Origin of the sequence: Bdellovibrio sp., from assembly GCF_036384735.1 — a bacterium.
Classification (GTDB): Bacteria; Bdellovibrionota; Bdellovibrionia; order Bdellovibrionales; family Bdellovibrionaceae; genus Bdellovibrio.
This window is the reverse complement of the sequence record NZ_DASVLT010000007.1, coordinates 173,014-288,356: the sequence shown is the minus strand read 5'-3', so window position 1 is coordinate 288,356 and position 115,343 is coordinate 173,014. Positions and strand designations below refer to the sequence as shown.

Annotated in this window: 98 protein-coding genes (2 of these 98 only partly in view); 47 read left to right on the top strand and 51 right to left on the bottom strand. The window is 45.1% G+C overall.

Translation table 11 applies throughout. The annotated features are described in order from the left end of the window. The 5 genes in view from VF412_RS01970 to VF412_RS01950 are tightly spaced (at most 8 nt apart) and all read right to left on the bottom strand, a layout consistent with a single transcriptional unit that may run on beyond the window. Positions 1 to 1,160, bottom strand: the 5' portion of a protein-coding gene (locus tag VF412_RS01970; RefSeq protein ID WP_331337517.1) for a UvrD-helicase domain-containing protein. It extends 1,924 nt beyond the left edge of the window; only the first 1,160 of its 3,084 coding nucleotides appear in the window; its start codon is at positions 1,158 to 1,160; its stop codon lies off the left edge, out of view. Then, positions 1,136 to 3,859 carry a PD-(D/E)XK nuclease family protein gene (locus VF412_RS01965; RefSeq protein WP_331337516.1) on the bottom strand — a complete coding sequence of 908 codons (2,724 nt, stop codon included), beginning with the start codon at positions 3,857 to 3,859 and terminating at the stop codon, positions 1,136 to 1,138. The genes VF412_RS01970 and VF412_RS01965 overlap by 25 nt, the downstream gene beginning before the upstream one ends. A 7-nt stretch (positions 3,860 to 3,866) precedes the next feature. Then, positions 3,867 to 4,988, bottom strand: a complete 1,122-nt coding sequence (locus VF412_RS01960; RefSeq protein WP_331337515.1) for a hypothetical protein — start codon at positions 4,986 to 4,988, stop codon at positions 3,867 to 3,869. Positions 4,989 to 4,994: 6 nt separating this feature from the next. Further along, positions 4,995 to 5,948 (bottom strand): hypothetical protein, encoded by a 954-nt coding sequence (locus VF412_RS01955; protein ID WP_331337514.1) that lies wholly within the window; start codon positions 5,946 to 5,948, stop codon positions 4,995 to 4,997. An 8-nt stretch (positions 5,949 to 5,956) separates the two neighbouring features. Then, positions 5,957 to 7,045 carry a hypothetical protein gene (locus VF412_RS01950; RefSeq protein WP_331337513.1) on the bottom strand — a complete coding sequence of 363 codons (1,089 nt, stop codon included), beginning with the start codon at positions 7,043 to 7,045 and terminating at the stop codon, positions 5,957 to 5,959. A gap of 139 nt (positions 7,046 to 7,184) precedes the next feature. On the opposite strand from VF412_RS01950, the gene VF412_RS01945 reads away from it, so the two are divergent. After that, a complete protein-coding gene (locus VF412_RS01945; RefSeq protein WP_331337512.1) occupies positions 7,185 to 7,925 on the top strand; it encodes a hypothetical protein in 741 nt (246 codons plus the stop codon). A 69-nt stretch (positions 7,926 to 7,994) separates the two neighbouring features. Here VF412_RS01945 and VF412_RS01940 read toward each other — a convergent pair whose 3' ends face one another. Continuing rightward, positions 7,995 to 9,176 (bottom strand): hypothetical protein, encoded by a 1,182-nt coding sequence (locus VF412_RS01940; RefSeq protein ID WP_331337511.1) that lies wholly within the window; start codon positions 9,174 to 9,176, stop codon positions 7,995 to 7,997. 92 nt (positions 9,177 to 9,268) lie between these two features. Here VF412_RS01940 and VF412_RS01935 point away from each other — a divergent pair, with 92 nt between their 5' ends. Continuing rightward, on the top strand, positions 9,269 to 9,790 hold the full coding sequence (locus VF412_RS01935) for a hypothetical protein (RefSeq protein WP_331337510.1): 522 nt from the start codon (positions 9,269 to 9,271) through the stop codon (positions 9,788 to 9,790). Here the strand turns inward: VF412_RS01935 and coaE are convergent. Then, positions 9,787 to 10,392, bottom strand: coding sequence for a dephospho-CoA kinase (gene coaE, locus VF412_RS01930; protein ID WP_331337509.1), 606 nt, complete (start codon positions 10,390 to 10,392; stop codon positions 9,787 to 9,789). The two genes, VF412_RS01935 and coaE, sit on opposite strands and share 4 nt — an antisense overlap. A 65-nt stretch (positions 10,393 to 10,457) precedes the next feature. On the opposite strand from coaE, the gene VF412_RS01925 reads away from it, so the two are divergent. From VF412_RS01925 to VF412_RS01915, 3 genes are all read left to right on the top strand, one after another. Next, positions 10,458 to 12,416, top strand: coding sequence for a serine/threonine-protein kinase (locus VF412_RS01925; RefSeq protein WP_331337508.1), 1,959 nt, complete (start codon positions 10,458 to 10,460; stop codon positions 12,414 to 12,416). Between the two features lie 59 nt (positions 12,417 to 12,475). Beyond that, on the top strand, positions 12,476 to 14,248 hold the full coding sequence (locus tag VF412_RS01920; RefSeq protein ID WP_331337507.1) for a long-chain fatty acid--CoA ligase: 1,773 nt from the start codon (positions 12,476 to 12,478) through the stop codon (positions 14,246 to 14,248). A 143-nt stretch (positions 14,249 to 14,391) separates the two neighbouring features. Then, positions 14,392 to 19,542, top strand: coding sequence for a beta strand repeat-containing protein (locus tag VF412_RS01915; RefSeq protein ID WP_331337506.1), 5,151 nt, complete (start codon positions 14,392 to 14,394; stop codon positions 19,540 to 19,542). A 4-nt stretch (positions 19,543 to 19,546) separates the two neighbouring features. On the opposite strand, the gene VF412_RS01910 is transcribed toward VF412_RS01915, so the two are convergent. After that, positions 19,547 to 20,296: a hypothetical protein gene (locus VF412_RS01910; protein WP_331337505.1), complete on the bottom strand. Its 750-nt coding sequence runs from the start codon at positions 20,294 to 20,296 to the stop codon at positions 19,547 to 19,549. A gap of 3 nt (positions 20,297 to 20,299) precedes the next feature. Beyond that, the gene (locus VF412_RS01905; RefSeq protein WP_331337504.1) at positions 20,300 to 20,809 is read right to left on the bottom strand and encodes a hypothetical protein; all 510 of its coding nucleotides are present in this window, start codon (positions 20,807 to 20,809) and stop codon (positions 20,300 to 20,302) included. 254 nt (positions 20,810 to 21,063) lie between these two features. Here VF412_RS01905 and VF412_RS01900 point away from each other — a divergent pair, with 254 nt between their 5' ends. From VF412_RS01900 to VF412_RS01880, 5 genes are all read left to right on the top strand, one after another. Continuing rightward, a complete protein-coding gene (locus VF412_RS01900; protein ID WP_331337503.1) occupies positions 21,064 to 21,738 on the top strand; it encodes a hypothetical protein in 675 nt (224 codons plus the stop codon). A gap of 204 nt (positions 21,739 to 21,942) precedes the next feature. After that, the gene (locus VF412_RS01895) at positions 21,943 to 23,982 is read left to right on the top strand and encodes a M3 family metallopeptidase (protein WP_331337502.1); all 2,040 of its coding nucleotides are present in this window, start codon (positions 21,943 to 21,945) and stop codon (positions 23,980 to 23,982) included. Next, positions 23,982 to 24,881, top strand: coding sequence for an NAD(+)/NADH kinase (locus VF412_RS01890; RefSeq protein WP_331337501.1), 900 nt, complete (start codon positions 23,982 to 23,984; stop codon positions 24,879 to 24,881). The genes VF412_RS01895 and VF412_RS01890 overlap by 1 nt, the downstream gene beginning before the upstream one ends. 2 nt (positions 24,882 to 24,883) lie before the next feature. Next, positions 24,884 to 26,578: a DNA repair protein RecN gene (gene recN, locus VF412_RS01885; protein ID WP_331337500.1), complete on the top strand. Its 1,695-nt coding sequence runs from the start codon at positions 24,884 to 24,886 to the stop codon at positions 26,576 to 26,578. Positions 26,579 to 27,218: 640 nt separating this feature from the next. After that, positions 27,219 to 28,163 carry an NmrA family NAD(P)-binding protein gene (locus tag VF412_RS01880; RefSeq protein ID WP_331337499.1) on the top strand — a complete coding sequence of 315 codons (945 nt, stop codon included), beginning with the start codon at positions 27,219 to 27,221 and terminating at the stop codon, positions 28,161 to 28,163. A 25-nt stretch (positions 28,164 to 28,188) separates the two neighbouring features. Here the strand turns inward: VF412_RS01880 and VF412_RS01875 are convergent, their stop codons facing one another. Next, on the bottom strand, positions 28,189 to 29,184 hold the full coding sequence (locus VF412_RS01875; protein WP_331337498.1) for a cytochrome d ubiquinol oxidase subunit II: 996 nt from the start codon (positions 29,182 to 29,184) through the stop codon (positions 28,189 to 28,191). Beyond that, positions 29,181 to 30,488, bottom strand: coding sequence for a cytochrome ubiquinol oxidase subunit I (locus VF412_RS01870; protein WP_331337497.1), 1,308 nt, complete (start codon positions 30,486 to 30,488; stop codon positions 29,181 to 29,183). The genes VF412_RS01875 and VF412_RS01870 overlap by 4 nt, the downstream gene beginning before the upstream one ends. A gap of 169 nt (positions 30,489 to 30,657) precedes the next feature. On the opposite strand from VF412_RS01870, the gene VF412_RS01865 reads away from it, so the two are divergent. Next, on the top strand, positions 30,658 to 32,694 hold the full coding sequence (locus VF412_RS01865; protein WP_331337496.1) for a S9 family peptidase: 2,037 nt from the start codon (positions 30,658 to 30,660) through the stop codon (positions 32,692 to 32,694). A gap of 101 nt (positions 32,695 to 32,795) precedes the next feature. Here the strand turns inward: VF412_RS01865 and acnA are convergent, their stop codons facing one another. Both acnA and VF412_RS01855 read right to left on the bottom strand, forming a co-directional pair. Next, entirely contained in the window at positions 32,796 to 35,474 is a 2,679-nt protein-coding gene (acnA, locus tag VF412_RS01860) for an aconitate hydratase AcnA (protein ID WP_331337495.1), read from the bottom strand. Positions 35,475 to 35,488: 14 nt separating this feature from the next. After that, the gene (locus tag VF412_RS01855; RefSeq protein ID WP_331337494.1) at positions 35,489 to 36,037 is read right to left on the bottom strand and encodes an NUDIX hydrolase; all 549 of its coding nucleotides are present in this window, start codon (positions 36,035 to 36,037) and stop codon (positions 35,489 to 35,491) included. 160 nt (positions 36,038 to 36,197) lie between these two features. Here VF412_RS01855 and VF412_RS01850 point away from each other — a divergent pair, with 160 nt between their 5' ends. After that, positions 36,198 to 36,485, top strand: coding sequence for a hypothetical protein (locus VF412_RS01850; RefSeq protein WP_331337493.1), 288 nt, complete (start codon positions 36,198 to 36,200; stop codon positions 36,483 to 36,485). 36 nt (positions 36,486 to 36,521) lie between these two features. Here the strand turns inward: VF412_RS01850 and VF412_RS01845 are convergent, their stop codons facing one another. The 7 genes from VF412_RS01845 to VF412_RS01815 form a co-directional block, all read right to left on the bottom strand. Continuing rightward, a complete protein-coding gene (locus VF412_RS01845; RefSeq protein WP_331337492.1) occupies positions 36,522 to 38,141 on the bottom strand; it encodes a HAMP domain-containing sensor histidine kinase in 1,620 nt (539 codons plus the stop codon). Between the two features lie 6 nt (positions 38,142 to 38,147). Continuing rightward, the gene (locus VF412_RS01840) at positions 38,148 to 38,825 is read right to left on the bottom strand and encodes a response regulator transcription factor (protein ID WP_331337491.1); all 678 of its coding nucleotides are present in this window, start codon (positions 38,823 to 38,825) and stop codon (positions 38,148 to 38,150) included. 173 nt (positions 38,826 to 38,998) lie between these two features. Beyond that, positions 38,999 to 40,246 carry a metallophosphoesterase gene (locus tag VF412_RS01835; RefSeq protein WP_331337490.1) on the bottom strand — a complete coding sequence of 416 codons (1,248 nt, stop codon included), beginning with the start codon at positions 40,244 to 40,246 and terminating at the stop codon, positions 38,999 to 39,001. 74 nt (positions 40,247 to 40,320) lie between these two features. Next, positions 40,321 to 41,067, bottom strand: a complete 747-nt coding sequence (locus VF412_RS01830) for a UDP-2,3-diacylglucosamine diphosphatase (RefSeq protein ID WP_331337489.1) — start codon at positions 41,065 to 41,067, stop codon at positions 40,321 to 40,323. After that, positions 41,067 to 42,734 (bottom strand): cell division protein FtsZ, encoded by a 1,668-nt coding sequence (gene ftsZ / locus VF412_RS01825; RefSeq protein WP_331337488.1) that lies wholly within the window; start codon positions 42,732 to 42,734, stop codon positions 41,067 to 41,069. Before ftsZ ends, VF412_RS01830 begins: the two co-directional genes overlap by 1 nt. Before the next feature lie 104 nt (positions 42,735 to 42,838). Further along, positions 42,839 to 44,095: a cell division protein FtsA gene (gene ftsA / locus VF412_RS01820; RefSeq protein WP_331337487.1), complete on the bottom strand. Its 1,257-nt coding sequence runs from the start codon at positions 44,093 to 44,095 to the stop codon at positions 42,839 to 42,841. Between the two features lie 155 nt (positions 44,096 to 44,250). Further along, positions 44,251 to 44,997, bottom strand: coding sequence for a cell division protein FtsQ/DivIB (locus VF412_RS01815; RefSeq protein WP_331337486.1), 747 nt, complete (start codon positions 44,995 to 44,997; stop codon positions 44,251 to 44,253). Positions 44,998 to 45,201: 204 nt separating this feature from the next. Here VF412_RS01815 and VF412_RS01810 point away from each other — a divergent pair, with 204 nt between their 5' ends. Next, the gene (locus VF412_RS01810) at positions 45,202 to 46,725 is read left to right on the top strand and encodes a methyl-accepting chemotaxis protein (protein WP_331337485.1); all 1,524 of its coding nucleotides are present in this window, start codon (positions 45,202 to 45,204) and stop codon (positions 46,723 to 46,725) included. 213 nt (positions 46,726 to 46,938) lie between these two features. Beyond that, positions 46,939 to 47,463, top strand: a complete 525-nt coding sequence (locus VF412_RS01805) for a YceI family protein (protein ID WP_331337484.1) — start codon at positions 46,939 to 46,941, stop codon at positions 47,461 to 47,463. Positions 47,464 to 47,643: 180 nt separating this feature from the next. Here VF412_RS01805 and murC read toward each other — a convergent pair whose 3' ends face one another. From murC to mraY, 6 genes are all read right to left on the bottom strand, one after another. Further along, positions 47,644 to 49,005, bottom strand: a complete 1,362-nt coding sequence (gene murC, locus VF412_RS01800; protein ID WP_331337483.1) for a UDP-N-acetylmuramate--L-alanine ligase — start codon at positions 49,003 to 49,005, stop codon at positions 47,644 to 47,646. Continuing rightward, positions 49,002 to 50,072, bottom strand: coding sequence for an undecaprenyldiphospho-muramoylpentapeptide beta-N-acetylglucosaminyltransferase (gene murG / locus VF412_RS01795; protein WP_331337482.1), 1,071 nt, complete (start codon positions 50,070 to 50,072; stop codon positions 49,002 to 49,004). Before murG ends, murC begins: the two co-directional genes overlap by 4 nt. Before the next feature lie 28 nt (positions 50,073 to 50,100). Further along, positions 50,101 to 51,246, bottom strand: coding sequence for a putative lipid II flippase FtsW (ftsW, locus tag VF412_RS01790; protein WP_331337481.1), 1,146 nt, complete (start codon positions 51,244 to 51,246; stop codon positions 50,101 to 50,103). Between the two features lie 70 nt (positions 51,247 to 51,316). Then, positions 51,317 to 51,757 carry a hypothetical protein gene (locus tag VF412_RS01785; RefSeq protein WP_331337480.1) on the bottom strand — a complete coding sequence of 147 codons (441 nt, stop codon included), beginning with the start codon at positions 51,755 to 51,757 and terminating at the stop codon, positions 51,317 to 51,319. 141 nt (positions 51,758 to 51,898) lie between these two features. Further along, positions 51,899 to 53,287: a UDP-N-acetylmuramoyl-L-alanine--D-glutamate ligase gene (gene murD / locus VF412_RS01780; protein WP_331337479.1), complete on the bottom strand. Its 1,389-nt coding sequence runs from the start codon at positions 53,285 to 53,287 to the stop codon at positions 51,899 to 51,901. Between the two features lie 4 nt (positions 53,288 to 53,291). Further along, entirely contained in the window at positions 53,292 to 54,368 is a 1,077-nt protein-coding gene (mraY, locus tag VF412_RS01775; RefSeq protein WP_331337478.1) for a phospho-N-acetylmuramoyl-pentapeptide-transferase, read from the bottom strand. Positions 54,369 to 54,708: 340 nt separating this feature from the next. On the opposite strand from mraY, the gene VF412_RS01770 reads away from it, so the two are divergent. Continuing rightward, the gene (locus tag VF412_RS01770) at positions 54,709 to 55,674 is read left to right on the top strand and encodes a zinc-binding alcohol dehydrogenase family protein (RefSeq protein WP_331337477.1); all 966 of its coding nucleotides are present in this window, start codon (positions 54,709 to 54,711) and stop codon (positions 55,672 to 55,674) included. Here the strand turns inward: VF412_RS01770 and VF412_RS01765 are convergent. The 7 genes from VF412_RS01765 to VF412_RS01735 form a co-directional block, all read right to left on the bottom strand. After that, a complete protein-coding gene (locus tag VF412_RS01765) occupies positions 55,671 to 55,892 on the bottom strand; it encodes a hypothetical protein (protein WP_331337476.1) in 222 nt (73 codons plus the stop codon). The two genes, VF412_RS01770 and VF412_RS01765, sit on opposite strands and share 4 nt — an antisense overlap. Positions 55,893 to 55,986: 94 nt before the next feature. Beyond that, the gene (locus VF412_RS01760; RefSeq protein WP_331337475.1) at positions 55,987 to 57,579 is read right to left on the bottom strand and encodes a TolC family protein; all 1,593 of its coding nucleotides are present in this window, start codon (positions 57,577 to 57,579) and stop codon (positions 55,987 to 55,989) included. Continuing rightward, positions 57,576 to 58,829 (bottom strand): efflux RND transporter periplasmic adaptor subunit, encoded by a 1,254-nt coding sequence (locus VF412_RS01755; protein WP_331337474.1) that lies wholly within the window; start codon positions 58,827 to 58,829, stop codon positions 57,576 to 57,578. The genes VF412_RS01760 and VF412_RS01755 overlap by 4 nt, the downstream gene beginning before the upstream one ends. After that, positions 58,826 to 62,044 carry an efflux RND transporter permease subunit gene (locus VF412_RS01750; RefSeq protein ID WP_331337473.1) on the bottom strand — a complete coding sequence of 1,073 codons (3,219 nt, stop codon included), beginning with the start codon at positions 62,042 to 62,044 and terminating at the stop codon, positions 58,826 to 58,828. The genes VF412_RS01755 and VF412_RS01750 overlap by 4 nt, the downstream gene beginning before the upstream one ends. 12 nt (positions 62,045 to 62,056) lie before the next feature. Then, the gene (locus VF412_RS01745) at positions 62,057 to 62,650 is read right to left on the bottom strand and encodes a TetR/AcrR family transcriptional regulator (protein WP_331337472.1); all 594 of its coding nucleotides are present in this window, start codon (positions 62,648 to 62,650) and stop codon (positions 62,057 to 62,059) included. A gap of 116 nt (positions 62,651 to 62,766) precedes the next feature. Continuing rightward, entirely contained in the window at positions 62,767 to 64,188 is a 1,422-nt protein-coding gene (locus tag VF412_RS01740) for a UDP-N-acetylmuramoyl-tripeptide--D-alanyl-D-alanine ligase (RefSeq protein WP_331337471.1), read from the bottom strand. Between the two features lie 13 nt (positions 64,189 to 64,201). Further along, positions 64,202 to 65,686, bottom strand: a complete 1,485-nt coding sequence (locus tag VF412_RS01735) for a UDP-N-acetylmuramoyl-L-alanyl-D-glutamate--2,6-diaminopimelate ligase (protein WP_331337470.1) — start codon at positions 65,684 to 65,686, stop codon at positions 64,202 to 64,204. 26 nt (positions 65,687 to 65,712) lie between these two features. Here VF412_RS01735 and VF412_RS01730 point away from each other — a divergent pair, with 26 nt between their 5' ends. Next, positions 65,713 to 66,393 carry a serine esterase gene (locus VF412_RS01730; protein WP_331337469.1) on the top strand — a complete coding sequence of 227 codons (681 nt, stop codon included), beginning with the start codon at positions 65,713 to 65,715 and terminating at the stop codon, positions 66,391 to 66,393. 49 nt (positions 66,394 to 66,442) lie between these two features. Here VF412_RS01730 and VF412_RS01725 read toward each other — a convergent pair whose 3' ends face one another. Further along, on the bottom strand, positions 66,443 to 66,862 hold the full coding sequence (locus tag VF412_RS01725; protein ID WP_331337468.1) for a barstar family protein: 420 nt from the start codon (positions 66,860 to 66,862) through the stop codon (positions 66,443 to 66,445). A gap of 286 nt (positions 66,863 to 67,148) precedes the next feature. Here VF412_RS01725 and VF412_RS01720 point away from each other — a divergent pair, with 286 nt between their 5' ends. Continuing rightward, positions 67,149 to 67,493, top strand: coding sequence for a hypothetical protein (locus tag VF412_RS01720; protein ID WP_331337467.1), 345 nt, complete (start codon positions 67,149 to 67,151; stop codon positions 67,491 to 67,493). A 62-nt stretch (positions 67,494 to 67,555) separates the two neighbouring features. Here VF412_RS01720 and VF412_RS01715 read toward each other — a convergent pair whose 3' ends face one another. The 3 genes from VF412_RS01715 to rsmH are packed head-to-tail and all read right to left on the bottom strand — an operon-like array spanning position 67,556 to position 70,855. Continuing rightward, positions 67,556 to 69,541, bottom strand: coding sequence for a penicillin-binding transpeptidase domain-containing protein (locus tag VF412_RS01715; protein ID WP_331337466.1), 1,986 nt, complete (start codon positions 69,539 to 69,541; stop codon positions 67,556 to 67,558). A gap of 2 nt (positions 69,542 to 69,543) precedes the next feature. Beyond that, positions 69,544 to 69,888, bottom strand: a complete 345-nt coding sequence (locus tag VF412_RS01710; protein WP_331337465.1) for a histidine kinase — start codon at positions 69,886 to 69,888, stop codon at positions 69,544 to 69,546. Then, the gene (gene rsmH, locus VF412_RS01705) at positions 69,869 to 70,855 is read right to left on the bottom strand and encodes a 16S rRNA (cytosine(1402)-N(4))-methyltransferase RsmH (RefSeq protein WP_331337464.1); all 987 of its coding nucleotides are present in this window, start codon (positions 70,853 to 70,855) and stop codon (positions 69,869 to 69,871) included. Before rsmH ends, VF412_RS01710 begins: the two co-directional genes overlap by 20 nt. 225 nt (positions 70,856 to 71,080) lie before the next feature. Here rsmH and VF412_RS01700 point away from each other — a divergent pair, with 225 nt between their 5' ends. The 3 genes from VF412_RS01700 to hpt are packed head-to-tail and all read left to right on the top strand — an operon-like array spanning position 71,081 to position 73,356. Continuing rightward, complete coding sequence (locus VF412_RS01700; RefSeq protein WP_331337463.1) at positions 71,081 to 71,986, top strand: hypothetical protein; 906 nt, start codon at positions 71,081 to 71,083, stop codon at positions 71,984 to 71,986. A gap of 21 nt (positions 71,987 to 72,007) precedes the next feature. After that, the gene (locus VF412_RS01695) at positions 72,008 to 72,799 is read left to right on the top strand and encodes a uracil phosphoribosyltransferase (protein ID WP_331337462.1); all 792 of its coding nucleotides are present in this window, start codon (positions 72,008 to 72,010) and stop codon (positions 72,797 to 72,799) included. 20 nt (positions 72,800 to 72,819) lie between these two features. Beyond that, positions 72,820 to 73,356, top strand: coding sequence for a hypoxanthine phosphoribosyltransferase (gene hpt / locus VF412_RS01690; protein WP_331337461.1), 537 nt, complete (start codon positions 72,820 to 72,822; stop codon positions 73,354 to 73,356). Between the two features lie 46 nt (positions 73,357 to 73,402). Here hpt and VF412_RS01685 read toward each other — a convergent pair whose 3' ends face one another. Beyond that, positions 73,403 to 74,104, bottom strand: a complete 702-nt coding sequence (locus VF412_RS01685) for a pirin family protein (RefSeq protein WP_331337460.1) — start codon at positions 74,102 to 74,104, stop codon at positions 73,403 to 73,405. Positions 74,105 to 74,317: 213 nt separating this feature from the next. Between VF412_RS01685 and VF412_RS01680 the strand changes: the two genes are divergently transcribed. The 5 genes from VF412_RS01680 to murB all read left to right on the top strand — a co-directional run bounded on the left by VF412_RS01680 (position 74,318) and on the right by murB (position 77,974). Continuing rightward, entirely contained in the window at positions 74,318 to 75,190 is an 873-nt protein-coding gene (locus tag VF412_RS01680; RefSeq protein ID WP_331337459.1) for a LysR family transcriptional regulator, read from the top strand. Between the two features lie 48 nt (positions 75,191 to 75,238). Further along, on the top strand, positions 75,239 to 76,033 hold the full coding sequence (locus VF412_RS01675) for a thymidylate synthase (protein ID WP_331337458.1): 795 nt from the start codon (positions 75,239 to 75,241) through the stop codon (positions 76,031 to 76,033). Further along, positions 76,030 to 76,548 (top strand): dihydrofolate reductase, encoded by a 519-nt coding sequence (locus tag VF412_RS01670; protein WP_331337457.1) that lies wholly within the window; start codon positions 76,030 to 76,032, stop codon positions 76,546 to 76,548. Before VF412_RS01675 ends, VF412_RS01670 begins: the two co-directional genes overlap by 4 nt. 94 nt (positions 76,549 to 76,642) lie before the next feature. After that, positions 76,643 to 76,948: a PilZ domain-containing protein gene (locus VF412_RS01665; protein ID WP_331337456.1), complete on the top strand. Its 306-nt coding sequence runs from the start codon at positions 76,643 to 76,645 to the stop codon at positions 76,946 to 76,948. A gap of 12 nt (positions 76,949 to 76,960) precedes the next feature. Next, positions 76,961 to 77,974: a UDP-N-acetylmuramate dehydrogenase gene (murB, locus tag VF412_RS01660; protein WP_331337455.1), complete on the top strand. Its 1,014-nt coding sequence runs from the start codon at positions 76,961 to 76,963 to the stop codon at positions 77,972 to 77,974. A gap of 50 nt (positions 77,975 to 78,024) precedes the next feature. Here the strand turns inward: murB and VF412_RS01655 are convergent, their stop codons facing one another. Continuing rightward, on the bottom strand, positions 78,025 to 78,789 hold the full coding sequence (locus tag VF412_RS01655) for a hypothetical protein (protein ID WP_331337454.1): 765 nt from the start codon (positions 78,787 to 78,789) through the stop codon (positions 78,025 to 78,027). Positions 78,790 to 79,058: 269 nt separating this feature from the next. Here VF412_RS01655 and VF412_RS01650 point away from each other — a divergent pair, with 269 nt between their 5' ends. Together VF412_RS01650 and VF412_RS01645 are read left to right on the top strand one after the other, a co-directional pair. Next, a complete protein-coding gene (locus VF412_RS01650; RefSeq protein WP_331337453.1) occupies positions 79,059 to 79,556 on the top strand; it encodes a hypothetical protein in 498 nt (165 codons plus the stop codon). A gap of 112 nt (positions 79,557 to 79,668) precedes the next feature. Then, positions 79,669 to 80,352 carry a TetR/AcrR family transcriptional regulator gene (locus tag VF412_RS01645; protein ID WP_331337452.1) on the top strand — a complete coding sequence of 228 codons (684 nt, stop codon included), beginning with the start codon at positions 79,669 to 79,671 and terminating at the stop codon, positions 80,350 to 80,352. A 97-nt stretch (positions 80,353 to 80,449) separates the two neighbouring features. On the opposite strand, the gene VF412_RS01640 is transcribed toward VF412_RS01645, so the two are convergent. Beyond that, on the bottom strand, positions 80,450 to 81,781 hold the full coding sequence (locus VF412_RS01640; protein WP_331337451.1) for a lytic transglycosylase domain-containing protein: 1,332 nt from the start codon (positions 81,779 to 81,781) through the stop codon (positions 80,450 to 80,452). 5 nt (positions 81,782 to 81,786) lie between these two features. Then, positions 81,787 to 83,208 carry a D-alanyl-D-alanine carboxypeptidase/D-alanyl-D-alanine endopeptidase gene (gene dacB, locus VF412_RS01635; protein ID WP_331337450.1) on the bottom strand — a complete coding sequence of 474 codons (1,422 nt, stop codon included), beginning with the start codon at positions 83,206 to 83,208 and terminating at the stop codon, positions 81,787 to 81,789. 93 nt (positions 83,209 to 83,301) lie between these two features. Here dacB and VF412_RS01630 point away from each other — a divergent pair, with 93 nt between their 5' ends. Further along, positions 83,302 to 84,270, top strand: a complete 969-nt coding sequence (locus tag VF412_RS01630) for a signal peptidase II (RefSeq protein ID WP_331337449.1) — start codon at positions 83,302 to 83,304, stop codon at positions 84,268 to 84,270. Positions 84,271 to 84,523: 253 nt separating this feature from the next. Continuing rightward, entirely contained in the window at positions 84,524 to 88,837 is a 4,314-nt protein-coding gene (locus VF412_RS01625; RefSeq protein ID WP_331337448.1) for an Ig-like domain-containing protein, read from the top strand. 22 nt (positions 88,838 to 88,859) lie between these two features. On the opposite strand, the gene VF412_RS01620 is transcribed toward VF412_RS01625, so the two are convergent. The 4 genes from VF412_RS01620 to VF412_RS01605 all read right to left on the bottom strand — a co-directional run bounded on the left by VF412_RS01620 (position 88,860) and on the right by VF412_RS01605 (position 94,597). Continuing rightward, positions 88,860 to 90,380, bottom strand: coding sequence for a hypothetical protein (locus VF412_RS01620; RefSeq protein WP_331337447.1), 1,521 nt, complete (start codon positions 90,378 to 90,380; stop codon positions 88,860 to 88,862). A gap of 94 nt (positions 90,381 to 90,474) precedes the next feature. Beyond that, on the bottom strand, positions 90,475 to 91,149 hold the full coding sequence (locus VF412_RS01615) for a hypothetical protein (protein WP_331337446.1): 675 nt from the start codon (positions 91,147 to 91,149) through the stop codon (positions 90,475 to 90,477). A gap of 116 nt (positions 91,150 to 91,265) precedes the next feature. Next, positions 91,266 to 93,644: an endopeptidase La gene (gene lon, locus VF412_RS01610; RefSeq protein WP_331337445.1), complete on the bottom strand. Its 2,379-nt coding sequence runs from the start codon at positions 93,642 to 93,644 to the stop codon at positions 91,266 to 91,268. Between the two features lie 101 nt (positions 93,645 to 93,745). After that, entirely contained in the window at positions 93,746 to 94,597 is an 852-nt protein-coding gene (locus VF412_RS01605; RefSeq protein WP_331337444.1) for an exonuclease domain-containing protein, read from the bottom strand. Positions 94,598 to 94,706: 109 nt separating this feature from the next. Between VF412_RS01605 and VF412_RS01600 the strand changes: the two genes are divergently transcribed. Then, positions 94,707 to 95,387: a TorF family putative porin gene (locus tag VF412_RS01600; RefSeq protein ID WP_331337443.1), complete on the top strand. Its 681-nt coding sequence runs from the start codon at positions 94,707 to 94,709 to the stop codon at positions 95,385 to 95,387. Here VF412_RS01600 and VF412_RS01595 read toward each other — a convergent pair. Together VF412_RS01595 and motA are read right to left on the bottom strand one after the other, a co-directional pair. After that, positions 95,359 to 96,318 (bottom strand): flagellar motor protein MotB, encoded by a 960-nt coding sequence (locus VF412_RS01595; RefSeq protein ID WP_331337442.1) that lies wholly within the window; start codon positions 96,316 to 96,318, stop codon positions 95,359 to 95,361. The two genes, VF412_RS01600 and VF412_RS01595, sit on opposite strands and share 29 nt — an antisense overlap. 8 nt (positions 96,319 to 96,326) lie before the next feature. Then, complete coding sequence (gene motA, locus VF412_RS01590; protein WP_331337441.1) at positions 96,327 to 97,193, bottom strand: flagellar motor stator protein MotA; 867 nt, start codon at positions 97,191 to 97,193, stop codon at positions 96,327 to 96,329. Positions 97,194 to 97,295: 102 nt separating this feature from the next. Between motA and VF412_RS01585 the strand changes: the two genes are divergently transcribed. Both VF412_RS01585 and VF412_RS01580 read left to right on the top strand, forming a co-directional pair. After that, the gene (locus tag VF412_RS01585) at positions 97,296 to 99,116 is read left to right on the top strand and encodes a protein-disulfide reductase DsbD (protein ID WP_331337440.1); all 1,821 of its coding nucleotides are present in this window, start codon (positions 97,296 to 97,298) and stop codon (positions 99,114 to 99,116) included. Beyond that, on the top strand, positions 99,116 to 99,745 hold the full coding sequence (locus VF412_RS01580) for a hypothetical protein (protein ID WP_331337439.1): 630 nt from the start codon (positions 99,116 to 99,118) through the stop codon (positions 99,743 to 99,745). The genes VF412_RS01585 and VF412_RS01580 overlap by 1 nt, the downstream gene beginning before the upstream one ends. A 52-nt stretch (positions 99,746 to 99,797) precedes the next feature. Here VF412_RS01580 and VF412_RS01575 read toward each other — a convergent pair whose 3' ends face one another. Beyond that, positions 99,798 to 100,301, bottom strand: a complete 504-nt coding sequence (locus tag VF412_RS01575) for a hypothetical protein (protein WP_331337438.1) — start codon at positions 100,299 to 100,301, stop codon at positions 99,798 to 99,800. Between the two features lie 117 nt (positions 100,302 to 100,418). On the opposite strand from VF412_RS01575, the gene VF412_RS01570 reads away from it, so the two are divergent. The 4 genes from VF412_RS01570 to VF412_RS01555 all read left to right on the top strand — a co-directional run bounded on the left by VF412_RS01570 (position 100,419) and on the right by VF412_RS01555 (position 103,727). Further along, complete coding sequence (locus tag VF412_RS01570; RefSeq protein WP_331337437.1) at positions 100,419 to 101,468, top strand: hypothetical protein; 1,050 nt, start codon at positions 100,419 to 100,421, stop codon at positions 101,466 to 101,468. Next, positions 101,423 to 102,334 carry a pseudouridine synthase gene (locus VF412_RS01565; RefSeq protein WP_331337436.1) on the top strand — a complete coding sequence of 304 codons (912 nt, stop codon included), beginning with the start codon at positions 101,423 to 101,425 and terminating at the stop codon, positions 102,332 to 102,334. The genes VF412_RS01570 and VF412_RS01565 overlap by 46 nt, the downstream gene beginning before the upstream one ends. Before the next feature lie 5 nt (positions 102,335 to 102,339). After that, positions 102,340 to 103,236: a DMT family transporter gene (locus VF412_RS01560; protein ID WP_331337435.1), complete on the top strand. Its 897-nt coding sequence runs from the start codon at positions 102,340 to 102,342 to the stop codon at positions 103,234 to 103,236. Between the two features lie 197 nt (positions 103,237 to 103,433). Next, the gene (locus tag VF412_RS01555; protein WP_331337434.1) at positions 103,434 to 103,727 is read left to right on the top strand and encodes a hypothetical protein; all 294 of its coding nucleotides are present in this window, start codon (positions 103,434 to 103,436) and stop codon (positions 103,725 to 103,727) included. Here VF412_RS01555 and VF412_RS01550 read toward each other — a convergent pair. Then, positions 103,724 to 105,286, bottom strand: a complete 1,563-nt coding sequence (locus VF412_RS01550; protein ID WP_331337433.1) for a rhodanese-like domain-containing protein — start codon at positions 105,284 to 105,286, stop codon at positions 103,724 to 103,726. The two genes, VF412_RS01555 and VF412_RS01550, sit on opposite strands and share 4 nt — an antisense overlap. A gap of 37 nt (positions 105,287 to 105,323) precedes the next feature. On the opposite strand from VF412_RS01550, the gene VF412_RS01545 reads away from it, so the two are divergent. Together VF412_RS01545 and VF412_RS01540 are read left to right on the top strand one after the other, a co-directional pair. Further along, positions 105,324 to 105,908 (top strand): hypothetical protein, encoded by a 585-nt coding sequence (locus tag VF412_RS01545; RefSeq protein ID WP_331337432.1) that lies wholly within the window; start codon positions 105,324 to 105,326, stop codon positions 105,906 to 105,908. Then, positions 105,905 to 106,438, top strand: coding sequence for a hypothetical protein (locus VF412_RS01540; protein WP_331337431.1), 534 nt, complete (start codon positions 105,905 to 105,907; stop codon positions 106,436 to 106,438). The genes VF412_RS01545 and VF412_RS01540 overlap by 4 nt, the downstream gene beginning before the upstream one ends. Here the strand turns inward: VF412_RS01540 and VF412_RS01535 are convergent. Together VF412_RS01535 and VF412_RS01530 are read right to left on the bottom strand one after the other, a co-directional pair. Beyond that, positions 106,435 to 107,709 carry a hypothetical protein gene (locus VF412_RS01535; RefSeq protein ID WP_331337430.1) on the bottom strand — a complete coding sequence of 425 codons (1,275 nt, stop codon included), beginning with the start codon at positions 107,707 to 107,709 and terminating at the stop codon, positions 106,435 to 106,437. The genes VF412_RS01540 and VF412_RS01535 overlap by 4 nt on opposite strands. Beyond that, the gene (locus VF412_RS01530) at positions 107,709 to 109,082 is read right to left on the bottom strand and encodes a hypothetical protein (RefSeq protein WP_331337429.1); all 1,374 of its coding nucleotides are present in this window, start codon (positions 109,080 to 109,082) and stop codon (positions 107,709 to 107,711) included. Before VF412_RS01530 ends, VF412_RS01535 begins: the two co-directional genes overlap by 1 nt. A gap of 13 nt (positions 109,083 to 109,095) precedes the next feature. Between VF412_RS01530 and VF412_RS01525 the strand changes: the two genes are divergently transcribed. The 9 genes in view from VF412_RS01525 to VF412_RS01485 are tightly spaced (at most 14 nt apart) and all read left to right on the top strand, a layout consistent with a single transcriptional unit that may run on beyond the window. Then, entirely contained in the window at positions 109,096 to 109,788 is a 693-nt protein-coding gene (locus tag VF412_RS01525) for a cupin domain-containing protein (protein WP_331337428.1), read from the top strand. Next, a complete protein-coding gene (locus tag VF412_RS01520) occupies positions 109,788 to 111,380 on the top strand; it encodes a class I adenylate-forming enzyme family protein (protein ID WP_331337427.1) in 1,593 nt (530 codons plus the stop codon). Before VF412_RS01525 ends, VF412_RS01520 begins: the two co-directional genes overlap by 1 nt. Then, positions 111,377 to 111,616: a hypothetical protein gene (locus tag VF412_RS01515; RefSeq protein ID WP_331337426.1), complete on the top strand. Its 240-nt coding sequence runs from the start codon at positions 111,377 to 111,379 to the stop codon at positions 111,614 to 111,616. The genes VF412_RS01520 and VF412_RS01515 overlap by 4 nt, the downstream gene beginning before the upstream one ends. 14 nt (positions 111,617 to 111,630) lie before the next feature. Further along, positions 111,631 to 112,170 (top strand): hypothetical protein, encoded by a 540-nt coding sequence (locus tag VF412_RS01510; RefSeq protein WP_331337425.1) that lies wholly within the window; start codon positions 111,631 to 111,633, stop codon positions 112,168 to 112,170. Further along, entirely contained in the window at positions 112,154 to 112,996 is an 843-nt protein-coding gene (locus VF412_RS01505) for a hypothetical protein (RefSeq protein WP_331337424.1), read from the top strand. The genes VF412_RS01510 and VF412_RS01505 overlap by 17 nt, the downstream gene beginning before the upstream one ends. Then, a complete protein-coding gene (locus tag VF412_RS01500; RefSeq protein WP_331337423.1) occupies positions 112,990 to 113,829 on the top strand; it encodes a hypothetical protein in 840 nt (279 codons plus the stop codon). The genes VF412_RS01505 and VF412_RS01500 overlap by 7 nt, the downstream gene beginning before the upstream one ends. Next, positions 113,814 to 114,758 (top strand): hypothetical protein, encoded by a 945-nt coding sequence (locus VF412_RS01495; protein ID WP_331337422.1) that lies wholly within the window; start codon positions 113,814 to 113,816, stop codon positions 114,756 to 114,758. The genes VF412_RS01500 and VF412_RS01495 overlap by 16 nt, the downstream gene beginning before the upstream one ends. Then, complete coding sequence (locus VF412_RS01490) at positions 114,679 to 115,200, top strand: pentapeptide repeat-containing protein (protein ID WP_331337599.1); 522 nt, start codon at positions 114,679 to 114,681, stop codon at positions 115,198 to 115,200. Before VF412_RS01495 ends, VF412_RS01490 begins: the two co-directional genes overlap by 80 nt. Continuing rightward, a protein-coding gene (locus tag VF412_RS01485; protein ID WP_331337421.1) for a hypothetical protein crosses the window boundary here: on the top strand, positions 115,197 to 115,343 show its beginning. It continues 1,017 nt past the right edge of the window; only the first 147 of its 1,164 coding nucleotides appear in the window; its start codon is at positions 115,197 to 115,199; its stop codon lies off the right edge, out of view. The genes VF412_RS01490 and VF412_RS01485 overlap by 4 nt, the downstream gene beginning before the upstream one ends.

The window sequence follows — 115,343 nt, the reverse complement described above, 5'->3', positions numbered from 1 at the left end:
TGAAAGACTTCGGATCGAGCCCCACGGAATAGATAAATACTTTGCTGGGGATCGCCCACGACAAAAACAGGCTTATCGCCCACAAGATTGCGAAGCAATTCAACCTGGATCGGACTGGTGTCCTGATACTCATCGACCATCCAGAAATCCCACTCTTGCGAAAACTTCACTGCGGACTCTGGAGAGTCTTTGATGATTTTATAAGAAAGCGTTTCCAAATCTGCCATAGATAAGAATCCGTTTTCCAATTTTAGTTGCAAAAAGTCTTTGCAGAAATTTTTCGCAAGCTCTTCGAAAAGCTCGCAGTTCTTTTGATGTTTTGTCCAAAATTCGGGGCGATAGCGCGGCTCTTCCAAAAGTTTATCGATGTGTTCGCGCAACTCTTCTAATTCCTCATTCAAACTTAAACTGAAAGGAGGCGTGTTCTTTCTAAACTGCGGTTTCACCGAGAAGTCCCACAGACTTTGCAGGCGGTCAAAGAAACCCGCAAAGTCCTGATTGGCAATTGTCCAATTGAAAGTGCGAAGAGAACTTGCATAGTCTTTCCACTTATCATTGGACGCTTCATTTTCAATTTCTAAACATACACGCTTCAAGCGACCAGCCATGTCGTTGATCAAGCGTTCCGTCTTATTTTGCAATTCCGTACTGGAAATAAAACTTGCTCCCGGAAAAATGATATTTTCCGAGAAGTATTGAAGCAGAGCACTTTCCAAGGTTTGAAAATCGTATTCTTCTAAAAGCTCTTGAAGATGTGAATTTTCCAAAATGTATTTGCGCATGATCTTTCTGGCATGACGGCGAACCTCGCTATCACTCATAATCGAATAATCAGGCGTCAAACCGATGGCCGATCCATAACGGGATAGAAAAAGACTTAGAACTCCGTGGATGGTGGAAATTTGCACTTGGGATCTAGAGCTGACAAATTGAAAAAGATCATCTCTTTGCTCTTCCAAAGCTTTCTTTAGCAAACGCTCTTTCAACTCTTGTGTCGCCTTGCGAGTGAACGTCGTCACCACAATACGCGGGAATTTATGATGATGATTTTTAAAATCGTCCGCAAACTGCAAAAAAGTCTTTGTCAGAGTCGTCGTCTTACCCGCGCCTGCGCCGGCGCGAAGAATTGTATTCTTTAGTTGAGATGAGGTGCTCGACATTGTCGTCTCCACTCGCAGGTTGCGCAGGTTTTATCGTCGGCAGGCTCTGGTTTCGCCTCGCCATTGCGAATACGCTCCAACGTGCCCATTAAGATATTGCTGAATTCTTTTAAATAAAGCTCTTTGGCTTCAAAGGTTGCATTTTTATCTTTACGTTTTGAAGCCGGATATAAAGCACCCGCAAGTTCATCAATTTTGAAGCCCTTGCGATCGAAAGTTCGGAAAATGTAATAGAAAAGGCCAATCACATCCCCTTGCACTTCTTCCATTAGATTCTTTTCTAAAATCCACATGTAAAAGAGCAATTGAATCTCATGATTCTTTAGCCAAGAAGAATGTGATGTAGTCCCACCACCAGAGCTTTTATAATCCAGCACAACTAAATGCTTCTGTTCATCGCTGTCGATACGGTCGATCTGACCCGAGATGCGGAAAGCACCCTCCACAGCGTCTTTGCTTAGTGTTTCTGTTTTTGGATCTAGATAAAACTCAAACCGCTTTTCGCGAGCGATGGTTTTCGTTTTTGGAAATTCCTTGCGCCAATTCTTTTCAAACCCTAAGAAACGAAGACCCAATTGAATGTGTTTTCTTTTTAAAGGAAGCCACAAACGTTCATCGGCAAAGATCAGCTCTTTTTCTTTACGAATACTTTCCAATAAGGAATCGAGTTCGTCCGTTGTCCAGTCAAAGCGCATTGGCTCAATCGTCAACTTCTCAAAAATCGCATGGGCTAGTTGACCACGAGTACGGTGATCCACGTCCAAATCAATATCTGGAAGATCTTTGAGTTTGAAATATCTTTGCGCTGCAAAAATGAAAGGGCACTCCAGGAAGCTTTCCACTGCTGAAGCGGAAATGCGTGGAAGCTCTTTCAGTTGCAAGGAAGGCGTTTCTTCTTTGCCCAAGTCCTCACGAATTCGATGCTCGACGTCCTCGCGACGACCATCCAACCAAGGGCGCCCCTCACGAAGATCTGAATATTGCAGTTCATCCCAACGAGTTTCTTTGGGCAAGGTCAAACCTTCATGATTTTCAGTCAAGCTCATCCAGAATGTAGATGGCGAGCACAACGACCCTGAAAGATCGGTCGCTCCGAAACAGTAAATGTCGTGAATGGAATCCGCTTCTGCTAATAAACGCAATTCGAACTCCAAATCGCTTTGGTCTGGATTGTCCAAATAGAAACCAATATCTTTGGCCAACTCAAAATAGTCTTGGCCAGATAATTGAGTCTTATTACGCGACTTCAATGACTCGTCAGTTAGGCCCACGAAAATACGGTACAAGGCCTTTTCGCTGTGAGCCGACATAAGCTTTGTGACAAGAATGCCCGCAGGTTCCCCTTTTTCAAGAGTGTATTCTTTTGCTGCAACGATGCTTTCTAAATAGCTAAGCCATTCTTTCCAGATCAATTTCGTATTGGCTGTAGCATTTTGTAAAAGTTCGCGCAGAACAATCTGAACAACTTCCGTCTCACTCGAATTCCAAAAACTTAACGCCTTCAAAACAAATTCATCACGACTCACAAGACCCGAGACATCCAATTGATCATGGAAAATCTTATGAACGATTTCATTACGAGCTAAATCTTCATTTACATAAAGACTTTTATATAAAGCTTTAAACTCTTCATAACGAAGACCTTGGGCTTCATGCTTATCGAAGAACGAAATCTCTAAGTCTGAAGAAGATAAGCGACCACTCTTAGATCTTAGCGTCGCAAGCCAACGAGTGACTGACGGCAAACTTTGTACCTTGTGAGTGATATCTTTCTGATAAGGAATTCCCTCCTCAGCCAAAAAAGACTGAAGGACGGGCCAGTAAGTCTCAATATCGGGTGCCACAATCGCAAGTGATGATGCAGGCAACCCTGCATTCAACCACTCGCGCACTTGTCCAACGGCATTTTTAATTTCTGCCAACATTCCAGAAAAGCGCAAAACATCGATGGTTTTATCTTTCGCAGGAACTGGCGAAAGTTGAGTGATTTTTGAACTTTGCCCACGCAAATCTTCATAGGGTCTTAGCAGGAAATGAAAATCTGTACGCCATAACGGAGATGGCTCTAGCACCGTCACGTCAATGTAACGAGATAACGTGCGAAGAATTTCAGCTTCGACACGAGAAATCTCACCGCTAAGATCAACAATGAGCGAAATATTCCAAACTTTTTCAAGCTCGTTGAAGTTTTGCAGATAAGAGGTGATCCAATCTGAAGTGATGACGTTATGTTCTTCAAGAAGTTTGATCGCACAAAAGCGCGCTCGCAGATACCATTCACGCCAACGATTCTTTGCTTCTGGATGAGTCTCAAACCATTCATCCAAACGCTTTGTTCCTTCCGGATGGAAGATGATCGCAGCCATTTGATCAATATAAGAAAATACAGTGTCTTCGGCAGAAGAATTTACACCTAAAACTTCGGCATTTTCATCCATGATGGTGCGAAGCAAAGATCTGGCAAAAGGATCGCTGACCAAGCGAAGACGGGGCTCGAGACGTTTTAACAACATCTTCCACAAATCACTGGCACGCAAAACTGATTCATCGATGTATTGGCCATCACGAGCCAGGATTTTTTGCTGCAATTCAAACTTTGTGCGCAAGTCAGACACAAGCCACGATTGTTCACGGGGATTGTAATTGGCAAAAAGCTCGTTCACTTGGGAACGATTTTCGATCGGGATAATTTGCAGCATTTCTAGATTACCGGCGTTGTTTCAGTTTTCTTCTCTTGCCTTCATTATCCGTGAAATGGAAGTCAGCATCAAAGCTTAAATCGATACTGACGCTTACTGCGTAGCGATTTTCTGCCGTCTGTCCAGGATAGACACCAAGCTCTTCTGTGTAACTAGCAGCATCAACACGGAATATGAGAAAATTAAATCCCGCGCCGTATGTGAAATATCCTTGATCGATCCCCGCGCGGAAATCGAAAAGTGGAATTGAGAGTTCTGTTCCAATATGCAACTTCTTGCCAAATTGAATGTCATTTTGATTGAGCTGACGGAACTCCGCCCCCGCCGTCCAATCGATGCCTGGAATATCGAACCCAACACCCAAGCCGGCAGAAATATTTTGCTCAATGTGAGGTGGTGCGTCTGTCCCCGCCGTTTTCGTAAATGACGTATCGCCTACGTCTTGCCAAACCACGGCAATAGTCGGTGTCAATGGGGCTTGGATTTCTGTCATCAACGCCAAATCAAGACCGTAGCCAGTCCCTTTATTCTGGTAATAACTTTCAAGTTTATCCAGAGACATCCCGCTAGATACCTCTGCCAACCCTAATTGTTGTTCCGTACCACCCCACCGAGAGATACGTTTTACATTCAGACCACCGTAAATGTTCGGCCCCAATGGAACCGCACCACCGATGACATAACCCTGATCGTTTTGGAAGAAGCTATCGAACTGAGGATTCGCTGGATCGTGCAGCTCCACCGAAGCATTATAGTTCGTGTAATAGCCGAAACCAAAATAAGGCATTGCAAAAGCTGCCTTACCTGCGGCCTCAACATCAAATCTCTTTCCATACAACGAATTGTAAGAGGACGGATTACTTGAATCAAAATTTTTCAAAGTGTCCAAAGAGGAAATGCTATCGCTATTAATTCCCGCAGCCACCGAGGGCACAGTAAAGTTAAAGCCTTTTACTTTCGCCAATGCTGCTGGATTATAAAACAACGCATCTGTATCATTCACGATTGGAATATACATTCCGCCCATACCCAAAGAGCGAACCGCGCGGGCCGTCTCGTAAATCTGCTGAGCATGAACCGTTGGAGCTATTAAAATAAGTGCTAAGGCTACAAACCGCTTTATCATCATCAAGTCCTATGGAGGTGGTTTGTGCGAGGGACAGCAAACTCCCGTCAGCGAATAAGTTGGAGCACTAGGCGGCGGAGTCGAGATGTCACACGTTCCAAAGCCCATAGCGCTTGTATCTAATAAAAGACGGAATCCATAAATCATTTTAGCCGTCACAGCAGTCGGGTCCGTCGTCGTACAAGAAATCCCAAGTGTCGTGCACGAGCTGGTAATTGAACTCACTGCGGTCAGCATGCTATTGCCGGCGCCGATGACGTTCGTTAACGCCGTGATATTTTCCACAATCAAGCCCACACCCGCGACAACCTTTTGAATGTCAGCGTCTAAAAGATAATGGCTTGGCATTGCCGGTGCCGGTGCCAATGTATCCATCGGTGCATCCGCCGCCGTCCAAGTTCCCTGGGCGACACCACTGTCCCACTCATGGCAAACATTTGATGAGGAATCGATCGTACCATTGTGATCAGTATCGATTTCGTATCCTAGATTTGTTGATATACGGGCCAAGCCCAAAATTCCTAAGAATAAATTTTCATCTGCGGTTCGTGATCCCACAGCGCCAATACTTTGCATAATGGTGATGGCTCTTTCGCAAGAAGCTGGATCCACGGTCACACCATTGAATAAAGAAAGAACGTATGGAAAAATCTGTGATGCCGAGCCTGAGGCATTCTGCAAGTTGGTCACAAGATTTGCAACCAAGACGCCGCACTTACCCGCATAAGCACTGGCATGACTGTTCATGACATCACGACGTGCTTGATAGCTTACCGATAGTTGATTTTCTATAATATTGATTGCGGCATCCCATGATTGGTTGTCGATATCTTTTTGAGCATCAATATAAAGGGCTTCATCAGAATTTGTCGACGACAGATCCTGCAAAACATTCGGCTTATCACAAGAGGTCGTTAACCCCAAACAAGCCATCATAATAAGAATGTTTTTAACCTTGCCCATTTCTTTCCTTAAAAACGACATGCAAATTTTAAGATGTAACGTCGGTCTTCCTGAGTTGACGTATTCGTACCGATTTCTTCGCCGTAGCTCGTGAGCTGCCACTGAAAGCGTTCAGACGCAAGTTCCAAACCCGCTGTCCAATATCTTTGATTATAGCCTGCTCTTAAAAAGAACACATCTCCGAAGTTAAATTCGACACCGGCGTGGACTTGTTTGGCGTGATCATCAATTTGAGATGATGTTAATAAGTCACGGTACTCGATAGTCCACGATGATCTCACGTAGTTAGTGTGGATCGGAAAAATTGCAATAGCGACATCCATATCCATCGGAACCAAATCGGGACGTGTCGTAGTGGAACTCGTCAAACCCGCACCGGTATTAAAGCTCGTGCCACCGATGTCATGCAATGTTGCACTTACAGTTGGCAAGAATGTCCACGGAGCTGCCAAGATCACACCAACATCCGATGCGACACCCAACCCTTCACTGCCGATGTTTTTATAATCCAAAGATCCTGTCGAGCTTAACGCCGATTTATTTACTTCGAGACGGTCAATCAATTTGGTATTCACACCAAACTTCAAACGCCCATCGAAGAGACGGAAATTAAAGCCCATCGCCAATGCTAAATCGCGGCGATAATAAGTATCAATCGTTGTTCCATCGGTGCTCATCTTCGCATCAAGAAGATCTTGAGCATACAAACCGATTCCGAAATTTTTCCCTACAAACGACGGCATCATTTGAGCCTTCGCATGATAGTAAGAGCCACGGTCTTTATCCAAAGCTCCTTTAACGTCACTCAATTCAAATGGATTTGAAAATGCCGAGTCAGCGTACATACTTTGCACGTTTGAATTCGCTTCGACTTCCGGGTCGAAGATAGTTCCATAAAAATCACGAAGCTTACCTAAAGCCGCTGGGTTCACAAGCAAAGCAGTTTCATCATTCACGACAGCAATACACGCGCCACCCATAGCTTGGCAGCGAGCGCCCTCGTAATAACGATCGCGCAACTCTTCCGCATTCACATCCATCGCGAAAGCGCACAGCAGAACTATTTGAATGAGAGCAATCCACAAAATCCTTTTCATAGGCCTCTCTCTAACTATTGAAGAAGATACTTCCTAAAGCCTATCGGCACATTGCAGGCTCACATTGAGACGTCTCAGAAAAATACGGTCCTAGGTCCTGAGTAAAGATCGGACTCCGAAATTCCGATATAATAAACGGATGAATCCTCAAAGGGAGTTGAAGATGTTCTCTAAGAAAATCACACCGCTAGTTTTCTGCCTTAGTTTAATGGCAGTTCTCGCCGGATGCGAAGATCCAAGCACGGCTGATAAAGTCGCAGACGCGCAACTTTGCATGGATAATGCAACCGATGCCACCTCTGCCAATGCCTGTGTTGCTAAAATCGCTGATATCACGACCCCGGAAGCCTATACTCTTCGTTGCGCTGCGGGTTTTATTGGAGCAGGCCTTACAAGTCCTACTAATTTATCAAATGCGTTGAATGCAATTAAAGATAACGGCAGCACAGCAAGCATGCTCGCTTACCTGGACTTTGGTGACACGACGACAGCCGCCACAGTCTTCAGTAACTGTCAGGCTTCGAACGATCAAGGTTTGATGCTGATCGCGGCGATGGCGAAGACAGCGACGGCAGTTGCCAGTTATATTCCAAATGGAAGCACTGTAGACGTAACGGCAGTTACGAATGCCATTAATACATTGTTAACAGATCTTTCTGGCTCTGGTGCGACACAAGCTGCGGCTCAAGCGCAGGTTGATGCTATAGGTTCAACGATCCAGGCGGTTTACTCTGTGACTTGCGGAACAAGCAATGCGAACACAAGTATTTGCAACTCTATCAATGATGGTGCCGCTTCTGTGAATGTCGATATCTCAACAGCGACAGCACAAGATATCGGAAATGCGCTTCTTGAATATTGGAAGTCAGGTCAACACTAAATCTTCAAAAACTTAAAATAAAAAAAGCCAGGGTTGTCTGGCTTTTTTTGTTTCCGATTTAAAAATTAATTAGAAATCTAAATTCAATCTTGCGGCATACACACGACTTTCAATCGGTGTATTTATCGTTCCAACGTCATCGGCGTAGCTGACAAGATTTAGATTAAAGATACCAAGCTCTGCCGAAACACCCGCGGTCCAGAAGCCTTCACTGAAACCGCCGCTGTAGTGCCCTTTCCACCAGTTGCGCACCGTCCAGTCGAATTCAAGCCCCGCATGTAAACCACGACGCCAGGTAAATTCTGGATGACCGATATCACGCACATCAAGAACACCGCGACCACCAAAAATCCAAGCGGTTGGATATTCCCATTTCGTTCCCACATCCACAACGCGGTATAGTTTTTCTGGGACTCCATTTTGAGTCACATCTTTGTTGATCAATTTCAAGGACTGACCGAATCCGCTTTCTGCGATATTATGAACGGTCAGACCGAAAGTAGGACGGGCTAAACGCATCATGGACCAGAACCCTTCATCGGGAAGCTCTGGCGTCCACAGCATACCGATATCAGCATCCACTGTGTAACCTTCAAGCAGATCTTCGCGCTTTATGATCTGACTGCTCGCTGCCAGATCCGCAGCACTGATTCCCTTGCTATAGAATCCGCGGTTCACGAACTTTCCCGTGATTCCCATGGAGAATCGACCATAATCAAACCAATGCAAATCATCCGCATAGGAAACCGCCAATGTTGAATCCACATAAGCCGTCGTATTCATGGTTGGTCCGACTTGCTGGTGCATTGCTGCTTCGACAGTCACATCGGCAGGAATAAAGGCCACTCCCCACTTGGGCCGAACCCACTCCGCTTCCATCGGAGTGACACGCACAGAGTAAACGTCACCATAATGTTGTTGGATCAAGTTCAAATAAGCTGTCTGCTTTTGCGAATCCGTCTGAGATGAATCTTCGATCTTTTTGTAGTCGTCATAAAAATCTTTTGCGCCGGGAGTTCCAGCAAGACTTAAAGAAAGATTCACCTGTCCATCTTCACGACGAGCTAAACCCGCTGGATTATAAAAAATAGCTGTGTAATCATCAGCAACAGCAGTAAACGCATCCCCCATCCCCAAAGCACGCGGAGATTGATAAAGGTGATGGATAGTTGTGCTGACGGTATCTGCAAACGCTTGGCTTGAAAAAAAAGACGTCAGGCCCGAGAGGAGCAGGATTCCTCTAAATAACATTTATGCCTCCGAAGTACTTAACAACATTGTAGAGATAAATTATGCTTTGTCTTATGCGAGTTTCCGTTTCGATCCTTTTTTTGACCTTGGTCGTGAATGCGCTTTCAGCGCAGGCTGCGCCTACAACCAAAACGACATTAAACCCAGCCCCACTCAGTGGGCAGAGCGATCCCCTATTAGCAGACAAGACCATGAGCCACGACCAACTTCCCTCGACGCAATTGAATCTGGCGGTGGGCTTTGCCGGTGGTGATTTCTTAGAAGGCAATGAGTGGAGGCAAGGACCGACCTTAGCTCTCCGCTATTCTCCGTTAGATATTGAAGGATTGCCTCAGTGGGATCTTGAAGGACAAATCAACAAGGACAATTTAGTCGGCGCTTTTTTGGGAAAAAGATTTTTCATCACCCAGGATGATTACCTTCCCTATGTGCGCATAGCTGCGGGAACTTTCTTTGATGCAAAAAGTGAATTTGCCAATGTTGTGGAAATTAAACGTTGGCGCGCCCGAGCAGGCCTTGGTATCGGCGCACAATTTAATTTTGAGCTCGGAGCTGGTGTGGCCGTCACGGGTATCGATATGTATGGGCAACTGGGGTACAACTTTAACTTCTAAGACTTTTTTTGCTCTTCAAGCCACGCTAGAAGGCGATCAAACTCGCGCAGTAAATGTTGCTCGTCTTTATTGTTGAAAATGATAAAGTCCGCCTGCCCTTCCTTAAACTGAATTGGAATCTGCGAAGCAATACGCATTTCGATCTCTGATTCACTCCATTGATTGCGACGACGAAGACGTTCTTTTTGCTGTTCTTTTGTACAACTGACCACGATCACACCATCGAATTGGTCCTCGGCTTTAGTTTCATAAAGCAAAGGAACATCGTACACCGCTAACGGAGTATTCATATCTTCCAGCATACGACGACGACGACGAGTTTCCTCACGAATAAGCGGATGTGTGATTTCCTCGAGCTTGCGCAACAATTCCGGATTACCAAAAACCTTCTGTCCTAATTTGCGACGGTCTAGATTTCCATCTTCAAGAAGCACATCTTCACCGAACTCGTGCGCAATAGACTTAAGTCCAGGGGAACCGGATTTCACGACATCTCGAGCAATTACGTCAGCATCGATAACCGGAATGGAGTGTTCCACGAGCATCCGACTTATCGTGCTCTTGCCGCAGGCTATACCTCCGGTCAGTCCAATCCATTTCATATCCGAATCTCCTTAAAGATTCTTTTTATTTTACCGATAGTCTTCTCAAAGGGGAACATATTTTCATGTCTCAGGCTGTAGAGCAATTTGGTAAATACATCCTTCTAGAGCGTTTAGCTGCAGGCGGTATGGCAGAGGTTTATCTGTCCAAATCAACTGGTGCCGTGGGTGTTAACAAATTCGTAGCCATCAAACGCATTCTTCCCCAATATTCTGACCATCAAGAATTCATCGAGATGTTTAAAGAGGAAGCAAAGATCGCCGTGAACCTGAATCACGGTAACGTTGTTTCCATCTATGATTTCGGTGTGGAAAAAAATCAATTCTTCCTGGTAATGGAATACGTAGAAGGCCGCAACCTTCGTCAAATCCTGAACGAACTTAAGAAATCTAATACTCAATTCACGATCGAACAAATCGTGTACATGATCAAAGAGGTTGCTGCGGGGCTTGACCACGCTCATCGTTGTATCGACGGTACAACAGGACGCCCTTTGAACATCGTTCATCGTGACATGAGTCCGCAAAACATCATGGTATCCTTTGAAGGTGAAGTAAAAATCATCGACTTCGGTATTGCCAAAGCGGAAACCCAACTTGAAGCAACAAAAGCCGGCACGCTTAAAGGGAAATATGGTTACATGTCTCCTGAACAAGCGGATGGTCAAAACATTGATCCTCGTACAGATATTTTCTCGATGGGTATCGTGTTGTGGGAGCTTCTTGCCAATGATCGTCTATTCACTTCAAACAGTGAGGCGGCGATCTTGCGTAAGATTCGCGAGTGCCAAGTTCCCTCTATTCGCAAAATCAATCCATCTATTCCGCCAGAGCTTGAGCGCATCGTAAATAAAGCATTGGCAAAAGACCGCAGCCTTCGTTATCAAACTGCAGCGGCTTTGCACCGTGATTTGAATAGATTCCTGAATACACAATATCCAGAGTTTTCTCCTCACGATTTCAGTGTGTTCATGAAGAATGCCTTCTCTGCAGCGTTCCTTGAGCAACGCCGTAAGCTTGTCGAGTTTGCGAAAATTCAAGGAACTGGCAATGAAGATAAAACTGTGGTCACACAGACGGATCTTCGCGTTCCACCGAAAAATGTACCTAAAGCACCTATCTCTGCTGATGCGGATGAAGGTGATTTGGCCAACGAGAAATTAGACATTAATACATCGACTGACATTCGCGTGAATCTTGACAATCTGAAGGCTCCGCCAAAACCTGCGGCTCCAAAATCAGATACAAACGTGACTCACACGCACACTCGTACTTCGACGGGCTCATCGACAAGTGTTACAATGACTCGCACTCCATCCGGTGGCATGCCGATGGGAACACGCACGGCCATTCGCAGCACTCCTCCAGCGAAAGACTACACAACGTGGGCTATTCGCGGAGCACTGGGTGTCGTTATTGTCGCCGGCGGATTATTTGCTTTCAATGCATTTAAAAAATCTTCTGTGAAAACTCCAGTTACACAGGAAGGTCTGCCACCAGTAAGTGCGGCCACTCCTGCAACTGGTTCCGCGGCACCCGCTTCAGAGGGCGATCCACAACAAGCTGACATGGCGGCAACAGCACCAGAGTACACAGTTATGATTCGCAGTAATCCTGACAAAGCCCGTGTTGTGATCAACGGGACTGATACGGGCGGTTATACTCCGATGCGAAAAACGCTCAGAGCCAACGTCCCTGCCAACATCCGTCTTGTAAAAGAAGGTTATTCCGATTATGTAACTACATACACACCGACAACTGATGTGGGAAGTATCGAGGGCAATCTGCAAAGACTTGTTCGCGTTGCGACTTTGTACATCAAGATTGCGAATGGTGGTGCGAATCCTGAATTGCGAATCTCCGGCGTGCCGGTCGATATCAAAACAGAAAACGAGCCCTACTACATCCAAGCTGAAGTCGGTGTTAAAATACAGGCTTTCAATAAACTGACGGGACTGTCGGCAGAGAAAACAGTGATGATTCACGCCGACCAAAAAGACACTGTAGAGTTGTACTTGAAATAGTTCCTCGTATAGATTGCTGCTAATATTTCTTTTGAAGACGACAGCTAGGAGTTCTCACCATGACGAAAACTTTGGGACAATCCATTCTCGAAATGCGTTCCCGCGATCCCCAAAAAGCAGCCGTCAAATTCAAACAGGGCGATAAGTGGATTTCAAAAACTTGGCCTGAATATTATCAAGACATTGAAACTCTTGGTTCTGCTCTATTGTCTCTTGGAATTAAGCCGGGCGACCATGTTGCCATCATGTCCAACACTCGTTACGAGTGGTCTGTAGCGGATTTTGCAATCTTTGGTATTAAAGCCGTCACGGTTCCCGTTTATCAGAATAATACACCTGAGGACGTTGAATACATTCTGAATAATTCTCAGGCGCGCTTTTTGATCACGGAAAGTCGCGGTCCTCTTAAAATTTTCCAATCAGTCAAAGATAAATGTCCTTCAGTTGAGAAAGTCATCGTCTTTGAAGACACAACAGCTGAAGCCGATGTGATCACCTGGAAAGGCATGTGGGAAATTGGTGAAGGTTATCGCCAGTCCCATCCACAAGAATACAAATCATTGTGTGAAACCTTGAAGCCCGAGGATACAGCGACAATTCTGTATACTTCAGGAACTACAGGCCGTCCTAAAGGCGTTGTATTGACTCATTTGCAAGCTGTCAGCGAAGTGTCTGAAGCCTTCCCGTTCTGTGGCGCAAGTTCCGAAGACGTTTCCTTGAGCTTTCTTCCTTACGCTCACATTCTAGGTCGTATTGAACATTGGGGTCATACCTACATCGGTTACACTATGGCCTATGCTGAAAGCCTTGAAAAAGTTCGTGGCAACTTAGTTGATATCCGTCCGACTATCATGGTTTCGGTGCCGCGCATTTTCGAAAAAATCTATGCGGCAATCTGGGCGCAAATTCAGACTCAGCCTTTGAAAATGAAATTGTTCAGCTGGGCCCTTTCTGTCGGCAAAAAAGTTGGCGATCATAAAATGAGTGGTCAAGCTTTACCTCTTGATTTGCTCATGCAATACGAAGTCGCCAAAAAACTTGTTCTTTCAAAAATTACAGATGCTTTCGGTGGTCGCCTACGTTTCGCGATCAGTGGCGGAGCTCCCATCTCGAAAGACATCGCCTTATTCTTTCACTCTGCCGGTATTTTGATTCTTGAGGGCTACGGTCTGACGGAAACGACAGCCGCGATCACAGTCAACACTCCATACAATTATCGTTTCGGCAGCGTAGGCCGTCCTATCGGCGAAGTGAAATTGAAAATCGCTGAAGATGGCGAGATTCTGGTGAAAAGCGACAAAGTGATGAAAGAATACTACAACGATCCGGAAGCCACGAAAGAGGCTTTCACAGATGGTTGGTATCACACAGGCGACATCGGCGAAATCTTGCCAAGTGGGGACTTACGCATCACAGACCGTAAGAAGGACTTGATTAAGACAGCCGGCGGTAAATACGTGGCACCACAGCGCCTTGAAAGCTTCTTGAAGCTTTGCCCCTATATTACGAACGTCTTGATTCATGGGGATCAAAAGAAATATATCGTGGCATTGCTGACAGTGGATCGTTATGCCCTTGAAAAATTGGCGAAGGAAAAGAACTTTGCATTCAAAGACTGGAATGACTTGGTGAAGAGCTCGTTCGTGAATGACATCATTCGCAAAGCCGTGTCTGATGCCAACACCCATCTTGCCAGCTATGAATCGATTAAGAAGTATCTAATCCTTCCGCAAGAATTTACAGTAGAAGCGGGGGAACTTACTCCGTCACTGAAGGTAAAACGCAAAGTCCTGGATCAAAAATTTTCTGCGGAAATTGAGAGTTTATACTAAATTTAGAGATAAATTCTTATTATGAGCCACCTTTATAAGGGCGGTTCATGAATTCCAAAATTGAAAATGAAGACGGAGCGATTTACTCAAGTTCCTGTTAATTTTTAATAAAGATTGTCTAATTTCTTACCGATATCAAGTACATGAAGTTCTTGCGCGTACTTGTATTTGCCACCTTGTCATTTTGGGACGTGATGCTTTTCGCGTCACCCGCCCAACTGACATATCAAGGGCGCATTCTTAAATCTGACGGTACGCCTCTCGAATACAGCAACGTTTCTTTTATTTTCCAAGTCACAGATCCACAAGGAACTTGTGTTCTTTATCAAGAAGAGCTGACCGGATACAACATGGTGAACTCAGGTGGTGTTTTTGATCTTCCCATTGGAAGTGGCGCGATCAACTTTCCCCTGAGCGGAAACTTTTCAATTCTTGATGCCTTCAACAACACAACAACGTTCGCTTGCGGTTCTTGCAGTGGATACACTTGCGCGAACGGAACAAGCACTTACACGGCTTCTTCTGGCGACGCTCGTAAATTGCGCGTGCAGTTTTATGATGGCAGCGGTTGGAAAACGATTTCTCCAGACTCGGTGATTCGTTCTGTGCCGTATGCGGGTTATGCGGAATCAGCACAGAAACTTGGAACGAACTCAGCTTCAGACTTCGTTTTGAAGACAGGAATTCCAACTTGCGGTGCCGGCACATTCTTAACTTGGGATGGCACGCAATTAACTTGCGGTGGAGTCTCTGGGGCCAGTGGAGGAACTGTCACTAATGTGTCTTCAGCGAATAGCTACCTGACTATCATTAACAACACTTCCACACCGACGCTCACTTTAAACGTCGGAACTTCTTCAAATACTGTGGCTGCCGGAAATGATCCTCGCTTCAGTGATGCGCGCACGCCTACCGGAACGGCAGCTGGTGATCTTAGCGGAACTTACCCCAATCCTGCCGTAGCAAAAATCCAAGGCACTGATGTCTCGAGCACATTGCCAACGTCAGGACAGTTTTTTAAATTCGATGGTGCTAAGTGGGTCGGGTCCGCAATTGCAATATCTGATGTCACAAATCTTTCAAGCACATTGAGTGGCTATCAGACCACATCGGCATTTAATACCGCAGTTGGAAGCGCAAACTGTCATGATTACGAAACTCCTTACTGGAGTTCTGTGTCAGGAAAATTTCTTTGCCAAGCCATCAATGTCTCTTTAGCGGGTGATGTCAGCGGATCTATTGGCGCCACAAGTGTTGATAAAATCAAAGGTTACGCTGTTGATTTCTCGACAGCGCCGACCAATGGCCAAGTTTTAAAATACAACGGGACAAATTGGGCACCCGCTGCCGACAGCAATGCTGGTGGAACTGTCACGTCCGTAAGTGCAAGCGCTCCACTGAGTGTAACCAACGGAACAACAACACCTTCAATTTCAATCACTCAAGCGACTTCATCTACGAATGGATATTTATCCTCGGCCGACTGGAATACATTCAACAATAAACAGGCCGCTGGAAATTATGTCACGGCTTTAACCGGTGACGTGACTGCGAGCGGCCCTGGATCTGCAGCGGCAACGATAGCAAAACTTCAGGGTTCAACATTGACTCTTACAACACCCGCGACAGCGGATTATATCCGTTACAATGGCACGGCATTTGTGAACTCAAGTTTGCAAGCAAGTGATCTTAGCGGAACCTTGCCAGCAGCAGCCCTTCCCGCGTTTACCGGTGATGTGACATCCTCTGCAGGGTCAACAACATTAACGTTGGCTTCTGTGGGAACTGCGGGGACTTACTATAAAGTCATCACAGACTCTAAGGGTCGGGTGACCTCAGGATCTACGTCATTAGTTGCCTCTGATATTCCGAACTTGGACTGGTCAAAAATCACTACAGGCAAACCAACGACATTGAGCGGTTATGGCATCACTGATTCATTAGTCAAAAACGGCGGCGGTGTGGCTACCATTAGCGCGGGTGTCGATGCTAGCAAACCTTCTTCACCCACATCCGGCGACTTGTATGTTGCAACCGACACACAGAAAATTTATCGCTATAATGGATCGTCATGGGATTTAATAAGTTCTGCCTCAGGTTCCGGGGGCACAATTTCAGCATTAACCTCTGACGTCAGCGCCAGCGGATCAGGTTCTGTTGCTGCCACTGTGAATTCTGTGGGTGGTTCCACTGCGGCAAATATTCATACTGCCGAAGTCGCAGCGAATGCCTCAACAAACACGAACACAGCAAGTACGATTGTAAAACGAGATGCTTCAGGAAACTTCTCTGCGGGAACAATCACTGCAAGTTTAACTGGAGCCGCTTCATTAAACGTCTTGAAGGCCGGTGACTCCATGAGCGGCAACCTCACTCATGCTGCCAACATTGGCGATGTCTATACCGCAGGCTCTGGCTCTAATACTGTAACATTGCAAGGACCTTCGGGAGCTATTGGCACAAGCTACGTTCTCCGTTTGCCAGCAGGTCAAGGTACTGCAAACCAGGTTATGACGAATGATGGTTCTGGAAACCTTTCGTGGACCAGCTTATCTTCTCTTGGTGTGACAAGTGTGACTGCCAGCGCCCCGCTTACCTCTAGCGGAGGTTCAACTCCAAATATCACCATCTCTCAGGCGAACACTTCAACCAATGGTTACTTGTCTTCAACAGATTGGAACACGTTCAACAACAAGCAAGGCACTTCACTGACTTCTGCGAATATCTGGGTTGGTAATGGTTCTAACGTTGCCACTGCGGTTGCACCAAGTGGAGATGCCACTATGACGAATACGGGTGCTTTCACGGTGACTGCGATCCGAGGAAAAAATATTTCCACGACGGCACCTTCTACAGCCGGCCAAGTTCTTCGTTACGATGGTACGAATTGGACTCCGAACTTTGTGAGTATGTTTGACTTAAGATCGACCGTCACCGGTGCTCAGACCTTCGGAGGTGGTTCTACGGGATGTACTGCAGGACAAACTCTGACATGGACCGCGGCAACTGATAATCTTTCTTGCACGAATATTTCTGTCACAAGTTCACAGGTGAGCTTCGGTTCGCAAACTGCCAACACATTCTTCGCTGCACCAAACGGAAGCTCGGGCACTCCGACGTTTAGAGCTATCGCATCTGCCGATTTGCCTTCGGGCACGCTCTCAGGTTCTGGTTCTGCCGGATATCTTCCTTATTATAACGCGGCAACAACTGTTGCGAACTCTCCCGTTTACTCTTCGGGAGGAAATGTCGGCATCGGAGCTACCAACTTAGCCGGTCTCTTTACTGTCGTCGGAAGGACTGACTTGGGCCTTGGCTACACAATCGCCAATGGGAACGGAGCCGGTGGCACCACGAACGCCACAAACATTTGGTCACCGACAATAGAGACCACTTCTTCTTACGCTCCGGAAACTGCTTTAAGAATTGATCGCTCGAGTGACCACTCGTCCAGATACAGTTCAACCTTCGATATTCAAATTGGCTCTTATGCTGGCTCATACTCTGCCTCAAGTCAGGTGAACTTCGTTTTAGCCAACGGAAATACTTATACTCCGGAAGTCAATGTGATGTCTCTGCTTGCAAATGGAAATGTAGGTATTGGAACGACTTCACCTTCAGATCTTCTGACAGTTTCACAAAGTGATGCTTCCGGCGGTGTCACGGTGATCAACACGACCTCGTCGGGATCACGCACTCCTGGGTTTACAGTTAAAAACTACACTGGTTCTTCTTCAGGAGGCTCAACGCTCTTGCTACAAAGTGCCCGTGGCACAAGCACCGCTGCGACGGCAGTTGCTAGCGGAGACAATCTTGGACAAATTCTTTTCCAAGGTCTTTACTCCGGCTCAAGCTATACTGCGGGCGCGCAAATATATGCACAAGCGGCAGAGACATGGACAGGCAGTACCGCAGGGACAAATTTAATTTTCAATACAATCAAAACAGGTTCCACTTCAAACTCTGAGACGATGCGTATTGATGTCAACGGTCGTGTCGGAATCGGCGCAAGTTCTGTGAACAATCTTCTGCAAGTAGGACCGAATGGTTCTCAATCAAGTAAATACGGTGTTTACGTCGGAAGCTATTATAACTCTGCGGGACAGGCCCAATACGTGGGTAATTGGACGAATTCGGGTTATTGGGGAATCGGTCCTGCCACAAGCTCCTCTGACAATACAATTCGCATTGGCAATACCAGTGATCAACTGGGAACTTGGTCTGGCACACAGAACTTAAATGTTGTTGTAGGAGGAAATCTCGGTCTTGGGACGACAAGTCCCTCCGCTCCGTTCGATATGCAGGGAAGCGTTTCGACATTGTCCCAAACAAGATCCATCGCCAGCGCCTCTGCACCTGATATTTATTTAAATAAAGACCGTGGCTCTGTCGGAAGCCCTAGTGTCATACAAAACGGCGACGCTTTAGGAAATATCAGCTTCCGCGGATACGATGGTTCTGCCTACACTCGAGGCGCACTCATTCAAGGAGTTGCAACCGGAACACCTGCAAGCGGACAGATGACTGCCGACCTCAGATTTCTAACCAACAATGGCTCCAGTGATGCCACGGAAAGAATGCGCATCACCGCTGCGGGCAATGTTGGTATTGGGACTACAAGTCCGGGACACACACTGGATGTGAGTTCTTCACTAGGAATTGGGACAACTACAAATCCTATGACCGCGAACGCAGCTGGATCCCTTACCATCGCGGCAAATGGGAATGACGGATTCAATATGAAAATGTCCTCGTCCAATAACCTGATGAACTTGTGGGCCGTGAATGGAGGATCCGCCATCGCATTCTATTCGGGCTCCACGCAAACAATGGCCGGTGTAATCACCATTTCTGGATCTACTACAAGCTACGGAACATCGTCAGATCGTCGCTTGAAAGAAAATATCATCGATACGTCTTTTGGACTTGCAGATCTTTTGAAAATTAAAGTGCATGACTACAACTACGTCACCGAAAAAGGCAAAAAACGTACAGGCTTCATAGCGCAAGAGCTTTATCAGATCTTCCCCGATGCGGTAGCGACAAATGGAGACAATGGTCTGACACCATTAAAACAAGGAGCGACTCCTTGGACAGTAGAGTACGGTAAAGTAACTCCATTAATTGTTAAATCCATTCAAGACCTGAAAGCGGAAAAAGACACCGACATAAAAAATCTTCGCGAGCAAGTGACAGCTCTTCGCCTGGAAAATGAAAAGCTTCATAAAGATAATGAAGAAATCAAAACACGCCTTGAAAAGATCGAAAGAGCCATCAGCTCTGTTTCCAAATAGATTTCTAAAGATAGAATCTAAAGCTCAAACCAAGATAGAAACCGGAAAGATCAAACTTTCTAGCGGAGCCATTGTCTTGCATACTGTCGCCGTCGTTCACCGTGGAACCAAAATAACTGCCGCTGCGTGAGTATTTCATATTGTCGATAGATAAAAGACGATAACCGCCCTCAAATACAAAAGTCGTCGTATCTGTCATCAGCACTTCAGCACCAGCAGAAAGCCCGTACATAACACCCGTGCCTTTAGCTTCCATCGTAGTATCCATTCCAGGATAAGCCGTTTGCCCCGCAGACGTCAGAGTATAAACGTTCTTCAAAGTTAAAGCGGCGTAGCCCACAGAGCCTGCGATGAACGAACGAAAGATATTTGTTTTTTTCAGATTGAATTCAAGACCTAACTTCGGCATGTAACCAATCAGATCTGAATTTTCCGTGAATAATTCCGTGGAACCATTTTTTCCACTCAGACCTGAAAGACTTTGTGGTTTTAAAATTTCCAAACCAAAACGCAAAGCCATAGGACCGCGGGAATAAAGAAAGCCGAACTCGCCGGTGTAGTTGTACTTTACCTCGTCCGAATACGTAACACTTGTCCCCGCTTCATTTTCGAAGGCAGCTTTTCCCAATGCGGAGGTTCCACCGGTAAAGCCGAAGTAAGCAGCCGTCGTCTCTTTGGTCATATCAAAGACGCGGGCTTCAGCGGAAGCACCAAGGAACAATAGCATTGAAAGAAGCCACTTCGAAATTTGCATCTATTAGCCTCGGATCAAATCCACGACAACCTTGCTTGTCGATTTTTTACCCATCACTTGGTAAACGCGAACCTTCGTGTTGGACTTTAAACTCATCGTCAGGTTCAAAGAGTTATCCACCGGCTCTAAGCTCATGATCGAGCTCAGGATGGAAGGCGACCCCTTCAAACGTGAATTCAATGTCAACTGTGTGACACGGGAATTTGGCATTTGGGCAAAATCGATGACCAATCTTTGCGGATTATTTTTAAGCTCAACGTGGTAGTAACCAGGCCAGCCGCGCATATCTTGACCTTCTTTATCTCCAATATCAAAAACCAAGCGTTCGATTTTGTCCGAGTTTGTTGCAACACGCTTCACATCAAGCAAAGTAAAACCAGAACCTGCTAAACCTCCAAAGGTTGAACCAGATCCAGAAAGAATCCCTTTTACTTCCGGGGCTTTTTTTGCCGGCAGAGCTGCAAAAGTAGGCAGAGCCAACATCAAGGCTGCAAGACATCCGATGTATTTCATGATCGACTCCTTTCGATATGACAGTTCAAGATTGCCACGAGATAGCCCATGGCTCCAGAAAAAACGCCCATTTGAAAAACCAAGAGTGTGAAGCCTTCTGCGGCGCAGGGTGACCAAAACGGTCACCCTCCTTGCAGAAACTTCCCCTGAAATCGAAATAAACAAGGTTTGAGGGTGTCTCGAAAGGGCACAGAACTTGGATCATGGAAAAGCGTTGGAAGTCATTCCTCAAACTTTTTCCTTATGGAGGGCCTATGAAAAGGCTGGTTTTCTTAGTTTTCGCTTTATTCGTAGCGGCCTGTGGCGGTAACGGTGGAGGCACAAACAACTCTATCGCGGTCACTCCGACGGACATGGGTTGCTTGAATGGATCAACAACTTGTAACACGGCTGCTTACGGCACCTATGGCAATGGGTGGACGACTTATAATCTTCCCTATGGCAACGTCGCTTACAACTATTCGACATATTTTAATCAATATGGTTTGTGCGGTTGCCCAGTAGGATACACTCCTGCGTACAACGGCACGATGGGACTTGGTTGTGTTTCCAGCCAATATCTTCAACCTTACTTCAATACAGCGATCTACATGAACTTCGGTGGCTCTGCTTACGGTTACGGATACGGCGGGGCTTACGGAGCATCGATCAACTTGCCTCAGGTTTCAAATATTCCGGGAGCAGCCAACCAAGGCACTTGCGCTCGTAATGTGACTCAAAGTTGTCTTATTAACCAAGCAGGATCTTGTGGCGTCGGGGCGACTTGCCAACAAGTGATTGCAGGATCTGGATTGGGAGTCTGTGTAAATCCCGCTCAAGTTGCACAGCCTTATCAACCGGTCTATCCAGGCGGTTACCAAACTTCTTACCCAGTGAATTATTATAATCCTGGTGTAGGTGTGTACGGAAACGTCTACTGGCATTGGTAAACAAGAGAAGAGCGGCAGCTTCTCACCGCTAGACGCGGGTTATATGCCGCATTAAATCTTGGGTCCTCGAGGGAAAACACCGCGAGGACCCTTTCCATTTCTGCTTTAGCATAGACTCGCCTTTCCCAGGCAATTTTCCTTTATTTTCCCATAAAATCGAGGGATAAAAATTGGGTTATTCCACTCACAACCTGGGAGAGCTCTATGACTTCTAACAATCCCCTTTTAGAGAAATTTTCGGCAAAAGATCAGGCCGTGCCTTTTGATAAAATCAAAGTTGAGCACTACGTTCCTGCATTGGATGAAGCGATCAAAATCGCAAAACAAAATATCGAAAAAATCAAAGCAAACTCTGCAACTCCAGATTTCGAAAATACGATCGTTGCTTTGGAAACCGCTTCAGAGTTGTCTGACAAGATCGCGTTAATCTATGGCAACCTGGAAGTTGCAAACGCTGACGAAGCGTTGCAGGCATTGGCGCAAGAGATCTATCCGAAGTTGACAGCTCTTTCTTCAGACATCTCTTTGGATCCTGAAATTTTCAAACGCGTGAAAGCTGTTTATGACAACCGCGCGAACTTCAAACTGACGGCAGAGCAATCTCGCCTGCTTGAAAAAACTTATCTTTCTTTCGCGCGCAACGGTGCTTTGCTGGACGACGCTGCTAAAGAGAAACTTCGTCAAATCGATCAAGAGCTTTCGACTCTTGGACCGAAGTATTCAGAAAACGTTTTGAAATCAACAAACGCGTTCGAAATGTACCTGGATAAAAAAGAAGACGTGGATGGAATTCCAGAAGGTATTCTTGAAGGTGCAGCCGCCGCTGCAGAAGCGAAAGGCAAAAAAGGCCAATGGCTTTTCAATTTGCAAATTCCTTCTTACTTGCCATTTATGACTTACGCGAAAAATCGCGGTCTTCGTGAAAAAATGTGGCGTGCGTATTCTTCTCGTGCATTCAAAGGTGAATTCGACAACCAAGAAATCGTGAAGAAGATCGTAACTCTTCGTGCAGAGCGCGCAAAGATCTTAAACTTCAAAACTCACGCAGACTTCGTTTTGGCAGAGCGTATGGCGCAAACTCCAAAAACAGTCTTCGATTTCTTGAATAAACTTTTGACGGCTTCCAAAGAGGCCGGCAAACGTGACGTCGCTGAAGTCGCCGCATTCGCAAAAAAATTGGATGGCTTAAGCGATATTAAGCCTTGGGACTTTGGTTTCTATTCCGAAAAATTGAAAGAAGACAAATACGCTTTCAATGAAGAAGATCTTCGTCCTTACTTCAAACTTGAGAACGTCGTGGACGGTGTTTTTGCTCACGCGAAAAAACTTTACGGTTTGACGTTCAAAGAGAACTCTTCAATCCCTGTTTATCATCCTGAAGTCAAAGCTTACGAAATTTACGAAGAGACATCTGGTAAATACATGGGCCTGTTCTACACAGACTTCTTCCCTCGCGAGACTAAAAAAGGCGGCGCATGGATGACTCAATTCCGCAACCAAGGTTTGAGCGAAGGCGAATTGAAACGTCCTCACGTGAGCATCGTTTGTAATTTTACGAAGCCGACTCCGACAAAGCCATCGCTTTTGACTTACGATGAAGTTCGCACTTTATTCCATGAATTCGGTCATGCTTTGCACGGCATGCTTTCCGATTGCACTTACCAATCTTTGAGCGGCCCCAACGTTTACTGGGATTTCGTAGAACTTCCATCACAAATCATGGAAAACTGGGCTGGTGAAAAAGAAGGGTTGGATTTGTTTGCTCGTCATTACGAAACAAATGAGACAATGCCTGCAGAGTTGATCAAGAAATTGAAAGCTTCGCAAAAATTTCAAGCAGGTTACATGTCTTGTCGTCAGATCCAATTCGGTTTGATGGATATGGCATGGCACACGGCTGAACCAGCAGCGATCAAAAACGTTGATGCCTTCGAGGAAGAAGCCACAGCCGAAACTCGTCTGTTCCCTAAAGAGGAAGGTTCAAATACTTCAGTTAGCTTCAGCCATATTTTTGCTGGTGGTTACTCTGCAGGATATTACTCTTACAAATGGGCAGAGGTTTTGGATGCCGATGCGTTTGAATACTTCATGGAAAAAGGTTTGTTCAATCCAGAAGTGGCTCAGAAGTTCAAAGAGAACATCTTAAGTCGCGGCGGAACAGAGCACCCTATGGATCTTTACAAACGCTTCCGTGGTCGCGAGCCAGATCCTCAAGCATTGCTAAGAAGAGATGGATTGATTTAATGGCCAAGGCTGCTTCAAGCAAAAACACTTTGATCCTTCCTGAAAAAAGCAGCGTCGCTTTGGTTTACCGTCTTGAGACGGGCAAGGCAGTGGCTCTGGCAAAGAAGGTCGCAGACTATTTGAAAGAAAATGGTTATGTGGTTTTTACGGGACCTGATCAAAAATTAATTCCAGGAACTAAAGCTGCTAAGACTAAAAAGCAGCTTGATGCTTTAAAGCTCGTGATTGTTCTCGGTGGTGATGGAACCTACTTGCGTGCCGTTCGTATTTTAGAAGGCCGCAACATTCCTATTCTTGGATTTAATATGGGTTCGTTGGGTTTCCTAACAGCTCACAGTTCCGATCACACGTTTGAAGTGATTGAGGCTGCTCTACACGGCAAAATGGAGCTTCGTCCTCGCTCGATGATCGTTGCGCAGGTTTTGCGCAAAGGTCGCAGTCGCGGTGAATTCCATGCCTTGAATGATATGGTGATCGAAAGAGGCTCGATGTCTCAATTGATCAATACATCGATTTACTCTGATAAATTCCTTGTGAGTGAAGTGAAAGCCGACGGTTTTATCGTCGCCTCCCCTTCTGGTTCGACGGCTTACAATTTGGCAGCCGGAGGACCGATCTTACACCCAGAAAGCCCTGTCTTTGTGGTGACTGCGGTGGCACCTCACAGTTTGACGTCTCGTCCTTTGATTGTTCCTGATAAAAGCACTTTGTCTTTCAAGCTTGATGGAAAAACGGCGAAAGCTCATTTCATCGTGGACGGACAAAAGGTGACAGAACTTTCAGCGGATGACGAAGTTGTTGTGACACGTTCTTGCTACGATCACTGGATGGTCCGTGAGCCCGAGCACAACTACTTCACCCTTTTGCGTGAAAAATTAAAATTTGGCGACAGGAGTTAAGCATGTTGCTCGAACTTAAAGTTACGAATTTTGCGATTATTGAAAATTTGCACATCACTTTCAAAGATGGTTTGAACATTCTTTCTGGTGAAACAGGTGCCGGTAAATCCGTTCTTTTGAAAAGCTTGTCTTTGCTAATGGGTGGCAAAGCATCGAGTGATACCATTCGCACTGGGGCTTCCCAGGCCACGATCGAGGGCTCTTTTGACCTAAGCAAACGTTCTGACGTTTTAACAGCTTTGAAAGATATGGGTATCGAAACGGATGAGGATCTTTTGATCGTTCGTCGTGTTTTAAGTTCTGGCGATAAATCTAAAATCTATCTGAATGGCAGCCTCAGCACTTTGCAAAGCCTGCGTGATGTTGTGGCTCCACTGGTTGAGCTTGCCGGTCATTCTGCGCCGTTGATCGAAATGACGGGTCAACACGAAAACCGCAACTTGATGTCGAAGGCTTATCACATGGACCTGCTGGATCAATATGCCGGAACTTGGGATAAGCGTTTGTTATTTACTGAAAAATACAACCGCTATCACGCTATCTTCGAAGAAATTAAAAAATTGGAAAGCGATGCCAAACAAAAGGCTCAGCGTTTGGATTTCTTGATCTATCAACGTGATGAGATTGCAAGCTTGGATCTTTCCCCAGGTGAAGATCAAGAGCTTGAAGTGGAAGTAAAGAAACTGAAAAATTCTTCACGCATTGGTTCCTTCGTGGATCAGGCAGAAGCAGCTCTTTATACTGACGACGATTCTGCGATCAGCCGTTTGAATGCGGTTTTGAAGCGCGGAATGGATTTGGCAGGCCTTGATCCGCAAATCGCAGCAAAATTGGAAAATTTGGAACAAGCAAAAGCTTTGATCGACGAAAGCGTTTACGAACTTCGTCAGTACTCCTCAAAGATCGATGCAGACCCACAACGTCTTGAAGAAGTTGAAAGCCGCTTAAGCGACCTTCGCAAACTTCAAAAGAAATACGGCTCAAATGTTGATGATATTTTGAAAGCCTTGATGGAGATGGAAATCGAAATCTCGAATTTACAAAATTCAGACGTGAAAGTGGAATCACTGAAAAAAGAATCCGCTATGATCTTGAAAGAGCTCGAAGCATTGGGCGCAGACCTTCACAAGCGTCGCTTGAAAGGTGCTGAGCTTCTTGCTGAAAGCGTGAACGCCGAACTTTTGGATTTGAATATGAAGGGTGTTACTTTCCATGTTCATATCGAGAAAGTGAACGAGCTGACTTCAACGGGCCTTAGCGATGTTGAATTTCTAAGCCAAACGTCTTCTAAAGACGTCAAACGTCCTTTGGCGAAGTTTGCCTCTGGTGGTGAGCTAAGCCGCATCCTTCTTTCATTGAAACGCGTGGTTGGTTCAAGCAACCAACCTCGCACATACTTGTTCGACGAAGTGGATACGGGTGTCTCTGGTGAAACCGCTGAAAAAGTTGGAAGAAAACTAAAAACAATTGCGAAGGGTCAACAAGTCATCTGCGTGACTCACCTTCCGCAAGTGGCTGCTTTCGGCGATACACACTTCTTCATTCAGAAATCCCCACAAAAAGATTCTGTGGCAATGGTTGTGTCAGAACTCAAAACCAAAGATCGCGTTCAAGAGATTGCTCGCCTTATCAGTGGTGAGAAAATTTCTAAGACTTCTTTGGCTCATGCAGAACAGTTGCTTGTCGAAGCTAAATGATGGGTGCTCTTCTGTCGTTTGTTGTCGTGCGGGGATTTGGCGGTTTATAAAATAGCTATATCCTTGCTTCGACGGCACGCCGTCCGGGCTCGACCGTCGCCGCAGCGAAGCTGCGGTTCGCGCCATCCAGGCGCCGACGGAGCCCGTCTTCTCAAGGATATAGCTATTTTATAAACCGCCAAATTCATGCTCGCGAAAAGATAGAGTCCGCGCTGGTGTGTGTTTGCGATTTATCTCTCAGAATTCAAAATATTTAATTATTAAAGTGGTCTAGGGAATTGCGTTTCCACGCAATTCCGAAACTCCTCGTCTTTTTTCTTTTCTTACTTTCAAACCTAGGGTCGCGAGATCTTTAGCAATTCTCTTTGTGACTTGATTATTCGAAGACGAAAATTTCTCTGTGCTGGGCCTCCTACCCGCTCTAGCGCAAGCGGCCTTCGCGGGGCCTGGATGGCCCTCACCGACCTCAGTCGGTGAAGCGACGAGGCAGGATGCCGTGCCGCTGAAGCTAGAGCGGGTAAGGAGGCCCAGCACAGAGAAATCCCCGCACCTCCGAAGAATGCCAACCAACCAATAAAGGATTTGTAATTAAGATCTTCCTCCTCAAGATTCTAAAATAAAGAATGAAATAGGAGGATTTATGATCTTCGTAATGGGAGCAACCGGACACATCGGTTCAAAGATCGTTTCTCATTTGCTTGCCAACGGGCAACAGGTTCGCTGTTTGGCGCGACATTACCCCAACAGTGCAGAGCTTTCGGGCGCTGAACTGATTGAAGGTGATGCGAATAGCGTGGCTACGGTGACGGATTGCATGCGCCACTGCTCTGCTGTCTTCACGATGATTCCTCCGAATATGAAGGCGACAGAGCCACGCTACTATCAAAACAAAATCGGCGAAGTGATCGCTGAAGCCGTCGAAGAAAGTGGCGTCACGAAGGTCGTTAATCTAAGCAGTATCGGCGCAAATCTCGAGTCAGGAACAGGAATCGTTTTAGGTCTTCACGATCAAGAGGAGCGCTTAAATGCTCTTCCTGGGGTTGATATCGTGCACTTGCGTCCTACATTCTTCATGGAAAATATTTTATCGGGAATTCCCTCTATGGTTGCGATGAATCGATATTTCGGAACAATTCCAGGTGATATACCCGTGGATATGGTGGCGACACAAGATATTGCAGCTCGTGCCGCTTTCTTGTTAATGAATCCAACATTTAAATCACACAACGTCGAATATCTTTTAGGAGAAAGAACTTTAACCTTCAGCGAAGCCATTCAAGAATTAGGCGAAATCGTTGAAAGACCTGATCTTGAATATGTCGCAGTTCCCGAGTCAGAAATGCGCAACTACTTGATCGGAGCCGGAATATCCGCCGACAGTGCAGACGCTATGAATGAGCTTTCACGAGCTGCTTCCAATGGAACACTTCAGGCAACAGTTTCCAGAGACAAGCTCAACACCACAGCGACATCCATCGAAGAGTTTGGTCGAACAACCTTTAAGACGGCTTATATGGCCGAGATGGAACGTTCTCGCGCAAGACAGCATCAGTCTTTGTCTTCGTCTCCGGATATGCATCCATAAAATAAAAAGGGCCTGTCAAAGGCCCTTATTTTTTAAAAACTCGCAGCAAGAAAAACAGGCTCGGAAAAATTAAAACACTTCCGAACAAGAGAGCAATCACCAGTTGCAACTGTGTCGCAGGTGGCGCTGCCGCCTGAAAAAAGGTGATCGGTCCCGCCGTTGTCTGCAAAGCCGTCGGTGCACTCACCACATACCAACCACCCAGAATTAAAATCACTTGTCCTGCCCCAACGAAACGAACCAAAAGCGGTTGGTTTCTACGCACAAAATACCACAGAACAAAGAATAATCCCGTCGCAAGGATCATCATCGCAAGTGCAACCGGGTTTGTGATAAATTTGATAAAGAGATCTACCTTCTCTAAATAGGCAGTGAAAAAAACCAAGGCACCCGCTAGGACAACGCCAATATTTAAAGCAAATCCTCGACGCCAGAAAATTTTCTTGAGCGAGGGATCTTTCGTTTCTCCGACTAAGTAAACACTTGCCAAGAATGCAAAAATAAATGTCGTCATAATCCCCGTGGCTAGAGGGAAAACTCCCCACCACGGAGCCACATAAGCATCGAAGAATGTCCGGGCTTGCATATCGATACTTCCACGGCCTATTGTGCCTGCGATGACACCAATCCACAGTGACGTCCACAAGCTTGAAAAACCAAAAACCCACGAGTAAACATTTTGGGACGTTTCTTCATGTACAGCATCGTAATGTCTAAAGGTAAAGGCTGTTCCGCGCACGACAATTCCCACAAGTAGGGCTACCATCGGCAAATGCAGGTAAGTCATCATGGTATTGAATACCAAAGGAAATCCCATGAATAAGATCACAACGACAAGAATAAGCCAGATGTGGTTAGCCTCCCATACGGGTCCCATGGCGTAGTTGATGGTCTCGCGCTGTTTTTGTTTCAGATCACCGATGGGAAGTAACTCTAAGATGCCAGCTCCATAATCAGCGCCACCAAGAATGACATACAAAAGAAGTGCCGCCGCAATAAAGAAGAGCAAAATATCGATCATGACTGTCCCCTTTCAACATTTCTTTGTGCCACTTGAATTTGTCTTTTAAAAAGCCACAACGTGATGGCTGCCAGGCCCAGATATAGAACTAAGAAGAGATAGAAATGAAATTGCAATCCCGGCATTGGAGTCGTGGCATCTTTCGTTCGCACCAAGCCATAGATAATCCATGGCTGCCGTCCCAGCTCAGTAACGACCCATCCCGCTTCAAGGGCAATAAACCCCAATGGAGTACACAGGACCAAAATCTTTAAGAAGGTCGGACTTAGTTTATTCTTTTTTAAAAGATAGAAATAACTTAGACCCACCAAAGCAAGTAAAGATCCAAGTCCCACCATCACGTCAAAAGATAAGTGAACAATAGTAACGTGAGGCCAATCCTCTCGAGGAAACTCACTTAAGCCCTTCACTGGGGCATCTATATCATCGAATGCAAGAAAGCTTAAAAGCCCCGGAATTTTAATCGCGTAATCAATGCTCTTCGTATTTTCATCGGGAATACCGCCAAGATATAAAGGTGCTTTCGGACCTGTTTCAAAATGTGCTTCCATTGCTGCAAGTTTTGCAGGTTGAAGTTCCGCAACCCTTTGCGCAGCAAAATGACCAATGAGTGGTTGAATCAAGGAAGCCACTGCTGCAAAGGCCATCGCAATTTTCAACGCTCGCCAATGCAATGCTGCTTTGGGATTTCTTAAAAGAAGAAATGCATGGACACCAGCCACTGTAAAGCCCACAGCTTGAATCGCAGCGAATTGCATGTGCAAAGTTTGATGAAGCCATGCCTTATTAAACATCGCAGCTACGGGATCAATATTGATCGCAGCCCCGTTCACCCAATCAAATCCCGACGGAGAATTCATCCAACTGTTAGCTGCCACAATGAAGATCCCGGAAGCAAAGCCACATATTCCCACAGCCAGCCCCGAGAACCAATGAACCCACGGCGACATGCGCTTCCAACCATAAAGAAAAAGACCGATGGCGACGGCTTCAAGGAAGAACGCTGTTCCCTCCCAGGAGAAAGGCATTCCTATGATGGGACCTGCGTATTTCATAAAACCTGGCCAAAGAAGCCCCAGCTCAAAGGACAATACTGTTCCAGAGACAGCGCCAACCGCAAATAGGATTGCCACACCTTTCATCCAAAGTTTGGTGAGCTCCAAGTCTTCCGACCTTTTGTGCTTCAGATAAAAAAAATGCGCGGTGGCCATAAAGAGAGGCATGATCATACCTATGGCTGCAAAAATGATGTGAAATCCCAGGGAAAATGCCATTGTCGAACGGGCTGCAATAACATCCGTCATACACCGACCTCCGATGTGAATACTTGGGACATAGTATTCCTTTCCAAAAAAACTTCCATGTTAAAAAACTCGCTTTGCAGAGCGACTTGCATTCACAAATGGAAAACTTACGCTGTTAGTAATGAAGAAGTACTTATTGATATCCATTTGTTTTCTAGGAGTTTCTTGTATGCACAAATTTCCCCAAGACTATCCTCATCCAGAAAAAAATCCACATCGGATGGAGAAATTTGGCGAAACACGTGTCGATGATTTTTACTGGATGAAAGATCGCGAAAATCCGAAAGTCATCGACTTTCTCAATCGCGAGAATCAATATACCGAACGCGTGATGGCTCCCGCGAAATCTTTGGAATCTACAGTCTTTGAAGAACTCAAATCCCGCGTGAAAGAGGATGAATCCTCGACTCCTGTTTTTGAACGTGGATATTATTATTATGCTCGCTATGAAAAGGGACAGCAATATCCTTTGTATTGTCGCAAGAAAGGCAACCTGCATTCAGCAGAAGAAATTCTGCTGAATGGCCCCGAACTCGCAAAAAATCACACATTCTATCAATCAACAGGTCCAAACATGAGTCCCAATCAAGAAGTGATGGCTTATGCAGAGGATACTGTAGGACGAAGATTCTTTAACATCCGCTTTAAAAACTTACGCACGGGCCAGATTTTGCCCGACGTGATCGAAAATGTTCGCGCCAACATGGTGTGGGCCGCAGACAATGAAACGATTTTCTATACCGAACAGCATCCGGAAACTTTGCGCTCTGAAAAAGTGTATCGCTACAGTATCAAAACTCATAAAAAAGATCTGATCTATTTCGAAAAAGACGAGACGTATTCCGTGCAAGTTTATGGATCTCTTTCCGATAAGTTCATCTACATCTCTTCATTCAGCACCTTGACGACTGAGGTTCAATATCTACCAGCAGATAAACCCCTTGATAACTTCAAAGTGTTCAACAAACGCGAGCGCGGCCATGAGTATTCTGTCACTGATGGCGGAGACATGTTCTATATCGTCACTAATAAAAATGCCAAGAACTACAAATTGATGACGGCAGCGATCGGTCATACGGAATCACAACATTGGAAAGAGCTGATTCCTCATCGTGAAGACACCTATCTGCAAGATGTGACAGTATTTAAGCATCACCTTGTCATGGACGAGCGTCAAAATGGTCTGACACAAATCCATATTACAGATCATCTGGGAAAAAATTCGTACTATATTCCATTTGTCGATCAAAGTTTTATGGCTGGTGTTGGCGACAATCGTGAATTTGATTCCAACGTTTTGCGTTTTGAATACGAATCCATGCGCTTGCCGCCTTCTGTATTCGATATCAATATGGTGACTCACAAGCAAGAATTGAGGAAGACTCATGAGGTTCCTAATTATGATCCTCATCTTTATCGCACTGAAAGAATTTTCGTCACAGCTCGTGACGGTGCGAAGGTTCCTGTTTCATTGATTATGAAAAAAGATTTCAAAGCTGACGGCACTGCGCCGATGTTGATCTATGGTTATGGATCTTACGGTGCCAACATGGACCCTTGGTTTAAAGCTGATATCTTCAGTCTAGTAGATCGTGGCTTTGTCTTTGCGAAGGCACATATTCGCGGAGGATCCGAGATGGGGCGCGATTGGTACGATCACGGTCGGACCCTCTCTAAGAAGAATACTTTCTATGATTTTATCGACTGCACGGATTATCTAATTAAGAACGATTATGCCAACGACAAAAAAGTTTATGCCATGGGCGGCAGCGCCGGCGGTCTTTTGATGGGAGCTGTGATGAACATGCGTCCTGAACTTTATCACGGTGTCGTAGCCCAAGTTCCATTCGTCGATGTGATCACGACAATGTTAGATGACTCAATTCCTTTAACGACTGGTGAATACGATGAATGGGGAAATCCGAACGAAAAGCAGTATTACGATTATATTCGTACTTACTCCCCTTATGACAATGTTCACGATGCTGCCTATCCGAATGTGCTTGTGACGACGGGCTTGCACGATTCACAGGTTCAGTACTGGGAGCCCGCAAAATGGGTCTCTAAGCTTCGTCAGCACAACAAAGGGGATTCCGTGATCCTTTTAAAGACAGATATGGAATCCGGCCACGGTGGGGCCTCTGGCCGCTTTGATCAATTGAAAGAAACCGCGACAGAATACGCGTTCATCTTAATGTTGAATTAATTTTTTCGGGCACCTGGTCTGCAAAACAAAAAAGGCGTCCTGTCGGGACGCCTTTTTTGTTTTTCGTTATTGAAAGAAGCGCAGAGCAGCCCTTTTCCCCACTACATCAATTTTCTAAGAACGTAAGGCAAGATGCCGCCGTTTTTATAGTACTCAAGCTCGACCGCTGTATCGATGCGTGAACGAGCTTTTGCTGTCTCTTTCTTCCCGTTTGCACGAGTGATAGTCACAGTCAGTTCTTCTTGTGGTTTCATCGTTTCAATACCTGCGATATCAAACGTTTCAGTACCATCCAATTGCAAAATCTTGCGGTCTGTACCAGATACGAATTGCAAAGGAAGAACGCCCATACCAATCAAGTTCGAACGATGGATACGCTCGAAGCTTTCAGCAAGAACCGCTTTCACACCCAGCAAATTTGTTCCTTTGGCAGCCCAGTCACGAGATGAACCCGTTCCGTACTCTTTACCAGCAACAACCACAAGTGGTGTGTTTGATTCTTTGTATTTCATAGCGGCATCGTAAATTGGCATTGTTTCCCCTGAAGGAACATACTTCGTCATGCCACCTTCGATGCCGTTCAACATTTCATTTTTAATGCGAATGTTGGCGAAAGTACCACGAACCATCACTTCGTCATTACCGCGACGTGCACCGTAAGAATTGAAATCAACGGGTTGCACACCTTTGCTCATCAAATATTTTCCTGCCGGAGAATCTTTTTTAATATTGCCCGCCGGAGAAATATGATCCGTCGTAATCGAATCACCAAGAACCGCAAGAACTTTCGCACCTGAAATACCCTTCAGTGCTGAAGGAGATTTTCCCATACCATGGAAGTAAGGTGGGTTTTTGATGTAAGTACTTTCATCCCAAGAATAAGTTTGTGATGTTGTTGTGCTGATTTTTTTCCAATCTTCTGTTCCGTCGAAAACATTGCCGTATCTAGCATGGAACATTTTGCTTTCAACAGATTGGTTCACGGCATCTTGGATTTCTTGGTTCGTTGGCCAGATGTCTTTCAAGAAGACATCATTACCATGAGAATCTTGGCCCAAAGAAGTTTTTTGCATATCAACCAACATATTGCCCGCAAGAGCATAAGCCACCACCAACATTGGTGATGCCAAGTAGTTCGCTTTTACGTTCGGATTAATACGACCTTCGAAGTTACGATTTCCTGACAGAACGGCCGCAACAACAAGATTGTTTTTCTCGACCGTATTTGCGATGGCCGGAGGCAATGGACCCGAGTTTCCGATACAAGTTGTGCAACCATAACCAACAAGGTTGAAGCCCAAGTGATCCATATATTTTTGCAAGCCTGCTCTTTCAAGATAATCCGTCACAACTTGTGATCCCGGAGCCAAAGACGTTTTCACCCAAGGTTTTACTTTCAAGCCTTTTTCAACGGCCTTCTTCGCAACCAAGCCGGCACCAATCATCACAGAAGGATTTGAAGTGTTCGTACAACTTGTGATCGCAGCGATCACAACATCGCCGTTACCCAATTTGAAAGACTCGCCTTCAACGTGATGAGCAGAGCCATCCTTTGATGCCTTACCTTCGTGGACGCCGAAGCCAGAAACCAATTGTTTATGGAAGTCTGTGCTAGCGTCAGAAAGAAGCACACGGTCTTGAGGGCGCTTTGGTCCCGCAACCGATGGAACAACATCAGCCAAGTTCAATTTCAATGTATCATGGAATGCGAATTGTTCGTCTTCGTCTGTACGCCATAAGCCTGTTGCTTTCGCATATTGCTCGACAAGACTAACTGTGTCGGCATCACGGCCCGAAAGTTTAAGATATTTCATTGTCTCTTCGTCGACTGGGAAGAAACCGCACGTAGCACCATACTCTGGCGCCATATTTGCGATAGTCGCACGGTCTGCCAAAGACAATCCCGCAAGACCTGGTCCGTAGAATTCTACAAACTTACCAACAACGCCTTTTTTACGAAGCATCTGTGTAACCGTTAGAACCAAGTCCGTTGCTGTCGCTCCTTCGTTTAATTTTCCTTCAAGGCGGAAGCCAACGACTTCAGGAATCAACATGCTTAGGGGTTGACCTAACATCACCGCTTCCGCTTCGATACCACCGACACCCCAACCAAGAACAGCCAGGCCATTGATCATTGTTGTATGGCTATCAGTACCAACAAGAGAATCAGGGAAAGCGTAATCGCCGTCTTTGCCTCTACCTTGCCATACTGTTTTACCCAGATATTCCAAGTTCACTTGATGGCAGATCCCTGTGCCCGGAGGAACAACACGGAAATCTTGGAATGCCTTCTGACCCCATTTCAAAAAGATATAACGCTCGTTATTTCTTTCGAACTCCATCTTCACGTTTTCATCAAATGAAACCGGAGAACCAAATGAATCCACCATCACCGAGTGATCGATCACTAGATCCACAGGAACAAGTGGATTGATCTTTGTTGGATTTCCGCCCAATGCTTTCATCGCATCACGCATAGCTGCCAAATCCACCACGGCAGGAACACCGGTGAAGTCTTGCATTAATACGCGCGCTGGAAAAAATGAAATTTCACGAGAAAGAGATTCCTTACTCAAACTTAGAAGAGAATCGATATCTTCCTTTGTCACATGTACGCCATCTTCGTGGCGCAAAAGATTTTCAAGGAGAACACGCAAAGAAATCGGCAGCTTCTTCAAATTCGGATGAGAGATTTTCTTCTGATTGAAGATTGTGAATTCTTTGGAACCAATTTTTACTTTTTCTTTTGTTTTAAAACTGTCTTTTGACTGAACCAACATGAGAGCCTCCGCTCTCAATTCCACTCCCCGCGAAGGAATTTATCAAGCCAAAAGGCACCGATCTGGGTTTTCACATCCGTCACTTTTCCCTCGAGAACCAGTCGCATGAGGTCCTTAGGATCCACTTCGGTGACCTCAAGAAATTCACCGGAATCAAGCTTCTGCTCCACCTTGACGAGGTCACGAGCCAGAAACAAATCAATGTGTTCGTTCGAGTATCCAATGACGGGATGAATCGTGGTCAGAAACTTCCAGTCCTTGGCTTCATAACCCGTCTCTTCCTCTAGTTCGCGCTTCGCTGTGACAAGGGAGTCCTCTCCTTTATCTCTTTTTCCCGCAGGAAATTCTAGAAACACTTGCTTCACTGCATGACGGTACTGATGCACCATCACAACTTTTCCATTCGGCAAAAGAGGAATCATCATCGCAGCTCCAGGGTGCAGAATATACTCTCTGACATAGGTTTTTCCGTCTGGAGCTTCAACTTGGTCTTGTTCAACTTTTAGAAAACGACCTCTATAAACTTGGCGAGATGAAAGAACTTTTTCGTGCAAATGCTTCATGGCTTCAGCGTCTCATAAGCAAGGGACTTTGTCCCATCTTTACTTCCTGGACAAAAGAACAGCTCGCCCTAAGTCCATGCGCTTGAGCTTAATGACACCGTTGTCATTTGATACCGCAGGGCATACGGACTAAAGATAATCTCCTGCTTCAGGAGTCTTTATGAAAAGTTTTTTCGTCATTTTTGTTCTATCCTTCTCTGCGTCAGCCTTTGCTATTCCTTGTGAAGAGGCGGCACTCAATCAAGCACTTCGTGAATACATCAACAAACAACCGATGTGCTTCAGTCCTTGCGAATCAGCGAAAGTGCAAAAAAAATTTTATGATTATGGTATGGAGCTGCTCGCCCAGAACTGTCCGACAGACGATGCCACTGTTATAACATTGAAGAATCAGTTATCAGAAATGGGCCATGAATCTGAAGTTGCCATCGAAGCCACTTGTCATTAACTAATAAATAAAAAGGCGGAATCCCCGCCTTTCTTTTTACTCTTTATACTTTGGTATCGACACCTTAACGACTGCACCTGACACGCCATTCTGAGTTTCAATATTTGCCACTTCCAGGCGGCCGCCATGAAGCTCGGCAATCGTTCGCATAATCACAGAACCTAATCCTAAAGAGAAATTAAGCCCCGCACTTTCTTCCCGTCTTTTGCGGCGGTCTTGACGCTTACCAAAAGCGGCTAGACTTGCCTTGTCCATACCCGGTCCATCATCGCTAACAGAGACTTCAATATCGTCGCCACGATCATGAAGAGTCACATGCACTTTCGTCTTTGCATATCGAGAAGCATTGTCCAAAGCATTTTTTAAAAGACGCAAGAGCAAGTGGGGATCACCAAGCACGTCGGCTTGAACTTCTCCCGGTCCTTCAGCGCTGAAGCTCCACTCTTTGTTGGCGCCATTGTTGCTTTGACGGAAACGAATCTCTTGTTGAACAAGTCTGTTCAAATCGATGACCTCTGTGGATTTCTTATAGTGAGGTTCATCAAGTTCCGCGATGGTCATCAACTTCTCAAGAAGTTCTTTAAAGTACTCAACCTCGGCTGTGATCATCGTGAAAATTTCATTACGGTCTGATGGAGTCATTTTGTTGAAATGGAATTTCAGGGTCTCAAACGAGGTCGTTAAGCTTGTCAGCGGGGTGCGCAAGTCATGACCCAGCTCGCTCAGTAAATTGCTTCGCGCACTTTCAGTTTCGCGCACACGATTCACCAGACGTTCAATTTCATTTGCCATGCGATTAAAGTCCACGATCAGACCACCGAATTCATCGAATGGTTTGACCTCAAAGCGAGCCTTCAAATCACCACGCTCAAGGCGAAGTAAAACATCGCGTGCCTCCTCAGATTTTTTTCTGAGGTAGATAAACGTAATCGACAAGGCAAAGAACAGCGCAATAACAACCGTCGCAAACGTAAAAATTCCCTGAGTCAGAAACAATGGACCACGGAACGGGTTGCGATGCTCCAGAAGCACCAGATAAGCCGTTGGCGTGTGATCCAATTTCAAGACCGTCGTGCGATCAAAAATATTCCAGAAAGTATCGTCAGTAACAATACCGTGAACTTCCGTTGGTTTTTTTAATTTCATCCATACGGATGGCAATGCATGGGACTTATCACCAGAAAGGATCTCTCCCTTTTCAGAGACAATCCAAAATTCTGGCATCTCGCCGACCATTGGTGGTGGAGGTGGTCGCAGCATGCCTCCCATAGGTGGAGGTGGACCAAACCGTGGGCCATTTTCATCCGGAGGAGGTGGCGGAGGCCAACCACGTCCGTCCCCGTCTGGAGGAGGTGGTGGTGGCATTGGAAAATGATCTTCACGAGCCATGTCCTCACGGAAAGGAGGAGGTCCTTCGTGACGATGTCCCCCGGGCCGTCCAGGGCCCCCAGGTCCATGGAAGGGTCCAAACTCTGGAAGAATCAATCCGCTAGGATTGCTTTCCACTGTACGGGCCATAAATATCAAAAGATTTTGGCGGTGATCGCGGAAAGCCAAATCAGAAAATTTAATCAGGCATAAAAGGGAAATGACACTTAAGACAAGCGCCGCAGATATACTGATGGCAAATAACTTAACGTATGTTCCACGTTTCATAAAGGACTACTGCTTCCATTGAAGACGGTAGCCCACACCATAAACAGGCACAATTTGAATCGTATCTCCGGCTTCGCGAAGTTTGATTCTTAAATGACTCATGTGTGAGTCGATCGTGCGATCATAAAGATCAGTATTGTTATCAAGTTGAATAAGGATATTTTCTCGCGTGACAACATCTCCAGCTTTCTTTGCCAGGATCGCCAAAATATCAAATTGGCGCTTACCCAAATTCAAGGGACTGCCTTGTAAAAGCACCGTGCGCTTTCCGAAGTCCATCGTCAATGGTCCGACCGTCAATGAATTTTTCGGAGTCGATGGGGACGTGCGTTTCATGACTTTATTCATACGCACTTTCAACTCTTCCGTTCCGAAAGGTTTACGAAGATAGTCGTCTCCGCCTAGGTTCATACCTTTCACAACAGTCTCTTCATCGGTGCGCGCACTTAGAAAGATAATAGGAACTTCTTTTCCAGCCGCGCGAATCTTCTCACAAAGTTCCATGCCTGTTCCATCAGGAAGGTTAACGTCTAATAATAAGATGTCGTAAGTCATAGCCGCCATCTTGCTCCACGCGTCTCCAATTGTCTCAGCAACTGCGACATCATAGTCGCTGTATTTTAAGCTCATGCTGAGACTCTTGGAAATCTGCGGATCATCTTCAACTAGAAGGACATTAAACATGAAAGGCTCCTGTGCAGTTGTTCTTTCCATATTTTAACAGGGTGAATTCCTGAACACGAATCCATAGTTAATCCATCTTTTACTTCCCTAACGATTTTTTGTTTCAATATGAGACAGAAGAAAGCGGTTCGCTTTAAAATAAAAACTCCGGTCAAAGCCGGAGTTTTGCTTGTTTATTTAAAAGCGATACAAGGGACGCCGTATTCCTCGATATGGCAGACAAAATCGGTCTCGCCGTCATAAGACTTAATCGTCGCGATCCATTTGTTATTCGCATCGCGCTCTAATAAGGCGTAACCGTGATCAGAAGGGAATACGTTGTAACCTTGAGGAATCATCTTACGCGCTTCATCGCTATAAAGATCCAAAGCTGTACCGCTTTCACCGATAATCATCTCAGCCGGGTGGCGCGCAATTGTTGCGATCTGAAATGAATGAATGTGACCAGCAAAAACCATTTTCACTTTTTTCGGCAATGGCAAATCCTCTGTCAATGCTTGCAAGTTCACATTCACCGGTGCCACGCCAGGCCCGGACCAACTTGGTGCTAAACCCCAGAACGGACGATGAGTCACCAACCACACTTCTGTTTCGGGACGCGCATTGATCGTCTCGACCATTTTTTTGTAGCGAGCCTTCAGCGCCTGTGCACGAGCTGATTTGCTATCCAGAGGGCGATCATCAACAGACGCCGTATCGAAATTCACAATGAGGAAATTTCCGAAACTTGTGTAGCGAGTCTCTTGATCATCCACGCATGTTTGTTCACCCACCGGTGATAATAATTTATTCCAACCTTCATACGCGCGATGACAGTCCTCGTGATTTCCACGAACAAAAATCCAGGGCTTTTCACGCAGAACGCTGTCTGCCGGAGTCAGGAAATCCGCAGCCCATGGCGCATAACCATACCCCAAAGTTCCCTGATAGTTTTTGCACTTCACAGGGTCATTACATGCTTCGCGGTAGTGATAATCACCAACGTGAATGATCAAATCAGCATTTTCTTTTTCAGCGGAACGAATCAAACGCGAAAAAGGCCACTCTTTTTTATCTTCGCATTTTTGAATCATGCCTTTGCCATTTTCATATTTTAGACGACAACCTGTATCCCCCATGATCACAATCTTGCGGGGACTTTGGGGAATGGTGACTGCGCCGCCAGAGCTGTGAACCACGGCGGTATTTTTGGGTAAAGTCGCTTCGCAAATAGCAGCGTCATCGAACTTACCGTCATGCAAAGGCAAGCTGCTAAAATGTTTGTTTGTCATTTCAAGTGTCACAGATGGGCAAGATCCGCCTTTGGGCAGAATTGTTTTTACGAACGAGTTTTCTTGATCCGCAAGACCTACATAAGTCACAGGTTTCTGTGCACAAGCCATAAGAAAAAGGCCACAGGACAATAGCGCATACTTCGACATAAAGTCTCCATTTATCTATGGAAAAACTTTAGAAAAGCCTCGCCCCGGGGTCAAATCATATGCTTATTTTTAAATTAGTTGAGAGCAACCCAATCACATTGACCATCTTTAATGTGAAAGACCCGAACCTTTTCTTCGAACCACGAACCTAAATTCACCGTGCGAACAGGCTTTCCATTTACAGTTGTCATGTGGTCATCAAAAACATGCATGTGTCCCGAGACTATCACGTCGAAAGGCTCTTCCTGATAGGCTCGCTCCGTGTGCTTGCGAATCATTGCTAGAAGCTGAGCCTCGTTGCGCGCCCGATATTCACCACTCTTATCACGACTTTTTTTACTCGCGCGAGTCCCAGCCCAATTCCATAGCCAGCCAGGGAACATATATAGAATGAATTTATAACGAGGATTACGAATGAAAGCGCGATACTTCAAATACTTCTCGTCATTTAAATTGATAAGATCACCGTGCTCGACACGTACCTTCAGATTATCAATTTGAAAGTACTGGGCTTCGACAAAAACTTTAACGCCCAGTTTTTTTTCAAAATATTTTTCTACATGAACGTCATGGTTGCCTTCAATGAAAGTCACCTTGCCGCCGGCGGCAATAAGATCTTTCAGGGCCTGCATGTGCTCGGGAAACCGTCTTGCGAAGAACTCACTGGGACCGATCCACAAATCAAAAATATCTCCGAGCATGAACAGATGAACTTGCTTCGGATTTTTCTCAAGTAAAGAACGCAAAAAGCGCAATAGGATTTGCCCATTGCGCTCTTCAGCGGTTTTTAAGTGAATGTCGGATATGAACCAGGCTTCCACTATTCTTTATTGTTCAGATCAAAACCTTGTTTCTTGCGGATGAACGCAGGAACTTCCAAGTTTTGGCTAGAGAACGGAGAACTCAAAACTTCGCGAGCCATGCGGCGAGCTTCTTCCAAAGATTGTTGTTCATGATCAACGTTCATAGACAACTGCTCTGGATTGTTGTGGCGAGCTTTCAACTCTTGGCTTTCTTTGAAAGCGCGAGCTTTAGCTAACAACATATCGCGAGGAGAAACACCTGCATCAGCTTGTTGAGGCTGAATCGGAGTTGCCACTTCTTGATGAGCCTGAACCGGAGTTTGCGGCATCATATTCTGAGCTGCTTGTTGCGCCACTTGCGGAGAAACTGGAGCAACCGGCGGAACAACAACAGTCTCAGTTACCTGCGGCTGGGGAGACCCCGGGGACTGAGCCAAATCCGGATGAGCATAGCTCATCACTTGAGATTGAACAGATGCGATCGGTGGAAGCTCCACTTGAGGCATTGTTGGCATAGGTCCCATAGATGCAGGCATTTGCGGCATAACTGGCATCTGTGGCATTTGGAATTGAGGCATTTGCGGCATAGTTGGCATTTGTGGCATCTGAGGCATTTGTGGCATTTGGTGATGCATACCCATGTTCATGTTGCCGAATTGAGCCGACTGTTGATTCAAGAAATTTTGCATTTGATTTACTTGAGCCATATCGTTCACAAGTTTCACTTCGTGAGCATCGAAACCAGTAGCGATAACAGTGACGCGAACTTCTTCGCCCATGCTTTCATCAATAACAGCACCGAAAATGATTTCTGCATCTTCATGAGCTGCTTCAGTGATCAAAGTCGTTGCTTCGTTCACTTCGTACAATGAAAGATCCGAGCCACCAGTGATGTTTACGATAATGCCAGTTGCACCGTCGATTTTTACGTTCTCTAGAAGAGGAGAAGAAATCGCTGCTGTCGCTGCTTCTACGGCGCGGTTTTCACCTTTCGCAGAACCAGTACCCATGATTGCGATACCTTTAGAAGACATAACAGTGCGAATATCTGCGAAGTCCAAGTTGATCAAACCACGGATGTTGATCAAATCAGAGATACCTTTTACAGCTTGCAACAATACTTCGTCAGCTTTCTTGAAAGTCTCAAGAAGTGGCGTTTTTTCAGCTGCGATAGAAAGAAGTTTTTGATTCGGGATCACGATCAACGTATCAACGTTTTCCTTCAACTCTTGCAAACCGGCTTCAGCGTGTTTGCCGCGTTTTTTACCTTCGAATTGGAATGGCTTAGTCACCACACCGATAGTCAATGCACCCAATTCACGAGCAATTTTCGCCACGATCGGAGCACCACCAGTACCAGTACCACCACCCATGCCGGCAGTTACGAATACCATGTCAGCGCCTTCTAGCTTTTCAACGATCTCGTTGTAAGACTCGATAGCCGCTCTACGTCCTACATCTGGGTTTGCACCAGCGCCAAGACCTTTAGTCAAATCGATGCCAAGTTGGATTTTGTTAGAAGCTTTATTTGCGTTCAATGCTTGGATATCAGTATTTGCTACGATGAATTCTACGCCGCCCATGTCTGCCGCGATCATTGTAGTTACGGCATTGCTTCCGCCACCGCCAACGCCAACAACTTTAATATTAGCACCGATATTGATATTCTCTTCTAGTTCAAACATGTGTCCCTCCCGACATATTTGTTGCGCGGTAAGTACCGCATTTTCTATAAGGCCTCCAGGCCTCATTCACTCCGGCTCCGCCAGAGTAGTGGGTAATCTGAAACTTAAAAAACTTTTTCTAACATCTCTTTGAGCTTCTTAGTGATTCCGTTGAGGGATTCACCAAGATTGATCTCTGGCTCTTGCTGATTCTGATTCAACAAATCTTTTCTTTGACTCAAACCGTACATCAACAAACCGACTGCAGCAGAGAACTCTCCTGATTTCACAACGTCTGTCAGGCCACCGATTTGTGTCGGAGCTCCACGACGAACTGGAATATCAAAGATGAACTCGCCCATCTCAACCAAACCATCCAATTGACTTGCGCCACCAGTAAGAACGATGCCCGCACCCAGCATTGGCATCACACCACTCATGCGGATGTCGTTCGCGATCAAGTTCACAGTTTCCTCTGCCCTTGCTTCGATAACATCGGCCAAGTCTTTGCGAGGAATCACGCGAGCCTTACGACCGCCGACACCTTCAACTTCGATAGTTTCATTTTCATTCACCATGGAAGCCATTGCACAACCATGTTTTTTCTTAATATCTTCGGCAGCGAACTGTGGAGTACGAAGACCCACCGCCACGTCATGAGTGAAGTGCTGACCACCCACCGGAATTGTCGATGAGTGAGCCACGCTGCCATTCACGAAGTACAAAGCATTACTTGCACCACCGCCCATGTCGACAACACAAACGCCCAAGTTTTTCTCGTCATTAGAAATCACTGCTGTCGCTGAAGCCAATTGACCTAGAACAAGACCCGCGATTTTAAGACCTGCGCGCTCAACACATTTAACTGTGTTGTTGATAGCACTTTGACTGCCAGTCACAATGTGAACCTGAGCTTCCAAACGGATGCCAGACATACCCACAGGATCTGTGATACCGTCTTGCCCGTCGACTTTGAACTCTCTTGGAAGAATGTGTAGAACTGTGCGATCTGCAGGAACAGCAACAGCTTTTGCTGCCTCGATCACGCGATCAATTTCGGAAGTTGTCACTTCGCGATTTTTGATCGCCACCATACCTTTAGAATCAAAAGAAGAAATGTGCGTACCAGAAACTCCAACCCAGACATCGCTGACAGAGTATCCAGACATCAATTCTGCTTCTTCTTTTGCTTTTTTGATGGATTCAGTAGTGGCTTCAATATTAACGACAACACCCTGACGGATGCCAGTATTCGGAGCTGTTCCAACTCCTGCTACTTCAATTTTTCCCTCGGGATTGACTGTTCCGATAACGAAACAAACTTTGGTAGAACCAATATCTAGACCAGCCAACACGGGAGCTTTCGGTTTTGATGTACTCATCCTTAAGCCTCAAATCGGAAGGCTTTCACATCGTTATGTTCCGTGGATGCCTTCACTAAGCAGTTAAACTTATTGTTGGAAAACCATTTGCAAAATCATTTCGCAAATTTTAGACGGACTACGGCCCGACTTTGATCGGTCTTCCAGACTTAAGCTTAGGGATCCTTACGCAACCTGACAAGGACTTTCTTTGACAGATTCGCGTCTATGACGCGCGCGTCAAATTGGCGAGTTTCGAGATAGTCGACGACCTGACTGACACGAGCAGCTTTTAGTGCCACTTGATCTTCACCGATTTTCACACGAATTCCGGTCTTGATCATGGTCATCCAAAAACCTTCTTTATCATCGAAGCGAATTTCAGAAATTGTTTTTTTACTGAACGATCCTTCAGCAGGAATTTGTTCGATTACATTCACTGCTTTTTTCCGAAGCTCATTTTTCTTTGCGAAAGAATCACCATCAAGAAGTGCAACATCAGGTGCTTGCTTCGGTTCAATCGGCTCTAAGAAAGATCCATCTTTAATAATAGGAATCAATTTTCCGTTCTTGCTCATGAACAATAGTTTCACTTCGTAAGGACGAACTTTCACAGACAACGTTGAGGGCCAGCTGCGAGAGATCATGGAATTTTCAATCCATGCAAATGTGCCAACTTCTTTCGAGAGTCCACGCAATTTGATATGCCACAGGGATGTGCCTTTATATTTCGCCAACGCAGCTTCAAGCGCATCAACATTTGGCTTCAAGAATTGCTCTTGGCCCGGAGTGGGATTTTCCAAAACGATGTCGATTTTTTGAATATTAAAGAAGCCGTTCTTGTTCAGATAAAAAAGAGTTCCAGCCAAAGATGCAGGAAGAACAATAAAACCAAAGATAAGTTTAAATATTAACTTCTTCACTGAAACTACTCCGCAAATCCTCTGCTGTCGTGAGTTTTAGATTAACAATAAATGGATTCACAATGAAATAGAGAATTAAATCAGGACCTAGGTAGTGACCGAGGGCAATCCCAGGGTGGATTCGTTACAAACGCGACACTGCTTCTATATTGTTCCTGCAATCATCTCCCGATAGAGACACGCGCCAAAAAAGAGGTTTTGCCTATGAAGCTCGGAACTAAAATTATTTTGAACATCGCCATTTCCATCGTAATTTGCACTTTGGCAGCCGTAGGGATTTCATCTTCCAAAATTCACAAGCAGGGGCGCGAGCAACTTGTTGAAAAATCCCGTGCTATTTTATCACGTCTGGAATCGATTCGGTCCTACGTAGCCACTCAAGGCGGACTTGAAGCAGAAATTCAACGTGCAGTGGCAGCATTTCCCAATGGAGATCTTAATAAGGAAATCCAAGATCGCATTTTACGCCGAGTCCCCGTCTTCGCAGCCATTAAGGTCGGCTTCGAGGGAGCTGAAAAAGACTCTTACAAATTCCGCGTCTTTTCAGATGAACCTCGTCAGTCAGAAAACAAAGCTACTGCGAGTGAAATGGAAATCTTAAAACGTTTTGAAGCGGACCCAAAATTCCCAGAACTTATTGAGAATGGAGATGAATCTATCACCGTCTATCGCCCCGTCAGGCTTTCCGAATCACAAGGATGTCTGATCTGCCATGGAGACCCTGCGACCTCACCTTGGAAAAATGGCAAGGATATTCTTGGCGCACGCATGGAGAATTGGAAAGACGGAAAACTTCACGGTGTCTTTGCCGTAACTTCATCAACGTTGCCAGTTAAAGCTGCGGCACAATCTTCAAGCATGTCGATTCTGCTTTGGACAGCCTTGATTTCCGCCCTGATTTTAGTCGTCTCATTCATCTTAATCCGTATGAACCTTTTGTCCTTGCATTCTGCGATTGTGAAATTGAATTCAGCGGGCGATCAGGTGTCGCACGCAAGCCAAGAAATCCTAGTGTCTAGTCAAACACTCTCACAGTCATCTGTGCAAGCAGCCGCGTCTATCGAAGAAACATCCGCTTCCACGGAAGAAATATCGAGTATGGTAAAGCGCAATTCAGAACATGCCGTTCTCGCCAGAGATCTTGCAAAGACTGCTGCAGACAAAGCTCATCAAGGCGAAAACGAGGTTCGCAAACTAACGACATCCATGGACGAGATTTCCGCGAGTTCTAAAAAGATCGAAGAAATCATCACCGTTATCGATGACATCGCTTTCCAAACAAATTTATTGGCCCTGAATGCATCGGTGGAAGCTGCTCGCGCTGGTGAGCACGGAAAAGGCTTTGCCGTCGTGGCAGAAGCCGTGCGCAGCCTTGCCCAAAGAAGTGCGACGTCGGCGAAGGAAATTTCGCATCTAATCAACGAAAGCACTAGCAAAGTCGAATACGGTCATGCGGTGGTTCGTTCGAGCGAAGCCTCGTTAAAAGAGATCGTCGTCGCCATTGAACAACTTGCAAACTTAAACACAGAAATTTCCACAGCTAGCAACGAGCAAGAAGCCGGCATCACACAGATTACTCAGGCTTTATCTGATATGGAAAAAATCACTCAAGCCAATAGCGCCTCCGCAGAAGAGTGTTCTGCCGCTTCTGAGGAATTAAACAGTCAATCGACCGTCATGAAAACTGTCGTTTCACAGTTGACTCAATTGGTGTCGGGCCAAAACTAACCCCTACCCATCGTCTCAAGTTAGAACAATCTGCCCCAAGCGAACAACTTCGTGTTAATTATCGACCGCAGAGACTTCTGCGGTTTCGCTGTCTTTAAGAATGACCCTGGGGGTACATATTTGCAACAATGTTTTCTATATTTGGGGTCTACTGCAACAACGAAAGCAGTGGAATACTAGGTCCATAAAACAAGCTTTCCTTAGGAGGAAAATATGGCTACTTGGAAAATCGACCCCGCTCACTCAAGCGTAAGTTTCTCAATCAAACACATGATGATCGCAAAAGTTCACGGTGCCTTCGATAAAGTTTCCGGAACTCTTCAATACGATGCTTCTGATGTTTCTAAATCTTCGGTTGAAGCTACTATCGAAACCGCAAGTATTAATACTCGCGAAGCACAACGTGACACTCACTTGAAAAGTGCTGATTTCTTTGATGTAGAAAAATATCCTTCTATTACTTTCAAATCTAAAAAAATCGAAGGTTCTGATGAAGAATTTAAAGTCACTGGCGATTTGAGCATCCACGGTGTGACAAAAGAAGTTGTGATCGCTGTTGAAGGTCCTTCTTCTGAAATGAAAGACCCATGGGGTAACACAAAAATCGGTATCTCTGGACAAACTAAAATCAAAAGAAAAGATTTTGGCTTGAATTGGAATGCGGCCCTTGAAGCCGGTGGTGTGCTAGTCGGCGACGATGTGAACATCACACTTGAAATTCAATTTGCGAAACAATAGGCCGCGAAGACTTAGCTTCGGTGCAAAGTGTTTTGTGCGAATCACTTCCTCCCGTCACCGAAACAAATGCTCGCGAGTCCCCAAAAAAAGTAAAAAGCCCGGCATCTCTGCTGGGCTTTTTATTGCCTTTTTATTGCACTTAATGAATCGTAAGTTTCAAAGTCAGTTCAATTTTAACTTCTAGATTTTCTCTAAAACATCAAGACCAAGCTTCCAGCCGTCACCCGCACCCAAAGTGATGAACACATCCCCATCTTTAAGCATTGATACGATCTTCTGACTGGCCTTATCGTCACGAAGGAAATACTGCGCATTTTCATGCTTCATTTCTGAGGCAAGTTTTTCACTGCTAATACCTGGAATCGGAGACTCCCCGGCTGGGTAGATGTCAGTAAGTAACAACTGATCTGCTTCCATAAATGCAGTCGTGAAATCATGCCAGCAATGTTGCGTGCGAGAGAATCTGTGGGGTTGGAAATAAACCACCAAGCGGCGCTTCGGATATCTTTCGCGGAAGGCCTGCAAAGTTGCTCGCACCTCTGTTGGATGATGGCCATAGTCGTCGTAAATACGGATGCCTTTTTTCTCGCCCTTGAAGTGGAATCTGCGATCCACACCCTCAAATCTTTTTAAGCCCGCTGCACACGTGTTGAACGGAATGCCCGCTGCCACACCAGCACAGATCGCTGCCACTGCATTCAAAGCATTGTGACGACCTGGAACGTTCAATTGGAATTTACCAACTAAGTGGCGAGTTCCCAGCAAACGATCACTGCGGAACAAAGAGTAATCCCCTTGTTCACCGCTTAAAACCAAATCGTTCTTTTCATCAAAGCCATAAAATAAAATACGCTTCGGGAAGTTTTCAAAGATTTGACGAACGATGGGATCGTCTCCGCACGCAATGACTTTTCCATAGAATGGAACTTTCAAAGCAAAATCAAAGAAGTTCTTTTGCAAGTTTTCAAAAGTTTTAAAATGATCCAAGTGATCTGAATCGATATTTGTGATGATCGCAATTTCTGGCGACAACTTATGGAAGCTGCCATCGGACTCATCAGCTTCAGCCACAAGCCACTCGCCACTTCCTAGCATCGCCGTGGACTTAATCATCTCGAAACGACCACCGACAACAATTGTAGGGCTCATGCCGCCCTCAAGAAAGATCGCCGACGTCATCGAAGTTGTTGTTGTTTTACCGTGAGTTCCCGCCACTGCGATACCACGTTTTAAACGCATGATCTCGGCCAAGGCTTCGGCTCTTGGAATCAATGGAATTTGGCGAGCACGAGCCTCAGAAATTTCTGGATTGCCGTATTGAATCGCGCTTGAGTAAACCACAACGTCGGCGTCGCCAACATTTGAGGCTGCATGACCTTTATAAACTTTTACACCCAGTTCTTTCAGACGATCGGTATTGGCATTTTCAGAGATGTCACTGCCAGTCACTTTCGCACCGATGTTGTGCAAAAGCTCCGCAAGACCACACATACCGATTCCGCCCACTCCAACAAAATGAAATTTCGCGCTTTGTAGTTTCATTGCAAGATTTCCTTTGCGATCGTCGTCGCTGCTTGAGGAATATAAAGACTCTTTATATTCCGAACCATTTCCTCTCGCAATGCTTTATCTTGACGTAAAGATTGGACTTCTGAAATCAACCTTTCAGGGGTTAAATCTTTCTGCAAAATCATGCGACCGGCATTTTTCGCCACCAAAATCTCGGCATTTTTTTGCTGATGATCATCCGCTGCTGGAAGTGGGACAATAATTGGAATAATGCCAAAGGCCGCCGCCTCTGCGATAGAACTTGCGCCACCACGACTGACAATAATGTCTGCCCATTTATAGTATTTAGGCATGTCATAAATAAACTCGTGAACTTCAACTTCACAATTTGCTTTTTGATATTTTGCCGAGACATCTTGGTAATCAAACTTACCCAACTGATGAACGACAGAAAGATCCTTCGTCCACTCACCGCCACTTAACACGGCGTCACTCAACGCATTATTGATGATACGCGAGCCCTGACTGCCCCCAAAAGCAAGCAAATGGAATTTGTGGTCTTTATCACCAAGATGGACTGCATCCTCAATTTCCTGACGAACAGGCATCCCCGCTTGAATCACAGAAGCATTTTTCAAAAATTTCTTAGACTCGGCAAAAACAACGAAACACTTATCAACAAAACGAGATAACAAACGATTCGCCATCCCCGGCATCGCATTAGGTTCCCAGATTGCCGTATTAAATCCGATCAGACTTGCTGCCAATACAAACGGACCGGAAGCATATCCACCTACACCGATTACATACAGAGGTTTTAATTGCATCAACAAACGCACGGACTGCCACAGTCCATAGGGAATCCTCATCAAGGTCTTAAGCTTTTTGATAGGACTTTTAACGTTAAGCTGACCGGATTCGATCAGATGAAGAGGAAAACCTTCACGGGGTACAATCTTAGATTCAAGGCCCTGTGACGTACCGACAAAATGAATTTGCACGCTTGGATCCACTTTTTGGATCGCCCGAGCAATTGCGATGCCCGGGTAAATGTGTCCGCCAGTTCCTCCACCGGCAATCACAATATTTCTTTTACTCATGGATCTTTTTCCGTTTCAGAAATCTAAATTAATTTTTCACCTTGGCCGAAGTCCATCGTGAAGTTCCGAAGCGACGAGAGAATTTGTCTTCTTCGAAAGAATTCTCGATATTCAAAATCAGGCCGAACATAAAACATAATGCCACAAGAGAGCTTCCACCGTAACTCAGGAACGGCAGAGTCAGACCTTTCGTTGGCAAGAGTCCCATAACCACGCCTGCATTGATAAACACACTCAGACCAAAAGTCACGCTGAGACCCAGCGCAAGAGCACGCTTGAAGGGCTCCTCAGCTTTGACGGCGATTTGAATCCCTCTGAAAACCACAAATCCATAAAGAGCCATGATCGCGACGAAGCCCACAAAACCCATCTCTTCGCCTAGGACCGCCAAAGTGAAATCAGTGTGCGCCTCTGGGAGGAAGAACAATTTCCCTTGCCCCTGCCCAAGCCCCGCTCCTGTTAAGCCTCCTGAGTGAAAGCTGAGCATACTCTGAATGACTTGGAATCCTTTTTGAGCCGGATCGGACCATGGATCAAGGAAAGCCAAGACACGAGCCCGACGATAAGGAACCAACATCACCAGGAAGTAAAATGCCGGAATGATCACAGCGACCGCACCCACAATGTATTTCCACTGCAAGCCGAAAGCAAAAAGAAGAGCGACACCCACAATCGTGATAATCGCAAAGCTTCCAAAATCAGGTTGTTTTAATAAAAGCAACATAGGAGCGATCATCGCAAGAATCAACCACTGCCACTTTGCTCGTCCTAGAATGTTGTCTTTACGACATAGCAGACTTGCGAACCACATCGAGAAGGAGATCTTCAACAGTTCCCCCGGCTCGAAACGAATTCCCAATGGCAATTGAATCCAACGAATCGCACCGCCGACACGCACTCCCAAACCCGGAATGAATGTCGCCATCACCGAAAGTGTTGCGATGAACCATAAAGCCCAACCAAATTTTTCGATAAATTTAAATGGAATGTGAATGGTGCCAATCAAAACTGCCACCGCGATGATCGCAAAGATCAACTGACGTTTGAAGAAGAACAAACCGTCACCGTAGGATTCAATGGCAAAGATAAAACTTGATGAGTAAACCTGAACAAGGCCAATCCCCAAAAGGGTGATGATGGCCAAAAACAAGCTGCTGGATAAGTATCTCAACATAGTGGAACTCCTGATCTTTAGTGTAATCAGAAGTCCGGATTGACGTCTAGGCTAGAGGAAAAACTGGACCCTATTCTTCTACGATATCGTCAGAGGACTCATCGGCTTTTGGAGTCTCTGCCGGCTTCACCACTGTCGCTGCTGGAGCGACAACTGGAGCTTGCTGCTGCGCCGGAGCAAGAACAGAACGTTGTGTTTGTTGTGGTCTTTCCCGACGCACTACTTTAGGTTCGTGACCTTGCATTGCGCAACAATACATCACACCAATTTGATCAGAGGCATTTTTATAATTCGTGATCGAGAAGGGACGATTTGCATCACAACGACGAGCCATTTGCATGTTCAACTCGACGTCAGTGTCAGGGTGTTGATCACCATTGATGAATTCACAGTACAAGCCGGAATTAACGGCCATTTTTTCACGCAATTCTTGGCGGGCTTTGAATGTGCCAGATGCACACGCGGAAAGAAGGAATAGTGGTAACAATGCAATAGCACAAACACGAAACACAAAGCCCTCCTAGCTTTATAAAACAAAGGCCCTCGTACTGAGAGCCTTTGATGTTTCACATCGTTTTTTCCGCTCCAGATAAACCGAAGCGATCGCCGAGTAATTTATTACTTCGGCGAAGCCGAAGTGCAGACAAACAACTCAGTGAAATTTTCTCACGATCTCTTTAAAATAATCGCCGCGTTCTTCAAAACTGTCAAACATGTCAAAAGATGAACAACCCGGAGATAATAGAACAACATCACCAATTCTCGACTTTTGATAAGCGATCAAAACCGCCTCCTCGAACGTACCAATCAAGAACGTTTCAGAGAAGTCACCAAGGTCGCGATTAATTCTTTCTTTCGCTTCCCCGACCAAGATCAAGGTTTTTACCTTTCTTTTCACAGCCGTACGAAGAGGTTCATAGTTCAAATTGGTGTCTTTGCCACCCGCGATCAAGATCACGTTTTCATCGAAAGTATCAAGCGCACGCAAAACCGCGTGAACGTTTGTAGCTTTAGAATCGTTGTAGAATTGAACGCCGCCCACTTTGCGAACGTATTCAATACGGTGAGGAAGACCTTGGAAAGTCTCGATGGTTTTTTGAACTGCTTCACGAGTTGCACCATGTTCACGTGACGCCAAAATAGCCGCCATGATGTTTTCCACAGAGTGCTTGCCACGCATTTTCATGTTCTTGATATTGAACGTTTCGATCTCTGGCCCCGTGCGCACGCGAATTTCATCGCCGATATTCACTGCACCACCGATGTTCATGATCTGTGGTTCTAAAGCTGGTTTACGGGAGAAGTAGAAAATACGTCCACGTTGAACCGCTGGATCACGAGCCAACTCGACAACCGCATTATCGTCTGCATTCAAAATACTAGTCGTCGCTTGGTTTGTGTTTTTGAAGATACGACGTTTTGCATTGACGTATTCTTCCATGGAACGATAACGATCCAAGTGATTTTCAGCCAAGTTCGTGAATACGATATTACCTGGATTGAAAGTATCGCAATGTTCAAGCATGAAGCTAGAAACTTCTGCGATCACAACTTGAGCTTTTTCATCAAGACGTAAGTAATCGACCAATGGTTTTTCAGTCGCGCCACCCACCCAAGTTTTGATACCTGAAGCGTTCAAAATAGCTTCCGTCAAACGAGCGACAGTAGTCTTACCGTTCGTACCCGTTAAACCGATGATGGGTTCTTTGATAAATCCCGCCGAGAATTCGAACTCGCCCGTGATTTTGATACCTTGAGATCTTGCATAATCAAAGATTTTCAAGTTCGAAGGCACACCCGGAGACAAGATCACCAAATCTTGCGCAATGAATGTTTTAGGACTGTGACCACCCAATTCAAATTTGATTGGCAACTCACCCAATTGCTCTAACTGAGTCGAAAGCTCTGGCTTCGATTTGTGATCTGTGACAGTCACTTGCGCGCCATGCTTCGTTAGAAAGTGAGCTAAAGACGCACCCGTCTTACCAAGACCCACAACCAAAATTCTTTTGTCTTTTAATTCACTATACTCTTTGTACATGCTCTTACCTCAATTTGAGAGTCGCCAAACTTAAAACTGCCAATAAAATAGAAATAATCCAGAAACGAACGATGATCTTCGTTTCAGTCAAGCCACCCAATTCAAAATGGTGATGAATCGGAGCCATCTTAAACACACGCTTGCCAGTCATCTTGAATGAAATCACTTGAGTGATTACGGACAATGCTTCAACAACGAAAACACCACCCAAGACAACCATCAACAATTCATTCTGAGTGATCACCGCCATAGAACCCAAGAAGCCTCCGAGGGACAACGAGCCCACATCCCCCATGAACACTTGTGCCGGATAAGCGTTGAACCACAAGAAACCCATCCCAGCAGCAACAATCGTCGCCGCTACCGGAGTCAGCTCACCCGCACCCACAACATGGTGAATTTGCAAATAGCTCGCGATAGAAAAGTGACCTGTCACATATGCAAATAAACCCAGAGTCGCCGCAGAGATCATCACGGGAACAATCGCAAGACCATCCAAACCGTCTGTTAGATTCACAGCGTTCGCGGTTCCAACAACCACCAATGCAGCAAATACGACATAGAAATAGCCAAGATCAAATGACAATGACTTCACGAACGGAATTGTCACGGATGTACTCAAGTTGTGGTACTGAACCAAGTAAGCAACTACAAGACCACTGATCAAGAACTCCCCAGCCAAACGGATTTTACCAGAAAGACCTTTTGAATTCTTTTTGCTTACTTTCAACCAGTCATCCATGTAACCGATAAAGCCAAAACCCCATGTGATGATAAGAACCGCCCACACAAGTGGGTTCATCATATCCACCCAAAGAAGACATGGAATCAAAGTCGAAAGAAGAATCAAGCCTCCACCCATTGTTGGAGTTCCTGCTTTTTTCTTATGAGATTGAGGGCCGTCATCGCGAATCGCTTGACCGAAATGTTTTAGCTGCAAGCGTTTGATAAAGTAAGGACCCCACATCCAGCAAAGTAAGAAAGATGTGAAGAAAGCGATGAACGTTCTAACTGTGATGTAGCGAAAGACATTCAACGGAGAAAAATGATCCGCCATTGAATAGAGCCATTGATAAAGCATGAATCCCCTGCCGTGGAAATTATTGAAATAACTAGGAACTTTAAGGGTTTAGCATAACTAGACCTTTCATTACAACATTTATTTCATAAGTATATGTAATCACTTGGTTTTTCAAAATCAAAAGATCCTTTATTCAGCGGTCCTTGAGACACGAAGCGTGCGATTCAACATGAAAAACTCCAAACTCTGAAGAAAGCGCACTCTATCAGGAGAAACGATTCACGATGAAATTAGTATTCAAAGCGCTTAAACGTGCCGCTTCTTTTCAAGCCCCAGACGATCTTAAAATTCTATTGCCCGTCCTCGGCGATAAATTCATTCTGATAAAGCCGAGGTGCACATGAAAGCAATCGTCGTTGAAGATTTCAAAAAAACTCCGCGCTGGATGGATTTCAAAGACCCTATAGCGGGTCCTGATGAACTTGTTGTCGAAGTTGCGGCTTCGGCACTGAGCAACTTGGTGAAGGCACAATCCAACGGCACTCACTATAGTTCAGTGGCTTCATTTCCATTTGTTCCCGGCGCCGATGGAGTGGGAAAACTTTCTAACGGCACTCGCGTTTTCTTTATTGCTCCGAAAAGACCTTTTGGTGCTATGGGTGAAAAGTCACTTGTCCATAAGGATCTTTGTGTTCCCGTTCCCGATGATGTGAGCGATGAGACGGCGGCCTCTATTGCGAATCCAGCAATGTCTTCTTGGGCAGCTCTAAGTCATCGGGCTAAGATGGTTGCTGGCGAATCCGTTTTGATCAACGGAGCGACCGGAACTTCAGGTCGTCTTGCAGTAAAAATCGCGCGTCATTTAGGTGCAAAGAAAATCATCGTTACAGGTCGTGATCCAAACAGCTTGGATTATTTACGTTCGATCGGCGTGGACGAAGTGATTTCGCTAAAACAAGAAACCTCACTATTGTCTGCACAATTCCGTGAGGCTATCAGTCGCGATCACGTGTCAGTTGTTTTGGATTATCTGTGGGGATCTTCCGCAGAAGCTATTATTGATGCTATCGGCGGCAAGGGATCTCATCACAACAACCGTCCGATTCGCTTTGTGCAAATTGGTTCTATTAGCGGTCACACAATCAATATGCCTGCGTCCGCTTTGCGCAGCACAGGTTTGGAAATTATGGGCAGCGGACTTGGCAGCGTGAGTGATAAAGACTTAGTTCAAGTCATTGGCGAGGCCTTGAAAGTAGCGACGCGCGCCGATCTTAAAGTAGATTACGTCACACGCCCCATGACTGAAGCAGAAAATGTTTGGAATCAAGATTTCGGTAACGATCGTTTGGTCTTTACTCGACCTTAATTGGATTTCTTTTCGGGGATAAGCTCTGCGAATTCTTTTGTCAGAGCTTGAAGTTGCTTCTGCAACTGCGCTTGTTCTTCCATCGAGCGAACCTGTTGCATCTGCACGGTCAAATGATTTACATCCGCGATGATCTCGTCTGCACTGCGATCAGCCCTGGCTTCGACTTGAATTAAGATGGTAATAAGAAAAGTGATAAGTGTGATGGCTGCTTTCATACGACCTCCCCTGTTCGCAGGAAGGTCGTATTGCAACGAAAAGGCCAAGGATTCAGAGTCAACTTGCACCAAGTAAAAACTTCTTGGAGCGACTCTATTCCACCGCCATTGTGCCTAGAGCATAGTCCACGGCGCGCTTTTGTAATTCATAGCCGATCAAAGCCTGTGCTCTGGTGGCTTCGGCTTGCACTAGGGCCGTTTGGGCTACGGAAAGATCTACATAGTTCAACGAACCAACTTCGTAGCGACCTTCGCTGACATCGTAAGCTTTGCGAGCAGCGATCAAACCTTTTTCAGAAGCTTCAAGTTGTTGAACTGCCGATTTATAATCATTGATCGCCTGGCGAACCTCACCCACAACTTGATTGCGGAAATCTTCTGAATCGATTTTCGCTTTGAATGCAGTGACTTTTGCCCGTTCAACGTTGGTCGAATTTGACCAGTGATCAAAGAGACTCCAAGTTAACACAAGACCATAATAGTAGGAACCTTGATCGCGCAGCTGATCTTCAAAAGAAGGCGCTGATGCCGGAGCCATGTTGGTGCCATTCACATACTGATAGTCAAATGCTCTGGCACTGGACAAATAACTTCCTACAAAATCCAAGCGAGGGAAGTATGCCGAACGCACGGATGTGACATCATGGCTTGTCGCTTCCGCATTCAATCTTGCGACGTCATAGTCGCGACGATTTTCGAGCGCTTGACGAACCATTTCCTCTTCAGACATCTTGGACACATTCTTTTCAAGCTTCGTCACTTGCTCTTCAAGTGCGGGCTCGATCAACAAGTATTGCTCATCCGGACTGATACGCAGCTTACGCAGAAATGTAATCATGTCTGTCTTCAACTTGTTTTGAGTTGTGATGAAGAAGGCCTCGTCCTGACTCGTTTGCGCTTGTTGACGGAATAAGTCAGATTTATTGCGAATGCCCACTTTTGTTTGCTCTTCCAATAAAGTCTGACGCTCTTTCGATGCCTTTAAGTTTTTCTCTGCAATCTTCACAAGTTTTTGGTCAAGAACTACCTGCAAATAAGATTGAGTGATATCCAGAGAGATCTGCTGCTTTGCGCGGAACAAAGTTTTTTCAGAAGCATCTCTGCGTTCATCGGCAGCTTTCCATGCCGCGATGTCGCTAAAGCCATTAAACAGATTCAACGTTGTCGAGATCGTGTAGCTTGGACCGTAACTTGAGCTATTCACCAGTGTCGGGGTCGAACTCACAAGATAGGTCTTCCCTTTATTGTAGTTGTAAGCACCTTGCGCCGTTAGATTCGGAAGGAATTGCAAATAGCTTTGCAAAACCAACGTCCCGCCGAACTCGCGGTCACGTTGCGCTTTCAAGATAGTTGTCGATGACTTAATAGCCATTGAAATACTATCTTCCAACGTCAATGTTTTATCTTTAGCAGTTCTTTGCGCCTCTTCAACGACAAGAGGTGGCTCTGTTTCTACAGTTTCCTGAATGCGCACAACTTTTGGTTTCTGCGCATCAACTTCTTTTGATTCAGCTTCTGATTTTGAAGAAGCTGTATCGATGGGTGCTGCAGCAGTTGCAGGCTCCGCAGTCGTGCTTGTTTTCGCACTGGCAGCGTTATCCGCAGCTGGAGCACTTTCCTGAGCATGGGCTGATAAGCTCAGCACCAAGCTCACAAAAATTATTTTCCAGACGCTTCGGCTTTTCATTCTTTAGCTCCCGCTGCCTTAATTGGGGACACCGTTGTTCCCACCAAAGGCTTATCGCCTTTGTCATTTCCAGAAGGTGCTGCCGGATCTTTCACCGGGCGTACTTTACCGTGGTCAGCTACGGTATTACCCAAATTTAAGGCCACAGTCTGGCCTTCTTGAAGACCGCTTTGTACTTTTACGCTTTTACCGCTGTTATCCACAACTTTCACTTCAGTGTAAGTGACCTCGTTGTTTTGATCGATCACAGGCACCATTGTCTTGCCACCGCGAAGAACCAGTGCTTCCGCCGGTACTTCCACGCCGGGAACTGTTTTTAGATTCAATGAAACTTCGACCAAACTTCCCGCTACAATGTCAGATTTCTTGTTGTCCAAATCGATTTCAGCCAACAACATACGAGTCTTTTCGTCCAATTGACCGGAAACCCTTGCCACGTGACCTGTCAGATTCAAATCAGGTCTTTCCGTCAATGAAATGCTGACAGGTGTTCCTTTGGAAACAAAAATCGCATCACGTTGATCAAGATAAACATACACACGAAGCTCAGTCACTTGAGAGATCGCCAGCACTGGCAATGCACTTGTTTGTGAAGCTGTCGCATTTTGTACCAAGGCACCAGGATCAGCGAAGCGTGCCGTGATCGTTCCATCAAACGGAGCTCTAAGGGTTTCATAGGATTTCAAAACCTCTGCCGACTGCAAGTGAGCAGAGGCAACTTCAGCATCTGATTTCGCGTTATCGGCCTCTTGTTGAGAAACCAGATCACGTTCAAGCAATTTCGCAATACGGTCAGAAATGGCTTTCTTATTGCGAGCATCTGAAAGTGCTCCCTCGTATGCCTTGTCAGTTTCGGGAGATTCAATAATTGCCAGGACTTGTCCTTTTTTAACAACATCCCCTTTATCAACCTTCACTGTTTTCAAATAACCGCTGACCTTCGCATACAAGGTCACCGCAGCATACGGTCTTGCCTCACCCAGAAGCTTCACTGTGCGCTCTGCCGGAGCCAGGGTCGCCTTCGCAGTTTTTACCTGTGGGCCCTTCGCCAGCTCTTCTTCAAGTTTGTGCTGCTCATAGAAAGCGCTACCGTACGTCCATACGATGAACAAAACGACAACCGTCAAGGCCCCACCTAGAATACGCCGCGCGCCTTTTTGCAATTCAGGCGGAGCCGCATGATAGGAAGCCATAATCGATTTATAGATCGAGCGAATTTCATTTAATAGAAAATGTACTAAATTTTTCATGGCATCAGCCCTTCTTCTTCTTCCGCTTTCAATTTTTCGTCCAACGTATGTTTCGCTGGCATTTCAATTCTTAATAAAGAGTAAATAACTGGAACTACAAACAACGTGATGAATGTAGCGATACACAATCCACCGATCACCGCACGACCGAGCGGGGCATTCTGCTCACCACCCTCACCCAAGGCGAGAGCCGCTGGCATCATACCTAAAACCATCGCACACGCTGTCATCAAAATAGGACGAAGTCGCGTGATACCTGCCTCCAATGCGGCATCAATGGGTGACATACCTTTTTCAACACGCAGTTCGTTGGCGAAACTGACCATCAAGATCGAGTTCGACGCCGCGATACCCACCGCCATGATGGAACCCATGAACGAGGACACATTGATTGTCGTACCTGTCAAAAGAAGCATCCACAAGATGCCCATCAAAGCACCTGGAACCGCAACCATGACAATGAATGGATCCATCCATGACTGGAACAATACAACCATCAAAAGATAAACCAGGAAGATCGCAATGATCAGACCCAAGCCCAAGCTTTTGAAAGAATCATTCATGACCTCACCTTGGCCACGAACTGTGATTTTCATCCCGGCTGGAAGCTGTCCCAGAGAAGCAATTTGCTTATCTATCTGAGAAGAAACAAATCCAAGATCTTTGCCTTCAACGTTCGCCGTTACGTCCAAGACACGTTGAACGTTGTTATGGCTCACCGAGCTCATCTCTGTCACAGGTCTCATCGTCGCGAGGTTGCCCAAACGTTGAGTTTGCGCTTGTGGATTTTGCCCCACGGCCGGAACGACACCAGAGCCTCCTCCCAGCGACGAGGTCACAGGAGTTACAAGTAAATCACCCACATTGCTCAAACGAGCCATTGGCACCTTCACAACCACAGGGTAGTTCACGTTGTTCGTCGGATTCAGATAAAACGAAGGTGCAACCATCGAAGAACCTGAAAGACTGATCAACATACTATTCGCCACGTCCCTTTGCGAAACACCCATTTGAGCTGCACGAACACGGTCCACATCCATGCGCAAAGTCGGATAGTCGAATACTTGTTTCAAAGTGACATCCGTCGCACCAGGGATCGTCTTCATCTTACGAATCAGCTCTTGCGCGATTTGGTAAGACTTATTGACGTCAGCAAATTCGATTTGCACGTCGATCGGAGCAGAAACACCAAAGTTCAAGACCTGACTCACGATATCCGCAGCCTGGAAGTAAATCGTCGATCCCGGGAAATTCAAATTCAAATCTTCACGGATTTTCTTAACATATTTATCTGTGGGCTTATGATCTTCCTTCAAAGCCACAAAGATCTCTGCGTCTCCGCCGTTTACGTTGTCCGTAGATACGAAGGCCAAGTTGAAGTAAGTCGGAATACCGATCATTGTATTGATCGTGCTCAACTCTTCCTTTGGAATGATGGCACGAATACGATCTTCTGCTTGTGCGACCAATCTTTCCGTCTCTTCAATGCGAGTTCCCGATGGGGCTCTGAAGTGGATCTTCATCAATCCTGTATCTGATACCGGGAAGAAGTCTCGACCAATGACAGTCAAAGTTAACAGTGTAATAACGAAAGCACCCAATGCGGTCCACAAAACGAACGGACGATTTTCGAGGAATTTTTTAAGCAGACGGCCATACGCCGTTTCAAGATTTCTGAAGAATTTAGCGAAGCGAGGGAACGCCTCGTGCTCGGGATCATGTCCCGCCGAATGATCTTCTTTTGCCAGCAATATCCTTGAAAGAAGTGGCACAAGTGTTCTTGATAAAACATAAGAGGCCATCATCGAAAGCACAACGGAAAGTGCCATTGGCGTAAATAGATATTTCGCCGGCCCCGTGATCAATACAACCGGGAAGAATACGATACAAATCGCCAAAGTCGCCATGATCGCAGGTAATGCAATTTGTTCAGCACCAACGATAATCGCTCTTGTTAATGGTAACCCCAGAGTTCTATTACGATGGATATTCTCGACCGCCACCGTGGCATCGTCGACCAACATCCCGATCGCAAGTGAAAGACCACCTAGCGTCATGATATTGATAGAGTTCCCTGTAAATTTCAAACCAATGATTGCCGCAAGGATCGCCAGAGGAATCGACGTACAAACCACGACAACGTTCTTCCAGCTTCCCAAGAAGAGCAAAATCATCAGTGAAACCAGAGCGGATGAAATCAAAGCTTCGCGCAAAACGCTCATGATGGCAGAACGAACGAAAATTGACTGGTCAAAGTCCAATTTCAGATTCATGCCTTTTGGAGCTGACGCTAAAATTGTTGGGATTGTTTTCTTCGTTTTATCCACGACATCCAAAGTAGATGCGTCTGACTTTTTCAAGATGTTCAAATAAGTAGCTCGACGGCCATTAACACGAACGATATTAATCTGATCCGCAAACGAGTCGCTGACATCGGCAACATCCCCGATTGTGACGACCTGAGGACCTACGACTTTAATAGGGATCTTCTTGAATTCCTCCACCAACTCCGGGCTCGAGTTCAAGGCAACATCATATTCAAACGTGCCGATACGAGCGGAACCTGCTGGTAAGATAATATTTTGGGCTGTTAAAGCCGATAGGACGTCATAGGAGGAAAGACCTTTCGAGTTCAAAACTGTCGGATTGACATCAATATTAATCTGACGACTTTTACCGCCATAAGGAGCCGGTGTCGCCAGGCCAGGAACCGTAAAAAGCTTCAATCGAATAAAGTTCAAGCCGTAGTCGAAAAGTTTTTCTTCGGGAATGGATTCACTCGAAATCGTGATCTGAGCAACCGGAACACTCGACGCATTTGATTGAATGATCACCGGAGGTTGCATTCCGGGAGGCATCGAACGCAATGCCGACGCTGATGATGCACTAATCTGCGCGATCGCAGAACCGATATCGGCGCCCGGTTGGAAATAAACTTTAACCAAGCCCGTACCTGGAGTCGATGTAGATTCAATTTTCGAAACCCCATTCACCGAGGTCGTGATACTACGTTCAGAGTATAATGTTACGCGCTTCTCGACGTTCTCGGCAGAAAGACCAGGATAATTCCAGATCAAACCAACGACAGGAATATCGATGGTCGGAAAGATATCGATCAACATCGACTTGATGCTGAGAATACCTCCCAGGAAAAGCAGCATACAGAAAACGGCAATCGTGTAGGGACGACGAAGTGCCAAACGAACGATCCACATGACGTAAACTCCTTAGAGCTTGGAAGTCAGCATGTCGATTAGGGCATGAGCTGTACTTAGAAGTTCTTTCTTACTTGTCTTTGTTCTTAATAAAACGCTAAGTCCGTAGGCCGCTGTCATCAGTAGCTTTGCAGATTCTTCAACGTTCAAATCTTTTCTTAATTCTTTGGACTGAATGCCTCTTTGCAAAGCGACTTCAAAGCCCTTTCGCAAATTAGTAATTGCAATTGTCACTTCACGCCCCACTGTCGAATCGGGGTCAGAAAGATTCGCGGCGGTTTTCATCATGAAACAGCCGGATGGATAACCGGTTCTATCACTGTGATAAACGAGATGATCAAAGTACTTTAAAAGAGCTTCGCGAGCGGAAAGATCTTTGTCGCGCAAATAATTTAACCGCTGACTTCCCAGACTCTGGCGATAGTATTGAAGAACTTCGAAGAACAACGCCTCTTTGCTCTGGAATGTATTGTAGAAGCTAGAGGTTTTAATTCCCATGGCGCCAAGCAAATCTTCAAGACTGGTTTTGTCATACCCATGAATCCAAAAAGCCCTGAGAGCCCCTTGTATCGCCTCTTCTTTGTTAAATGCAGGTTTGCGTCCCATAGAAACCGACTATAAAGCTATTTTGTAGGGATCACTACAAAATATTCCATAGATGTTAACAAATAGGACAAAGCTCCAAACTTAGCGTCCCAAATTAGTTCGCATGCTAACGAATATTAGTTCTTTTCAGAAAAATCTAAAGGCTCACAAGGATAGACAAATCTTTCGAGTTTTGTTCCGCGCGACGCCTTCACGACAGCGATATCACCATTTTTTAGACTATGAGCCAGATCTTTCCCCGCTTCATCTGTATAATCTTTTTGAATATTTGATGGGTTCTTATAGTTTACGGTCGTCAAACCTTGAGTAAATGCTTCTGCATCATCGCCAATGAAATAGACTTTATCAAAACCAGCAGTTCCCACACGCTCGCCCAATTCGCGATGAAGATCTGCCGAGGCAGAACCCATTTCGCGCATTTGGCCGAAGACTCCAATTTTTTTACCCGGCACGGTCAACAAGCTGACGTTATCAATCAATGCCTTCATGCTATCTGGATTTGCGTTGTAAGCATCAAAGATCATCTGCGCGCCGGACTTCAAGTGCACAAGCTGATTGCGCCCCCAGTTTGTTTTGCAATGAGGAAGTCCTGCCCACACCTGTTCAGGAGTCATACCCACGGCCAAACCGAGAGTTGCCGCCGCCATTAAGTTGGTCAGATTCTGCGCCCCAAACACTTGCACACGGGCCGTACCCGCAACACCTGCGATAGCTCCTTTGATTGCGAGCTCGTGCATATTCATCGACGAGATTATCAAATGCACATCTGCACGCGGATCTTCAGAAGAAAACGTCAACATTTTTGACTGAGGAAATTTTTCGCGACCGCGAACATACATATTATGCGTTTGCGTATTATCTAAATTATAAATGCGGATCGCCTCGTCTGAGGCCGCATTATAGATCTCCTCTTTAGCCTCTGCGATTTTTTCAATCGTACCGAAGAACTCTATGTGGGCTCTGCCGACCATTGTGCAAACCACAACGTCAGGCTCTGCAATGTGAACAAGCTCGGTCAATTCGCCTGCGTGATTCATTCCCATTTCAACAACGGCCACTTCTTTATTGGGATCTAGTTGTAACAAAGTAAAAGGAACTCCCCAGTGATTGTTGAAACTTCCTTTGTTGAAATGAACTGTCTTCGCAGAACCGATCAATGCCGCGGTAAACTCTTTCGTTGTCGTCTTACCATTGGAGCCTGTGATCGCGACAATCTTGCCTTTCGATTGGCGACGAGCCCAAGTCCCAAGTTGCTGCAAAGCCTTCAATGTGTCAGGCACCAAAAGAACCGTCATCTTTCCAAGCAATTTTTTTACTTGGTCATTTTCTTCATGAACTAGAATGCCAGCGGCTCCTTGCGCTGCTGCTTTATCAAGAAAACTATGAGCATCAAAGGCTTCGCCTTTCAAAGCGATAAACAATTGCCCCTTCAAATCCACACGGGTGTCAGTTCCAATTCCAGTGAATTGAGTTGTTAAAGAGCTTAATACTTTCGCTCCAGTTACCTTTTCAATTGTTTGCACGTCCATGGCTCTCATTGATTGATCCTCACTATCTCTTAAGCAAAGCTTCTTCAGCGACTTCTACATCGCTGAATGGAAATTTCTGTGTTCCGATGATTTGGTAGTCTTCATGACCTTTACCGGCGATCAGAACGACGTCGCCTTCATTTACTTTTTTAAGTGTTTCAAAAATGGCCTCTTTGCGATCGACGATCACATGAGTCTTATCTTGGGATTTTACTCCGACCATAATATCTTTGATGATGGCCTGCGGATCTTCTGTGCGGGGATTATCCGACGTGACCACCACCTCATCTGAATATTTCAAAGCCATCTCGGCCATCAAAGGACGTTTGCCTTTGTCGCGATCTCCACCGCACCCGAAGATAGTCCAAATTCGCGCAGACGATTGAAGATTTTCGCGGACCTTATTCAAGGCCGTTAACACATTCTCTAAAGCATCAGGGGAATGCGCGTAATCAACAAAGACCGAGACATTTTTATTATTCGGTACGGATTGCAAGCGTCCCGGCACTCCGGTAAATGAAGACAAAGCTTCACAACACAAAGACAACGGCATTCCTGCCGACATCCCTGCCGCAATAGCCGCCAACGCATTCATCACGTTATGAGTTCCCGACATCGGCAAATGAACTTCACCCACACCTACAGGTGTTGTAATTTCAAAATGAGTCAGCGCAAAATCCATCCGTTTGATTTTAAATCTAAAGTCAGCATCCTTTGAACCGTAAGTCCAAAGATTTGCGGGTTCTGCCACTTTCAAGCGACGACCATATTTGTCGTCAGTGTTAATGATGGCAAAGCACGGACTTTTTGTGGTCTTCCACATGAGGTCCGTGAAAAGCTTTTGTTTTGCCTCAAGATAGTTCTCCATCGTCTGATGATAATCCAAATGATCACGAGTCAGATTTGTAAAGATCACTGTATTGAAAGGTACGCTATCGACACGATGTTGATCCAAGGCGTGAGAGGAAACTTCCATTGCCACGGCTCTCGCGCCTTCATCCCGAAACTCACGCAAACGCTTTTGTAAGAAGATAGGATCGGGAGTCGTCATATCGGATGCCCATACTTTATTTCCCAAATGATGGTTTACGGTTCCGATAACTCCTGTCGAAATTTGACCGTGATTCAAAATAGCCTCGGTCATATATGTCACAGAGGTTTTTCCATTGGTTCCCGTGACACCTACGCAAAAAAGTTCTTGGCCAGGATCTGCATAGTAGCGTGATGCCAAAAGATCCAGGGCTTCACGACTGCTGGGAACTTGCAGAACAACACCATCGAAACTTGCGGGAACTAGGGATTTATCTTCAACAACTAACGCAAGAACTCCTTTAGCGATGGCATCAGGAATAAAACTGTGTCCATCGACTTTGACGCCACGAATGGCGACAAAAACTGAATCAGGAATCACCTTACGAGCATCATTAAAAAGTCCCGTCACCTGTAAGTGAGAAAAGATATCGCTCGGAACCCCGGGTAAGGCAGAAAAAAGATGCTGTAGATTCATACTGCCCAGTATAGTATGAAGCCATTATGAGACAACTCGGAAAAATACATTGCGAAGAAATTAATCAAGACGACAATGCGCCCTGGGTCATTCTATTCCATGGCTATGGAGCAGACTGCAACGACCTGCGTCCTTTGGGCGAAATGATTTCTACGAAGAAAACTTACAACTGGCTTTTCCCGAATGGTCCTTTGGAAGTTCCTATTGGTCCCGCGTGGATGGGTCGCGCGTGGTGGAATATCGACATGATGGAAATTCAACGGGCAATGGAGACCGGCACTCATCGTGACTTTTCAAATGAAGCGCCGAAAGGAATGGAGAAAGCTATCGATGCAGCTTTTGAAATGATTCGTCAAATGCGAGTTCCTTGGAATCAAATTATCTTAGGCGGATTCAGCCAGGGCGCGATGCTTGCGACAGAGCTGTATATGCGCGCCCCTGAAACACCAAAAGGCCTAGTCATTATGTCTGGAACTTTGGTAAATCAGGATAAATTAAAAGCTTTAATTCCAAATCGCGCTGGCGAAAAGTTCTTCCAAAGCCATGGGGAAGCAGATCAGGTTTTAGGATTTAAACAAGCACAGAAATTAGAAACTCTTTTAACTCAAAATGGGATGAAAGGCTCCCTGATGAGTTTCCGCGGAGGCCACGAAATTCCCGCACAAGTTCTGACGAAGATTGGCGAATACATCAATGGTCAAAACTAAAAAAGGGCGCTAGAAAGCGCCCTTTTTTATTCTTAGCCAGCGGCTTAAATTATTGCCAGTAAATCGAGCTTAAGTGCATTGGATCTGCCTCATAAGCGTCGTTCAAAACATCAATAAGTTTTTGGACGTTTTTAGCACCAATGTTTTGCTTCAAAGCTTCACCGCCGATAACACCGATATCAAGACGTTTTGAAACAAGGGTTTCATCAGTCAAGACATCATAAAGAGCATCAAAATTTTTGCCGTATGTCGCAGGCAATTTCAATGCTTTCGCAAAGATCTGGTGTAGTTGTTGGAGCGATTGAACGTCGTTACCTTCAATAGTCAGAATAATTTCGTCACCGGCTTCAGTAATCACAGCGCCAGGAATAGAGGTTTGAATACTCTCTGGAGCATCGAACAAGTCTGCACGCGCCTGAAGAGAAACCATCGTCACACAAGCCACCAAAAGACCAAGAACTGATTTCATGAAATCCTCCGTTTTTAAAGATGCGGCACTATATCACGGCCTCGATAGAAATAGACAAATGCCCTCACCTCTTGCGGAAATATCAGAAAGCCTTTTCTTTTTTTCCAAGGCTGACCGTTTTTTGTCCATGTCCCACTGACCAAGCTTTAGACAGTAAGTCTTTAAACCCGCAAAACTGCCATTTTGATGCCCTAATATTTTAATTTTAGCCTGGGCTGCTTTCCCTTTTCCTTTTCTCTAAAAGTTCGGTATGAGTGGCCCATTCCAAATTTCATATGGGGGATTTATGAAAAAGATTTTGGCTTTAGTTATCGCGGGTCTTAGTTTTTCTGGTGTTTCTGCTCAAGCATCTTCTTGTGTTGATCAGCTTCCATTGGCTTTGAAATACGGTGTTTCTTATTTGTCTTTGATGGAAACCGGTAACTTCGGCCCATTCGATTACACTTATGTTGGCCGTTCGGCAGAACAAATTTGCAACGACTTGACCGATTCAAACATTGAACTTCTAAGTGCTCAAGGTGACTATGCTGCGATCATGGGGTTCGCAAATCAAACTTGTACGGTGAATATGAGACTCACAGGCTCGGGCAAAATCATTTCGATTACTTTGAAAGCTTGCACTGCGAAGTAGGAAATCATTTCGTGGTTTTCAAAATCTAATATAAAAAAAGGGAAGCCTGGCTTCCCTTTTTTTTATTTCAAAATCACAGTAATGTTCTTATCGGCTGGCAGTTGCGAGCCGACCGAGGGAAGGACCTCAGAAACTATCCCCTGTCCTACAAATTTGACTTTAATATCTTGACCGCTGATTCGACGAAGCACTTCGCGAGTGGAAAGATTCATCAAGTTCGGAACGCTATCTCCAGTTTTCATGGCAGTAGCCTGATCCAACTCTGCCGCTGTCAGAACTGGTTTAGCCGGCTCCGATTTCACAATCTTTGGAATCACTAATGGAGCTTTCTTTGTTTTCGGATTCACTGTGCGCTCATCCCCCAACATCAAAGGTGCGATACCTTCTTTGCGAACTGCATAAGAAGCAATTCTCGCAAACAAAGGAGCTGCCACCGTTGCGCCGTAATACGCTTTACGTGGCGAATCTACTGCCACATAGATCACAAACTTAGGATCGTTGGCAGGAATAAATCCAGCGAAACTGGAAATATAAGCGCCCTTGAGATAACCACGACCATTTGGATTTACTTTTTGTGCAGTCCCGGTTTTACCGGCAACCATGAAACCATCAACACGTGCATTCGCACCTGTTCCGATTTTCAAGGTCGTTACCCCCAAAAGCATCGCACGCATTTGCGCAGCTTGCTCTGCCGTCAACACACGGCGGATCGGCTTTACTTTTGTTTCTGTTGTTTCACCTGTTTCAGAATCACGCACAGACTGGACAATGAATGGTGTATTTAAAACACCGCCATTTGCAATGGCCGCATAGGCATTTGCAATTTGCAGCGGAGTCACAGCCACACCCTGGCCGAATGAAATATTACTTAGCAAGTGAGGGCGCCATGGCAAAGCCTGCACCATACCGCGCGCTTCGCCGGGAAGATCGATCCCTAATTTTTGACCGAAGCCAAAATCAAGAAGATCTTGGCGAAGACGGTCCGCTCCCATCTTGAAAGCGATTTTCGTCGTTCCGATATTGGATGAAACAGCCAAAATTTCCCCGACAGTCAGATCACCGAATTTCTCTTTTGTTTCAGCTTCGCGGATGATTTTATCGCCAACTTTATAACTTCCGTTTTCACAGAAAAACTTTGTATTAGGCTGAACCGTGCCGTCGCGAAGGGCCCCTGCAATGACCAAAGCCTTCATTGTTGAACCTGGCTCAAAACCATCTGTCACAACTTTATTGCGACGATAATTTGAAGGTGTTGTCATCGCTTTATTGACGTCGAAAGACGGTGCCGACGACATCGCAAGGATCTCTGAGGTCTTCGCATCAAGAACAATACCCACCGCATGATCCGCATCGAATGTTGTCACCGCATTTTGCAATTCGCTTTCCAACGTGTATTGAAGATCTGAATCTATTGTCAGCTTCAATTCATTACCGTCAGGATTTTCGGTGAACATCAAGCCATCATTAATCAATGGTCTGCCACGAGCGTCGCGTTTAATGATGACTTTCTTTTGATTTCCGCGAAGCGCTTGATCGTAACCAAGCTCCAAACCTTCAAGACCTTGCCCTTCAATTCCTAGGAAACCCAAAGTTTGCGCAAGCAAAGTTTCATTTGGGTAAACGCGGCGCCATTCTTCTACGAAGGAAAGACCGCGAATGTCCCAGGATTTTATTTCGTCAGCTTTGTCCTGTTCGATCAAACGCTGAATCCACACAAATCGGCGCGACCCGTCTTTGATCTTTGAATACACTGCCTCAGGGCTTTGATTCAAAACTTTTGCAATCTTCCGAGCCAAAACTTTGCGATTCTCCAAAAGCTTCGGATCTGCATACAAAGAATAAGCGGTTGCGGACATCGCAAGATCGCGACCATTGCGATCTACAATCGCGCCCCGACGAGCCTGAAGCGTGATCTTTGTTTTAAACTGACGATTTTGAAGCGCATTCAAACGATCATTCGGCAAGAACTGCAAATACGCAGCACGCATCATAAGCATGGACCATAGAAGCAAAATACCTACGAAGATAAAGACAATACGTGATTTCAAAACTACAGATCCTTTTTGGCAACTTTACTAACGACTTTTTCTGTATCTTTAGAAACTGTTGATTCAACAACACCCGTCAGATGAATGATCTGATTGGCCTGAACCTTTTTTAAAGTGAATTTTTGCTGGGCGACGTGCTCAAGCAATTGCGGACGCGTGATCTTCGCCAGTGCGATTTCTTTCACACGACGCTCTTCCAAAACTTTTTTGTGCTCGCGGGTTAATTTCAAAACGCTGTAACCCATGCGACGTTCTTCCATTTGCAGGAAGACGATTGAAAACAGCGTGAAAATGATAAGCAAAATACTGAAGAAAGGTTTTAGTTGCCTAAAGTTCTCTGAGCTCATCCTGAGCACTCCTCTCGAAAACTCTCAACTTCGCACTGCGCGAGCGAGAGTTCATATCCAGCTCTTCCTGAGATGGGACTATGACTTTTTTATAAACAGGTCTTCCCAAAGCTTCTGCATCTCGGAAGATATTTTTAACGATACGATCTTCTAACGAGTGGAAAGTAATCACAGCCAAACGACCACCAGGCTTCAATGCCTTCATCATCGCCGGCAACGCTTCACCAACCACTTCAAGCTCTGAATTCACTGCCAAACGCAGAGCCATGAAATACTTCGTCGCAGGATGATGACCTTTTACTTGCCATCCATCCACGCGCTCGATCAAACCAGCAAGTTGAGATGTAGATTGAAATGCCTTTGTTTTGCGATCATTCACGATCGCACGTACAACACGAGATGGGCGATGGACTTCGCCGTACTCTTTGAAGATTCGAATGAGATCGTCCTCTGTTGCCGTATTCACAAGCACCTCAGCCGTCAAACCTTGTTGCTGATTCATTCGCATATCCAGGGGGCCATCGTGATAAAAACTAAAGCCTCGCTCTGCCTGGTCCAATTGCGGAGAGCTCACACCTAGATCTAAGAGCATCATATCAAAGTTTTTTAAATTATGATCTGAAAACTGCGAGAAATTTCCATGAATTACCTCAAGCTCCCCTTTCTCGACTTCCGTCTTGAAACGGGTTTTCGCATAATTGACTGCAGCTAGATCTTGGTCCATGACCGTGGCTTTCATCTGGGGAACCACGTGCTTCATCGCCATATAGTGACCACCCCGGCCAAAGGTCCCGTCGAAATATCTGACATCAGCGTGAGTGCGATAAGGATGAAAGGCAGCAATCACTTCTTGCAGCAGAACGGGATAATGTTCCTTCGAAAATTCAATCGGAAGCTCGACCTTAGGCGGGATGATCTCTTCGTGTCGCTCTATTTTTTCGCCTGATTTTGGTTTGTACTTTTTCATGATGAAACTTTCGCTGTAATGGAATTCCCGTGGAATTTTCAAGGTATGAATTATTCCATTGAGCGTCAAGTAGCTTTCCCTTATCCTGAATTAAGAAGCTGTCTCTAATTAGACAAATTTTTGGCGAAAGATTTTTAAAGGATTTAAATTTCGATGCTGATTAAATGCCCGCGTTGTGGCTTTCAACAACCTAAAGATAAATATTGCGCTCAATGTGGCGTTGATATGGAAAGCTTCAAGGCGCCGGAAGTTCCTTTCTTCAAAAGATTTTTCAACAACGTTCTTGTTCAATTAGGTTTGTTACTTGTCGTGGCCTCTATCCTTGGAGTCTTCATTTATCAACGTGGCCAAGAGAACATCCAACAGCGCGTAACGTATTTAAAATCCTCCATACAAATCAATTCATCAGAGTTAAACCCACCACCTCCGCCGCCACCCATGGTTGCGCAAAATACCCCAACGCCCCCACCGCCGGAAACCACTGAATCAGCTTCGAAGGAAGCTCCCACGAAAGCGGCAGATGTTAAAGTGACTCCGAAGGAAACTCGCGGCCTGGCGAAGACTCTAGCTCCCCATCTGATTGTATATTATGCGGAAGTACCGCGCTCGGTGCTGGCAAATATTTATGAGGCGAGCCAAGCCACAGGTCAGTTCATGTCATTTAAAGACTACACCGCAGGAATCCTTCCGGCTGTTGATAAGAGAGTCACTAACGCCAATGTTAAAATTCTTCATCGCGAAGACAAGCCATTGGACTCATCAAAAACTCTACAATGGTTTTATGGCCTAAAAGATCGAGCGAATCCATCAGTTGAAATTGGATTGACGACGTTCTTTGAATTGAACGATTTGGACAGTAATAATCTTCGCGGGAACCTGGAGATTCAACGCACGTGGCGCGAACCGGGTGCTACCGGTGGTTTCGAGATCCAAAGAAAGTCCTTCCCGGCTATTTTTGAAATCGGCGTGGGTACAGGGTTCTTCATTTCTGGTGTCATGCCGACACAATCATTCCTGGAAAATGACGACGAATTGACATCAATTGATATTTACAAAATTTTACGCTCGCCACAGTTCAGATCCGGTGATAGTGATTTTGTGATCTTTATTGAGTTTTCGAAAAGCAACTAGGTAACAAACCAGGATTTCATCATGGCTCAATTTCAATCGGAAATGAGGCACCACTATGGGCCTCAGGTTCATATCATCGACAGCCCCTTCTTAAATGGTCTTCTTGCTAAACTTTGCCATCCTGACTGCTTCCAACCCGAAATCAATCGCATCGTAGAGGTTCTTTACACTCATCTCATTTCGCTTACGATGAATAACGAGTTTGACCAGGAACAGTTCGAGCAAGTGACGCGCATGACGCAAATGCATCCCGAGCAAAAACTCAAAGGCAGCCGACTGTCTCAAGCACAAAAAGCTGTCAGTGTAAACTTAGCTCGCGCCGGGACTTATCCCAGTCACATCTGTTACAATTTCCTACATTTCTCTCTTCCCGCAGTAAATGTTCGGCAAGATCATATTTTCGCTGCGCGCATGACAGACAACAAAGATCATGTGACGGGGGCCAACCTCGGTGGAATGAAAATTGGCGGAGATGTTAAAGGGGCTCACGTGATTTTCCCTGACCCCATGGGTGCGACGGGTAACACCATGGTGACCGCTATCAACCACTATAAAAAGCACATTGAAGGTCCCGCCAAGAAGTTTATCTGCCTTAATTTGATTGTGACGCCGGAATATTTGAAGAATGTTCTGGCGGCTCACCCCGAAGTCGTAATCTATGCCTTAAGACTTGACCGTGGCCTGTCTCCTCAGGCAGTTTTAGATGCGACTCCAGGCCAATATTGGGATCAAGAACGCGGTTTGAACGACAAGCAATATATCGTTCCCGGTGGCGGCGGTTTCGGCGAGATCATGAACAATTCTTTCGTGTAGACTAAGAAAGGCTTCTTCCTATGACAATGACTAATTTGACTCTAAAACCTTACATCACTGAAGAAAAGATTCAGGCAAAAGTAAAAGAGTTGGGTGCTACTCTGACAAAAAAATTCAAAGGCGAAAAAGTTGTCGCTGTTTGCGTGTTGAAGGGTTCATTCATGTTCTATTCTGACTTGATCCGCAATATGGATGCTGACATCACTTGTGAATTCTTTGGCGTTGCTAGCTATCATGGCGGCACTTCTTCATCAGGCGAAGTAAAAGTCACATTGGACCTTGCAAGCCCTGTTGAAGGCATGCATGTGATTCTTGTTGAAGATATCGTTGATACAGGCCTTACAATGAACTATTTGAAAAATGCTATCTTGTCGCGCAAACCAAAAAGCCTTACGACAATTGCTTTGCTGGAAAAACCAGAGGCATTGAAGGTAAAATGCGACATGGATCACGTTGGTTTCAAAATTCCAAATGACTTTGTTGTTGGATACGGCCTTGATTATCAAGGTTACTACCGCAATCTTCCATACATCGCTCAAGTTCAAAACTTCCAATAGATCGTTTGAACATCTGAAAAAAAGAGAGTCCGTGGACTCTCTTTTTTTATCGAAGATCGAATAACAAAAATTCCGTTTCTTTACTGGCTTTGATCTTGAGAAGATCTTCATCTTGAACCGCCAAGCCATCGCCAGATTTCAAGGTTTGACCATTCACTTCGATCTCACCTTCTGCCAACTGGATCCACACTGCTCGCTCGGGACGGATCTTGAATTCCAACGTCTTTCCCTCCTCAAGAACTGACGCATATAAGTCCACATCTTGATTGATCTTCTGACTGTCCTCACGACCATCTCTTGAAACCATCAGACGAAGAGTATTCAATTTTTCTTCACGACTGAAAGCCTGTTGAGTGTACCCAGGTTTTGCCCCCGCTTTATCTGGCATAATCCAAATTTGAAAAAGCTGAAGCTCGTCAGTTTTTGAAGGGTTGTATTCGCTATGGCGAATACCTGTCCCCGCATGCATTGTTTGAATTTCACCAGCATTGATTTGACCGACATTACCCATACTATCGCGATGCTCGACTTGTCCTTTCAAAACATAGGTAATGATCTCCATGTCATTATGTGGATGAGTCGGAAAACCCGAACCCTTCGCAATCCAATCTTGATTGATCACTCGAAGATCGCGGAATCCCATAAAGCGTGGATCGTAGTAATCAGAGAACGAGAAGGTGTGATAGGATTTCAACCAACCTCCGAATTCTGCGAAGCCTCTGTCTTCGGATACTCTGTGATACATCATAAAATCCTCCTCCCCGTTTTTAACTACGGTATTAGCTTAGTCCCTTTTATCAGGGGTTGAAGCGGTTCTGCTCGGTCATGCCGAGGAACATTCTCAGGGATTGTTCTTTTCAGGTCCCGTTTCCAATACTAAGAATATACCTAACTAGACGATCTAAAAAAATTATAATTTTTTGATTAACTTGATCTAATTTTTAGATATACTAACCCCAAGATGACTTTAGACCAAATTCAGGTTTTACAAACAATCGTTCGCACCGGCAGCTTCCGAGCTGCCTCCCAAGAGCTTCACCGCGCTCAGAGTGCTGTGAGCTATGCTGTGCGCACTCTTGAAGATGAACTCGGATTTGCGATCTTTAATCGCGAGCACTACCGTCCTGAATTGACAGTGCAAGGTAAAGCCTTCCTAAGAAAGTCAGACGACTTGATCTTCCAATTCGATCAGGTGAAAGAAACAGCCCAATTTTTAAAACGTGGATACGAGCCCCAAATCAGAATCGCCGTGAGTATGTTGTGGCCCCTCCCGCAACTCATCAACATGCTCAAGGAGTTCACTCAGAGGTTCCCGCAGACTGAAATCAAAATTATCAACGATGTTCTAAGTCTTGATGAACAGTTGATTGAGGATCACGCGGATCTAGCTCTGGGCACAGTTTTCAATGATAAAGGCTTGCTACAGACACAGCCGCTTCTAGCAGTGAATATGCTACCCGTCTGTTCAGCAACCCATCCTTTGGCGAAGATAAAAAAGCCAACGGCGGATGATCTGGGGAAATATCCACAAATTATTCTTTCAAGCACCTTCAAGGGCTCGAATCGTTCCGGGGGAATCGTGAACCCTCACAATGTGATTTCTGTTCAAGATTATCTGACTAAGAAAAGCTTCCTTGAGGCAAACTTAGGCTGGGGTCGCATGCCCGAACATTTGGTTAAAGAGGAAATCAAGAAGAAATCTTTTGCACAACTCAATGCAAAACCAATCGAAACGCAGCTTTATATCTCACGTCATTCAGGAAAAGAGTTGGGTCCCTGCGGTAATTTCATTTGGAACTACTTTTCAAATGGACAAAAGAAGACCAAGAAATAAAATTACACCAAGCATCGCAAAAAGGTACGGCGTACCTTTGGAGGTTGAATGAAGCAGTATCACGATTTAATGAAATTTGTTTTGGAGAATGGAACAAGGAAGCAGGACCGTACTGGTACTGGAACTATTTCTGTCTTCGGTTATCAAATTCGCTTCAACCTTGAAGAGGGTTTCCCCCTTTTAACGACAAAGAAACTTCATACACGTTCTATCTTTCATGAACTTTTGTGGTTCTTGAAAGGTGAAACAAATATCAGCTATCTCAAAGAAAACAAAGTCACGATCTGGGATGAGTGGGCTGATGAAAATGGCAATTTAGGTCCGGTGTATGGTAAACAATGGCGTTCGTGGGAAACGGCTGATGGTCGCACGATTGATCAAATTACCAACGTGATTGAACAGATTAAGAAAAATCCTGATTCTCGTCGTTTGTTAGTGATCGCTTTCAATCCTGGTGATGTCGATAAAATGGCTTTGCCACCTTGCCATGCTTTCTTCCAGTTCTATGTAGCCAACGGAAAGCTTTCTTGTCAGCTTTATCAAAGAAGTGCGGATATTTTCTTAGGAGTACCATTCAATATCGCAAGCTATGCACTATTGACTCACATGGTGGCGCAAGTTTGCGGTCTTGGCGTCGGTGATTTTATTCACACTCTGGGCGATGCACACTTGTATTCGAATCACTTGGAACAAGCGCAGTTGCAGTTGACTCGCGACTTCCGACCCCTTCCGCAATTGAAATTGAATCCAGATGTGAAAAACATCTTCGACTTTAAATACGAAGATATCGAAATCGTGGGTTATGATCCGCATCCAGCAATTAAGGCTGAGGTGGCCGTATGATTTTGACCCATGTCGTGGCGTGCTCTGAAAATCGTGTGATCGGCAATAAGGGGGATATTCCTCCTTGGAATTTGGCCGAGGACATGAAGTTTTTCAAAGACACTACGAAAGGTCACATCATGATTATGGGAAGAAAGACCTTTGATTCTTTCAACGGTCGTGCCCTCCCCAATCGTTATCATATTGTGATCACACGCAACCCTTCAGAGCATTCTTTCAACGCCCCAGAGACGAGCCCTGTGGTTTTCGTCGCAAGCCTTGAAGAAGCCGTCGCTCACGCAAAGCCATTGACTGCAAAGTGGGGCGACGAAGTCTTCATCATCGGCGGCGGAGAGATTTATAAACAATCGCTCGAAAAAAATCTGACGGACAAAATCTATCTAACACTTGTTCATCGCGAGTTTCACGGCGACACTCATTATCCAGAAATCGACGAAAAAGTTTTCAAGTTAGTCGCACGTCGTGATGTGGAAACGCCTATTCCTTTTTCGTTTCTGACATACATCCGAAGCTAAGGTCTAGAATTGAGTCTCAATTTGAGATCTCTGCTTTTTTCACTCAGAGAACGCGATATTTTTTCCGAGAATAAAGATGTAGCTCGGAGATCTGATGGACACAGCGAAGAGATTTCAGACAAAAGAGAAAGCGCACATCGAAGTCTACGGACACATCGGTGTTCTTGGCGCTCACCTTCGCAACCTGTCCCAGACCGGCGCCTTCCTCGAAGTTTCTGACGGGGATTACGTCCCGCAGAAAGGCGATCTTCTAAACCTTACAGTCACGTTAGATTCTTTGAAGAAAACATATAATATCGCGGCCGAAGTTATTTGGGCCAGCGGTATGGGACTTGGCATTTGCTTCATTAACAAAGACGAAGTCCTAGAAAGAATGATGGCCAAAGCGGGCGCCTTCTAATATAAATGGAGCATGCAGCTCCACACTAATGTCGATTTATCATCTTATAATACTCTAGGCCTGCGCTCTTCCGCGAATCTTTATACGGAATTGCACAACATCATTGATCTTCATAACTTGATTCAAAATGAAAGTGTAAAGAATGAAAAATGGCATATCCTTGGCGGTGGCAGCAATCTTGTTTTGCCCGAACAAATCAAAGGCCTGGTGATCAAAGTGGCCAATAAGGGCCGCGAGTTGATTCAAGAAGATTCTGACTACTGGTATGTGAAGGCTCAAGCCGGTGAGGTTTGGGACGAGTTCGTACAGTGGACCTTACAGCACGGTTATCACGGCTTAGAAAATCTGTCTTTGATTCCAGGGACTGTGGGTGCAGCACCAATTCAGAATATCGGTGCTTATGGTGTGGAAGTGAAAGACAGTTTGTTCGAGGTCACTGGTATTGATCTTAAAACCGGCGAGCTTAAAACCTTCAGCAACGAGGAGTGCAAATTCTCGTATCGCGACAGTTTCTTTAAGCAAGAAGGTGCAGGAAAATATTTGATCTGGGATGTCACATTCCGCCTTCCTAAAAAAGTAAAGCTGCATCTTGAATACGGCGACATTCAAAAAGAGTTAGACCGCCAAGGTCTTGATGAAAATCCAGAGAATATTTCCAAGGCCGTGATTGCGATTCGTACAAGCAAACTCCCCGACCCAAAGAAAATTGGCAATGCGGGAAGCTTCTTTAAAAATCCCATCGTGCCATCCTCTCAAAAAGATGAACTGTTAAAGCAGTATCCTGCTCTTGTTACTTTCCCCGCGACGGATGGAAAACATAAGTTGGCTGCGGGATGGTTGATCGATCAATGTGGCTGGAAGGGCAAGAAACTTGGGCCGGTGGGCATGTATGAAAAACAAGCTTTGGTTCTTGTGAACCATGGCGGCGCTTCAGCAGAAGATGTTTGGAAACTGGCAACTGAAGTTTGTGCCGATGTGAAAAATAGATTCGGTGTCGATATCGAACCGGAACCGATTCGTTGGTAATCAAAAAAGAAAAGGACCCTCACGGGTCCTTTTCTCGTTCCTACAACTTACTAGTGTAAATAGATTGTTGCTTTTTCAGCATCAAGCTTCATCAAGCGATTGTAAACTGGAACTTTCTTAAGAGCTGGAGTGTGGTCCTCGAACTTAACTTTCGCAACTTTAGCAGCTGTGAAAGATGGAGTTACTGCCTTAACAGCACTGCTTACATCCGCAAATACTGCTACACCGCTAGTACCAGGTTTAGTGCCGCTGAAGATACCACCGTAACCAGTTACACCGTTAGCCGTGAATGGGAAGAACACGTTTGCAATCACGCCTGAGCTCAAAGAGTCTGAAGTCAATGCATAACCAACAACATATTGAGAAGATGTTGTATCAATGTTTACGTACAATTTAGAAGTTTTGCTGTTACCCAATGGCAAAGAATACCATTTTGCAGTCACACCTGAAGCCGGGAATGGCAAACCGTTTGGAAGTGTTGTCTCCGGATTCAAACCAGATACATGCACTACTGCAGATACATCCAAGCCCAACGTGATATCAGTTGTCGTCGCACCTTGAGAAACTGTGACAGCACCAATTTGTTGAGAAGGGTTGTTTGGATTGTAGACTGGCCATTGAACCGCAACCATTGTCACGTTTGATGACTTGAATGAAGTGGCAACATTCACATAAACATCACCGTTTTGAACCGCAGCAGACACTGTGGCTTTGCTGACGATTGAAGAAGATGAATTTGATGAGTCGTTACAAGCTGCTAGTGAGGCTAAAGTAAGAGCTCCCAAGAACATGCGCGAAATATTTTTTGCGAACATAGATGTCTCCTCTTGTTGAGTTTGTTTGTTTTGAACGGCCTACCTTTCGGCTTCACAAAATAGAACTGAATAGATTCCATAAAAATCTTTTAAAAAGCGTACTAAACATAAAATAATGGTCATTTTTTTGTTAAGGCTATTAAGTTCCAAATTGGGCCCGACCTATTTTGTTCCCTGTCAAAATTATAAACACTTGATTGGCGCGATCTAAAAATTAGCGTACTTTTGCGAGGCGCTGACTTTGCAACTCTTGCAGGCGCGGAGATACGATGGAAACACGTTGGCTGAGAATCGTTTTGGCAGTTCTAACTCTTATGACTTTGATGAGAAGCACATCCTGGGCACAAGGTGCTGAGGCATCGACTGGGGCTTCTAAAGGTTCAGCTCTTTGCCAGGTCTCTCGCAAAGCAAAGCTTGCAATGGATCAACGCGATGACTTGCGGATGAATTGCCTGAAGCAAAAGAAAAACGAAATCAATGTCTCTCAATGTCTGACGATTGCAAACTCGATGGAGTATTCAACGAATGCCGAAGAAGCTCGCTCGGTGTGTCTGTATGATCTTCGCCATCAATTAAATGTAAAAGAATGCCTGACTATCTCTAAAGCTATGGAGTATGCTGATTCAGGTGATGAAGCTCGATGGGAATGCATTCGCCGCTTCAACAAATCAATCACTGAAAAAGAGTGCAAAGTCTTCGCGAAACACATGGCTTATCCAGCCAATGCTCAACGTGCCCAGCAATATTGTGCCTCCGAACTGCAGTAAGACTTTGGTCTAGTTCATTACAGATCTGTAAAAAACCAGACTTGCGTACATGTCGATTGACCCCTAATCTGGCCTCAGGGGACCAGGTCCCAAGAAAGGGAGAATCATTGACATGATTCAGTCTATGGAAAAAGAAAAGACAAAGAAGACCAAAATTATCGTAAAAGCTCCAACTCAAGAACGTTCTCGCCAAACTGTAGCCACAATTTTAGATGCGTGCTCTCGTCTTTTGGTTTCCGAAGGTTTCTATTCAATTACGACTGATAAAATCGCCAAAGAAGCTGGCGTAAGCATTGGTTCCCTTTATCAATTCTTCGGCAATAAAGAATCTGTTGTTCAGGCTGTTGTGAAAAATTTGATGGAGGAAGACAAGCGCCTTATGTCTGAAAAAATGCGCGCGATTTCTCCCCTGCCGCCCGAACAACGCGTGAAAGCAATGATTGAACTGTCTTTCGAAATTTGCCGTCGCAACTACGAATTGCGCGCAAAATTAACGACGATTCAATATTACGTGGCAGAAGCTGCTTATGTTTCTGACTTCATCCGCTTCTTCCAAGAGGTCGTAAGATACAATCTTCCGCAAATTCCTGGAAAAGATATGGATAAGGTTTCTTATGTTATAGTGAATGCGTTCATCGGCCTTGTGAATACAATGGCTATTGATAATCCAAACTATATCAACGACTCTTCTGTTTTGAATGAAATCACTCAGATGTTCTATAAGTACCTGGATATTCCACAGACAGCTTCTGTAGAAAATAAAACAACGACATACGGAAAAGGCGATTTCATCTAAGAACTCCCTTTTTTCGACCAGGAATTCCGCAGTGAGTTCCTAAAATAAAAAACCCGCTCTTTGCAGCGGGTTTTTTCGTTTTTATATTAGATCCTTCTTAACGACGTGCCGAAGCGACGTTACGCTCTTTATGCGCGAGAGAGATCAGCGCGATGTTGTATTTATCTTTTGGAATCGATACAACAGTGCGAGCCGGAATCGAGTAACCACGTTTAGTCACCAATGTTGTTAGATGCGGATTATAAATGGCCGCTTTTTCTTTATCACCATCAAACCATTTCACAAGGTCATGATATTTTACCGACACTGGCAATTTTAAATCCTGCGAATCCAAGGGCTTTGACCAAAGAACTGAGCCGAAATACACGTTGGCGTTCTTTTCGACTTCCAACGCCGCTAAGAAGCAGGCGTAGAAATTTCTAGAGGCAAAGCCGAAGCTTTTACGTGAATCTACATTTTCGATCAAATGACCTAGGTCTTTGGTTTTATATTCCGTCGTCATTTTCTTCACACCTGTCGGACCGTGATTATAACCGGTCACGGCCAGGGGCCATGATTCGAGCATGTTGTAGTTGTTGCGAAGAAGTTTCGCAGCCAATTTAGTCGCCTCTAAAGGGTGATTGCGCTTATCTACACTTGAAGAGATCATTTTATAAGGACGAGCCGTGTAAGGCATGATCTGCCAAATGCCGCTGGCCCCCACTTTAGAGCGAGCCATGATATTGAAAGAGCTTTCAACGAAAGCAAGACGAGTCAACTCCGCCGGAAGCTTGGCTTCACGGAAAATTTTTTCCATATCTTCAAGATAGCGACCTGAATAGAAGATCGCAGTTTGCATACGGTCTTTTTGACCTAACTGAAAACGCAAACGAGACGCCTGGTTCTTATCCATCTTCAAGCGAAGAGCGATTTCTTTCTTCACTTGATCGACCTTCTTTTGCTTCTCGCGATCTGTTTTCAGACCTTTAAGGTCAACAACTTGATAAACAGTTTCAACGCTGTCCTGGTCATGGATAACGCCCTGTTCAGTCGTGTATTTAGAATAGATATCTACCCAAAATTGAACTTGCTTTTCCATTCCTTTAGGAACGGCGAAAGCACCATTAAAATATCCCAAAGCATCTTTTTGATTACTGAAATTTGGAGCCTTCCACATGCGGCTGTCCGCAGACATTACAGGGGCCACTTGCGGAACAACCTGAGCCGCAATACCACTTGAACCCAATGCTGTGGTTGGAGCAGGAACACTGGCTGCTGTTGCTTCTGTCACTGCTGCAGCCTCCGGAGCAACCACCATCGGTGCTTTTTCAGCCACAGCTGTCGCAGTGGCTTTACCATCAGCTTTTGCGACTAAAGAACCGCAAAGCACAGCGCTTAAAATTGAGACACTCATTAACTTCATCGAACGTGCTCCCATCATGGATCTCATTCGGCTTATTTTACTAAGAAGATAAGCAATTTATCAAAAAACTGACGGACTTTTGTTTCATCCGTAGAACCATTGTACATAAAAGTAAAAGTCACAACTCGCCCGTCTTCTAAACCGGCATAACCCGCCAAAGACACAACATTGCTGATGTATCCCGTTTTGGCGCGCACCCATCTTTCTGCAGGGGAATCCTTCATTCTCTTTTTGAGTGTCCCATCAATGCCCGCAATTGGTAAAGAGGTGAGAAACTCAGGCTGGACTCTAAAGTCATTCCTGAGGTGCTGTAGGATTTTCCACATCGCAAAAGAAGACATTTTGTTTTGTCGAGTGAGACCTGACGGACTTTCAATGTGGTATTGATCTTCGGGAAGGGCGAGACTTTTTAAGTGCTCATTGATCAGAACCACACCATCAGCGAGGCTGGCACTCTTTTGTTTTCTCAATGCTCCTAAGTTTTTAGTCAGCATTTCTGCGACATAGTTGTTCGAGAACTTATTCATGTCGGCCAAAATTTGTTCGATGGCTTTGCTATCGCATTCACCGAGAACTTCGGCCTTCTCTGGTGTGACACCATTTTTGATTGAACCGGTTACTTGAACTCCACGTTGAGCTAAGAAAGATCGCAAATTGTAACCCGCCCAAAGGTCTGGCTGAGTGACATTTCTATAAATGGGAACTTCCTTGTAGTTATGTCCAATACTTCCACTGACATGGATAACGTCGCCATCAAATTTCGAATCCTCCTGGCGATCCGCGATCAATTTGTTGTCAGTGCCGGAAGTGGTCTTTGCTTTGTTCACCAAACGCACATAATCATTTTCAGGATCAATAAAGACTTTTGCCTCATGCCCTACCTGCCCAGGGCGTACGAAAATGTTGACCGAGTTCCAATTGAAAGACATCGCTCCGACCGGAGCATCATATGCATGATCGACACGTTCTTTCTGGCGACTGATATCGTAACGAACTTTATCAAATAGTGAATCATCAACGATGATATCACCCTCGATTTTTTTAACTTGGCTGCGCAAAAACGCATTCACCAAAAACCACATGTTTTCAGAGACAAAAGAGGGGTCTCCACCACCCTTCAAATACAAATTGCCCTTAAGAACACCATTCTTGATTTCACCATTGCCTAGTAACTGAGTTTTGAACTTAAATCCCGGTGGGAAATTAGCAAGAACCGCAGAGGCTGTGGCAATTTTTGAAATGGATGCCGGAATCATCTTCGCCTTTGAGTTCACATCAATGATAGTTTTAAGCCCTTCGCCTTCGCCGATAGTGGCATACATCGCTAAATCTTTAAGCTGGACCCCTTGTTTTTTCGCGAGGCTTTGCAGCTCGCTTTCAATATTTTTAGGTTCAACATTTGCTTGGGCATTAAGCACCCATATCACGGCTGTCGTAAGAATCAAAAATCTCATGTGATTACCTCTGCTAGACGATGGTATCGATTGGAAATCCGGTTCGCAAGATTCAGTTCGCAAGAAAAGGACGCCCTTGATAGACTTTAGAGCATGAAAAAACGCGAATGGCTCATCGTGATTCTTCCTCTTCTGGCAACCTGGTTCGTGGACCGCGTCACCAAAATGTGGGCAGCAAACTTAAAACAAATTGTTTCAATTGGCCCACTCCATTTCGTATTGCACCACAATCACGGCGCAATGCTAGGCCTGTTTTCTGATTTACCAAGCGTGTTGAGAATTGTGTCCCTTTCAACAGGCGGCGCATTTCTTCTTTGCACCTACGCGTTGATTCAATACCTGCTTCCCATCAAGTCCCTGACATTACGTTCAGGTCTTTCTATTTTGATTGGCGGAATTATCGGTAACGTCACGGATCGTATCCTGTGGGGTTACGTCGTGGACTTCATCGTGGTGGGAACTCCGTCACTTTCAAGTCCCGCATTTAACATGGCCGATGCCCTTCAGTGGGTCGGTTATGGCCTTATTGTATACGCGATCATTCGCGAAGGTGAATTGCTGTGGCCCGAAAACAATGTGCGCAAGCAATATTGGGTCAATATGAGCTTCCAGCTTAAATACTGCTTCATGTTGATGGCTGTGGGCTTAAGTTTAACGTTGATCAGTCTGGTCTTCTCGTACACATACTTGCGCGTGACGATTCAAGAACTTGTTGGTAACAACCTTTTCTTAATGAATAAGTTCCTGGTTCCATTCGTCATCACCTTCACTGTAATCTGTGTCGCATTTTGTGCGATCTTGTTCGCTGTTGGTCGTTTGATTTCTCACCGTATCGCGGGTCCGTTGTATGCCTTTGAACGATTCTTGGATGAAGCTTTAACCGGCACTGCAAAACCTCTAAAGCTTCGCACAGGGGACGAGTTCAAACATCTGGAAGAGCTTGCAGAAGAAATTAATTCTCGCCTTCAGCAGATAAAAAAAGAGCGCACCGTCAATGTCGTCGAGTATTCCGAAAGTTCCGACGAGAAAGCCGACTCAAAAAAGAAAGACCCGTCTGAATAATCGATTGTGCTCTAAAAAGCCTTCCTAAAACCGGAAGGCTTTTTTATTTGAAAATTGACAATCGAAATATTCGTGGATCATCATGGCCTATTTACTGCCATAAACTCTTTTATTCGTTTATACATCCTCAATTGTTTTACTATCGCACTAAGAAAACAGCACCGAGAATCTCAAAAAGAGAATAAACAAATTAATATGTATTTAAGGCAGTTTTCCGCTCGAGCTTGCTAAATAAAAAGCCGATTGATTAAGTATGTTTAAGGGGAAACTGAGCGGCAGGTTAGCTTCCGCGATCGGGATGATCGTGGGGTTCGGAATTGTTGGTTGCACCAACGTAGTTCCGAAGGTTGCCATATTGAGGAACAACCTCGCCAGCGACAAAGTTGTCTTCGATAGTTTCATTCCTCCAGCAAATCCCAGCAACGACTTAAGCCAAAAATCAGTAAAGGCTTATGGCTCTGGATTTTCTGCGTTTAAGATGATTTTGATTAATGCAACTCAAAGTTGTTCGCAAACGGACTTCAGTAGCGCTACTGAAAGTGCCACAGGAGTTTTAGAATTTACTCCATCTCATGATGGCTCTTATGTCGTATGTGCTATTGGAAAAATCTCCTCAACAGGTCAATGGCAAGATGCTTCGGATGCGGCGACATCATCAGTTTTGGAAATAGATACGATAGCTCCAGAAAATAACTCATTTACAATCAACAACGGCGGCACTTATACGACAAATGCTGATGTGACTTTACACTTGGCCAGCGATGGAGCCACTCAAGCTTATATCAGCCAAACCTCTTGCGATGCGGACGGTGCTTGGCAAACTTATGCCTCAACAATAGCTTATACACTCCTGCACCTTAACGACGTGAACACGATCTACGTCAAGTATCGTGATGCGGCCTTAAACGAAACGGCCTGTATTCAACAGCAAATCACTCACGACAATATTGCCCCGATCGCGCCGACTTTAAGCTCTCCGGCTTCCGGTACAATTTTCAATGCTACTTCGAATTTACAGACAAGTTTGACGATCTCGTGTGAGACAAACTCTACCGTAAGAATTCAAAGTTCAGTCGAAACACTTTCCGGGGTTTGCACCGCCGCTTCGACCTACACTCAAAGTCTAAATTTAAGTAATTACCCTCAAGGCACCCTGGCCTTTTCGATGTCTGCAACAGATGCCGCGGGAAATGTCAGCTCTACCACTGGTTTCTCTTTTATTAAAGACACTGTTACACCTGCCATTCCCACTATCACTCATCCAACTGCTGGTACTGCGATCAACCTTACAAATTACACTGCTCTTTCGTTCAGTGGGGGGTGCGAGGCTGGAGCCACGGTCAACATTGGCTCGGCAACATATGGATATTTGCAGACGACTTGTACTGCTTCAGGAACTTGGCAGCAAGTCATGAATCTTTCAAGTTATGCGGATGGCTCAATCACGATTTCTGTAAATCAGGTCGATGCCGCCGGAAATCAAAGCACTTACACCGCACAAACATACAATAAAAATACCGTAGCGCCCGCGAGTATTGCAGTCACAAACTCATCAGACGTCATCAATCAAAGCAATGTTGGCGCGTTCACTATTCATGGGACGTGCATAGCCAACGCTTCCATCCATATGGATGGTTATAACGTTTCCGATATCACTTGTTCTAGTAATGGCACATTCGCAATTACAACAAGCTATGCTTCAGCCTCCGAGGGATTGATCACGCAAACATTCACACAAAAAGATTCAACCGGAAATACTTCCGCTGTGAGCTCATATCAATTCTTAAAGGACACCCTAGCTCCAACAAGTGTGACAATCTCTGGTATTCCAACACTCACAACCGGTGAAAGCATCACACTCACTCTTTCCGCTTCTGATTTCTATTATTACTCTTATAAATATGGCCCTTCTGGTTCCACAGATTGTTCTGTCACGACGGACTACGGTGCCCAGGTTTCGTCCGGGTCTCCCTCGATCACTGTAACCACTTCGTCCTATCCAACAGGAGGTCTCACAGCTTGTTTCATTGCTTATGACGATCACGGCAACTCGGCATCTCCAGTTACTGCGACCTGGAACAATGATTTAATTCCGACTACTGTCAATATCTCCGAGGTTGAAAGAACTGTGCTTTCAACTTCCGGTGCAACTCAATTTACACTCACTCTTTCATCTGCAAAGAACTATCCGGTCACTGTGAACTATGCTGTGGACGGCGATGCCGTTTATCAAACGGACTACAATCTTCCAACATCGGGCGCTATTACAATTCCTGCCGGATCATTATCTGCCGTTATTGGATTTAGCGTCTTGAATAATAGCTCCGTGACAGGCATTTCCTTGATGCGTTTTACCCTCACATCAACAAATCAGACCATGGTTATGTTGGGTAGTGCTAATTTAGGGCTGCTCTATATCCAACATGGCTCTAGCTTGCCGACAATTGGAAAAGTTGCTGTGGGCTCAAAACACATGTGTGCGATCGATTCGAACTCTGCTTTAAAATGTTGGGGATCGAATAGCTACGGCCAAGTTGGCAATGGAACCACAACAAGCTCATCTACACCGCAAATTATTGACTCAGGAGTTTCTTATCAGTCTGTTTCCGCCGGGGCCCTCCATACATGTGCAATCACTACTTCCGGCGTATTGAAATGCTGGGGCGATTACAATTACGGTAAGCTGGGAATTTCAGGAGCAAGTACTTTTGTCACTTCACCTACAGTCGTCGACGCTGGTACTACTTACTTGAAGGTCTCTGCGGGTGACAATGGCACATGTGCCATCACAACATCTGGCATTTTGAAATGTTGGGGATGTAATAGCTATGGTGAAGTGGGTAATGGAACGACCACAACACAAACAACTCCAGTGACTATCAATTCGGGAACAAATTATTCTATCGTTGCCGTCGGCGTTTATCACACATGTGCAATCACATCGGCTGGTGCTTTACAGTGTTGGGGAAACAATGCTTCGGGCGAATTGGGTGATAATCGTAATGAAAGTTACTCGACCCTTCCTATTACTGTTACCAGCGGAACTGCTTATTCGACGGTCGCAGCTGGTGGCGGCTTTGCGTGCGCGATCACTTCTGCAAACTTATTAAAATGTTGGGGTGCTGCTGATAACGGCGAAGTGGCAAACGGAACAACCACAGCTGTCTACTATCCTGGAAGTGTCGATTCTTCAGTGACTTACTCGTCTGTTTTTGCAGCAACAAATCATGCTTGCGCTCTTACGACTGCGGGTTTGATGAAGTGCTGGGGACTTAACGCCTATGGTGAAGTTGCCGATGGAACGAATGCGACTCGATTGACACCAACGGCTGTCGACACAAGCACTGTGTATACAACAGCGGCCGTCGGGTTGGTAAATACTTGTGGAATCACCTCTGCTGGTGCTTTGAAGTGTTCAGGATCAAATAGTGACGGTCAAGCACCTGACGGCTCTACACCAGTGACAAAATCAACGAAACAAGTTCTTTCGCTGTCTAGCTATAAAGCCGTGTCTGCCGGTTATTATCATACTTGCGCCATTAATCTTAAAAATAATCTTGAATGTTGGGGTTTAAACTCTGATGGCCAATTAGGCGATGGCACTTTAGTAAACCATTTGGTTCCGTACAAAATCGACAATCCAAACACTTATTCTTCCATTGCAGCGGGCGCCTCGCACACCTGCGGCCTTAATGCCTCACAAAAGATTGAATGTTGGGGAGATAATTCGGACTCAGCTGTGGGCAATAACAGCACTTCCGACCAAACGACTCCGGTATTGATCGATTCGACAAACTCGTACTCTATGGTAGCCACTGGAAACTCTCAAAGTTGTGGTATTACGCTCAGTGGATCTTTGAGATGTTGGGGATATAACCAAGATGGCTCTCTTCTAGGAAGTGGAACCGCCGACGTAACATCTCCACAAACTGTAGACTCAACGAACTCATATTCTTTCGTAAGCATCGGCAATACTCACTCTTGCGCCATCACCGCCGCAGGACGCTTGCGTTGCTGGGGACTTAACGATTCGGGACAGCTCGGGAATAGTAGCATCACTATAGGAACGACGGTCACTCCATTGACAGACATCGATACTGCCCATACCTATATTTTTGTTGCAGCAGGATTCAACGAAACCTGCGGGATCACAGATTCAAATGATCTTTATTGTTGGGGTTCAAATACATCAGGCAAGCTTGGCGACGGTACGACCACAGATCGTTATGTACCGACTTTGATTGACTCGGGAGTGAAATATCGCAAAGTCACCGTTGCCGCGACATACGCCTGCGGTCTAACGACTTCGAATGTTTTAAAATGCTGGGGAAGTAATGCGGTTTATACGTTAGGCACTGGGAATACAACAAGCTCTACCACGCCAACAGTGATTGACTCAGCAAATACTTATATAGATGTCTCTGCAAGATATCTTACTACTTGCGGTGTGACGACTTCGAATTCCCTGAAATGTTGGGGTTACGATCCATATGGTCAAACCGGAGATGGCGGCACAATCTGGTCCCATAATATTTTAACAAGTATTATGAAGTGGCTTGTTCCTTAAAACCGCAGACCGTGCTTGCTGATTATTGAGGTAGAACCTTAGAACCCAAAACCGGATTATGAATGATCGTAAAATCGATAATATCCGGTGCACTTAATTCGACAAACTGCTCGGCACCGTACTTTCTTAAAAAGATATGGCCCTTATCATTCATCATCGCTTCCATTCGCAGACCTTGGAAATATTTAACTCCACGACCCGAAATTGAGAAAGGCTTATTCGCAAGTGAATATGTCGTAATAGAGTGATCGTCATCAATTTCTTCGTACTTGGATTTGGCCACCTTCAATTCACCAGATTTATTCAACAGGAATAAATCTTCATAGACAATACCGCCCGTTCCCTGCTGCCAGCCCTGTGCATCCTGCAAGCCATCTTTCTTTTCAAAAAGTGGCATTGCCCCGACTGATGTCGACATCATATAAAGGTCACCAGACTCAGTTAAGAACACGTTATCACCGAACTGCGCGAGGAAATATCTCCACAATGGCGGGGCGCTCTTTCTATCAGATTCACCAATGAATGGAACCATTTGCAATTTGCTCTTTCCGTCTAAGAGCTTTGCCGCCAAGACAGTGTTATCTTTCGTCAGCAAAGTGAATGTCGTTCGATTCACGGCACCCGGCAATGTCGAGCGAGAAGCATCATACACCGGCATATCCGTCGGAATCACGCCATCATTATAGAACTGCAAACCTGTGCGGTAAGTCCATGAATACAAATGACGCTGATTTGTGAAGATCATGACTCCGCTATTTCGGAAAGCAAATTCGATACGAGTGATGGATTCCCCAGGAAATTGGAACTTCACTGCAATTGGAGAAAATTTTTGCGTTGTCGGATCTACTACAAACATCTGACCTTTTTTATCAAGAGCGACAAGCACGTCAGTTTTCTTAGCTAACTCCTCTGGAATTTCGTTAAAGCGTGATGCCAAAGTTGTTAAGGCCGTCGACATTAAAAATTCTCTATCGGCACGACTAATATCAATGCCATACAAAGCCAAACCCGCCGCCCACAAGACTTCATAGGAATACGCTCCAGCCGTTCTTCCACTAGTCGAAAATCTTTGATCGCATCCTCCATCAGAGCGTGGAATATCTCCACCGCGACAAAGCACATGACCATCAGCACTGCGAACAGAGTGTCGGGATTCGTGGATCAAGGTTGAAATCGCCGACAGAGGATCCATTCCGAAAAAATAGCCACCGATATAGATTTTCTGTTCAACAGTATTATTATAAGCAATTGATCCAGACTGAGTCAGATCCATCATCATAGCGTTGGAATTCTTTGCGACATAACCAAGCAAATCTTGAAAGTCCGGTCGCACATCGGGCAGCCACGTGGCAGGGGCTTTCATTTTCAACCTATTCATGTAAAGCAGAATTTTGCCAAGAATCGCACGATAGGATTTATCACATGCAACGACTCCGTCCGGTATTGTCAAATGAACCTTCTCGGCCATACTTTGATATTCCGCTTCTGACGGACACGGCAACATATCAAAAGAATTGCTGCTAGGTGCGGATTCAGAGCTCATATCTATTTTCTCAGGAGTCCTTCCAGGGCCCACAAAAAAACCCGTCAGATACCCAAGCACACAGACAAAGAGCAAAAGTGAAAATTTAAAAAGATTATTTCTTCTCATGAAGAGCCTCTTCTAAAATTTCTGATTCACTTGTCGATGCCAGCGCTACCACTCTTGAGTCTAAATGTACGTAGTAAGATTCGCGCTCTGCGCCTGTCAGTGAAGATTTCACGTTTTTAAATGCCTGACGCTTCACCAACCAATTTTCATCTTTGCTATCAAGAACAGCTTTATAGAATGAAACCAATTGTGGCGAAACCACAGAACTCGGGCCACGCTTCAAAGGTACTTGCTGTTCAAGAGCCTTCAGAACACCTAAACGATCCACAACCACAGTTTGATATTGTGCCTGGGTCCCAGGATAGGGCTTCGCAAAGACAGAAATAATTTGTTGCAATGTCACTGAATCCAAGCGAGCCAATGCCTTTTCATCAAAAAGCTGGCGATAAAGTTCGCCACCATGAAGTGACTCCAAAGGCTTTTGATTTAAGTACGGAATCACTGGCTTTGCGCTTGGGGAAATAAAACCTATCAAGGGCTTTTTATTGGAGGGCTTGTCGACTGGAAAATCAGATCGCGGCTCACCTGACGTTGGCTCATTCATTATCGCAGCAGCTATATCTTGAGATGCTACGGAAGATTTCGTTCTCTTTCCCAAGAAATAAAATCCACCAAACATTGCGAAGGCTACGATAATATATGCAAAATTCTTTTTTTCCATCAGGCACTTATCGGAATAAGACAGCTAAACGAATAGAGACCTTAGTCCAAGTTCCTGAATCAAAAAAAGCCAGGCCTCTTACGAGAGCCCGGCTTCGAGGGATGAGGGAGGAGTTGTTAATTCATAGCACCCGGAGAAAAGGGAGCTGAGTTTCCAAGGTCCCTTTTCATAAAGTTAGGAAGTTCAACATCAAGAGCAATTTTCAACACATCATTCACGTTGTCCACAAAGTGGAATTCCATATCCTTCTTGATCTCTTCAGGCACCTCTCTAAGATCCTTTTGATTTTTCTTGCACAAGATCACTTCAGTCACACCGGCTCTGTGGGCAGCGATCACTTTTTCTTTGATGCCGCCAACTGGAAGCACGGAGCCTCTGAGAGAAATCTCGCCAGTCATTGCTAATTTTGGACTGACTGGTTTTTTCAAAAGCTTCGAAGCAATGGAAGTCAACATCGTCACACCGGCGGACGGACCATCTTTAGGGATGGCTCCGGCTGGTACGTGGACGTGGATTTCCTTTTTCGAGAAATCAATGCTTGGATCAAACAATGGCAATCGTGCTTTTAACAAGCTCAATGCAATTTTTGTTGATTCCTGCATCACTTCACCCAACTGTCCCGTCAGCAAAAGCTGTCCATTCCCTGGCATTTCTTCCGTCTCGATGAAGAGAATATCCCCACCAACTGGCGTCCATGCAAGGCCTGTCACAACCCCTGCGGGCAAAACACTTTCAATCATATCGTAAGAGAATCTTTCTGCACCGAAGATCTCATCAAGATCAGCCAAATTCACCGTGATCTTTTCACCTGCGGCTTTCACAATTCTCAAACTCATAAATTTGCAAATCGTTGCGATCTTTCTTTGCAGTTCACGCACTCCAGCTTCACGAGTGTAATCCGTGATCACTTTCGTCAAAGCCTCGTCAGTAATATCCAACTGAGCTTCTTCGATACCGTGCTCTTTTAATTGCTTAGGCCACAAGTGACGTTTCGCAATTTGTTTTTTCTCTTCCATCGTATAGCCGGAAAGCTCGATAACTTCCATGCGATCCAAAAGAGGACCAGGAATTGTTTCAAGCGTATTCGCAGTTGCGATGAACAGAACTTTCGAAAGATCAAACGGAGTATCCAAATAATGATCTTGGAAGCTGCTGTTTTGCTCTGGATCTAAAGTCTCAAGCAAAGCACTTGCAGGATCACCGTTGTAACTTCGAGAAAGCTTATCGATCTCGTCCAGGATGAACACAGGATCGTTTTCACCTGCTTTTTTAATTCCTGAAATAATCCGACCTGGCAATGCACCGATGTAAGTACGTCTATGACCACGGATTTCCGCATCATCACGCACGCCACCCAAAGCAGCACGCACATATTTCTTACCCAAAGCTTTCGCAATACTCTTACCTAAAGAAGTCTTACCAACCCCTGGAGGTCCCACAAACAACAGGATAGAACCTTGGTGGGACTTGCGCAGTTTCATCACCGCCAAGTGTTGCAGAATTCTTTTTTTAATTTTCTCCATGCCAAAGTGATCTTCGTTCAAGATTCTTTCAGCAGCTTCCAAATCGATCTCTTGCTGCTCAGAGGATTTATCCCATGGCAATCCCACCATTAAATCCAGGTGAGTCCGAATGATTTGGTACTCTGGAGACGCCGAGTTCATGCTTTCAAGGCGGCGCAACTGACTTGTCGCCAAATCCAGTGCCTCTTGCGGCATGTTTGCAGCTTTAATTTTCGCTTCATAGTTTTCAAGAGCAGATTTACTATCTTCATCACCCAACTGTTCGCGAATGACACGCATTTGCTCGCGCAGAATACTTTCACGCTGACTTTGATTGATATTTTCAGTCAGCTTGTCGCGAATGCCGATTTGGATTTTGAGTCGCTCTTTTTGTTCCTGCAAAAGATCGAGGATTTTCAGAGCACGCTCTTTAATATCCACCATCTCGAGCAAGTCCTGCTTTTCTTTCAATGAAAAGTCGGCGTGTGCGGCACACACGTTCGTCAAAAGACTCAAATCATCGATATCAGAAATCCATTCTTTCACTCGACGCATGTGTCGGCCCAATAAATCCAAAGTCTCGAATGAAATCTGCTTCAAACTTGCTAGCAAAGCTTCTTGAGTTTTGCCATCAATATTGCTGATATCATCCAAAGCTTCAGTCAAAGCCTCGAACATCCCGTTACTTTGCTGCATTTTCACGACACGAATGCGCTGATTCGCCGTCACAAAAATACTATAGCTTCCATCCTCTTCTTTTTTAAAAGAGTCGATCTTACAAAGCGTACCAATGGTAGGAAGGTCTTCAACCTTCTCAGCATTGATATCGGGATTCTTCTGCGTGAGAAGAACAATCCATTTCTGATTTGCGAGAGCCTTCTGAAGAGATTGAACGCTTTTTTCTCTTCCCACTTTTAATGGCATTGATATGCCTGGGAAAAGAACGGCGTTTCTCAACGGAATAACCGGTACAAAACCAGATACATAAGACATGATTACACCTTTCCCCCACCCCAGCGGTGAGGTCATATTAGAAAAGATGTATTCGTATTTTATTTCGTCAAGGCAGGCTCAGAAAATGAAGTGCCGCTCACTTAGTAGATTACAGCGACATCTTTGATGCGCGACAGATAATATCTTTTGTTGGTCTTGTCCTTATGACAGAAGGCCTGAAGGTAATCTCCATCGGGATTGCGCACAATTCCAATAGGAGTGACTTTGCGGGCCTCACCTTTGGCGGATCCCCCGTCATAGATCATATCTATATCTTTCTTCGTATTTATCGCATCAATAAGAGTGCGCAAAACGGGATCTCGACTAAGGAGAGAATAATCTTTCCACCACAGTTGCTTGCCTTGGCTTTTGATTGCTTGAGCCAAAGTAGCTTGGGCTCCTAATTTTTTGAAGCACTCAAGACCCACAAGTAAGCAAGCTTTCGCATCATCATAAGCGCGATGTGCTTGACCACCATCGATGCCCAAATGCTTCACCAACGTTTGCAGTTTGTGATTGTCGACTCCATGAATAAGTTTGCGCGAAAGAAGGCTTGTGCATAACGCCGGCTCAGGAGGCAACGGCAACGCTGCCTTTTCAAATTCCAAAGCAAGAAATCCTAAATCAAACGGACAGTGATGAGCCATCACAATGCCGCCTTTAAAGAACTCATGAATCTCGACAATTTTTTGGCCCATATTTGGCGCATCAGCCACCATCTCATTGGTGATACCGTGAATGCCAATGATGAATTCACTCATTGCTTCGCGAGGTTTTAAGAGCATTTGCAAGCGACCGATTTCTTCGCCCTGAATTGCCCCATCGGTGTTCAAGTGAAAGCGATATTTCACCGCTCCTAGTTCAACGATGTCATATCCCACGGGATAAGCGCCGCTGGCTTCAGTATCAAAGGCAATATAGGTGTATTCGCTTAAAGGCAGATCTAAATTCATGGTGAGTCAGAATACCCTCTTCACAGCTTTTGGTCCAGTTCCAGAGTCATATCCCCGAGGATTTGTTGGTTTTTCCAATCGCAATGGTTCACAATGAGACGAACTATCTATGCGAAGATACATCGGTTTTATCATAATTTTATTGGGACTCTGCCGCGTTCACGCCGCAGAAAATACTTCACCTACCTTCAAGATGACGGGTGATGTAAGTCTTCTTTCGCAATACGTGGAATACGGTCTGAATCAGTCAGACAAATCTCCTGCACTGCAAGGGTCTTTCTGGTTTAACTTTGGCCCACAGTTTCGCCTAGGTCTTTGGGGCTCCAACACGAACTTCAAGAATAGCGATGACCATTTCAATCTTCGTGCAAATGCCGACGTGAAGGTGGACTTTTCGCAGACGACAAACGCCGTGATTTCTTACAGCGAAAGCCAATATTTCAAAGCCGGTGATCACAACGGGAATATTTTTGGTCTTCATTTAAACTTTTCTGACTTCCACGTGCTTTACGATCACTTGAGCAATTGGGAGGGAACAAAGCATTCCTCTTCACGCTATGCTTTGGGTCTTGATTTTCACCCATGGAATACATGGCTTTGGGAAAATGAAATCGGTTACAACACACCGGATGTAACCACGATCAATCCTTACTTCGATTTTAAAACAGGTCTTGGAACAAAGTTAGGACCGATTTTCCTTGAAGGCTCTGTCACCGCCACTTCCGCAGCAGGTGACTTAGATGGAGAAGGAGATATCTTCTTTATTCTGTCAGCGAAGACGGACTTTTAGCTTCTTCTTTCAAATCTTCGTCTAATTGCTCTTTCAAAGTTTTCTTTGAATGCTCTTCCGCTTTGCGACGAGTGCTGATTTGTTGAACGAAGTTATCGTACACTGACATATCCACTTTCGCTTCACCAAAGAGAGTATCTAGCTTACGCGGTTTGTGACCGTCTGATGTGATTTCTTTTTGTGTGATCTTCACTTTGATAAAGCCGATCAGTTTCTTTGGATCCACTTCACCGCGTTTTTCCTTCACATTAATACCGCCCGTCACATTCACAGAGCTGTTTTCAAGTGAAGCTAAGATCTTATTTCTAACAATGTCATAACGTTGTGACGCCACTTTATTTGCTGTCATCAAGCTTGCATCAGGAACTGCTTGAACAAACAAGCCTGAAGTCACTTTGATATCCGCGTCTTTCAAACCTGTCGTGATGCCTTTGATTTTATCCATGACATTCACGAAGTTTGAATTGGGTTGCGAAGTCCCACGTTCAAACAACATGTAATCAGGAATATCAAAATCAAAACCATCCGGAGTTACCGTTACATTTTTCGCCACATCATTCATTTGATCGGCAAGATACGCAGCCACAACTTTTGCAGACCCCATATCCAAAAGATTCGGAGATTTATTCACTGGCTCCATGAAACTTTGGAATGCTTTCATTGGTTCATTCAGAAGATCCAAGAAAAGTTTTTCCAACGTAATTTCCGCACCGAAGTTTTGGAAATTGTATTCGATCACTGACGGCGTCGAGAAGTAGTCAGAGACTGCTTTCTTCGTCTGCTCACTTTGACCAACAAGCCACATAACCAGGAAGAAGGCCATCAAGGCCGTCATAAAGTCGGCAAGGGCCACCTTCCAGGAACCCCCGTGACCTCCACCGCCTTGGACGATGATCTTTTTGATAACGATCGTCTGTTTCTTCTCTGCCATAATTTAGCCTATGCAGCCTTTTTAATTTCTTTAGTTGCTTTATCTACTTCTGCGAATGACGGACGCTCATCTGGCATGATCGAGCGACGCGCGTACTCTACGCAAACAATCGGTGGAGCTCCACGTTGTAAAGCTACAAGAGCGGCTTTAATACAAGACAAGTAACGACCTTCCGCTTCGATGTCCGCTGCCATTTTCGTAGCAGTCGGCTCGATCAAACCGTAGGCGCAAAATACCCCCAACATCGTACCAACAAGGGCATGGGCTACGTACTCCCCGATAACTTCTGTACCCTCAGTCAAGTGGGACATGGTTTTAACGATACCAAGTACGGCGGCAACGATCCCTAGTCCTGGGAAACCACCGGCAACTGCTGCAACCGCATGTTGCGCTAGATGTTCTTCGGCATGGATACCTTTAATATCTGCATCCAAAAGGTCATCAACGTCATAAGGAGAAAGTTCCGCTGAGAGAGTCACTTTCATCGTGTCGCACAGAAACTCCACCGCATGATGGTTGTGCATAAAGCTTGGGTAGGCTTTAAAGATATCAGACTTTTCCGGTTCCTCGATGTGTTTCTCGATACCTTGAGGCCCCTCTTTTCTAAATACTTGGAAAAGTTGGAACAGCATCTGCATCAATTCGATATAGTCTTTTTTCTGAGGACCCTTCGTAGTCATCGCTTTCAGGGCTAATTTAATACCCATCTTTACGATCTTCATTGGGTTGGCAACAACGTAGGCACCAAAAGCGGCTCCCCCGATGATAACCATCTCTAGAATAGCGGCTTCGATGATGACGTGCATCTTACCGCCACCGGCGATGTAGCCACCGAACACTGTCGCAAATACAATCAATATACCTACAAAACCCATAAGATATGACCTCTCAGTATCTCTATCGGATTGATACGTGTTAGAATTGAGTCATTGGCAAATAAACTTGCCCATGGTCGAGAGAAGGAATAAGAAATTTATATGACACGTACGTTGCAAAAACTTCTCATCGCGATTCCATTAATTTTAGTAAGCATCATCGCTGGCCCAATGGCGTGGGCTGACAGCAATCCTAATGATACAGACCCATTGCTTGCGACAGCCAAGGTACTGCCCTATGACTGGAGTCCAGGTCAGGGTGGCTCTATCGAAATTCAAATGAAGTTGCCTCCCGGCTATCACGCGTACGACGATAAATTTTCTGTCGTAATTCTTGAACCCGATGGCTTCAAAGTAGCACCTTTGAAAATCGAACCTTTAGCGACGTGGTACGACAAGTTTTCAAAGCGTGACCGTCAAGGAGTGAAAGACCAGGCCACATTGACGGCACATATTGAAGCTCCAGATCGTTTCTTAAAAAAATATGACAAAATGATTTTGGAGTTAACTTATCAAGCTTGCTCCGATCAATTCTGTCTTTTCCCTTCAACGAAAAAAATTGAAGTCCCTATCACAACACCGGTTGTTGCTGGAGAAGCCGAACTGACAACTCCTGCACCGTCCCCTGCTGAAACTCCGTCAGGTGGATTTTTTGACACTCACAACTTTAAAAAGTACTTGGGTTCAAGTTTGTTTGCCGGCCTTCTGTTTGTTTTCTTTGCGGGAATTTTCACAAGCTTCACTCCGTGTATCTTCCCGATGATTCCTATTACCCTTGCAGTTCTAGGTAATCACTCTGAACAAAAAAGTCGTTTGCAAAACTTTATTACATCGTTGGTGTATGTCTTAGGTATTGCAACGACGTACTCTTTATTAGGCCTTGTTGCGGCTTCCGGCGGCGGCATGTTCGGTGCAAGTCTTGGCAACCCGTGGGTCTTGAGCGCGATCTGCGTGATCTTCCTAATCATGGCTCTTTCGATGTATGGTCTTTTTGATTTGCAAGTGCCTGCCTTTCTTCGCAATAAGCTGGGCAACGCCTCTATGGAACAAGGCTTCGGTGGAGCTTACTTAACAGGTCTGTTTGCTGGGATCGTCGCAAGTCCTTGCGTCGGCCCGGTGCTTGTTGCGATTTTAACTTACGTTGCTTCCACGCAAAATAAATTGATCGGCTTCTTATTCCTGTTCACATATGCATTGGGACTGGGCTTGATCTTTATCGTTCTGGGGCTATCAAATCAGCTGGCAAAAAAATTGCCTCGCTCGGGCCCGTGGATGATTGCCTTCAAATTTGTTTTAGGCACATTGATGCTTTCGGCCTTCTATTACTATTTGAATTTACTTCTATCAGATCGTTGGTTTGATGGAGCTTTAGCTCTCGGATTGATTGTTGTCGCAAGTGTTTACGGCGCTTTCATGAATGTGAAAAATCGCGGGCCGGCTTCCATGATTCAAAAAGGCTTGATGCAGGCGACATTGATCGTGGGCATCGGCTATCTATGTCTGTCTGTTTTTGATCTTCGCCCCTACATTCACGGCAGAATGATTTCAGATGCACCACTCAATCAAATTCAAACAATGAATTGGAGGCCGTATTCAGAAGAAGCCCTGGCGCAAGCCGCAAAGGATCGCAAACCTGTGATCATTGATTTCTGGGCAGAGTGGTGCGCCGCCTGTCATGAGCTGGAAGAACACACATTCAACAACACTCGTGTTCAAGCCATGGCTGGTAACTTTACACTTTTGAAGTTTGATGCAACCAAAGACAGTGCTCAATTGCGCCAGCTTAAAAAGAAATACAACATTCAAGGTTTGCCGACGGTGCTGTTTATGAATCCAAATGGCGTATGGATTGATGCTCTGACACTGACACAATTTGAAAAGCCCGAGGCGTTCCTAAGCCGCATGGAAAAAGGCGCAAAATAATGAAAGTCATCACCACCATTCTTGTTGTTGCATTTTTGATTATCACTGGTGCGATGATTTCCCTCATTAAAAGAGGAGTCAGTCTTCGCCCCTCGACATTAATCACTCCCTCAGAGGTCAGTGCCAACTTGCAAAACATTTCACATGGCGTTGCCTATCGTCTTTTCCCAGATTTCCAAAGCTATGACCTTTTTGTCGTCGGAGTTCCTGCGGATAATGCTGAACTTCAGCAAATTGCTAAAGACATCAAAGCTCAAGCTGAAGCCTTGCTGAAACAGCCGATTCACGAAGCCGCTGGCAAAGCGGATTTGCAAAACTGCGCAAAGCCTTGTTGGGTCACAGTGACCCCTGATGAAGCGCAAGAGCTGACCCCTGGCAATCCGTATATCGAGCAAACTGTTCTTCCGCTTAATCGCAACTATCTAACGTTGACGCTCACTGAATTCACTGACTACGACCACGGTATTATTTCGCAATGTGAAAATGAAAAGCGTTTGGACTTCCCCTGCTTGAAAGCTTTGTCGATTCAAGAAGCACAAAGAAAAATGAAAGATCCGAAGAAGAGATACTTCTTCTTAAGACAATATCGCGATCACGAACACTTCTTGTTCATTCAAAAAGGTGCATGATAACAAGCCTCTCATATCGTTTGATGAGAGGCCGAATCGCTTTTCGCTATCATTACAGTCGTTTCAGTCGGGCAATTTCCATCTTTGCTTCATTCAAAGCCGTTTGACAGGAAATCATTTGTGCTTCTTTTTCAGCCAAAAGCTTTTGCAGATGGTTCATGCGAACCTCAAAGCTTTTGATCACGTTATTGTGGCGATCCACCATCTCTTGAACTTTTAAATCCAAGCTTTTTCGCTCATTCACACGTTGAGAAAGCTGGGTGATTTTTTGGCCCGCTTCAGTTGCAAGACCGTTGTGGCTTTGCTCTAAACGAGTCAACAACGCTTGCTGGCGCTCAAATTTCGCATTGGTCGTCTTAATCAACTCGTTTACAGTTGAGACGATTTTGTTCATTTGGTCCGCCAAAGTGTGGTTTTGAGACTTCAATTCAAAGATTTGGCGATCCGTGTTCAGATAGTTAGCGCCTGTAGAACTCAATGCCGATGCCGATTCCATGGCTGGGCTTTTCGCAATTTTCTTTTCGCCGAAGAGTTCAGGATTTAATTCTTTATGCATTTTGCGCCCCTCCATAGGACTTTTCGCTTTTCAGTATATTTTTTCTGGACTAAAAATTCAAATGTTCATACGTTGTCTACGAATGAAAAACGTCTCGATGATTGGCTTGAGGAGAAAATGCTAAAAGTAGGTCAGCTGCTCAAATTCGTATCAGATCTAAATCCGCAAAATACGCCGACGCGCTTGTCGTTTTTTAATTTCCTTCGCGGATTCCCTCACGCTGACGACGTTTTGACTCCTGAGTTGATTGAAATGTTCTTCAATTACTGCATGGACTACCCGCACTGGGCCTCGAACAAACAACAACTAGGCCACGAAGTTCAGTTCCTACTTGAGAATTTCAACAGCTTCTATCAGCAAAAGTTTGACCTTTCTAAGGTCCGCTTCCCTCAGCACATGCAATTGCTTGAGATCGAACATTTCTCGGATCTTGTTGACGCAGTGAGTTCATATGTTAAAACCCTCGCAAAAGAAGGCGACAAGTTCCGCATCCTCCCAGATCAGAATAAGCGCGTGGTGGCCATCGTTCTTCGTGCTGACAAGTCTTTGGAAGTTCGTACTTTTGATCGCAAGTTTACGATCCGCAACGGCAAATTAGAGCCTCTCCGCGACGACTTGGTTTTATACTACACTCCGGAATTGGAACTGAGCTCGCACCACACTCACAAAATTGAGGTGGCCCCCTATATCACGGCCCAATTCCGTGTGATGAACGACAAAATATCGGGCGTTTTGATCCGTGGTTACGTTTTCCAAAAACTGGCCGAGATGAAAAACGACTCTTTGCAGGATCAAACCCGCGTTTTGTTCCCTATCAAGCGTCTTGAGCAGTTCTTCTTGGATCGCCGCACTGATCCTTACTACCAAGATCTGATTAGCCAACTTGAAAGAACGGCCGCTCTGGTTCAACAGGGCGACTCCGAGGCTTTGAAATGGGCTAATATCATTCTGGGCAAGGCCGACACGGCTCTGGACAATGTCTTCTTAGGCGATAAATTGTTAACTTTACTCGCTCGAGACCTCCGCCATGCCCTTGGAGAGCACAATCGCAAGAATCTCTCCTCCTCGGCCCTCAGTAGTGATATATTGATCGCTCAACAATTACCTGAGGCTGATGAAGAATGTCTGAAAATAGCTCCACTGAAAGAGTTCGACTTAACAAATTAATCGCGGATAGCGGTTTGGCGTCCCGTCGCCATGCGGATCGCATGATCGAAGAGGGCCAAGTGACTGTAAACGGTAAACGCGTTTACGAGTTGGGTGTTAAAGTCGATCCTACCCACGACAAAATCATTGTAGACGGCAAGCCTTTGCGTAAGCCGCTCACTCAAAAACTATATCTTGTTTTCAATAAACCCACTGGCGTTTTGACAACGATGGAAGATCCAGAAGGTCGTCCAACTGTGGCTGAATATCTTCAAGGCGTTCCGGGCCGTGTATTCCCGGTAGGTCGTCTGGATTGGGATTCTGAAGGCTTGCTTCTTTTGACGAACGACGGTGACTACGCAAACAAAGTCACTCACCCAAAAGAAGAAGTTACTAAAACATATCTTGTGAAATTGGATGGCCAGCCACAGCCTCATCACCTAGAGAAATTGCGCAAAGGCGTATCGATCATCGGCGGCAAAGTGTCTGCTCGTCATGTCGAGAAAATCAAAAAAACCGGCGACAACAAATCTGATAAGTACGAATGGTACAAAATCGTAATCACAGAGGGTAAAAACCGTCAGATCCGTCAGATGTTCGCGAAAATCGGTTTCGACGTTCTAAGACTTCAACGTGTTGCGATCGGTCGCTTGCGTTTGGGCGCTTTAAAAGCCGGCGAGTTGGTTTATATCAACGACGTCGCTGCAAAACGTGTGTTCTTGGCAGATGATCCAGAAGATTTGAAAATCAAAAAAGAGTCTTACAAAGGCCGCGCAACTTCAGAAAAGAAAACTGGCAAGTTGAATGGTCGTGGTAAACCAAAACTTTCCGGCACAAAAGCGTCTCGCGCTTACAAAGCCGCAAACACTGCTAAGAAAAAATCTTAATCGCTATGAAAATCAGCCCACGATTGCGCGGAACAATTGAAATTTCCATTGGCAGCGTGGGTTTTGGTTTTTTAGGTATCTTCGGGAAAATGGCCTTTCAATCAGGCCTATCCGTTGGCGAGTTCCTCTCTTATCGCTTCACTCTTGCAGGTCTATTGATCTGGATTTTTCTTTTGCTCTTTCGCCCCCAATGGGTGCGCTTGAAACCTCGCCAGATTTTTATTGCGGCGATGCTTGGCATCTTTGGTTATGGTTTATTTTCCACTTTGTACTTCAAAGCCATTGAGGGTGTGAGCATCACACTCGCAGCCCTTTTGCTTTACACGTATCCGTTCTGGGTGAATGTGTTCTCGCATTTTTTCACTCATGAAAAAATCTCTGGCAAAGAGGCTGCCTGCCTAGCTGCCGCTTGTGGCGGGCTTTTGCTGTTGTTGTGGGGTCATCTAGAGGTTCATAATTTCTGGGCGATCTTTGCAGGGCTTGGTGCTGGAATCAGTTATGCGATCTATGTTTTGCTTTCAGGTCGTTTACAAAAAAATGTTCGCCCCATTTCTTCAAGTCTTTACGTGATCACTTTCGGTGCGATCGCCTTATCGCTTTTCCATCGCCCCCATTTTGAAACGATCAGAGAGCTGACTCGGGTTCAAGCTTCTAGTATTTTCGGTATTGCGATTATCAGCACAATCATTCCTTTGACTATGGAACTTGCGGCTTTGCAGAAATTGAAAAGCTCGGAAGTAGCGCTGTTGATGATGATTGAGCCTATCACGGCTGCGATTCTTGGAACTCTCATCTTCCATGAAACCCTGAGTGGGCGCCAGCTTTGCGGCGCATTTATTATCGCCATCGCATTGGTTGTAAATACCCTCTCGAAAAAGAATTCCTCCTCGGAGCCGTCATAGATTTTGCGGAAACAACTTTGTTTTTTAATGTCTCATCTTGAGATAATGACTGTCATTTAAGCAAAACCAAGATCCAGAAAGTCGCTCAACATCGATGAGCCTTGATCTCAGAATGAGAAAGCTCAAAGAATTCCCACATCTGCCGATAAGTGATACATCAGAACGTTTCTTCGAGATTGTTTCGGGAGGGTTTCGGTATGATGAAGTTAGCACTGGCCGCATTGATGTTATTAGCAACTGGCTGTTCTATGGACGCCACTCTTCAATCATTAACAAATTCCGTTGCAACAAAACTGCAAGACCCGGCGAAGACTACCGGTCTCGTTTCGGGGTCTACTCAAACAGGTACTGCATCTGGCGGCGGCGGGAACTCCTACAAAGTGCAAAGCACGGTGGGTTCTTACATGTCTGGTATCGAACAGACAACTTCTGATGGCTCGTACAAAGTTTATAGTTCTGTACAAGGTGCTATCGTTTCTAACTCGAATTAATTACCCGACTCTCTTTTCTTCGATCCCATCGACGGAGGCATTACTTCCGGAGCCTTCGGCTTAACTACGACTTTTGCAGGCATAGAAGCCGGTAACTCTCTCTTAATCTCTTCCGGACGAGCATGTGCAAAACGCAAATGACTTGGGATCTTCTTTATCTGAGCCTTATCTGGCCACACAAAACGATTTTGAAAGCCCCAGGCCTGAAATCCACCTGTCAATTCATACAATGGCAATGAACTGTTCAGCATCCCCGCCACCTTCGCAGGTTTTGGATCCAAGCTATTTGAACCTATAAGAACAATGCTCTTCACCTGAGGACGTGCCGCTAACTCTTTTTTAACTTCCGCCACATAGAAGTCACCGTCTTCACTGCCTTGCTCTTCTTTCGAATTGATTCGCACGGAACCAGGAATAAGACCGTGGGCTACTTTGGGATTGCGACAATCGACAAGCAATACAGTGTCCTTTTCAGATTTCATTTTGTTCTTCAAATCGTCTGGTGAAATCCTCTTGCCCACCGGCTGAGGCAACGTCATCGATGGAAAAGATTTGATAACGGCAGCAATCCCACCAGCAACAATAGAGATATTCGTATAACCGTTTAACGCCAAATTAGACGCCAAATTGTAAGGACCATGATCATACTCATCACGGCCGATCAAAACCACCGGAGCACTCTTATCGACTTTTAGCTTCGAAGCATCATCGATTTTTGATAGCTCAAGAATATTTCTATGAAACCCCGAAACGCCAATACCTGCTTTAACTGACTGAAAAGGAAAAGGTCTTTCGTCTCTTTCACTGGGTGGGCGCACGTCCACCAAAATGGCATCTCCGCTGTCCCGCATCGCTCGGAATGTTTCGGCATTAATGAATTTTGCTCGTGCATGAACATTTGGAGTTTTGGGCCAATAAGACGGAGCATCTTCAATACGATCTTTATGGATCTTGAGAATCACCCACTTTTCAGTGAGCAGTCCCGCAAATGCTTTTTCCGTAGAATCGAAATATTTATTGATCTCGGCTCTTCTCTCCTCGTCCGTAGTCTCGTTCAGGAATTGTTTTCTAATGTCTTTTAGACTTGGTACAACCATAGATTCTTCGATATCACCTTGCATCTGCACCAACGGAAGCCACGGGAAGGATCTTGCTCCGTTGTATTCAAAGAAAATGAAATTCATATCATTTCGTTTTCCAAAACAACTTGCGTATCTCTGAGGAATCGCTATTCGCTGGCTTGAGTATCTATAGAAAAGTCGCAAAGCCCCTGCTGGCAAAATCGAATAATCTTGCTCGTCGGGACACAACGGATTGAGGTTCGTTGCTTCATTTGTAGAAGCAACTGTACCCGGGCTGGAAGTCGCCTCGGTTGGCGCAACAGTTGGCTGCACTGCTGCTGCGGCCGAAGCCGTCGGTTGTTCAGCGGGCGTAACAACAGCCATCACTGGCTCGTGAGCCGGAGTGTAGGAAGTTGAACGTCGATGTAAAATCAGGATGGCAGCGATAAACAGGATGGCAAAAACGATCAGAGGATTTTTTCTAATGAATTCTGTCATGACTAATTATATCCTGTTTTTCGCCAAGGGGGCAAACATGCTTTTAAGGATCGCAATCCTGGCTATTTCTTTTGGCCTGGTACTGGGGACAAGTTCTCATTCTGACGCAAAAACGCTGAACGTAAAAATTCACTTCAGCTATGACAAGACTCCACTCAGAATCGAACTCTATGACGTCAATCCGCTATTCAAATATTCCATCGCCAAGACAGTCATAACCTCTGATATCAAAACCGCTCCATTACAAAAAAAAATTTCCTCGTCCCTCTCCTTCGCCAAAGGCGAGGATGAAAAAACTTTCGCATTAGTTGTTCATAACTCTACGGACCAGACCCGCTATTTCTTTGCGGTTCCCCATACGAATCATCCCGGTGCTGGCTCCATGGGACTTTTGTTTGAGTGCCTTTGCAATCACCACGTTTATAAAGTCCCCGCTCACTACTACTGGTATAGAATTGTTCGTTTGAAAGCGGAACCCGATGATCCCAATCTTAAAAATCTAAGCTCGGTGACTATTGATCATCAATTCGTCGAAGTGAGTGAGGCAGACGTCAAAAAGAAGTACCTGAGCGTGCTTTACGAGCAAGACGAAGATATAAAGGCAGAGGGAAAATCGAAATGAGATACCTAATCTTACTTCTATTGGCCGTCACCATTCATGCCCATGCCGGCAGTTCGCAAACTTTCAAATTGGCTTTTAAAAACACAGGTGGCCTAGACCTTCAGTATGAAACCTATGACCTGCCACTCATTTTTAAAGATAAAGTTGGAACGAATGGATCGATCACGGACATTCGCCAACTGACTCCAATTAAAAAATTAAAGAATGACGAGCTGACCCTAGGCGAAAACGAGACAAAGCTTATTGGCTTAGTTGTTCGAAGTAAAAGCCATAAGGCCTATGATTTCTTCGTAGCCCCTCATAGCACCAATCAACCGCAGGCGACCTTGGATTTCAAATTCAATTGCCTCTGCTATCATCACGTCTATCACCTTGAAAAAGGTAAGATGTGGTATCGTGTGATGGAGTTACAAAATACAGTTCTTGCGAAAGCAGGAAAAACTATCGTCTTATCTCACGAATTTATTCCATGGGACGGAACGAAAGACAAAGAGCCACAGGACTCTTCGGAATCTGAACACCATCACTAGTTACAAGGCCGAGGGGCGAAAGCAATAGTTCGACTTTCATCGCTTTCGAAGAAATGCGCCTGATAATTCAGTTGAACCTCGTCCCCTGATTTTCCGATTTTTTCACATAAAAACTTTTGCAGCTGCCTGCGCACGGGAAATGCCTCAGTACGCCGAAGATTGTACAAATATTTGTATTCGTGTTGTGAATCCCTTAAAGAAAGAATCTTTTTAATTCCTTCTTCATCGACTTTCAAGGTACTGCCATTTGGACCTTTCACAATAGCCTCCCAGCGTCCCGTCAACGGCGGTGGGGGCGCAAACATATTCCAGTTGTGGACAAAAACTATATTAGCGTGATCCGCAAATGCTGCTAATTCGTCAGCTCTGCGAACACCCCAAAATCCTAGAAGACATAAGCAAAGACCGATTACATTTCGCCAGCTCCAAGAATAGTTATTTTCCGGAACAGGCTCTGACGTTTCAATTTTTCCCCATAATAAGATCTGCAAAGACAGAAATGGCACAGACAACCAGCTAAGATCCATTAATGCATTTGCACCGACGTGATAAGCTACTGTCGAGGCCCAGAAAACATACTTCAGTTTTCGATGGCGCGGATGAATCCACGGGGAAAAAGCCGAAACCAAAACTAAAAGTAAAGCTATATGGTTCAAGATGACAACAGCACGAGAATTCGCGAAAGAATCCATCGCAAATCTTGCAAGCTCTTGATGTCTTAAGGTGTCCCGAAGCCCCTCGCCCGTGATCCAGCGACTTTGCAATTTGAAATAGAAATTCTGAAAGTAGATGATCGAATATAATATATAGAGGGCCAGTAAGTCCCCCACCTTAATTTTGGAATGATCATTCTTCTTCCATTTTACTGCGGGCGTCAATGCGGCAAATAGGCATAATGCCCCCAATAAGCTATCTCCAGCATTGGTGAAAAAGAAATTTCTTTTGCGCAGAAATGCCTCGATCAGGAAAAGAAAAAAGAACGCTACGTTCTGACTGCGCATTGATAGAACGGCAATGATAGCTATCAAAGCCTGAAGGCCGATCAGTAAAACGCCATAGCTTTCACCGAAACTATAAAGACCATTTGGATAAAAGGACTTCAGTAGCTGGTCTGGGAAAAGTCCGTTATCAAAAAAAATCGCGTTTCGATCCAAGAACCACAGAAAGGCCTGATAAAGACTCAAGCCCGCCAATAGATATTTAAAAACCACTAAGGGCTTATCTGAAATCCGGCTCGAAAAATCTGAGGGCTTAATAAATAGTGATTTCATCAAAAGAAAATATAGTGCAAAGCACTCATGATGACAAACATAGCAATCACCAGTAGCCAGGCCCGTCTTCGATTCGATTTTGGAAGATAGCGGTCTAGTTTGAGGCCTCCGTAAACCAAAAATGCATGGCCGGCAAAGAAGGCCATCTTTCGTATGAACAGCCGCGAGATATGACTTTCCATACTAAAAACGACAAACTCTGAATTGCGTGCTCCCAAATGAATAAACATGGTTGCAACAAACGACAGCATGACGGCTAAAAAACTGTTTCTAGTTTTTTTGTAAACCGGAAAAAACACGAAGCGGAAATACCACTCATAAAATAAGAAATTCCAGCGACGCCAGCGATCTTGCGGGGTTGTCGCAAGCAGTGGCGTATCGTAAGGCTCGGGAATAGCTAACCCCATCCACCACAGCAATGAAACTGGAATGATGATGTTTGAAAAACTAAAAGTATAATAATAGAGGTAAGACAAAGCCCCACCTAGACTCTGACGGACTCCGGGGAAAGAGGCCTCTGCATAAAGCATCATTCTTAGCTTTTGAAAAAAGAATGTAACCGTCAGCGACCCCAGCCCTAAGCATAGATAAACGATCGCTTTACCACGCAGCTCTTGAAGCTTGTCATCAGAACTCTTATTCCACACCTCTATTGGAACGGGTAATGGCGTGATAAAGTTCGTCGGGGTTAAAATATAACTCCAAAACTTTGTCTTCTTGAGTTCTGGAAGACTATTTTTTCCTACCCCAACCGCCATATACGAGAAAGTGAAAACATATCTTAGAGGTTGAGTAATCCAAAAACTTTCAGAGAAATAGCCCTCATAGCTTGTGATCTTTAAATACATGACAATCAGGAGCTCGGTCGCGAAGAAGAACAGCACTTTCAAAGATGCAGGCACTCGACGTATCAAAATTAGAATCAGGATATTAAATGAGACGACGAATAGAGTTGTAATCCTCATGAGTTTCGGAATGTACATGGGGTCGGCATAGGACAGGATTCGAGGCAACAGTACCAATAACAAGCCAAATACCAGCAGTAAACGGTAGTGAATGCTCTTAATGCTTAGTGCTTCAAATACAAAGTTCCCCGTGCCGAACAAAACCACCACACTAGGAATGATCCAGAAATAGCGCGCTTCAAAAAAAGATGTATGGCTATTATTGAGAACTGGATTTATCGTTAATAGATATAAGAACACTCCATAGAGCAAACTGAGAAGAAGCAGGACGGAGTTTCCGAACCTCCGTGTAACTCTGGACATTCTCATGCTTTGTTCGGCAAGGAATGAATTGATAGCAAAGCGCACACTCTCTGGAGTCAGAGTTCGATCTGATTCTGAATGATGACTTGCTAACTTGGACTCCATAAGACGAGATTATATGATGGAAAAAGACATTTCAAATTACTTTCAAAAATTCCATTCCGACCTTTGCTTCGATAATCTACATACGATGTATCCGACGACAATGAAAAGCTTTGTCGGCACAAAGTCTGTTTCACTTAGAAATCAAGTTTCTACCTTCTATGGATTTGTTTACGAAGGCACCTACCAGCTTCGCTACAACGACAAGATTACAACAACACTTGTAGCGAATTCTTTCTTCTCGTGCCCTGGCAATTGCACACTGGAACCCGCCGGCGAAAACTGCAAAGCCTTTGTCATTGAACGCCATGGCTATCGGGGTTTGTTTCAGGTCGGTGTCGTTGAAGAACCCGATGGACGTCTTTGTTATATCGATAACGCGAGCACGACGATTCTGATTCCACCTCCCCGTCTAGGGGATCCAGTTTTAAACTATCTGGCATTTCCCCCGAACGTCATTCAGACCACGCACATTCATCCAACGATCCGTCTAGGTCTTGCCTTCGCCGGAGAAGGCGAATGCGTTCTAGGCGATGGAAAGAAGATCCCTCTGACTCCAGGGACTTTATTCTGCCTTCCAGAAAGAATGGTGCACAGCTTTAATAGTTTTGCAGAAGGCTTAAAAATTATTGCCTTCCATCCTGACTCGGATGTTGGTCCCACAGACTCTTCCCACCCGATGTTGAGCCGAACTTACAAGGTCGAGTAATGTCGTTATTAAGAAGCTTTGAGGGAAAAGATTTTTCTGCACAGAAATTCAATTTCATTCAAAGTTCTTTTAAGGACTCTTATGAGTCGATCATCTCTAGAAAAGGCCCCGCTCCCTTCGTAAAGTTTTACCGAAGCGATAGCCAAACCATCGAAAAATCATTTGAACAGTTTGATCGTGACGTTCGAAAAGTAGCCGGCAACTTACAAAAGTCCTACCCCATCGGTTCGATTATCGCGACTTTGTCTGAAAACTCTTATGAGCTCATGGTTTATATCTGTGCGACATTAATGAGTGGCTTTTCTTTTTGTCCGTTAAATCCGAATGATTCCTTCGAGCGCACTCAAGAAAAACTCACTCAGCTCGGATCGAATGTCCAATTGATTCGCGACCTCGTGGTTCCCGATTCAGATGCGAAAGATGTACTGTTCGATAGAGACAACCTCCCCACGCCCGAAGTTTTTATCTATATTTTCACCAGTGGATCGACGGGAAAGTCCAAGGTGGTTGAACAGCTAGAAAAAGGCCTTCTTTCCAATGTCGAAGCCCTGGCTCGGCATCATCAACTTTCCTTAGACCAGCAGACTGTGATTGCGACTCCTCTTCCGCTCTTTCACGTAAACGCGTTGGAGTTTTCATTTATTACAGCTCTTCTGACCGGCCAACGACTAGTATGCTATCAAGGCTTCGATCTGCTTCAGACACTTAAAAGTTTGGAAGAAGATCGGGTTGAGATCTACTCTGCGGTTCCTCACGTTTACAATTTGATTGGTATGGGGCTTAAAAAACTTAAAGCTTTGAATATCCCACGATTTCGCTATTTTTTATCGGCGGCATCTCCTCTGCCTTTGTTGACACTGGAAAAATTCGCGCTAGAAGGCTTTCGCATTTTACAGGGTTACGGACTTTCTGAAGCCATTAATTTTTCTTTGACGACACCTCCTGATTTAAGCGCCGAAAAAATCCTAAGCCTTGCGAAAGCTGGCGGCAGACCCAGTGCCGGAATTCCACTTTGGGGAAATGATGTTCTTGTCCTGGATCAAGGGCGTCCTCTGCAGGAAAAAGAAGAGGGCGACATTGCCGTGCGCGGCCTCAATGTTATGCGTGGTTATAAAGATGATCTAAAACGTGACTATTTTCAAAACGACTATTTAATGACGGGTGATCGCGGATTCTTTATCTACGACATGGAATCCCAACGAAAATTTCTTTATATCTCGGGCCGGACCAAGGACATTGTAAAAAAATACGGTTCGACTCTTTCGTTAGTCGAGATGGACGAACTTCTTTTGAAAGAGCTACCTGACAACAGCGATGGCATTTCGGTCGGCCTTGAAAGCTTGGTTGCGGGCGAAGACTTTGCGTTCATTCTTAAAGGGTGTTCAAAAAAAGATGCGGAAATTATGGTTCAAAAAATTGCACGCACTTGGTCAAGACATCATAAGCCTTTGCTTGTGCTTATAACTCAAAGTGAAATTCGCACGTCTAGTGGTAAACCGATACGATGGCAATTCAAAGAGATCTGTTCTAAGGTTAAAGCTCCACGTCACAATGGAGATATTTCCGTGATCTTAGAGGAAGAAGTTTCATGAGCGGTACTAATCTAGAAGAAACACTTATTCCACTGTTGAAAGAGTACAAGGTAAATCCGAACTCCCCCCTTCCCTACTACAAACAGCTCGAGAGTATACAGCTTGTCGAACTAATCATCCGCCTCGAGCAAGTGTTTCAAATTGAGATCACAGCTTTGGACTATAAGCCAGAGCATTTCACAAATAATTCTACTATCCTAAATTTGATTCAGGGTCTAAAATTAAAAGAAAGCTAAAAGAGGGAATCGGTTTGAAATCTGGCACTTTCCTTACTCTAAAGCCTCTTGCTGTTCTCGTAGTAATGTCTCTGACTTGGGTTGCAAACGCAGCTCCTGGCTCTACCGTCTCTTTCATCAATGACGTCAATTCAAAAAAAACTTCTTTGAATCTGGGACTTAAAGAAAATCTCTCTGCCGTTATTAAAATTCATTTCTTTTGGGCTTCATGGTGCGAATATTGCGAAGAGGCATACAGTGCCTTAGACAAAATTCAAAGTGATCCCGCACTCAAAGGTAAAATCGAGGTTCGCGGCTATTGCCTGGATGAGAACATCACGAAGTCTGTGCAAGCGAAGATTTCAGAAATGCCTCATGTCGTCCACTATCAGGTCAGTCGAAAATCACTGCATTTTCCAGAGGGTCTTGAGCGCTTCCCTCTGGCAATTTTAGAAGACAGTAAATCTTCTAAAATGGATGTATTCACTGGCTTTAGTAAAGAACGTTATCACTATTTAAAAAGATCCATTCAGAAACTTATCCAAACGGGAGTGGGCGATGACAATCAGGAATAATAAAGGTGTCACCCTCGTCGAACTTGCCATTTATGCTGGTCTATCAGCGATGGTCATCCTAGTCGCTTTGTCAGTGACTCGTGTCAGCCAAGACATGGTTCAGTCCTCAATGACTTTTGCGGGTCTTAATGAAGCCCGCAATAGAATCCTGGAAACCCTGCGCGATGAGACTGCTTGGAAACAAACCCTTGCAAATGGTGCCAACGCATCGACATTCTGGTGTTTAAATAATCAAGTTTCTTGCTCGGGCGCTGGCGGAACTTTTACACTAGTGAACTCTCAAGGCGTTGTTGTTAGTGAGGCAGCTCGTCCGAATTCAACAGATGGCCTGACTAAAACCGGTGCCCCTTGCAGCACTTATTCTGCGAGTGGAAATTCTGCTTGTCCGTTTCGGTTTGTAGTCTCTTGGACTGCACGCTGCCCAAAAGCTACGGCCTTTAATCCCAATCCGAGTTGCATTAATCCCTCTATCGAATTCACGGCAGCCTTGCAATCTGGAACAGGCACGCAGTTTAAAGATCTGAATGTAGCAGCTTATGACATTGTTTCCGTGAAGCAAAACACATCTGCGACATTAGCAAGCACTTGCTCGAAAATGGGCGGCACCCTTCAGGCCGATAATTCTTGTTTGATGCCGTATACAAACACACAATGTCCTCCCAACTATTACATTAGAGGATTTAGCAACGGACAACCTGTCTGCCAAACTCTCACAGCATTCCGATGCCAAAAAGGCGAAGTCCTTTTAGGTGTCGACAGCAGCGGCATTGCTCACTGTGGTCCTGGCTGTACAGCAAGCACAAGTAGTGCAGGTTCTATATGGTAAAGCTACACCAACTGCTCAAAAAGAATTCAGGCAACATCGTGGTTACAGCACTTATATTCATGGGTGTATGTGGAGTCATTACTTATGTCATGACTGGTTTTTTTAAAGAATCTAAATCTCTCAACAAGAAAACAGATTCGATCAGTCTTTTGCAGGTCGTAGAAGACAGTATCATTTGGTCGATCGAAAACGATGAGGCATGGAAAACAACCATTGCAAGCTCGCCTGCAATGAGCTGCCTCGGAACTTCTGGCGCGACCTGTGCTACCGGTACTTATCCCCTGATTGTCTATCTTGCCGATGGAAGTATCGAAGCCAATGGCACTAGCACTGAAAATTCAGGCTTTGACTACTATGGGACAGCTTGTACGGGTTTTAGTTCAACGACTCCTAACGATGCTTGTCCATTTAAAATCGTCATGACTTGGTCACCGAACTGCAGTGGTGGATGTCCGGCTACAATTTTATCTGCAGCAAACTCGGTCGCTGTTCAACCAGCAGTGACCATCAACGTGTCCATTCTATTCTCGGGAAACAATCAAACGTATAAAAGTATGAACTTAGTAAGTCGCTTTAGTAAAACGTTTGTACGAGGCAGCCTTCAAGGCAGCTTGGCCGCCTCATGCCGTGCCGCCAATGGCACTTTTGATCCAACAACGCAAAGTTGTCAGCTTCAGAAAACAAGTTGTGGGTCTGGACAAGTTCTTACGGGTTTCGATAGCTCTGGAAATCCTGTTTGCTCTGCGAATAAATTCTTAAATACAGGTTGTGGGTCTGGATTTGCTCCAGTGCGAGTGAATGCCGGGGGGGGGTTTGAATGTTGGAAGTTTTAAAACGTCGTTCTGCATCTCGCGCCTCACAAAAAGGTATCTCACTTGTCAGTGTGATCGTGGCTCTGGCCATTGTTTCTATCGGATTTTTTGCGGTGAACAGTTCGCTCTTGACCTCGTTGAACGTAAAGTCACATTTAAATATGGACGCAAACATTGCCGTATTCCGCTCTAAGGTGATCTCATCCTTAGCTAATGCCGCGACTCTTGATCAAATTCTGCAATTGAATTCTGCGATGGCTTGCGAAGCCAATCGCTCCGATTGCTCTTCTATGAAAGGTATAGATTCCAACGTGATCGTCGTCGGTCCCGATGGAACCAAACTTACTGACGCGACAAATGCATCCTTTGGATTTACCAAAGATGGTTCCACATGCACGACCTACGACGCGACTTCGGGAAGCGACGAGTGCCCCTTCCGGTTCGATGTTACATGGACGCCTATTTGCCCACCTTCTGGAAGCTGTGCGAATCCCCAAAACAAATTTAAGGGGACTTTCTCATTTAAAGGCAAACAGCTAACTCTAGACGCCATCAAAATGAAAAAGTTTAACTTCGTGGTCATTCCTTCGCACTACAACAACTCGTTAGAATCGAACTGCACTGCGATCAAGGGTGTCTTTAATAGCGCTAATGGTAGCTGCACTTTACCATTAGAAGGCATGTGCCCCAATGGTCAGGTAGTCGTCGGTCTAGATACGACAACAAATCAAAAAACATGTGGCTATCTATTCTCAGGAATGTGCAGTCCTGGATATAAAATATCTAATGTCGATTCCTCTGGGAATTTAACCTGTGTTGCAATCAACTACTGTCCAAAAAAGACTTTCTTTGACACATGGATTCCGTTTGATGCAACTTCTGGCGGAGATGGAGGCGATGGCAGTGACGGTTGCGATGGCGCTGATGGTTGCGGCGATGGCGGTAGCTAAGCCGACATCTCAATTTGATCCCAATACATTTATGGGGAGCACACTATTCGCTGCTAATTTTGCCAATAGTAAGGTTCCCCCGACATCAATCAAAGGCAAGAAATTTATCGAAGTGAGCTTTGCGAATAGCTCCTTCGAACTTTCTAATTTTTCTAATGTCGCTTTTCAGAAGACGAACTTTTCACGGGCTTCGTTAAAAGGCAGTGCTTTTTACAAAAGTACCTTGAATAACATCAACTTCTCGCAAGCCGATTTAAGAGGAGTTCATTTCACCTATATCAACTTCAAGGACGTCGACTTTAGCAATGCCACCCTTAACGGAGCCAGGTTCGAATTCTGTACTTTTGAAAATGTCACATTTACTGCTGCTAAACTTAACGACGTGTCTTGCGAAGCCTGCAAATTTCTTAAAAATCAAAATCGCCCTAAAGAACTACGATGATCTCTATTTTAAAGAACTACATTCGATCACAGAAAAACGAGATCCAACAAGATCCCGTCCTCATCCGCTTTTCCCAGGCGTTGATTCTAGTTCACTTCTTTACGATTCTTTTTTGGTTTAACCAAGATTTTCAAAATATTATT

Excerpts from the sequence above, each read along its gene's own strand:
- VF412_RS01880 (WP_331337499.1), top strand. The coding sequence starts at position 27,219 with ATGATCTTCGTAATGGGAGCAACCGGACACATCGGTTCAAAGATCGTT.
- VF412_RS01515 (WP_331337426.1), top strand. The coding sequence starts at position 111,377 with ATGAGCGGTACTAATCTAGAAGAAACACTTATTCCACTGTTGAAAGAG.
- VF412_RS01925 (WP_331337508.1), top strand. The coding sequence starts at position 10,458 with ATGTCTCAGGCTGTAGAGCAATTTGGTAAATACATCCTTCTAGAGCGT.
- VF412_RS01600 (WP_331337443.1), top strand. The coding sequence starts at position 94,707 with ATGCGAAGATACATCGGTTTTATCATAATTTTATTGGGACTCTGCCGC.
- VF412_RS01765 (WP_331337476.1), bottom strand. The coding sequence starts at position 55,892 with ATGAAAGCAGCCATCACACTTATCACTTTTCTTATTACCATCTTAATT.
- VF412_RS01805 (WP_331337484.1), top strand. The coding sequence starts at position 46,939 with ATGGCTACTTGGAAAATCGACCCCGCTCACTCAAGCGTAAGTTTCTCA.
- VF412_RS01525 (WP_331337428.1), top strand. The coding sequence starts at position 109,096 with ATGATGGAAAAAGACATTTCAAATTACTTTCAAAAATTCCATTCCGAC.
- VF412_RS01700 (WP_331337463.1), top strand. The coding sequence starts at position 71,081 with ATGGAAAGCTTCAAGGCGCCGGAAGTTCCTTTCTTCAAAAGATTTTTC.
- VF412_RS01520 (WP_331337427.1), top strand. The coding sequence starts at position 109,788 with ATGTCGTTATTAAGAAGCTTTGAGGGAAAAGATTTTTCTGCACAGAAA.
- VF412_RS01810 (WP_331337485.1), top strand. The coding sequence starts at position 45,202 with ATGAAGCTCGGAACTAAAATTATTTTGAACATCGCCATTTCCATCGTA.
- motA (WP_331337441.1), bottom strand. The coding sequence starts at position 97,193 with ATGGGTTTTGTAGGTATATTGATTGTATTTGCGACAGTGTTCGGTGGC.
- VF412_RS01655 (WP_331337454.1), bottom strand. The coding sequence starts at position 78,789 with ATGTTCGCAAAAAATATTTCGCGCATGTTCTTGGGAGCTCTTACTTTA.
- VF412_RS01650 (WP_331337453.1), top strand. The coding sequence starts at position 79,059 with ATGGAAACACGTTGGCTGAGAATCGTTTTGGCAGTTCTAACTCTTATG.
- VF412_RS01950 (WP_331337513.1), bottom strand. The coding sequence starts at position 7,045 with ATGAAAAGGATTTTGTGGATTGCTCTCATTCAAATAGTTCTGCTGTGC.
- VF412_RS01570 (WP_331337437.1), top strand. The coding sequence starts at position 100,419 with ATGCTAAAAGTAGGTCAGCTGCTCAAATTCGTATCAGATCTAAATCCG.
- VF412_RS01540 (WP_331337431.1), top strand. The coding sequence starts at position 105,905 with ATGAGATACCTAATCTTACTTCTATTGGCCGTCACCATTCATGCCCAT.
- VF412_RS01735 (WP_331337470.1), bottom strand. The coding sequence starts at position 65,686 with ATGAATCTACAGCATCTTTTTTCTGCCTTACCCGGGGTTCCGAGCGAT.
- VF412_RS01565 (WP_331337436.1), top strand. The coding sequence starts at position 101,423 with ATGTCTGAAAATAGCTCCACTGAAAGAGTTCGACTTAACAAATTAATC.
- VF412_RS01740 (WP_331337471.1), bottom strand. The coding sequence starts at position 64,188 with ATGAGAGCCATGGACGTGCAAACAATTGAAAAGGTAACTGGAGCGAAA.
- VF412_RS01645 (WP_331337452.1), top strand. The coding sequence starts at position 79,669 with ATGATTCAGTCTATGGAAAAAGAAAAGACAAAGAAGACCAAAATTATC.
- ftsZ (WP_331337488.1), bottom strand. The coding sequence starts at position 42,734 with ATGTTTGAACTAGAAGAGAATATCAATATCGGTGCTAATATTAAAGTT.
- VF412_RS01850 (WP_331337493.1), top strand. The coding sequence starts at position 36,198 with ATGAAAAGTTTTTTCGTCATTTTTGTTCTATCCTTCTCTGCGTCAGCC.
- VF412_RS01910 (WP_331337505.1), bottom strand. The coding sequence starts at position 20,296 with ATGCAAATTTCGAAGTGGCTTCTTTCAATGCTATTGTTCCTTGGTGCT.
- VF412_RS01945 (WP_331337512.1), top strand. The coding sequence starts at position 7,185 with ATGAATCCTCAAAGGGAGTTGAAGATGTTCTCTAAGAAAATCACACCG.
- VF412_RS01865 (WP_331337496.1), top strand. The coding sequence starts at position 30,658 with ATGCACAAATTTCCCCAAGACTATCCTCATCCAGAAAAAAATCCACAT.
- ftsW (WP_331337481.1), bottom strand. The coding sequence starts at position 51,246 with ATGTTGAGATACTTATCCAGCAGCTTGTTTTTGGCCATCATCACCCTT.
- coaE (WP_331337509.1), bottom strand. The coding sequence starts at position 10,392 with ATGAAATGGATTGGACTGACCGGAGGTATAGCCTGCGGCAAGAGCACG.
- VF412_RS01720 (WP_331337467.1), top strand. The coding sequence starts at position 67,149 with ATGAAAAAGATTTTGGCTTTAGTTATCGCGGGTCTTAGTTTTTCTGGT.
- VF412_RS01760 (WP_331337475.1), bottom strand. The coding sequence starts at position 57,579 with ATGAAAAGCCGAAGCGTCTGGAAAATAATTTTTGTGAGCTTGGTGCTG.
- VF412_RS01530 (WP_331337429.1), bottom strand. The coding sequence starts at position 109,082 with ATGGAGTCCAAGTTAGCAAGTCATCATTCAGAATCAGATCGAACTCTG.
- VF412_RS01630 (WP_331337449.1), top strand. The coding sequence starts at position 83,302 with ATGAAAAAACGCGAATGGCTCATCGTGATTCTTCCTCTTCTGGCAACC.
- VF412_RS01890 (WP_331337501.1), top strand. The coding sequence starts at position 23,982 with ATGGCCAAGGCTGCTTCAAGCAAAAACACTTTGATCCTTCCTGAAAAA.
- rsmH (WP_331337464.1), bottom strand. The coding sequence starts at position 70,855 with ATGAAAAAGTACAAACCAAAATCAGGCGAAAAAATAGAGCGACACGAA.
- VF412_RS01855 (WP_331337494.1), bottom strand. The coding sequence starts at position 36,037 with ATGAAGCATTTGCACGAAAAAGTTCTTTCATCTCGCCAAGTTTATAGA.
- VF412_RS01640 (WP_331337451.1), bottom strand. The coding sequence starts at position 81,781 with ATGAGATCCATGATGGGAGCACGTTCGATGAAGTTAATGAGTGTCTCA.
- VF412_RS01620 (WP_331337447.1), bottom strand. The coding sequence starts at position 90,380 with ATGAGCTCTGAATCCGCACCTAGCAGCAATTCTTTTGATATGTTGCCG.
- VF412_RS01835 (WP_331337490.1), bottom strand. The coding sequence starts at position 40,246 with ATGTCGAAGTATGCGCTATTGTCCTGTGGCCTTTTTCTTATGGCTTGT.
- VF412_RS01675 (WP_331337458.1), top strand. The coding sequence starts at position 75,239 with ATGAAGCAGTATCACGATTTAATGAAATTTGTTTTGGAGAATGGAACA.
- VF412_RS01955 (WP_331337514.1), bottom strand. The coding sequence starts at position 5,948 with ATGGGCAAGGTTAAAAACATTCTTATTATGATGGCTTGTTTGGGGTTA.
- murB (WP_331337455.1), top strand. The coding sequence starts at position 76,961 with ATGCAGCTCCACACTAATGTCGATTTATCATCTTATAATACTCTAGGC.
- VF412_RS01895 (WP_331337502.1), top strand. The coding sequence starts at position 21,943 with ATGACTTCTAACAATCCCCTTTTAGAGAAATTTTCGGCAAAAGATCAG.
- VF412_RS01710 (WP_331337465.1), bottom strand. The coding sequence starts at position 69,888 with ATGAGCTCAGAGAACTTTAGGCAACTAAAACCTTTCTTCAGTATTTTG.
- VF412_RS01840 (WP_331337491.1), bottom strand. The coding sequence starts at position 38,825 with ATGTTTAATGTCCTTCTAGTTGAAGATGATCCGCAGATTTCCAAGAGT.
- VF412_RS01550 (WP_331337433.1), bottom strand. The coding sequence starts at position 105,286 with ATGACAGAATTCATTAGAAAAAATCCTCTGATCGTTTTTGCCATCCTG.
- VF412_RS01605 (WP_331337444.1), bottom strand. The coding sequence starts at position 94,597 with ATGAATTTAGATCTGCCTTTAAGCGAATACACCTATATTGCCTTTGAT.
- VF412_RS01755 (WP_331337474.1), bottom strand. The coding sequence starts at position 58,829 with ATGAAAAATTTAGTACATTTTCTATTAAATGAAATTCGCTCGATCTAT.
- VF412_RS01845 (WP_331337492.1), bottom strand. The coding sequence starts at position 38,141 with ATGAAACGTGGAACATACGTTAAGTTATTTGCCATCAGTATATCTGCG.
- VF412_RS01915 (WP_331337506.1), top strand. The coding sequence starts at position 14,392 with ATGAAGTTCTTGCGCGTACTTGTATTTGCCACCTTGTCATTTTGGGAC.
- VF412_RS01920 (WP_331337507.1), top strand. The coding sequence starts at position 12,476 with ATGACGAAAACTTTGGGACAATCCATTCTCGAAATGCGTTCCCGCGAT.
- VF412_RS01575 (WP_331337438.1), bottom strand. The coding sequence starts at position 100,301 with ATGCATAAAGAATTAAATCCTGAACTCTTCGGCGAAAAGAAAATTGCG.
- VF412_RS01770 (WP_331337477.1), top strand. The coding sequence starts at position 54,709 with ATGAAAGCAATCGTCGTTGAAGATTTCAAAAAAACTCCGCGCTGGATG.
- hpt (WP_331337461.1), top strand. The coding sequence starts at position 72,820 with ATGACAATGACTAATTTGACTCTAAAACCTTACATCACTGAAGAAAAG.
- VF412_RS01580 (WP_331337439.1), top strand. The coding sequence starts at position 99,116 with ATGAAAGTCATCACCACCATTCTTGTTGTTGCATTTTTGATTATCACT.
- dacB (WP_331337450.1), bottom strand. The coding sequence starts at position 83,208 with ATGAGATTTTTGATTCTTACGACAGCCGTGATATGGGTGCTTAATGCC.
- VF412_RS01560 (WP_331337435.1), top strand. The coding sequence starts at position 102,340 with ATGAAAATCAGCCCACGATTGCGCGGAACAATTGAAATTTCCATTGGC.
- VF412_RS01730 (WP_331337469.1), top strand. The coding sequence starts at position 65,713 with ATGAGACAACTCGGAAAAATACATTGCGAAGAAATTAATCAAGACGAC.
- VF412_RS01555 (WP_331337434.1), top strand. The coding sequence starts at position 103,434 with ATGATGAAGTTAGCACTGGCCGCATTGATGTTATTAGCAACTGGCTGT.
- VF412_RS01495 (WP_331337422.1), top strand. The coding sequence starts at position 113,814 with ATGTTGGAAGTTTTAAAACGTCGTTCTGCATCTCGCGCCTCACAAAAA.
- VF412_RS01695 (WP_331337462.1), top strand. The coding sequence starts at position 72,008 with ATGGCTCAATTTCAATCGGAAATGAGGCACCACTATGGGCCTCAGGTT.
- VF412_RS01685 (WP_331337460.1), bottom strand. The coding sequence starts at position 74,104 with ATGATGTATCACAGAGTATCCGAAGACAGAGGCTTCGCAGAATTCGGA.
- VF412_RS01665 (WP_331337456.1), top strand. The coding sequence starts at position 76,643 with ATGGACACAGCGAAGAGATTTCAGACAAAAGAGAAAGCGCACATCGAA.
- VF412_RS01670 (WP_331337457.1), top strand. The coding sequence starts at position 76,030 with ATGATTTTGACCCATGTCGTGGCGTGCTCTGAAAATCGTGTGATCGGC.
- VF412_RS01625 (WP_331337448.1), top strand. The coding sequence starts at position 84,524 with ATGTTTAAGGGGAAACTGAGCGGCAGGTTAGCTTCCGCGATCGGGATG.
- VF412_RS01595 (WP_331337442.1), bottom strand. The coding sequence starts at position 96,318 with ATGGCAGAGAAGAAACAGACGATCGTTATCAAAAAGATCATCGTCCAA.
- VF412_RS01870 (WP_331337497.1), bottom strand. The coding sequence starts at position 30,488 with ATGACGGATGTTATTGCAGCCCGTTCGACAATGGCATTTTCCCTGGGA.
- VF412_RS01940 (WP_331337511.1), bottom strand. The coding sequence starts at position 9,176 with ATGTTATTTAGAGGAATCCTGCTCCTCTCGGGCCTGACGTCTTTTTTT.
- VF412_RS01960 (WP_331337515.1), bottom strand. The coding sequence starts at position 4,988 with ATGATGATAAAGCGGTTTGTAGCCTTAGCACTTATTTTAATAGCTCCA.
- VF412_RS01750 (WP_331337473.1), bottom strand. The coding sequence starts at position 62,044 with ATGTGGATCGTTCGTTTGGCACTTCGTCGTCCCTACACGATTGCCGTT.
- VF412_RS01535 (WP_331337430.1), bottom strand. The coding sequence starts at position 107,709 with ATGAAATCACTATTTATTAAGCCCTCAGATTTTTCGAGCCGGATTTCA.
- murD (WP_331337479.1), bottom strand. The coding sequence starts at position 53,287 with ATGTACAAAGAGTATAGTGAATTAAAAGACAAAAGAATTTTGGTTGTG.
- VF412_RS01875 (WP_331337498.1), bottom strand. The coding sequence starts at position 29,184 with ATGATCGATATTTTGCTCTTCTTTATTGCGGCGGCACTTCTTTTGTAT.
- VF412_RS01900 (WP_331337503.1), top strand. The coding sequence starts at position 21,064 with ATGAAAAGGCTGGTTTTCTTAGTTTTCGCTTTATTCGTAGCGGCCTGT.
- ftsA (WP_331337487.1), bottom strand. The coding sequence starts at position 44,095 with ATGAGTACATCAAAACCGAAAGCTCCCGTGTTGGCTGGTCTAGATATT.
- lon (WP_331337445.1), bottom strand. The coding sequence starts at position 93,644 with ATGTCTTATGTATCTGGTTTTGTACCGGTTATTCCGTTGAGAAACGCC.
- mraY (WP_331337478.1), bottom strand. The coding sequence starts at position 54,368 with ATGCTTTATCAATGGCTCTATTCAATGGCGGATCATTTTTCTCCGTTG.
- VF412_RS01680 (WP_331337459.1), top strand. The coding sequence starts at position 74,318 with ATGACTTTAGACCAAATTCAGGTTTTACAAACAATCGTTCGCACCGGC.
- recN (WP_331337500.1), top strand. The coding sequence starts at position 24,884 with ATGTTGCTCGAACTTAAAGTTACGAATTTTGCGATTATTGAAAATTTG.
- VF412_RS01505 (WP_331337424.1), top strand. The coding sequence starts at position 112,154 with ATGACAATCAGGAATAATAAAGGTGTCACCCTCGTCGAACTTGCCATT.
- VF412_RS01490 (WP_331337599.1), top strand. The coding sequence starts at position 114,679 with ATGCAACTTCTGGCGGAGATGGAGGCGATGGCAGTGACGGTTGCGATG.
- VF412_RS01615 (WP_331337446.1), bottom strand. The coding sequence starts at position 91,149 with ATGGAAAAAAAGAATTTTGCATATATTATCGTAGCCTTCGCAATGTTT.
- VF412_RS01745 (WP_331337472.1), bottom strand. The coding sequence starts at position 62,650 with ATGGGACGCAAACCTGCATTTAACAAAGAAGAGGCGATACAAGGGGCT.
- VF412_RS01500 (WP_331337423.1), top strand. The coding sequence starts at position 112,990 with ATGGTAAAGCTACACCAACTGCTCAAAAAGAATTCAGGCAACATCGTG.
- murG (WP_331337482.1), bottom strand. The coding sequence starts at position 50,072 with ATGAGTAAAAGAAATATTGTGATTGCCGGTGGAGGAACTGGCGGACAC.
- VF412_RS01965 (WP_331337516.1), bottom strand. The coding sequence starts at position 3,859 with ATGCTGCAAATTATCCCGATCGAAAATCGTTCCCAAGTGAACGAGCTT.
- VF412_RS01905 (WP_331337504.1), bottom strand. The coding sequence starts at position 20,809 with ATGAAATACATCGGATGTCTTGCAGCCTTGATGTTGGCTCTGCCTACT.
- VF412_RS01725 (WP_331337468.1), bottom strand. The coding sequence starts at position 66,862 with ATGAAATCAGTTCTTGGTCTTTTGGTGGCTTGTGTGACGATGGTTTCT.
- murC (WP_331337483.1), bottom strand. The coding sequence starts at position 49,005 with ATGAAACTACAAAGCGCGAAATTTCATTTTGTTGGAGTGGGCGGAATC.
- acnA (WP_331337495.1), bottom strand. The coding sequence starts at position 35,474 with ATGTTGGTTCAGTCAAAAGACAGTTTTAAAACAAAAGAAAAAGTAAAA.
- VF412_RS01545 (WP_331337432.1), top strand. The coding sequence starts at position 105,324 with ATGCTTTTAAGGATCGCAATCCTGGCTATTTCTTTTGGCCTGGTACTG.
- VF412_RS01585 (WP_331337440.1), top strand. The coding sequence starts at position 97,296 with ATGACACGTACGTTGCAAAAACTTCTCATCGCGATTCCATTAATTTTA.